This is a genomic window from Limnoglobus sp., assembly GCF_059499385.1.
In genome coordinates this window covers 6,735-97,889 of record NZ_JCABYM010000039.1, presented here as the reverse complement: position 1 = coordinate 97,889, position 91,155 = coordinate 6,735, and the positions used below count along the sequence as shown (strand labels likewise).

The 91,155-nt window shown below is 68.2% G+C and carries 69 protein-coding genes and 1 tRNA gene; 25 read left to right on the top strand and 45 right to left on the bottom strand.

Annotation, left to right across the window (positions count from 1 at the left end):
* Nucleotides 1-109: 109 nt before the first annotated feature.
* Nucleotides 110-1,390, bottom strand: coding sequence for a DUF1501 domain-containing protein (locus tag AC5JJ2_RS06675; RefSeq protein WP_495857191.1), 1,281 nt, complete (start codon nt 1,388-1,390; stop codon nt 110-112).
* Nucleotides 1,391-1,569: 179 nt separating this feature from the next.
* Between AC5JJ2_RS06675 and AC5JJ2_RS06670 the strand changes: the two genes are divergently transcribed.
* From AC5JJ2_RS06670 to AC5JJ2_RS06660, 3 genes are read left to right on the top strand one after another with little or no spacing between them, the layout of a single operon-like run.
* Nucleotides 1,570-4,800: an efflux RND transporter permease subunit gene (locus tag AC5JJ2_RS06670; protein WP_495857190.1), complete on the top strand. Its 3,231-nt coding sequence runs from the start codon at nt 1,570-1,572 to the stop codon at nt 4,798-4,800.
* Nucleotides 4,801-4,820: 20 nt separating this feature from the next.
* Nucleotides 4,821-6,404 carry an efflux RND transporter periplasmic adaptor subunit gene (locus AC5JJ2_RS06665; RefSeq protein WP_495857189.1) on the top strand — a complete coding sequence of 528 codons (1,584 nt, stop codon included), beginning with the start codon at nt 4,821-4,823 and terminating at the stop codon, nt 6,402-6,404.
* 32 nt (nt 6,405-6,436) lie between these two features.
* Nucleotides 6,437-7,969: a TolC family protein gene (locus tag AC5JJ2_RS06660; RefSeq protein WP_495857188.1), complete on the top strand. Its 1,533-nt coding sequence runs from the start codon at nt 6,437-6,439 to the stop codon at nt 7,967-7,969.
* On the opposite strand, the gene AC5JJ2_RS06655 is transcribed toward AC5JJ2_RS06660, so the two are convergent.
* The 4 genes from AC5JJ2_RS06655 to AC5JJ2_RS06640 form a co-directional block, all read right to left on the bottom strand.
* Nucleotides 7,966-9,336 (bottom strand): OprO/OprP family phosphate-selective porin, encoded by a 1,371-nt coding sequence (locus AC5JJ2_RS06655; RefSeq protein WP_495857187.1) that lies wholly within the window; start codon nt 9,334-9,336, stop codon nt 7,966-7,968. The genes AC5JJ2_RS06660 and AC5JJ2_RS06655 overlap by 4 nt on opposite strands.
* 89 nt (nt 9,337-9,425) lie before the next feature.
* Nucleotides 9,426-10,382, bottom strand: coding sequence for a response regulator (locus AC5JJ2_RS06650; RefSeq protein ID WP_495857186.1), 957 nt, complete (start codon nt 10,380-10,382; stop codon nt 9,426-9,428).
* A gap of 22 nt (nt 10,383-10,404) precedes the next feature.
* Nucleotides 10,405-13,848, bottom strand: a complete 3,444-nt coding sequence (locus AC5JJ2_RS06645) for a PAS domain S-box protein (RefSeq protein ID WP_495857185.1) — start codon at nt 13,846-13,848, stop codon at nt 10,405-10,407.
* Nucleotides 13,845-14,456, bottom strand: a complete 612-nt coding sequence (locus AC5JJ2_RS06640) for a thioredoxin domain-containing protein (RefSeq protein ID WP_495857184.1) — start codon at nt 14,454-14,456, stop codon at nt 13,845-13,847. The genes AC5JJ2_RS06645 and AC5JJ2_RS06640 overlap by 4 nt, the downstream gene beginning before the upstream one ends.
* 202 nt (nt 14,457-14,658) lie before the next feature.
* Between AC5JJ2_RS06640 and AC5JJ2_RS06635 the strand changes: the two genes are divergently transcribed.
* Nucleotides 14,659-17,115, top strand: coding sequence for a DUF1553 domain-containing protein (locus AC5JJ2_RS06635; RefSeq protein ID WP_495857183.1), 2,457 nt, complete (start codon nt 14,659-14,661; stop codon nt 17,113-17,115).
* Nucleotides 17,116-17,247: 132 nt separating this feature from the next.
* Nucleotides 17,248-18,648 (top strand): DUF1501 domain-containing protein, encoded by a 1,401-nt coding sequence (locus AC5JJ2_RS06630; RefSeq protein WP_495857182.1) that lies wholly within the window; start codon nt 17,248-17,250, stop codon nt 18,646-18,648.
* 124 nt (nt 18,649-18,772) lie between these two features.
* Here the strand turns inward: AC5JJ2_RS06630 and AC5JJ2_RS06625 are convergent, their stop codons facing one another.
* Complete coding sequence (locus tag AC5JJ2_RS06625) at nt 18,773-19,105, bottom strand: hypothetical protein (RefSeq protein ID WP_495857181.1); 333 nt, start codon at nt 19,103-19,105, stop codon at nt 18,773-18,775.
* A gap of 65 nt (nt 19,106-19,170) precedes the next feature.
* Nucleotides 19,171-19,626, bottom strand: coding sequence for a HEAT repeat domain-containing protein (locus AC5JJ2_RS06620; RefSeq protein WP_495857180.1), 456 nt, complete (start codon nt 19,624-19,626; stop codon nt 19,171-19,173).
* A gap of 103 nt (nt 19,627-19,729) precedes the next feature.
* Between AC5JJ2_RS06620 and AC5JJ2_RS06615 the strand changes: the two genes are divergently transcribed.
* Nucleotides 19,730-20,797, top strand: a complete 1,068-nt coding sequence (locus AC5JJ2_RS06615; RefSeq protein WP_495857179.1) for a DUF1559 family PulG-like putative transporter — start codon at nt 19,730-19,732, stop codon at nt 20,795-20,797.
* A 36-nt stretch (nt 20,798-20,833) separates the two neighbouring features.
* Here AC5JJ2_RS06615 and AC5JJ2_RS06610 read toward each other — a convergent pair whose 3' ends face one another.
* Entirely contained in the window at nt 20,834-20,962 is a 129-nt protein-coding gene (locus tag AC5JJ2_RS06610) for a hypothetical protein (protein WP_495857178.1), read from the bottom strand.
* A 51-nt stretch (nt 20,963-21,013) separates the two neighbouring features.
* Nucleotides 21,014-22,030, bottom strand: a complete 1,017-nt coding sequence (locus tag AC5JJ2_RS06605) for a basic secretory protein-like protein (RefSeq protein ID WP_495857177.1) — start codon at nt 22,028-22,030, stop codon at nt 21,014-21,016.
* A gap of 155 nt (nt 22,031-22,185) precedes the next feature.
* Here AC5JJ2_RS06605 and efp point away from each other — a divergent pair, with 155 nt between their 5' ends.
* Nucleotides 22,186-22,755, top strand: coding sequence for an elongation factor P (gene efp, locus AC5JJ2_RS06600; RefSeq protein WP_495857176.1), 570 nt, complete (start codon nt 22,186-22,188; stop codon nt 22,753-22,755).
* Nucleotides 22,756-23,068: 313 nt separating this feature from the next.
* Here the strand turns inward: efp and AC5JJ2_RS06595 are convergent, their stop codons facing one another.
* The 4 genes from AC5JJ2_RS06595 to ribF form a co-directional block, all read right to left on the bottom strand.
* On the bottom strand, nt 23,069-23,653 hold the full coding sequence (locus AC5JJ2_RS06595) for a septation protein SpoVG family protein (RefSeq protein ID WP_495857175.1): 585 nt from the start codon (nt 23,651-23,653) through the stop codon (nt 23,069-23,071).
* Between the two features lie 32 nt (nt 23,654-23,685).
* On the bottom strand, nt 23,686-24,606 hold the full coding sequence (ispE, locus tag AC5JJ2_RS06590) for a 4-(cytidine 5'-diphospho)-2-C-methyl-D-erythritol kinase (RefSeq protein ID WP_495857174.1): 921 nt from the start codon (nt 24,604-24,606) through the stop codon (nt 23,686-23,688).
* Between the two features lie 188 nt (nt 24,607-24,794).
* Nucleotides 24,795-25,796: an acyltransferase gene (locus AC5JJ2_RS06585; protein ID WP_495857173.1), complete on the bottom strand. Its 1,002-nt coding sequence runs from the start codon at nt 25,794-25,796 to the stop codon at nt 24,795-24,797.
* A gap of 2 nt (nt 25,797-25,798) precedes the next feature.
* On the bottom strand, nt 25,799-26,737 hold the full coding sequence (gene ribF, locus AC5JJ2_RS06580; protein WP_495857172.1) for a riboflavin biosynthesis protein RibF: 939 nt from the start codon (nt 26,735-26,737) through the stop codon (nt 25,799-25,801).
* A 134-nt stretch (nt 26,738-26,871) separates the two neighbouring features.
* Here ribF and AC5JJ2_RS06575 point away from each other — a divergent pair, with 134 nt between their 5' ends.
* The 5 genes from AC5JJ2_RS06575 (at nt 26,872) to AC5JJ2_RS06555 (ending at nt 31,852) form a co-directional block, all read left to right on the top strand.
* A complete protein-coding gene (locus tag AC5JJ2_RS06575) occupies nt 26,872-27,303 on the top strand; it encodes a DUF2784 domain-containing protein (protein ID WP_495857171.1) in 432 nt (143 codons plus the stop codon).
* Nucleotides 27,304-27,358: 55 nt separating this feature from the next.
* Nucleotides 27,359-29,563 carry a glycosyltransferase gene (locus AC5JJ2_RS06570; protein WP_495857170.1) on the top strand — a complete coding sequence of 735 codons (2,205 nt, stop codon included), beginning with the start codon at nt 27,359-27,361 and terminating at the stop codon, nt 29,561-29,563.
* Nucleotides 29,560-30,642: a glycosyltransferase family 4 protein gene (locus AC5JJ2_RS06565; RefSeq protein WP_495857169.1), complete on the top strand. Its 1,083-nt coding sequence runs from the start codon at nt 29,560-29,562 to the stop codon at nt 30,640-30,642. The genes AC5JJ2_RS06570 and AC5JJ2_RS06565 overlap by 4 nt, the downstream gene beginning before the upstream one ends.
* Before the next feature lie 22 nt (nt 30,643-30,664).
* Nucleotides 30,665-31,426, top strand: coding sequence for an MBL fold metallo-hydrolase (locus AC5JJ2_RS06560; RefSeq protein WP_495857168.1), 762 nt, complete (start codon nt 30,665-30,667; stop codon nt 31,424-31,426).
* A 174-nt stretch (nt 31,427-31,600) separates the two neighbouring features.
* The gene (locus tag AC5JJ2_RS06555) at nt 31,601-31,852 is read left to right on the top strand and encodes a hypothetical protein (RefSeq protein WP_495857167.1); all 252 of its coding nucleotides are present in this window, start codon (nt 31,601-31,603) and stop codon (nt 31,850-31,852) included.
* Between the two features lie 98 nt (nt 31,853-31,950).
* Here the strand turns inward: AC5JJ2_RS06555 and AC5JJ2_RS06550 are convergent.
* Nucleotides 31,951-32,034 (bottom strand) — tRNA-Leu (locus AC5JJ2_RS06550).
* An 87-nt stretch (nt 32,035-32,121) separates the two neighbouring features.
* Between AC5JJ2_RS06550 and AC5JJ2_RS06545 the strand changes: the two genes are divergently transcribed.
* A complete protein-coding gene (locus AC5JJ2_RS06545; RefSeq protein ID WP_495857166.1) occupies nt 32,122-35,082 on the top strand; it encodes a PQQ-dependent sugar dehydrogenase in 2,961 nt (986 codons plus the stop codon).
* Between the two features lie 299 nt (nt 35,083-35,381).
* The gene (ettA, locus tag AC5JJ2_RS06540) at nt 35,382-37,046 is read left to right on the top strand and encodes an energy-dependent translational throttle protein EttA (RefSeq protein ID WP_495857165.1); all 1,665 of its coding nucleotides are present in this window, start codon (nt 35,382-35,384) and stop codon (nt 37,044-37,046) included.
* A 49-nt stretch (nt 37,047-37,095) separates the two neighbouring features.
* Here ettA and ndk read toward each other — a convergent pair whose 3' ends face one another.
* On the bottom strand, nt 37,096-37,545 hold the full coding sequence (ndk, locus tag AC5JJ2_RS06535; RefSeq protein WP_495857164.1) for a nucleoside-diphosphate kinase: 450 nt from the start codon (nt 37,543-37,545) through the stop codon (nt 37,096-37,098).
* Between the two features lie 119 nt (nt 37,546-37,664).
* Between ndk and AC5JJ2_RS06530 the strand changes: the two genes are divergently transcribed.
* Nucleotides 37,665-39,128, top strand: coding sequence for a hypothetical protein (locus tag AC5JJ2_RS06530; RefSeq protein WP_495857163.1), 1,464 nt, complete (start codon nt 37,665-37,667; stop codon nt 39,126-39,128).
* Between the two features lie 4 nt (nt 39,129-39,132).
* Here the strand turns inward: AC5JJ2_RS06530 and AC5JJ2_RS06525 are convergent, their stop codons facing one another.
* The 3 genes from AC5JJ2_RS06525 to purN all read right to left on the bottom strand — a co-directional run bounded on the left by AC5JJ2_RS06525 (nt 39,133) and on the right by purN (nt 41,742).
* On the bottom strand, nt 39,133-40,371 hold the full coding sequence (locus AC5JJ2_RS06525) for a polysaccharide pyruvyl transferase family protein (protein WP_495857162.1): 1,239 nt from the start codon (nt 40,369-40,371) through the stop codon (nt 39,133-39,135).
* A gap of 66 nt (nt 40,372-40,437) precedes the next feature.
* Nucleotides 40,438-41,127, bottom strand: a complete 690-nt coding sequence (locus AC5JJ2_RS06520) for a polysaccharide biosynthesis/export family protein (protein ID WP_495857161.1) — start codon at nt 41,125-41,127, stop codon at nt 40,438-40,440.
* A gap of 48 nt (nt 41,128-41,175) precedes the next feature.
* On the bottom strand, nt 41,176-41,742 hold the full coding sequence (gene purN, locus AC5JJ2_RS06515) for a phosphoribosylglycinamide formyltransferase (protein WP_495857160.1): 567 nt from the start codon (nt 41,740-41,742) through the stop codon (nt 41,176-41,178).
* A 133-nt stretch (nt 41,743-41,875) separates the two neighbouring features.
* Between purN and mnmA the strand changes: the two genes are divergently transcribed.
* A complete protein-coding gene (mnmA, locus tag AC5JJ2_RS06510; protein ID WP_495857159.1) occupies nt 41,876-42,982 on the top strand; it encodes a tRNA 2-thiouridine(34) synthase MnmA in 1,107 nt (368 codons plus the stop codon).
* A 158-nt stretch (nt 42,983-43,140) separates the two neighbouring features.
* Here the strand turns inward: mnmA and AC5JJ2_RS06505 are convergent, their stop codons facing one another.
* Both AC5JJ2_RS06505 and AC5JJ2_RS06500 read right to left on the bottom strand, forming a co-directional pair.
* Nucleotides 43,141-44,265: a 5-methylcytosine restriction system specificity protein McrC gene (locus AC5JJ2_RS06505; RefSeq protein ID WP_495857158.1), complete on the bottom strand. Its 1,125-nt coding sequence runs from the start codon at nt 44,263-44,265 to the stop codon at nt 43,141-43,143.
* On the bottom strand, nt 44,262-45,137 hold the full coding sequence (locus tag AC5JJ2_RS06500; RefSeq protein WP_495857157.1) for an AAA family ATPase: 876 nt from the start codon (nt 45,135-45,137) through the stop codon (nt 44,262-44,264). The genes AC5JJ2_RS06505 and AC5JJ2_RS06500 overlap by 4 nt, the downstream gene beginning before the upstream one ends.
* Nucleotides 45,138-45,422: 285 nt before the next feature.
* Here AC5JJ2_RS06500 and AC5JJ2_RS06495 point away from each other — a divergent pair, with 285 nt between their 5' ends.
* Entirely contained in the window at nt 45,423-45,641 is a 219-nt protein-coding gene (locus AC5JJ2_RS06495; RefSeq protein WP_495857156.1) for a hypothetical protein, read from the top strand.
* Here the strand turns inward: AC5JJ2_RS06495 and AC5JJ2_RS06490 are convergent.
* Together AC5JJ2_RS06490 and AC5JJ2_RS06485 are read right to left on the bottom strand one after the other, a co-directional pair.
* Nucleotides 45,638-47,053: a sigma-54-dependent transcriptional regulator gene (locus AC5JJ2_RS06490; RefSeq protein ID WP_495857155.1), complete on the bottom strand. Its 1,416-nt coding sequence runs from the start codon at nt 47,051-47,053 to the stop codon at nt 45,638-45,640. The two genes, AC5JJ2_RS06495 and AC5JJ2_RS06490, sit on opposite strands and share 4 nt — an antisense overlap.
* A gap of 6 nt (nt 47,054-47,059) precedes the next feature.
* Entirely contained in the window at nt 47,060-47,554 is a 495-nt protein-coding gene (locus AC5JJ2_RS06485; RefSeq protein WP_495857154.1) for a hypothetical protein, read from the bottom strand.
* 94 nt (nt 47,555-47,648) lie between these two features.
* Between AC5JJ2_RS06485 and AC5JJ2_RS06480 the strand changes: the two genes are divergently transcribed.
* Together AC5JJ2_RS06480 and AC5JJ2_RS06475 are read left to right on the top strand one after the other, a co-directional pair.
* Nucleotides 47,649-47,969 (top strand): DUF433 domain-containing protein, encoded by a 321-nt coding sequence (locus AC5JJ2_RS06480; RefSeq protein WP_495857153.1) that lies wholly within the window; start codon nt 47,649-47,651, stop codon nt 47,967-47,969.
* 67 nt (nt 47,970-48,036) lie between these two features.
* Nucleotides 48,037-48,354, top strand: coding sequence for a DUF5615 family PIN-like protein (locus AC5JJ2_RS06475; protein ID WP_495857152.1), 318 nt, complete (start codon nt 48,037-48,039; stop codon nt 48,352-48,354).
* 31 nt (nt 48,355-48,385) lie between these two features.
* Here the strand turns inward: AC5JJ2_RS06475 and AC5JJ2_RS06470 are convergent, their stop codons facing one another.
* Nucleotides 48,386-48,757, bottom strand: coding sequence for a hypothetical protein (locus AC5JJ2_RS06470; RefSeq protein WP_495857151.1), 372 nt, complete (start codon nt 48,755-48,757; stop codon nt 48,386-48,388).
* Nucleotides 48,758-48,847: 90 nt separating this feature from the next.
* Nucleotides 48,848-50,323, bottom strand: coding sequence for an FAD-binding oxidoreductase (locus AC5JJ2_RS06465; RefSeq protein ID WP_495857150.1), 1,476 nt, complete (start codon nt 50,321-50,323; stop codon nt 48,848-48,850).
* 484 nt (nt 50,324-50,807) lie between these two features.
* On the opposite strand from AC5JJ2_RS06465, the gene AC5JJ2_RS06460 reads away from it, so the two are divergent.
* On the top strand, nt 50,808-51,068 hold the full coding sequence (locus AC5JJ2_RS06460; protein ID WP_495857149.1) for a hypothetical protein: 261 nt from the start codon (nt 50,808-50,810) through the stop codon (nt 51,066-51,068).
* A 416-nt stretch (nt 51,069-51,484) separates the two neighbouring features.
* Here AC5JJ2_RS06460 and AC5JJ2_RS06455 read toward each other — a convergent pair whose 3' ends face one another.
* Both AC5JJ2_RS06455 and AC5JJ2_RS06450 read right to left on the bottom strand, forming a co-directional pair.
* Nucleotides 51,485-54,061, bottom strand: a complete 2,577-nt coding sequence (locus AC5JJ2_RS06455) for a M56 family metallopeptidase (protein ID WP_495857148.1) — start codon at nt 54,059-54,061, stop codon at nt 51,485-51,487.
* A 135-nt stretch (nt 54,062-54,196) separates the two neighbouring features.
* On the bottom strand, nt 54,197-54,568 hold the full coding sequence (locus tag AC5JJ2_RS06450) for a BlaI/MecI/CopY family transcriptional regulator (protein ID WP_495857147.1): 372 nt from the start codon (nt 54,566-54,568) through the stop codon (nt 54,197-54,199).
* Between the two features lie 284 nt (nt 54,569-54,852).
* Here AC5JJ2_RS06450 and AC5JJ2_RS06445 point away from each other — a divergent pair, with 284 nt between their 5' ends.
* The 3 genes from AC5JJ2_RS06445 (at nt 54,853) to AC5JJ2_RS06435 (ending at nt 60,230) form a co-directional block, all read left to right on the top strand.
* The gene (locus tag AC5JJ2_RS06445) at nt 54,853-55,221 is read left to right on the top strand and encodes a DUF3307 domain-containing protein (RefSeq protein ID WP_495857146.1); all 369 of its coding nucleotides are present in this window, start codon (nt 54,853-54,855) and stop codon (nt 55,219-55,221) included.
* Between the two features lie 116 nt (nt 55,222-55,337).
* Complete coding sequence (locus tag AC5JJ2_RS06440) at nt 55,338-56,804, top strand: WD40 domain-containing protein (protein WP_495857145.1); 1,467 nt, start codon at nt 55,338-55,340, stop codon at nt 56,802-56,804.
* Nucleotides 56,805-56,876: 72 nt separating this feature from the next.
* The gene (locus AC5JJ2_RS06435) at nt 56,877-60,230 is read left to right on the top strand and encodes a DUF1549 domain-containing protein (RefSeq protein ID WP_495857144.1); all 3,354 of its coding nucleotides are present in this window, start codon (nt 56,877-56,879) and stop codon (nt 60,228-60,230) included.
* A 226-nt stretch (nt 60,231-60,456) separates the two neighbouring features.
* Here the strand turns inward: AC5JJ2_RS06435 and AC5JJ2_RS06430 are convergent, their stop codons facing one another.
* From AC5JJ2_RS06430 to AC5JJ2_RS06415, 4 genes are all read right to left on the bottom strand, one after another.
* The gene (locus AC5JJ2_RS06430) at nt 60,457-61,911 is read right to left on the bottom strand and encodes a DUF1501 domain-containing protein (protein ID WP_495857143.1); all 1,455 of its coding nucleotides are present in this window, start codon (nt 61,909-61,911) and stop codon (nt 60,457-60,459) included.
* Nucleotides 61,912-62,008: 97 nt separating this feature from the next.
* Nucleotides 62,009-63,928, bottom strand: a complete 1,920-nt coding sequence (locus tag AC5JJ2_RS06425; protein WP_495857142.1) for an ABC-F family ATP-binding cassette domain-containing protein — start codon at nt 63,926-63,928, stop codon at nt 62,009-62,011.
* Nucleotides 63,929-64,481: 553 nt separating this feature from the next.
* Nucleotides 64,482-65,513, bottom strand: a complete 1,032-nt coding sequence (locus AC5JJ2_RS06420; RefSeq protein WP_495857141.1) for a DUF933 domain-containing protein — start codon at nt 65,511-65,513, stop codon at nt 64,482-64,484.
* 36 nt (nt 65,514-65,549) lie between these two features.
* Nucleotides 65,550-69,188 (bottom strand): DPP IV N-terminal domain-containing protein, encoded by a 3,639-nt coding sequence (locus AC5JJ2_RS06415; RefSeq protein WP_495857140.1) that lies wholly within the window; start codon nt 69,186-69,188, stop codon nt 65,550-65,552.
* A gap of 114 nt (nt 69,189-69,302) precedes the next feature.
* Between AC5JJ2_RS06415 and AC5JJ2_RS06410 the strand changes: the two genes are divergently transcribed.
* Complete coding sequence (locus AC5JJ2_RS06410) at nt 69,303-70,136, top strand: DUF3472 domain-containing protein (RefSeq protein ID WP_495857139.1); 834 nt, start codon at nt 69,303-69,305, stop codon at nt 70,134-70,136.
* 248 nt (nt 70,137-70,384) lie between these two features.
* Here the strand turns inward: AC5JJ2_RS06410 and AC5JJ2_RS06405 are convergent, their stop codons facing one another.
* The 14 genes from AC5JJ2_RS06405 to speA all read right to left on the bottom strand — a co-directional run bounded on the left by AC5JJ2_RS06405 (nt 70,385) and on the right by speA (nt 88,196).
* Nucleotides 70,385-74,560, bottom strand: a complete 4,176-nt coding sequence (locus AC5JJ2_RS06405; protein ID WP_495857138.1) for a beta strand repeat-containing protein — start codon at nt 74,558-74,560, stop codon at nt 70,385-70,387.
* A gap of 435 nt (nt 74,561-74,995) precedes the next feature.
* Complete coding sequence (locus tag AC5JJ2_RS06400) at nt 74,996-76,285, bottom strand: bifunctional folylpolyglutamate synthase/dihydrofolate synthase (RefSeq protein WP_495857137.1); 1,290 nt, start codon at nt 76,283-76,285, stop codon at nt 74,996-74,998.
* A 136-nt stretch (nt 76,286-76,421) separates the two neighbouring features.
* Nucleotides 76,422-77,711 (bottom strand): PQQ-binding-like beta-propeller repeat protein, encoded by a 1,290-nt coding sequence (locus tag AC5JJ2_RS06395; RefSeq protein WP_495857136.1) that lies wholly within the window; start codon nt 77,709-77,711, stop codon nt 76,422-76,424.
* Nucleotides 77,712-77,792: 81 nt separating this feature from the next.
* Nucleotides 77,793-78,104, bottom strand: a complete 312-nt coding sequence (locus AC5JJ2_RS06390) for a hypothetical protein (RefSeq protein ID WP_495857135.1) — start codon at nt 78,102-78,104, stop codon at nt 77,793-77,795.
* Between the two features lie 153 nt (nt 78,105-78,257).
* On the bottom strand, nt 78,258-79,769 hold the full coding sequence (locus tag AC5JJ2_RS06385; protein WP_495857134.1) for a hypothetical protein: 1,512 nt from the start codon (nt 79,767-79,769) through the stop codon (nt 78,258-78,260).
* Nucleotides 79,759-81,819, bottom strand: a complete 2,061-nt coding sequence (locus AC5JJ2_RS06380; protein ID WP_495857133.1) for a preprotein translocase subunit SecA — start codon at nt 81,817-81,819, stop codon at nt 79,759-79,761. Before AC5JJ2_RS06380 ends, AC5JJ2_RS06385 begins: the two co-directional genes overlap by 11 nt.
* Before the next feature lie 120 nt (nt 81,820-81,939).
* Complete coding sequence (locus tag AC5JJ2_RS06375; protein ID WP_495857132.1) at nt 81,940-82,383, bottom strand: hypothetical protein; 444 nt, start codon at nt 82,381-82,383, stop codon at nt 81,940-81,942.
* On the bottom strand, nt 82,380-82,664 hold the full coding sequence (locus tag AC5JJ2_RS06370; RefSeq protein ID WP_495857131.1) for a hypothetical protein: 285 nt from the start codon (nt 82,662-82,664) through the stop codon (nt 82,380-82,382). Before AC5JJ2_RS06370 ends, AC5JJ2_RS06375 begins: the two co-directional genes overlap by 4 nt.
* Nucleotides 82,665-82,702: 38 nt before the next feature.
* Complete coding sequence (locus tag AC5JJ2_RS06365) at nt 82,703-83,557, bottom strand: MBL fold metallo-hydrolase (RefSeq protein WP_495857130.1); 855 nt, start codon at nt 83,555-83,557, stop codon at nt 82,703-82,705.
* Between the two features lie 26 nt (nt 83,558-83,583).
* On the bottom strand, nt 83,584-83,895 hold the full coding sequence (locus AC5JJ2_RS06360) for a type II toxin-antitoxin system RelE/ParE family toxin (RefSeq protein WP_495857129.1): 312 nt from the start codon (nt 83,893-83,895) through the stop codon (nt 83,584-83,586).
* Nucleotides 83,892-84,182, bottom strand: coding sequence for a ribbon-helix-helix domain-containing protein (locus tag AC5JJ2_RS06355; RefSeq protein WP_495857128.1), 291 nt, complete (start codon nt 84,180-84,182; stop codon nt 83,892-83,894). Before AC5JJ2_RS06355 ends, AC5JJ2_RS06360 begins: the two co-directional genes overlap by 4 nt.
* Nucleotides 84,183-84,226: 44 nt before the next feature.
* On the bottom strand, nt 84,227-85,558 hold the full coding sequence (locus tag AC5JJ2_RS06350; protein WP_495857127.1) for a PQQ-binding-like beta-propeller repeat protein: 1,332 nt from the start codon (nt 85,556-85,558) through the stop codon (nt 84,227-84,229).
* 96 nt (nt 85,559-85,654) lie between these two features.
* Entirely contained in the window at nt 85,655-86,233 is a 579-nt protein-coding gene (locus tag AC5JJ2_RS06345) for a Uma2 family endonuclease (protein WP_495857126.1), read from the bottom strand.
* Nucleotides 86,234-86,249: 16 nt separating this feature from the next.
* A complete protein-coding gene (speA, locus tag AC5JJ2_RS06340) occupies nt 86,250-88,196 on the bottom strand; it encodes a biosynthetic arginine decarboxylase (RefSeq protein ID WP_495857125.1) in 1,947 nt (648 codons plus the stop codon).
* A gap of 133 nt (nt 88,197-88,329) precedes the next feature.
* On the opposite strand from speA, the gene AC5JJ2_RS06335 reads away from it, so the two are divergent.
* Nucleotides 88,330-88,953: a DUF5655 domain-containing protein gene (locus AC5JJ2_RS06335; RefSeq protein WP_495857124.1), complete on the top strand. Its 624-nt coding sequence runs from the start codon at nt 88,330-88,332 to the stop codon at nt 88,951-88,953.
* Between the two features lie 4 nt (nt 88,954-88,957).
* On the opposite strand, the gene glgB is transcribed toward AC5JJ2_RS06335, so the two are convergent.
* Nucleotides 88,958-90,883 carry a 1,4-alpha-glucan branching protein GlgB gene (gene glgB, locus AC5JJ2_RS06330; RefSeq protein WP_495857123.1) on the bottom strand — a complete coding sequence of 642 codons (1,926 nt, stop codon included), beginning with the start codon at nt 90,881-90,883 and terminating at the stop codon, nt 88,958-88,960.
* Nucleotides 90,884-91,155: the final 272 nt, after the last annotated feature.

Sequence of the window (91,155 nt, the reverse complement as noted above, 5' to 3'; positions counted from 1 at the left end):
GTCCTGTGCGTTGGTGTTTTGGTTTTGTAGGTTGGGCGGCGTCTCCGGGCCCCAGCGGCGGTACGACCGCAAGCGGGGTGGGCCGCAAAGCCTCGGCCCACCCTACATTCTAGACGAGTTCCTTCACCGGGTCGCGGTCGTCGAGGACGTAGACCGGCCGGCCGCTGCCGTTCGGGAAGGTTTGCGCCGGGTCGATGCCGATGGCCTGGTAGAGCGTCGCCATGAGCTGCGAGGCGGTGTACGCCCGGTCCTTCGGCCGCTCGCCCTTCGCCGTCGTCGCGCCGACCGCCTGGCCCATCTTCAGCCCGCCGCCGGCCACGAGCGCCGACATCGCCGGCGACCAGTGGTCGCGGCCGGCGTTACCGTTGATCTTCGGCGTCCGCCCGAACTCCCCCCACATGACGGTGACCACGTCGTCCTGCATCCCGCGGTCGTGCAGGTCCTGGATGAGGTTGGAAATCCCCTGGTCCACCTTCGGCAGTTGCCTCTTGAGCGCGGTGAAGTTCTGGCCGTGCGTGTCCCACCCGCCGACGGAAAGCGTGACGAACCCGACGCCGGCCTCGATCAGCCGCCGGGCCGTGAGGAACTGCTCGACCCCCTTGTACCGCTCGCGGGTCGCCTTGTCTTCTTTGTCGAGGTTGAGTGCGGTCCGCACCACGCCGCTCGCGACCATGTCCAGGGCGCGCTCGGTGTAGCCGTCGATCCCCTTCATCGCGCCGCTGGCGTCGATCTCCCGCCGCGTGTCGTCGAAGGAATCGAGAAGCCCCTTTCGGGAATCGAGCCGGTCGGCTGTGACGCCGTTGGCGAGTTTCAGGTTCGCGTTGCCCGGCCCGCTCGGGGTGAACGGCCGGTGCGCCACGCCGAGGAAGCCGGGTTCCGTGCCGCGGGACATGCCGCGGAGCGACACGAACGGGGGCACGGCCCCGCTCGCGTCGCCGCGGACCTTCGACACGACCGCCCCGAACGACGGGTGGCCGGCCGTCATGTTGACCCGCTCCGGGTAGCCGGTCATGACGAGGCTGTCGCTGTGCTCGTCCACGCTCGTCAGCGACCGGACGACGGCCAGCTTGTCCCACATCTTCGCCTGGAGCGGGAAGTGCTCGGAGATTTGCACGCCGGGCACGTTCGTCTGGATCGGGTTGAACTCGCCACGGACTTCCTTCGGCGCGTCCGGCTTCAGGTCGTACATGTCCAGGTGGCTCGGCCCGCCCGGCAGGTAGATGAAGATGGCCGACTTCATCGCCTTCGTGCGGCCGCTCTTGTTGGCGGCTTGCGACCGGTAGGCGTCGGCGAGCGTCAACCCGGCCCCGAACGCGCCGACCTTGAGGAACCCGCGGCGGGACACGCCGTCGCAGAACGGGCCGCTCCGGGAGCCGAGAATGTCGAGCATGGGAACACCGCGAGTTGAGTAGGTGGGAGGTCGATTCAGTTTGTTCTCATTTGTCCGGTCGGTCAAGCGCAAACGCGGTGAGCGGGGCGATCGCATGGGTCGCGGGTCTTTATCTCTTGGATCGTCGTCGCGGTACTGTTAGAAATGAGGGGTCGGTTCCCACCGCAGAAAGGCACGTCATGGGTCTGATCAAGTTGGCGCTCGGCAACGTGTACGGTGTCATCGTCTTCGCCCTGTTCATCGCCATCCTCGGCGGCGTCGCCCTGATCTCGATCCCGGTGGACATCCTCCCGCAGTTCAAGACGCCGGCCGTCCAGGTGCTGACGTACTTCAACGGGATGCCCGCCCGGTCGATCGAGCGGACGATCACCGACCGCGTCGAGCGGTGGGTCAACCAGGCCCCCGGCGTCGCCAACGTCGAGTCCCGGTCCGTCTCCGGCGTTAGCGTCGTCAAGCTCTACTTCCAGGACGACATCGACCCCAGTACCGCGCTGACGCAGACGAACTCGCTGACCGGCGCGGCCATGCCGTACCTGCCGACGAACACCCTCCCGCCGGTGTCCCTGCCGTTCGACCCGACCGGCACGATCCCGCTCGGCGTGCTCACCGTCAGCAACCCGAACATGGCCGAGCAACAGGTCAAGGACCTCGCGCGGGTCGAGGTGCGGAACCGGCTCGGCGGCGTCCGCGGGTGCGTCGCCCCGGTCGTCGTCGGCGGCAAGGACCGCCGCATCATGGTCTACCTCAACCACCAGAAGCTGGAGGCCCGCAACCTCTCGCCGGTGGACGTGGTGAAGGCGCTCGACCAGGGGAACCTGATGATCTCCCCCGGCACGGCGTACATCGGCGACAACCAGATCGCCCTCGACACGAACGCGATGGCCCGCACCGTGGACGACATCAACGAGCTGCCGCTCGTGTTCGAGCCGGACCGCCAGATTTTGCTCCGCGACGTGGCCGAGACGATCGACGACGCCGTCATCCAGAAGTCCCGCGTCCGGGTCAACGGCAAGCAACAGGTGTTCGTCCCGATCTACCGCCAACAGGGGGCGAGCAGCCTCGACGTGGCGGAAGGGGTGAAAAATTCGATCCCGGACATGGAGGTGGAGCTGCCGGAGGGGAGCAAGCTCGACTTCGTTATCGACCAGACGGACTACGTCCGGAAGGCCATCGACAGCCTCGTCCACGAGGGGATCATCGGCGCGATCCTGGTGTCGATCATGATCCTTGTTTTCCTCGGCGACTGGAAGATGACGGTCATCGCCACGCTCGCCCTGCCGCTGTCGATCCTCGGCGCGATCATCGGGCTGAAGGCGACCGGCAACACGATCAACGTGATGACGCTCGGCGGGCTGTTCCTGGCCATCGGGCCGCTCGTGGACAACGCCATCGTCGTGCTGGAGAACATCCACCGGCACATGGGCATGGGCAAGTCCGCGTTCCAGGCGTCGCTCGACGCCACGGCCGAACTCACGCTCCCGGTCGTCGTCGCCACGCTCGCGCTCATCATCGTCCTCTGCCCGGTCGCGCTGACGCCCGGCGTCGGCGGGTTCCTGTTCAAGCCGCTGACGCTGGCCGTCGGGTTCGCCATGATCTTCTCGTTCGCCCTGAGCTGGACGTTCGTGCCCGCCCTCTGCTCGAAGATGCTCCGCGGCCACGGGCAGCACGGCCACGGCCACGCCCACGAGCACCGCGTCGAGCACCACGTCCCGCCGCCCGCCCCCGGCTTCTTCGGCCGCGTCTACCGCCGGATCGACCGGTTCCTCACGGCCGTCACCAACGTCTACAAGGTTCTGCTGGTCTGGGCGCTCGGCCGCCGGTTCCTCGTGCTCGCGCTCATCGTCGGGCTGTTCGCGACCTCCATGTTCCTCATCAAGTTCATCGGCCAGGAGTTCTTCCCGGCCGTGGACGCCGGGCAGATCACGATCCAGGTCCGCGCCCCGTCGAACCTCCGGCTCGACGCGACGGAACGCCGCATCATCGACGTGGAGAAGGTCATCGCCGAGACGGTCCCGCCGCACGAGCTGCAGATGGTCGTGTCCGAGATCGGGCTGAACAACGACTGGTCGGCCGCGTACTCGCAGAACGCCGGGCAGCAGGACACGGTCATCCGGCTGCAACTGACGCCGGAGCGGTCGCTGTCCGCCCAGGAGTACGCGGTCGTGCTGCGGAAGGCGTTCGCCGACAAGCCGGAGTTCGCCGACCTGGAGTTCAGCTTCGATACCGGCGGGATGGTGTCCGCGGCGCTGAACTTCGGCGCGTCCTCGCCCATCGACATCCAGATCACCGGCGGCACGCCGGACCAGAAGTTCGACCTGGCCCGGCAGGTGAAAGCGGCGGTCAACGGCGTGCCCGGCGCGGCCGACGTGCGGGTGCTGCAGCGGAACGACGCCCCGTACCTCGTGTTGGAGGTGAACCGTCAGGAGGCCGCCGCCATCGGGCTGACGGCCCGCGACGTGGTCATGCAGGTCGTCACGGCCATGAACTCCAGCATCGCCCTGACCCGGAACTTCTGGATCGACCCGAAGAGCGGCAACCAGTACTTCATCGCCGTCCAGTATCCCGACGACCCGTCGTTCCGGCTGAGCGACCTGACGAACGTGTTCGCCACCGGCACGAACCAGAAGACGCCGGTGCGGCTCAGTTCCCTCGTCGTCGCCCGCGAATCGACGCAGGCCGTCGAGTTCAACCACGTCGGCCTGAAGCGGGTGGTGGACGTGCTGGTCAGCACCGAGAACCGGGACATCGGTAGCGTCGCCGCCGACATCGAGAAGCGGCTCAAGCCGATCGAAGTCCCGAAGGGGATGCGGATCGAGTTGAAGGGCGAGTACGCCCGGATGACGGAGTCGTTCAACAGCCTCGGCGTCGGCCTCGGGCTGGCGTCCGTGCTCGTCTACCTGCTCATGGTCCCGCTCATGCGGTCGTTCGTCATGCCGACGATCATCATGGCCGCCGTGCCGCTCGGCCTGATCGGCGTGCTGACCATGCTCTGGGCGACCGGGACCACGCTGAACGTGCAGTCCGAGATGGGCGTCATCTTCCTCGTCGGCATCATCGTCTCGCAGGGGGTGCTGCTGCTCGACTTCGCGAACCACCTCCGCAAACAGGGGAAGCCGGTTTACGAGGCCATCGTGGAGGCCGCCGTGACGCGGTTCCGGCCGATCCTGATGACGTTCCTGGCGACGTTCCTGGACCTGTTGCCGATGGCCCTCGGCCTCGGCCGCGGGAGCGAGGCGCTCACCCCGCTGGCCCGCGCCGTCGTCGGCGGGCTGCTCACCAGCACGCCGCTCACGCTGTTCATCGTCCCGATCCTGTTCACGCTGCTGATCCGCGACAGGCGGCACGGCCACGGGCCGCACCACGACCACCACCGCCCGCACCCCCACCACGACCACCCGAATTCTCATTGATTGAAAGCGAGGCCGACCCCATGTCCGAGTCCCCATCGTCCAGCGGCGTGGTCAAGCACCCGCACGGCGTCAGCGGCAAGGGGCGGCGGTGGCTGTCCGTCGGCCTGATGACCGCCCTCGCCCTCGGCGGCGGCGGCGTCGCCGCGGGCGTCCTGACCGGCGCGATCCCGAACCCGTTCGGCCAGGCCCCGAAGGCGTCGGCCGGGACGCCGGCGGCGGAAACCGTCCCGACCGTGAAGACGGTCCGGCCGAAGCGGGAGGCGTCCGTCGCGATGACCGTGGACCAGCTCGCCACCGTCGAGCCGTTCTACCGGGCCGACCTGCGGGCGCGGGCGTCCGGCATCGTCCGCCGCGTCTACCGCGAGATCGGCGACAAGGTGAAGAAGGGCGACCTGCTGCTCGAGATCGACGTGCCCGAAACGGAGCAGGACGTGGCGAGGGCCGAGGCGATGATCCTGCAACGGCAGCAGGAGCTAAAGGTGTCCGAGGCGAAGCTGAAGGACGCGAAGGCGGCGAAGGACGTGTCCGCGGCGACGATCAAGCAGCGGGAGGCGGACGTGGTCGGCGCGGTCGCGACCCGCGACCTGAAGAAGCGGAAGTTCGAGCGGTTCAAGGGGCTGGCCGACACCGGGTCCGTCGTGGGGAGCGTGGTCGAGGAGGAAGAACGGGACTACCTGGCAAGCGAGGCAACCGTCACGTCCACGAAGGCGAACGTCGAGCGGGCCCGTGCCGACTTTGCCGAGTCCGAGTCAAAGGTGGAGGCGGCCGCGGCCGATATTGACCTCAAGAAGGCGCAGATCGAGGTCGCGCGGAAGGACCTCGACCGCGCGAAGGCCGTGGCCGACTACGCGAAGGTCGTCGCCCCGTTCGACGGCGTGATCGTCCGCCGGACGGTAGACCCCGGCTCGTTCGTCCAGAACGCGACGACCGGCGCGAGCGACGCCCTGATCTCGCTGGCGAAGGTGGACGTGGTGACGGTCAGCGCGAAGTTCCCGGACTCCGTCGCCCCGTCGGTCGGGGTGAACACTCCCGCCGTCGTGCAGATCGACGACCTGCCGGGGGTGACGATCGCGGCGGCCGTCAGTCGGTACGCCCCGTCGGTACAGAACGCCGACCGGACGATGCGGGTCGAGGTGGACCTATTCAACGGCGACGAGGAGGACTACCAGCGGCTGGTGCAGACGATGGCCGGCCCGTGGCCGGAGCGGCCGTCGAAGGGGCCGAACGACGGCGTCCCGGTCCGGGCGTTCCCGCCGGACGCGCCGAAGTCTCGTCGCCTCATCCCCGGCATGACGGCCAGCATCAAGCTCACCGTCGGCGGGTTCGGCGAGTCGTTCGTCCTACCGAACACGGCCGTCTACTCCCGCAGTGGGACGAACTACGTCCTGTTCGTGGAGGGGGGGAAGACGAAGCAGGTTCCGGTCCGCGTTCAGTTGAGCGACGGCAAGACCGTCCGCGTGGCGGTCCTGACCAAGCGGCGGGACGCCGACGGAGCGAGCCGCGACGTGCTGGCCGAGCTGACGGGGAACGAGGAAGTCGTCGTCGCCCGGCAACTGGAAGTCGGCGACGCGGCCGCGGTGAAGACCGGCGAGACGAGTTGGTAGGACCGATTCCGCACGGGCAGGGAGGCCCTTGGATGACCACCTGGAAGAAGCGGCTCCTGTTCGTCGGTACGTCGTTGAGCGTCACCGCCGGGTGCGCCACCACCGACCCGGCCATCCCCATCGCCGGCCATCAGCCGGTACTGTCGTTCTCCAAGCCGGCCGCAAAGCCGCCCACACCGGCGGCCGGGAAGCCGGCCGCGGCCGAGATTCAACTCGCGTCCTCACAAGAATCGAAGCCCGCGGAAGCGAGCGGGGCCGTTCGGCCCGCCTACGGACAACTCGAAACGCTCCCCATCGACCTGCCCACCGTCCTCCGCCTCGTGGACGAGAAGAGTCCGGCCGTCGGCGTCGCCCAGGCCCGCGTCCGCGAGGCGCAGGCCCGGCTCGACCTGGCCGAGGTCCAGTGGCTGCCGCACCTGTCCGTCGGGGCGGCGTACACCCGGTTCGACGGCCAGACGCAGAACCAGCGGGGCGAAATCTTCAGCGTCTCGCGGGCGAACCTGTTCGCCGGCGGCGGCCCGGCCCTGGCGCTCGACTTCGCCGAGGCGATCTACCGCCCGCTCGTCGAGCGCCGCGCCACGGCGGCCGAGGCGTTCCGCGCCGAGGCCGTCGCCCAGAGCACGGAACTCGACGCCGCCGTCGCGTACCTCGACCTGGTTCAACTGCACGCGCAACTCGAAATTAACGCGGACACGCTGGCGAAGGCCGAGGCGATGCTGGCCGCGGCCGAGAACGCGCGGGCGGCGAAGCTCGACCGCAGCGCCGGCGACGTGCAGCGGGCACAGTCCGAAGTCCTCCTCCGCCGGACCGAGCGGATCGACCTCGAAGGCCGCGTCGGCGCCGCCAGCGCCCGGCTCGGCCGGCTACTGCTCCTCCAGCCGAACGTCCGGCTCGTCCCCGCCGACGCGGCCGTCGTCCCGGTCCCGCTCATCTCCCCGACGGCCACGCTCGACGAACTGGTCGCGACCGCGATCCAGCACCGGCCGGACCTGGCCGCGAACCGGGAGGCCATCGCCGCCGCGTGGCAGCGGGTCCGCCGGGCGGAGCGGGGGCCGCTGTTCCCGAAGCTGACGGTCGCGAACCAGACCGGCACGTTCGGCGGCGGGCTGAACGACGACCTCCAGCGGTTCGACGCCCGGAACGCGCTGAGCGTGCAACTGTTCTGGGAGGTGCGGAACCTCGGCCTCGGCAACCGGTTCGACGCCGACGAGCGGCGGGCCGTCCTCGACCAGGCGCAGTACCAGTTGCTCGACGTGCAGGCCCGCGCGTCCGCCGAGATTGTGGAGGCGGCGCAGCTGGCGGCCGCGAAGTACGAGTCGTTGGACCTGGCCGAACGAGCCGTGAAGGAGGCAACGGAGCTGTACCGGATCAACAAGGAGGGCACGATGAACGTCGTCGATGCCAAGAACCTGTTCGACGCGCTGCGGCCGTTGCAGGCGATCCAGGTCCTGAACCAGGCGCGGCTCAACTATCTCAACGCGGTCATCGACTTCAACAAGGCCCAAATCCGCCTGTTCACTGCGATGGGCAACCCGCCCAGGCTGGCCGCGAACGGCGGCGCTTAGAAGTTCCACGCCGTCCGGACGCCGAACCCGTGGAGCAGCCCGTCGCCGGGCGTGCCGGTCGATTCGCGGGACGTGAGGACGTAGTTCGCCTGCATCACCGCGTTCCCGGTCAGGAACCAGTTCACCCCGAACACGAACTCGTGCGTGACCCCGCCGACCACGCCCTTGTCGTTCAAGTCCAGGTAGCCGTACCGGGCGGCCAACTGCCACGCCCCGAACCCGCGGCGGTCGCCGGTCCACGACACCGGGTTGTTCGGGACCACCCGCGTGAACGCCATCCGCTCGTGGTCGTAGGCCCGGTGCTCGCCGGTCAGGAAGTAGTGAACCTCCACGTACCCGCCGTGGAAGAACGTCGTGCCGAACTGCTCGCGGTCGGCGTTCGCCGTGCGGCTCAGGAAGGACGTGTAGTACTCCGCCTGGAACGAGAGCGGGCCGAACACGCCGGCGAGTTCCGGCACGAGCCGCGACTCCCGGCCGCCGAACAGGAACCCGGTGTCCGCCAGCAGGTCCGCCAGCGCGCTCGGCGAGCTACGGAGGCCGAACCGGCTGCGGTACCGCTGCTGGCCCTCGTCCAGGTCGCGGTAGCTCCCGCCGATGCCGAGGTGCAGCAACCGCTCGCCGCCGTTCTCGTAGATCGGCAGCACGACCAGCCGGCCGGTCAGGTCGGCCTCGTTCCGCCCGACGTTGAACCCGAAGACGGACCGCGTGCTCTTGAACACGCCGACCGCCCAGTACCCGCGGTCGTCGGCCAGGAAGTTGTTGAACGCCATCGCCCCGAGCGTGAACCCGTTGTTGAAGCTTTCGACGAACGCGTCGAGCGCCGTGGAGCGTTCCAGGAAGTTCAAGAACTTGCTGCTGGTGATGTGCTCGAACGAGATCGGCGGCTTCATGTTCCCGACGCGGACGTTGCCGACGCCCGGCAGTTTCCGGAACGTCAGGTTCACCTCCGTCGGCACGGTCACGAGGCTGTCCCGTTGCGGGTCGGTCTGGGTGATGAACGCATTCGCGAAGTCGAACTCGGCCTTGTAGTCGATGGTCTTGACGAACGTGCCGTCGAACGCGAACCGCGCCCGGCGGATGCTCACGCCGTCGTCGAACTGCGACGGCCCGGTGATGTTCCGCCGTAGGTCCGCGGGGAGGGCCGTGAACACCGTGTCGAACTGGAACCGGCCGCCCGGCTGGAACGTGAACATGCCGTCTTCGGTGTAGAAGAGCGGCCCGTTCTTCCACTTCCCCTTCAGCGCCAGGGCGTCGTCCGGCTTCGGCGTCAGGACGACGACGGGCGGCGGTTCGGCCGGCGTCGCCTCCTGCGCCCACGACGGCGCGGCGAGAACGACGAACGCGAAGGCGAGCCACAGTCTACGCACGGTTCCCGTCCCCCCAACCCGATGCGGGCGAGGGGCATACCTGGGGGGCTGCGAAAAAACTAGTCAGGAATGCGCCGACACCGGGCGGGTTATGCGTCCCGCTTCTTGACGAGCGTGACGCGGTTGCCGGTCGCGTTGTACCGCACGTCGTCCATGAACGCCCGGATGAGCAGGATGCCGCGGCCGCTCGGCCGGTCGAAGAACTCCGGGTCGGTCGGGTCCGGCAGCTTCGAGATGTCGAATCCGTCCCCGTCGTCGGCGATCGCGAACGTCGCCCGGTCCGGCGTCAGCTTGGCCGTCACCCGGACGCGGCGGTCGCGGTACGGCGGTAGCGCCCGGCGGGCGGCCGCCTCGGCGTGGAAGGCGTGCTCGTTGACGGCCTTCAACTCGGAGCTGATGCCGAGGTTGCCGTGGTAGATCGCGTTCAGGAGGGCCTCCTCCAGCGCGATCCCGACCCGCGTGACGGCCGTGGCGTCGCAAATGCCCAGGGCCGTCACCTCCTGTTGCAGGACGGCGACCAGCGCGGACACGACCGACGGGTCGTTGTCGAGGACGTAGTGGCTCGTCCGGCGGCGGAGGGTCTTGAGCAACCGCGTCTGCCCGTCGTCCGTCTGCGAGGCGTTGAGCACCTGCTCGATGGCCGGCGCGAGGTCGGAGGCCATGACCCGCTTCGCCACGTAGCTGGCCGCCCCGGCCCGGAGGGCGGCGACGGCGATCTTCTCGCTCCCCTGGCCGGTCATCAGGATGACCGGCACGTGCGGGTACTGCTCGCGGACGTGCGTGACCAGCGACAGGCCGTCCATCCCCGGCATTTGCAGGTCGGTGACGACGGCGTTCGGCCGGTCCCGGCCGATCACGTCCAGCGCCTCCTGGCCGTTCGCGGCGTAGATGACCCGCCACTGCTTTCGCTTCTCGATCACCCGCCCGGCGACGCGGCGGTCCACCGGCGAGTCATCGACCACCAGGACGGTGGCCGGGGTGGTGTCGTGGGCCGTCCCGGACTCGTCGCGGGTCGTCGGCGTGAGGGTGGGCGCTGCCGTGGTCATGTCGGTCGGTTCTCGATTCGGATCAAGAGATAGCGGTCGGGGTCAGGGTCGCGAGGGCGGCGGACAGCCGGGACACTTCGAGCTCCAGGGCCGCGAACGCCGGCGGGGCGTCCGCGAGCGTGCCGGCCTCGCCGAGTTTTTCGAGTTGCATCGCCAGGGCGGCCACGCCGGTCCCGCCGACGTACCCGGCCGCCCCCTTCAGCCCGTGGGCCGACCGGCGGACGGCGACCGCGTCGCCGGCGGCGAGGGCCGCCCGGATTTCATCGAGCATGTTCGGCGAGTCGGTGCGGAAAATCTCGGCGACTTCGGCGAACAACTCCTCGTCCCCGCCGAGCCGGCCGAGCGCGGCCTGGCGGTCGAAGTCGGCGGCCGGGGCCGGCGGCAGCCCCACGGGGGCGGGCGTCTGGGCCAGCGACACGGCCCGCGCCGCGGACACGTCCGCCGCCCACGCCAGGACGCGGAGCAGCTCGCCCCGCTGCACCGGCTTCGAGACGTAGTCGTCCATCCCCGCGGCCAGGCACCGCTCGCGGTCCCCCTTCATGGCGTGCGCCGTCATGGCCACGATCGGCGTCCGGCGGCCGCTGGCCGCGTCCCGCTCCCGGATCATCCGCGTCGCCTCGAACCCGTCCACCTCCGGCATCTGCACGTCCATGAGGATCACGTCGAACGGCTCCCGGTCGAACGCGACGACCGCCTCGCCGCCGTGGTTGGCGATCGTGACCGTGTGGCCGAACTTCTTGAGCAACAGGTCGGCCACCCGCTGGTTGACGAGGTTGTCCTCGGCGAGCAGCACCTTCAGCGGCCGCGTCCCCGGCTTCGACGCCGGCTTCGGCGGCGGGGCCACGAGCCGGGCCTCGTCCGGCCGCCGGAGCGGGGCGGTGGACAGGATCGTGCGGAGGAGTTCGGACGACTTCACCGGCTTGACGAGGTACGCCGCGATGCCGCTGGCCCGGCTGCGGCCGGCGTCCCCGGCCCGGTCCGCGGACGTGAGCATTATGACGGCTGTGGCCGCGAAGTCCGGGTCGGCGGCGATCTGCTGGGCGACCGTGAACCCGTCCACGTCCGGCATCATCGCGTCGAGCAGGATCAGGGCGAACGGCCGGCCGGCGTCGTGGGCGCGGCGGAGTTCCGCCAGCCCGGCCACGCCGCCGTCCGCGCACGTCGGGCACGCCCCCCACAGCCGGACGGTGTCCGCCAGCACCCGCCGGTTGGTGGCGTTGTCGTCGATGATGAGCACGGCGGCCCCGGCCAGCGAGTCCGGCGGGCGGACGGCCGGCCGCTCGACCGACGTGCGGGCCTCTTCCAGGTCGATCTCGAACAGGAACGTGCTGCCCTGGCCGACCTCGCTCTCGACCCGAACCTGCCCGCCCATAAGGGCGATCAGCCGGGACGAGATCGTCAGCCCGAGGCCGGTCCCGCCGAACCGCCGGGTGGTCGAGCCGTCGGCCTGGGTGAACGGGTCGAAAATTTGTCCGAGCTTCTCGGCCGGGATGCCGATGCCGGTGTCCCGGACGGAGAACAGCAGCCGGTGCTTGTGCCCGCTCGTGCGGACGCGGTCGATGCGGACGATGACCTCGCCGGCGTCGGTGAACTTGATCGCGTTGCCGACGAGGTTGGTGAGCACCTGCCGCAACCGGCCGGAATCCCCCACGAGGCCGTCCGGCACGTCCGGGTGGATGTCGAACGCCAGCTCCAGCCCCTTCATGTGGGCGCGGTAGGCGAGCGTCTTGAGCGTGTCCCCGACGGCGTCCCGGAGGCCGAACGGCAGCGGGTCGAGGTCGAGCTTGCCGGCCTCGATCTTCGAGAAGTCGAGGATGTCGTTGATGATCGTTAGCAGGGCGTCCGCGGACGACTTGACGAGGCCGAGCGAGTCCCGCTGGCTGGCCGTCAGGTCCGTCTCGAGGACCAACTCGGTCATGCCGAGGATGCCGTTCATCGGCGTGCGAATCTCGTGGCTCATGTTCGCCAGGAACTCGCTCTTCGACCGGCTCGCGTCCTCCGCGGCCGCCTTCGCCACCCGGAGGGCGGCCTCCGCGTCCTTCCGGGCGGTGATGTCGTTGGCCACGAACACGAAGTGGATCAGGTGGCCGTTCGCGTCCCACACCGGCTGGCAGTCCACTTCCATCCAGTACGGCGTCCCGTCGGCCGTGAAGTTCTGCAACTCGTGGCAGACGGTCTCGCCGTCGCTCGTCGTCGCCTTCGTGAACCGGGTCGATTCCGTGTCCTCCTGCCACCCGTGCAGCACGTCGCACACCCGCCGGCCGATCACGTCCGCCGGCCGGTAGCCGGAGATGCGGGTGAACCCCTCGTTCACCCACTCGATGAGCTGCGTCGGGCCGGTGATGAACACGGCGTTCGTGGTCCGGCTGGCGACGAGCGCCAGCTTGCGGTTCTGCGCCTCACTCGCCCGGAGGGCGTCCTCGGCCGCCTTGCGGACGGTCACGTCCTGGACCTGCGACACGAAGTGTTGCGGCTCCCCGGTCGCGGTTCGGACGAGGGACACGCTCAAGTTCGCCCAGACGGTGTGCCCGTTCTTGTGCCGGTACCGCTTCTCCATCTGATAGGTCGGAATCTCACCGGCGAGCAACTGGTGGGCGAACACGAGGTCCTCGCCCAGGTCCTCCGGGTGCGTGATGTCCTGGAACCGGCCGCCGAGCAGCTCCGCCTCCGTGTACCCGATGATGTGGCAGAGCGGCTGGTTGACCCGCAGCCACCGGCCGTCCGGGGCGACGAGGGCCATGCCGACGGCCGCGTGGTCGAACGCGCCGCGGAACTGCTCCTGACTGGCGCGGAGTTCCTCCGTGCGCTCCAAGACGCGGCTCTCCAGCGAGAACCACGACATGGCGAGTTCCGCCTGCCGCCGGGCGGACACGGCCGCGTCCCGGTCCCACTGGACGCACGAGTAGATCAGGAACAGGTCGATGAACACGACCCACCCGGCGTGTTCCAGCCACCGCCAGTCGGCCCCGACGGCGGACCCGTACACCGACTCCGGCCAGAAGAAGCCCCGCAGGACGTGGTCCGCGGCCGTCACGGCGGTGGCCGTGAGGAGCACCCGCCAGTCCCGGTAGAACGCGAGGAACGCGAGGGAGCCGAAGACGTGGAAGTGCGTCTCCGTCCGCCCCCCGGTCAGGTGGATGAGCAGCCCGGCCAGGAACATCTGCCCGGCCGCGATGACGTGCCGTGTCCCCGCCCGGCCGGGGCGGAGCAGGGCGAGGCCGACCGGCAGGCTGACGATGGCGAACCCGAGCAGGATCGCCGCCCAGACGTGCGGGTGCGTCCCGCTGGCCGTCCCCGCCCACGCGAGCGGCGACACCCAAAGCGCGAGCAGGATGCACGCCGTCCACTCGAACAGCATCAGCCCGGCGAACAGCCGGTCGGTCCGCTGGTAGATGCGGCCCCGCGTCTCGGTCAGGAGTTCCTCGGTCCGGCGATCCACATCGAACATGGCGGTCGTGGCCTTCATTCCCGGTGACACCCCTCGCCGGCGGTCGGGCAACCGGTCGGCGTGAACAGCGGGCAGCCGAACACCGGCGTCTCCCGCGTCGGCGGTTCCTCCCCCTTCAGCACGGCGAGCACGGCCCGCCGGCCGGCGTTGTCCCCCGCCCGGCCGCGGGCCGTGGTGAGGCCGCCGGCGAACCGAACGGCCCCCCGCGGGTCGTACAGGACGGCGTGCCCCGAAGTCGTGCCGCCGGCCCGGCGCGCTTCCTCGCCGTCCGCGTCGGCCTCGACTTCGACCCCCGGCATCGCCGCCGCACGGTCCCACAGGGGGGAGCGCTCCCACCCCGCGCCCGCCCCCGGCGGGCGAACGAAGTGGACGATAACCCGGCACGTCGGCCCGGCGGCCTGAACCACTTCGGCCAGCTCGGCGAGCGTCGCCGTCGCACACGGGCAGCGGGGGTGGACGTACACCACGAGCGTCCACCGGGACGCGGCATTCGGCCGGTCCGGCGGGCGGGAAAATGCCTCCCCCGGCGTGGCGTCGTACCGCGCCCAAGCCGCGAACCCGGCCGAAACCGCGAGTAGCCAGCAACCGGCGAGTGCTTTAACGGCGTGTGAAGGAGGCGCGTTCATTCCGTCGGGCGGTCCGGTGGGCGGAAAACTTGTCCTCATCATCGAAGCAGGGTGGTAGTCTTTTGCCCGCGTCGGAACGAAGTAAACCGAAGAACTCGGCCGGCGGGTGGCGGCCGCGAATCCCTTCGTTTCTCCGGGGGAATGCCTTATCATGTCCTTTCCCGCCGGTCGCTTGTCGTCGGAATCGTTCGGAGTTGATCGCATGACCCCGCGACGTGTTCTCTCCGTCCTCGCCGCGCTCCTGGTCGCCACCGCCGCCCGCGGCGAAGCGCTGTCGTACAACCGCGACGTGCGGCCGATCCTGTCGGACAACTGCTTCGCCTGCCACGGGCCGGACAAGAACCAGCGGAAGGCCCGCCTCCGGCTCGACGAGCGGGACAGCGCCGTCGCCCGCAAGGCCGTCGTGCCGGGCAAGCCGGCCGAGAGCCTGCTTATCAAACGGGTCAATTCGGCTGATACCGAAGAAGTGATGCCGCCGCCGGACTCGCATAAGAAGCTGACGCCACCGCAGAAGGCCGTTCTCACGAAATGGATCGAGCAGGGGGCGAAGTACGAGCCGCACTGGGCCTTCATTCCGCTTGCGAAGGCAGAGATCGGAGGTCAGAAGTCAGAGGTCAGCCACAGAATTGATCAGCTCATCCACGAGCGTTTACGGAAAGAGAAGCTGACGCCGTCGCAGGAGGCGGACCGCGTCACGCTCATCCGTCGGCTGAGCTTCGACCTGACCGGGCTGCCGCCGGCGTGGGCCGACGTGCAGGCGTTCGTGAACGATCAGTCGCCGCAGGCATACGAGAAGCTCGTGGACAAGCTGCTCGCGTCGCCGCGGTACGGCGAGCGGATGGCCGTGTTCTGGCTCGACCAGGTCCGGTACGCGGACACCATCGGCTACCACAGCGACAACCCGATGCCTGTGTGGCCGTACCGCGACTACGTCATCAAGGCGTTCAACTCCAACATGCCGTTCGACCGGTTCACCACGGAGCAACTCGCCGGCGACCTGCTGCCGAACCCGACGACCGAGCAGAAGATCGCGAGCGGCTACAACCGGCTGCTGCAGACGACGGAGGAGGGCGGGTCGCAGGCGAAGGAGTACGAGGCGAAGTACGCCGCCGACCGGGTGCGGAACGTCGGCAGCGTGTGGCTGGGCGTCACCCTCGGCTGCTGCCAGTGCCACGACCACAAGTACGACCCGTTCTCGGCGAAGGACTTCTACGGCATGGCGGCGTTCTTCGCGGACGTGCAGGAGGCGGCCGTCGGCGGCCGTGGCCCCGGCACCCGTGTCGGCACCCCGGAACAGGACGCGGAGCTTCAAAAGAAGGACGCCGCCGTCGCCGAGGCGAAGAAGAGGCTGAAGGCCGAGGAGGAGAAACTCCTCACGAACCAGGCCGAGTGGGAGAAGGCGGTCAAGGACGTGCCGGCGAACATCCGTGCGATCCTGAAGGCCGAGAAGCGGACGCCGAAGCAGGCGAAGGACCTGACCGCGTACTACCTCGCGAACGTCCCTGAGACGAAGCCGCTGCGGGAGGCAGCAGCGAGACTCGAGGCCGAGCGGAACGCCTACGCCGCGACCGTGCCGCACTGCCTCGTCACGACGGCCGGCCCGCCGCGGACCACCCGCGTGCTGCCACGCGGCAACTGGCTGGACGAGACCGGCGAGGTCGTGCCGCCGGCCACGCCGAAGGTGCTGATCTCGGCCACCCTCTCGGCCCCGCGCGGCACGCGGCTCGATCTGGCGAAGTGGCTGCTCGCCCGCGAGAACCCGCTGACGGCCCGCGTGTTCGTCAACCGCGTCTGGAAGTTGTTTTTCGGCGCGGGCCTCGCCCGCACGCTCGAAGACGTGGGGATGCAGGGCGAAGCCCCGAGCCACCCGGAACTGCTCGACCGCCTCGCGGCCGGGTTCATCGACGGCGGCTGGGACGTGAAGAAACTCGTCAAGCAGATCGTAATGTCGAAGACGTACCGGCAGTCGTCGAAGCCGCGGCCGGAATTCAAGGAAGTCGATCTCGCGAACCGGCTGCTCGCGCGGCAGAATCGGTTCCGGCTCGATGCCGAGTTCGTGCGTGACAACGCGCTGTCAGTCGGCGGGTTGCTCGCGGACAAGCTCGGCGGGCCGAGCGTGAAGCCGTACCAGCCGGCCGGGTACTGGGCAGCGCTCAACTTCCCGCCCCGCGAGTGGCAAAACGACAAGGGGGAGGGGCTGTACCGCCGCGGGCTGTACACGCACTGGCAGCGGAGCTTCTTACACCCGAGCCTGCTCGCTTTTGATGCCCCGTCCCGCGAGGAGTGCGCGATCGAGCGGCCCCGGTCGAACCTGCCGCAGCAGGCGCTGGTGCTACTCAACGACCCGACCTACGTGGAGGCCGCCCGCGCCCTCGGCGAGCGGGCCGTCCGCGACGGCGGCAAGACGCCGGCCGACCGCGTGACGTGGCTCTATCAGCAATCCCTCTCGCGGTCCCCGACGACCGACGAGGCGAAGGTGCTGGCCGACTATTTCGCGAAGCAGCTGGCAGCGTACACCGCAAACGAGGCGGACGCGAAGAAGCTCCTGTCCGTCGGCGACCGGCCGCTGCCGAAGGACGTGGCCGTCCCCGAACTGGCAGCGTGGTCCGCGACCGCCCGCGTGGTACTCAACCTCCACGAATTCATCACCCGGAATTAAGAACGGCCCGCAGATGACGCGGACTTCGACGCAGATAAAGAGGATGAAAACTAAAAAATCGATTTCGTCTTATCCGGTTTTCATCTGCGCCGAAGTCCCCGTCATCTGCGGGCCATGTTTGAGGACTTACCCATGAGCCTCCTTCAACGTCGCGTCTTCCTCGGCCAGACGACCCGCGGCCTCGGCACGATCGCGCTGGCGTCGCTGTTGAACCCGAAGCTCGGCGCGGCTGAGACGCCGAAGGGGGCGATTCAGCTGCATCACGCGGCGAGGATCAAGCGGGTCATCTGGCTGTGCATGGCCGGCGGGCCGTCGCACCTGGAGACGTTCGACCACAAGCCGAAGCTCGCCGCGATGGACGGCAAGCCGATGCCGGAGTCGATCACGAAGGGCCAGCCGATCGCGCAGCTCCAGGGACAGCAGCTCAAGTGCCTCGCCCCGCAGTACAAGTTCAAGAAGTTCGGGAAGTCGGGGCAGGAGATGTGCGAACTGTTCCCGCACCTCGGCGAGGTCGCGGACGACATCTGCATCGTGCGGAGCCTGCACACGGAGGCGATCAACCACGACCCGGCGCACACGTTCATCAACACCGGCACGACGATCTCCGGCCGGCCGAGCATGGGGTCGTGGGTGACCTACGGCCTCGGCTCCGAGGCGGCCGCCCTGCCGGGGTTCGTCGTCCTCACGTCCCAGGGCCGCGGCGGGCAGAACCAGCCGATCTCGTCCCGCCAGTGGCACTCCGGGTTTCTCCCTAGCCAGTTCCAGGGTGTGCATCTGCGGGGCAAGGGCGACCCGGTGCTGTACCTGTCCAGCCCGCCCGGCGTCGGTCGCGACCAGCAGCGGGACGCCGTCAGCACGATTCAGAAGCTCAATCAGCTTCATAACGGCGTCGTCGATGATCCGGAAGTCGCGACGCGGATCAAGCAGTACGAGATGGCGTTCCAGATGCAGGCGAGCGTGCCCGGCCTGATGGACCTGGCGAAGGAGGACAAGAAGACGCTCGACCTGTACGGCACGCCGGGGGCGGACGGGACGTTCGCCGCGAACTGCCTGCTCGCCCGCCGGCTGGCCGAGCGGGGCGTGCGGTTCATCCAGCTCTACCACCGCGACTGGGACCACCACGGCGGCATCAAGAACGACATCAAGCTGAAGATCGAAGAAGTGGACCGCCCGCTGATGGCCCTGATCCGCGACCTGAAGCGGACCGGGCTGTTCGACAGCACGCTGGTCGTGTGGGGCGGGGAGTTCGGGCGGACGCCGATGTCGCAGGGCGGCAGCGGGCGGGACCACCACATGAAAGGGTTCAGCATGTGGCTGGCCGGCGGCGGCATCAAGGGCGGGGTGACGCACGGGGCGACCGACGAGTTCGGGTACAACGCGGTCGAGAACGTGGTGAGCGTTCACGACCTGCACGCGACGATGCTGCACCTGCTGGGGATCAACCACGAGCGGTTCAGTGTGAAGTTCCAGGGCCTCGACGCGAAGCTCAGCGGCGTGGAGCCGTGCCGGGTGGTGAAGGAAATCCTGGCCTGAAAGTGGATTCAACCCTGGGACCGTGGGCGGCGCTATTTTTGTTCGATCAGGTCGAAGTCACATGACGAGAAACGTGAGCGGCCGACGGGTTTTCCGCCGGCCGCTTCGATTTCGTTAGGGCGCGTCACCCCGTGGCGAGGTTGTTGCCCGGCTCCGTGCGATCGGACCCGGCCACCTTTACGATCTTGTTGTAGATGCCCAACAGCAGGAACGTCGGTGCCCACTGGCCGACGAACAGCGCCCCGTGCCGGTTACCGGTCGCCATGAGCGTCAGGGACGCGGCGATCGAGGCCCCGGCCGCCCACAGGAACGTGTCGGACGGCAGTTGGGCGGTGTATTCTTCGATCCCGCGGGCGACGGGGCCTTCGCGGTGCCGCATCGCCTCGGATTGCCCGCCGGCGCTCGCGCCGCCTTTGTTCGCGGCCGCCGGGCCGCGTTGCTTGGTCGCCGTGTCCATGGTGAAGCTCCTGGAAGGAAAACGGTCGGCAGTCGGGTTGCAGGTTCGGTGCCGGTCCCGTCCGCTCACCCGCCGATCTTCTGTCGGGATTCCTTCGCCGCAGCCCGAACCGTCGCGTGCCCGTCCGCGTCCAGCTTCTTCAGCCCCGGCACCGCCGCCTTCGCGTCCGGGCCGATCCCGCCCAGCGCGAGCGCCGCCTGCCGGCGGACGGTCCACTCCGCATCCTTGAGCGCCTCGATCAGCGGCGGGATCGCGGCCTTCGCCCCCGGCCCGACCGCGCCCAACGCCAGCGCCGCGTTCTGCCGCACCAACGGGTTGGCATGTTTCAGCAGCGGCACGAGGTCCGGCACGGCCTCGCCCGCGGCCGGGCCGTGCAGGCTCAGCCCGAGCGCCCCGCGGGCCTGCACCTCCGGGTCGGCGTCCGCCAACATCGCCCGACACTCGGCGACGCCCTTGCCGGCGTCCCGGAGCGGCACGTTCCGCGGGTCGGTCCGGCCGCACCCCGTCAGAAAAACCGCCACCCCGACCAGAAACCCCGCGCCCGGCCGCCAACCCCGAGGCCGGTTCGCCGTTCGGAGTTTCGTGCTACAATCGGGTCGCCCGAACGCCTCTCGAGGGGACGCCATGTCGCGGTCGCGGGCCGGGTTCACGCTCATCGAGCTGCTGGTCGTCATCGCCGTCATCGCCATCCTCATCGGGTTGCTCCTCCCCGCGGTCCAGAAGGTCCGCGACGCCGCCGCGCGGACGCAGTGCGTCAACAACCTGAAGCAGATCGTCCTCGCGTCACACGGCTACCACGACGCTGAGGGGCGGCTCCCCGGCGGGGTCGTCATCATCGGGCAGGTGGGGTTGCTGGACGACGGGTACGCCACCGGGTTCACGTACCTGCTGCCGTACTTGGAGCAGGCGAACCTCAAGAACCTCTACGACATCAACCGGCCGTGGCACGACACGGCGAACTATACGCCGGTCGGCACGCCGGTGAAGGTGTACTTCTGCCCGGCCAACCGGACGGACGGCGGGCTGGACCTGCGGCCGATCGCGGCCCAGTGGGGCTTCCCGCTCCCGCCGTTCGCGGCCGGGATCGACTACGCCTTCTGCAAGGGGGCGAACGCCGGGCTGTGGCCGGAGCCGGGGCGGGTCCCGGCGGCCGTCCGCGGGCCGTTCGGCATCGCCCTGTGGGACAACGGCCGGGTCACGACCGGGACCGTCCGGCTGACCGACATCACCGACGGCACGTCGAACACGTTCGCGCTCGGCGAGGCGGCCGGCGGGTCCATGAAGTATCCGATCCGCGACCTCAACAACCCGTCCGCCACGGCGACCGACCCGTTCACCGGCCAGCCGGCGTTGATGGAACAATCGTGGGGCGCGACCGGGTTCGCCGACCGCTCCCACCCGTGGTACGCCGGGGTGCTGGCCGTGACCGCGCAGTACGGGCTGCCGCCGGCCGTCAACGACGAGCCGCTGAACCGCTCGCCGGGCACGCCGACAATCTTCGGGCAGGACGGCTCCGGGGCGAACGCCTCCGGGCGGGATTTCGTCAGTGGGTTCCGCAGCGTCCACACCGGCGGGGCGACCTTCGCCCTGTGCGACGGGTCGGTCCGGTTCGTGCGGCAGGCCATCGAGCCGGCGACGTACCGCGCGCTCTCGACGATGACCGGCGGCGAGGTAATTCCGGGCGAGTGGTGAGCGAATCACCGGGCCACCCGCGGCGGCCCATTGCTTTCACCCCAGCTGGCCGTGCATCCGGTACGCGAGCAGTTCGGGCACGTCGTCCGGCGGCAAGAGCGCGGCGCGGGCCGCCCCGAACCACTCGACCGCCTTGTCCGGGTCGAACCGGGAGGTCAGCAACACGCGGGACGGCCATCCGTCACCGGCCGGTGAAGGGCAGGGGGACTTCCCCGCCTACTTCACGAGCGACCGCCGCCATTCCTGGTTCAACTCCTCGACCGACTTGCCGGCAATCTCCTTCCAAACCTCCGGGTCGTACTTCCCCTCCCGCAAAAGTGCGTTCAGCTTCGTCACCGCCTTCCGGTCGTACTTCTCCGATACGAACGCCAGGAACGCGGCCGTGGTGCGGTAACTCGCGTCGTACCGCGCCCGCTCCGGCGACAGGCGGCCGGCCTTGCCCGGCTCGTACTTCCAGAACCGCACGTAGTCCGCGATCCCCTCGACGAGCCACCCCGGCAGCCCGCGCTTCCGGTAGTTCTGGACGCAGTGCGCCGTCTCGTGGACCATCGCCCCGACGTCGTTCGGCCGATCTTTGAAGTACTTCACGGAGCCACGGATGCGGTTCCCGGCCGCTTCCGCGACGCCGTTGAAGTCGGCCTTGAACGCCATGCGGATGAGCGTCGGCGGGCGGTAGCCGTCGCTGGCGAGTTCGTCGCAGATCATCGGGTACTGCCGCTCGCACACGCGGACCACCTTCTCCGCCCACGGCCGCATCTCCGGGGCGTCGGCCACGTCCAGCACGAACTCGACCGGGTGGCGGAACGCCGCGACCGCGGGGACCGACTCGACCTTGATTTCGCGCACGACGAGCGCCGCCTCCTGGTCCTCGGTCACGCGGACGCGGACGGCCTTCGCCGCCTTGCCGCCGGCCATTTTCGCCGCGCCGTTCGCGAACGTCGCGGCCGCCTCGAACGTCTTTCCGTCGGCGGAAACTTCCAGCACGCCGGCCGCCAGCGCGTCCTCGCCCGTCGCGTTGCCGGTCGCGACGGCGAAGGCTTTCAGCAGCACGGGCCGGTCGAACGCGAGGGTGAAGGTGTCGTCCTTCTTCGCGGCGGCGGCGGACGCGAAGTGCGTGGCCGGATCGCCGTCGAACGCGAACTGGCGAATCTGTTGCCCGTTCGTCGGCACGCTCGCCTCGACCGTCGGCACGACGGGGGACCATAACACGACTAGCGGCAGGAGTGCGACCATCGGGAACCTCGACGGGTGGTGCGAGCGGTTCGGCTGTTGTACCGATTCGACCGGACACGGCCCCGCACGGTGTCCGCCCCTTCGTCGGATTGATAAACTAATGGGTCTGGGACTATCGTGTGGTTCGGGCCGTCCGCCCGGCAGGAGGATTTGACGTGGCGTCCACGAAGATGATCGACATTCGGCGCGGCATGGTGCTGAACATGAACAACCAACTCTGGTACTGCCTCGACCGCGACCTCAACACGCCGGGGAACTGGCGGGCCATCCTGTACCTCAAGCTCAAGAACCTGAAGACCGGGTCGATCACCGACGAACGGGTCCACCCGGACGACAAGGTCGAGGTCGTGTACCTGGAGACGAAGGACTACACGTACTCGTACAAGGACGGCGAGGACTACGTGTTCATGGACGCCGAGACGTTCGAGCAGGTCACGCTCAACGGCCAGATGGTCGGGGACAAGATTCTGTACCTGCGGGAGAACGACACCGTTCAGATCACGTCCTACGACGGCAAGCCGCTCGACGTGGCGTTGCCACAGACGGTGACGCTGAAGGTCGTCGAGACGGAGCCGGGCATCAAGGGGGCGACGGCCGCCGCCCAGTACAAGTCGGCGAAGCTGGAGACGGGCCTGACGGTGCAAGTGCCGTCGTTCATCACCGAGGGGGAGCTGATCACGGTCCAGACCGAGGACGGGAAGTACCTCGGCCGGTCGAAGGCGTAGTCGGGGCCGCGGCCACGTCGTTCGTCACACGGCCTCGATCACCGTCCGCCCGCGGCCGGTTTTCGGCCTGAAAGGCCACAACATGTCAGCCCAGGGCAACGCCCTGGGTACACTGCCACCCGATGAACCAAGCCCTGAAAGGGCGACACACGAACCTGTGTCGCCCTTTCAGGGCTTGGTTCATTTCGGACGCCAGCCCAGGGCGTTGCCCTGGGCTGACATGTTCCGCCCCTTCGGGGCAAAGACTAGCGGCCTACTTGTCGCTCGCCGACGACCACCGACCGCACTCGCGGCTCGGCGGTATCAAACGTTCTCACACGATCCCGACGCCGAACTCGTCCGCCTTCACTTTCGCCTCGGTCGGCAAGGCCCCGTTGAGGTGCGCCCCCCGCGCCGCGGCCGGGTGCGGCGGGTGGGCCTTGTACCCGGCCGGCGGGCCTTGCTTCACCGCGTCGCCGTAGCTCATCGGCACGTCGTCCAGGTCGTAGTCGTGGTCGTCGTAGCTGCACACGTAGCCGGGCTGCTTCGACCGCTCGCGTTCCTCCGAGTACGCCTTCGCGATGGCCCCCTGGATTTGCTCGCGGGCGTGGCTGTGGATCGGGTGGGCGATGTCCGCGTGCAGCTTCGCCCGGCCTTCCGCCTCCCGCATCGCGCGGGTCTCGTCCAGGCGGCGGCCGCAGTTGTTGCAGAACCGCGCCCGCAGGTGGTTCTTGCAACTACAGGTGTGGCACCGGTCCGTGAGCTTGCGGCTCGGCATGGCGACGAACAGCCCGCGGCTGCCGTCGATGATCTTCAGGTCGCGGATGACGAACGCGTGGTCGAACGTGACCGAGCAGAAGGCGAGCAGCCGCTCGTGGTTTTCCTCACACAGCTTGATGCGGACTTCCGTGATTTGCACCGGGGACTCCTTGTTGCAAGCGAGGGTGTTCCTTACGAGGTGACGGTGGGCCGGGTTCGGCTCACGAAAACCTGAGGGGGAAACGGGTCGGACGAACGAGTCTGCCGGACCGCGGCGGCGATCCGGTCCGCCTCCGAGGCGTCGGGGCACAGGGCGAACAGCGCCGACCCGCTGCCGGACAGTTGGCAGCCGGGTGGCCCGAGGGCGGCGAGGTCGCGGTACAGCGACTCGACCGCCGGTGCGACGGCGAAGGCCGGTGCCTGCAAGCGGTTGAACAGGGCACGGCCGAGGGCGTTGACATCCCCGGCCCGCAGGGCGCGGCGGGCCGGCGTCCCATCAACCGGGTGCGGCGGAACCGCGACCCGGCCGTAAACCTCCTTCGTGGACAGCCCGACGTGGGGCTTAACGATTACCACGTCGAACCGTTTGTCGGTCGCCTCCAGGTCCACCACCTCGCCGCGGCCGGTACACCACGCCGGGGATTCGACCAGGAAGAACGCCACGTCCGACCCGACCTCGGCGGCCACGGCCGCGAGGTCCGCGGGCGGCAGGCCGAGTGTCCACAGCTCGTTCAGGGCCAACAGCGTCGTCGCCGCGTCACTGCTGCCGCCGCCGAGGCCCGCCTCGTGCGGCACGCGCTTCACCAAATTAATAGTCGCCCCGAGCCGGCAACCCGTTTTTTTCCGCAGCGCCTCGGCCGCCTTCAGCACGAGGTTCCGACCGTCCGTCGGGATGCCGGGGGCGGCGCAAGTCAGCGTCAGGCCGCCGGCCGTGCGGGTGAACGCCAGTTCGTCCGCCAGCTCGACGGGGACCATCAGCGACTCGATTGCGTGGAACCCGTCGGGCCGCTTCGCCACCACCTCCAGTGTCAGGTTCAGCTTCGCCGGGGCGAGCCGCACCAAATGCGGGCCGGCCCCGGCGGGGTCCGGTCGGTCGTCGGTACGAGTCTGCATGTGGGTAGAGGAACCGAGCCGCGACGCCCTTCCGTGGGTTGTGGACGAAGGTGAGCGATTAGTCCGGCTTCATTACTTTCAAGTAACGTTCCGAACATTTTCGCGAAGATTACCCACGAACGAGGTCCGGGTCAAGTGGGAAGGTTGCGAAAAGTGATCGAATCGTAAAGATTCTGCGAGCGGCCGGTTCAGGGGAGAAGCTTCCGGCCGAGGGGCAGTCGCCGCAAAGCGAACACGAGCAAGGCCGTGAGCGCGAAACTGCCCGCGACCAGGGCGAGTTGCCCGCCGAGGTCGCGGATTGGCCGGAAGGCAACGATGAGTTGCTGAACGTCCACATGGAGGAGGTAAATGCCGAAGGTCAGCGTTCCGATTTTGGGCAGCGGTGTTCCCGCCCCGAGGTTCGGCCGCGCGAGGGCGAGTTTGCCGACGCCGAGGCCGACGAGCGCGGTCCCGGCGAAGTAGTTCAGCCGCGGGTCGAGCGGCGAGACGCCGTAAGTTCTTTCCAGAATCATCATCTCGCCGAAGTGCAGGACCGCGCCCGCGGCGATGAGGAGCAGAGCGGACCAAACCTTCGGCGGTGGTCGGTCGGCGGCGCGGTAGCCGAGGTAGACGAACAGCGTCCCGAAGAACGGCCCGTTCCGCGCGACCGGGCCGAGGTCGAACCCGCTGAGCGGGGCGTAGGTTCCGCCGGCGAGACCGATCGAATAGAGAGTGACGGCGACGCCGAGGCCGATGACGGTCGGCCAGCGGGCCATGACGCCGACGAGCAGCTGCGCCGTCGCCAGCGCGGGCAGGAACCAGAGTTGGATGCGGACGCCGTGCAGGAAGCGGTCGAGCGTGGGCTTCGTCGAGACGGGCGGCGGGCTGCCGCCGAGCGACGTGATGACCCAGCGTTCCACCGGCTCGACGGCGAACAGGATGACGGACCAGACGAGGAACAGCACGACGACGCGACGAAAGCTGGCCGCGGCCCGGTCGAGCGGCGGCCGGTCCGCGCGGCCGCGGGCCAGCAGGTAGCCGGAGGCGAAGAAGAAGAACGGCACGGCGAACCGGGCCGCGTGTTCGAGGAAGACGCCGACGGTTCGCTCCCAGCCGTCGAGGTCGTTGGCGAGGAACAACCGAGCGTGCAGGTTGAGGACCGCGACGATGGCGACAGCCCGGAGCGTGTCGAGGGACGGGATTCGCGACATCCTCACCCCCCGGACGGCCCCAACCGCTCGCGGACGGCGGCCACGTCGCGGTGGAGTTGCTCGACTAGCGCCCCGACATTCGGGAACGGGACCGTGTCCCGCAGGCGGGCCGCGAACTCCACGGCCATCGGCTCGCCGTACACGTCGCCGGCGAAGTCGAGCAGGTGAACCTCGACCTTCCGCGCGTCGTCGCCGAACGTCGGGTTCGGGCCGACGTTCGCGGCCGCCGGGTGCGTCCGGCCGCCGACCGTCGCCCGCACCGCGTACACGCCGACGGCCGGGAGGAGCGTTTCGACGCCGCCGAGGTTCGCCGTCGGGAAGCCGATGGTGCGGCCGCGCTTCGCCCCGGTCACGACTTCGCCGCGAATCAGGTACGGCCGGCCGAGCAGCTTCTCGGCCGTCGCCACGTCGCCGGCGTTCACGGCCGCCCGCACGCGGCTGCTCGATACGATCTCGCTGTCGATCAGGAACGGTTGAACCTCTTCAAACACCAACCCGGCGGCCGCGCACATCGCCCGCAGGGTCGCCGTGTTCCCGCCACGGCCGCGGCCGAAGTGGAAGTTGTACCCCTCGACGACCGCCTTCGCACCGAGTTGCCGGACGAGCACGTCCTCGAAAAACGCTTCCGCGCTCAGTGCCAACAAGCTCGCGTCCGTCTTCAGGAAGACGACGTGATCGGCCCCCGCGTCCAACAGTGCCGCGGTGCGGTCGGCGAGCGTCGAGAGCGGCAGCTTCCACGCGGCCGGGTTCAACAGCGCGACCGGCGGCGGGTCGAACGTCACGGCGACGGTCGGCCCATTCACACGGTCCGCCAGCCGCTTCGCCGTGGCGACGAGCAGGGCATGGCCGCGATGGACGCCGTCGAAGTTGCCGACGGTCGCGCACCCGCCGGTCAACTCCGGCGGCGGGTGGTCGGCCCATCCGAGGTGAATCACTGCCATCGGGGTTATCTTGCGAGTCGGCCCGCCGGCGGCGAGTGGTTTCGACCGCCGGGAATAAATCCGCCGCGCCGCGCGTCGTTACTGATAGACCGGCCACGCGGCCGCGTTCCCAACAACTACAACCGAGGTTCGTCATGTACGGCATCCTGGCCGACGGGATGGTGGCCGCGCACGTCGCCTACGTCGCGTTCGTCGTCCTGGGGCAACTCGCGATCATCGTCGGCGCGGGCCTGAAGTGGGAATGGGTCCGCAACCCGTGGTTCCGCGGCCCGCACCTGCTCGCCATCGCGATCGTCGTCCTCGAAGAGTTCATGGGCTGGCGCTGCCCGCTGACGACGTGGGAGGAACAACTGCGATTGCTCGCGGGCCAATCCATCGGGGGCGGCACGTTCATGGGCCGGTTGCTGCACGACCTGCTGTTCATCGACGACGTGTGGCCGGAGAAGGCGATCCAGGTGCTGCACGTCAGCTTCGGCGTGCTGGTGGCCCAGTCGCTCATCATGTGCCCGCCGCGGTTCCGCAAGGCTGATCGCTCGCCGCAGACGCCCGACGGCTCTTCCTCTTGACACGAAATGACGAACTATCGGACCATCACGCGGATTCCCGGCAAGGAGCACCGTCGTGCTGGTCCGTTCCGCCGTCGCCGCGTTCGACCTCGTTCCCGGCCCCGGTCTGTCGCCGGGGATGTCGCCGCACGAGTGGCATGCTTCGGAACATCTCGTCGAGTTTGAAGCGGAAGTGGACCTGTCGCCCGGTTGGTATCGGCTGCGGCTCGCGGTGTCGAACGCCGGCCGGCACGCGGTGCGGAAGCGGGCGGAGCTGTTCGCCGACGGCGAGCGGGTCGAAGCGTTCGAGTGGAACCGCAACCTGCGGGAAGACCTGCTCGTCCGGCTGCCGCACGAGACGAGACGACTCCGACTCACGTTCCGACACGTCGAAGGCACATTCACGCTGGATCGCTTCGAGCTGAATCGCACGTCGAAGGCCCGGACGGTGGCGCGGGCGGTGCGGCTGAAGTTGAAGCTGCTGCAATCCTACAACTGCTTCTGGCCGGTCGTGTCCCGCGGCGGGAAGCTGCTCCGCCAGGGCCGGTTCACGGAGTTCGGCCGCAAGCTGCTCCGCGGCATCCCGGACAGCCGGACGATGCGGATCGAGGTGAAGCGGGCGGCGGAAGTCTCCGCGATGTGGTGGCGGCGGCGGGCGCTGTCGGCCGACGAGGTCGCGAAGCTGAAACGCGAAGCGGACGCGATGGCGCACCCGTCGCCGATCGCGGTGCTGATCCCGGCCGACGCGACGCGGGCCGACCACGCCCGGCAGGCCGTTCTCAGCGTCCTGCGGCAGGTCTACCCGCACTGGGAACTCGTCGTCGCGTGGCCGACCGGCGATGTTTCGCCGACGTTGGTGTCGGTCGCGAAGTGGGATTCCCGCGTGCGGATCGTGGGCGGGGACACCGGGCTGTCGGACGCTGTGGCGAAGGCGCTGAACTCGCTCGAATCGGACCGCGTGATCGTGCTGCCGCCGGACTGGGAGTTGAGTGAGCATGCGTTGCTCCGCTTCGCCCAGGCGACCGCCGACGCGGTGACGTGCCCGGTTCCGGGGGCGGCCAACGCCGCCGTGCTGCCGCGCGACGTGCTCGTGAAACATCTCGCCTCGCTCGACGCGACTACGACCGTCGGCGTCACGCGGTGGGCCGCCGCGCTCGTCCCGGACGGCCTGCCGACGCTCCCCGATCCGCTCGTCTTCCCGCTCGACAGCGGCCAGGCCACGCCTCTGACAAAGCGGTCCGCGACGCCAACCCACTCGCTGGTCCTCGCCGCCGACGTGCGGGGCCTCAGCGGGTGGGACCACGTCGCGTTCGCGATACTGAAGGGCCTGGGGTCCGCCGGCGCGCGGCTTTACCAACACCAGGCGGCCCAGGTGTACGCCGACCTGCTGCCGCCGGACCTGCGGCCGACGAAGGGGCAACGCACGACCGAGCCGCAGTTGGCGATCGCGCCGCCGTTCCTGCTGAAACGATTCAATATCGACGAGCGGTCCGCCGCGTACACGATGTGGGAGGCCGACCGCATCGACCCGGCGCACGCCGCGGTGTTGAATCGGGCGCGGGTCGTGATCGTGCCGAGCGAGTGGGGCGCGGAATGCTTCCGCACCAGCGGCGTGACCGCACCGATCGAGGTCGTGCCGCTAGGGTACGATCCGCTGGTGTTCCACCCGTCACACGCCGAAAACCCGACCTGTACCTTCGGCACGGCCGGGGCGCTCAGCGCCGGCGGCCTTCGCAAGAACGTCCGCCGCGTCGTCGAGTTGTTCCGCGCCGCGTTCCCGACGGAACCCGATGTCCGGCTGCGGGTGAAGATCACGCCGAACTGCCCACCGTTCGAGATCGACGCCGACCCGCGGATCGAAGTCGTCCGCGCCGCCCTGCCCTACCCCGACCTCGCGCGGTGGAACCGGTCGCTGACCGCCTACGTGAACGCCTCGTTCGCCGAGGGGTTCGGGTTCCACCTGCTCGAAGCGATGGCCTGCGGCGTGCCGCTCGTCTCCGCGCACTACAGCGGCCTGACGCAGTTCTTCGACGAGTCCGTCGGCTACGTCGTGCCGCACAAGCTGATCGACGCGAACAACGACATCTACCACGGCCGCTGGGCCGACCCGGACGACGGCGCGATGATCGCGCAGATGCGCCGCATCCACCGCGACCGGGCGGAGGCCGCGCGCCTCGGCGAAGCCGCCGCGGCGCGGGCACGGTGCTTCACCTGGCGCGACACCGGTCGGAAGCTGCTCGACGTGTTGACGAAGTACGACCTCCTGGAACCGGCCCGATGACCGTCGCGATTCTCACCCCGGTCCTGAACGACGGCGACGCCGTCGGGAACGACATCCTCGGCATGGCCGCCGCCCTCCGCGCCGCCGGGCAGAACGTGGCGTTCTTCGCCGAGAAGGCCCGCGTGAACGAGGACGTGTTGCCGCTGGATGAACTGGACGCATTCCTTTCTGACGACCGGAACACCGCGATCTACCATCATTCGATCCAGTGCGACGCGGCCGTGCGACTCGTCGAGAAGTACCGCGACCGCGCGGCCGTAAAGTTCCACAACGTCACGCCCGCTCGGTTCTTCGCGGCCGTGAACCCGGACGCGGTCCGTGGCTCCGAGGTCGGCCGACATCAGACTGTGCGGCTCGCGAAGGCCGGCGTGCCGTTCTGGGTCGATTCGGACTTTAACGGCCGCGACTTGCAGCAGGACGTGCCGACGCTCCGATACGAGGAGTTGCCGCCGTTCCACCAAGCCGAGAAGCTGGCCGACCTGTCGCCGGACGCGGACCAACTCGCCGGCCTCGACGACTGGGCGACGACGCTGCTCTGCGTCGGCCGCGTGGCCCCGAACAAGAACCTCGAACTCGCCGTCAAGACGCTGGCCGACGTGCGGCAACGCGACCCGGCGGCGCGGCTGATCGTCGCCGGCGAGCACGTCTTCCCGACGTACTCGAACCGCGTGCTGGATCGCGCGAAGGAACTCGGCGTCGAGGACGGGTTGATCGTCACCGGCCGCGTGACGGCGGCGCAGTTGAAGGCGCTCTACCTCTCCGCCGACGTGCTCCTCGTCACGAGCGACCACGAAGGCTTCTGCGTGCCGCTGGTCGAAGCGATGTTGCTCGGCGTGCCCGTGGTCGCCGTGCCGCGGACGGCCGTGCCGGACACCGGCGGCGACGCCGCCCGGTACGCGGACGACGCCCCGTCGCTGGCGCGGGCGGCGACGGAAATGATCGGCGAGGGTCGCGTTCGAGAGCGTCACCTTCTCGCCGGCCGCCGCCGGTATCGCGAGCGGTTCTCGACCGCCGCGATTGCCGCGCGGTTCCTCGATCTGTTCAGCGCGAATCTGTGTCCGGCGGCGTGCGTATCATGAGGAATCCTTCCGAGGGTTCCGCATGACGAAGGTTCACCACATCAACGGCGGCACGCTGCACGCGCCGCCGAACCCGAAGGCCGCGTGCCACTGCCTCCTGCTCGAGGACGCGGCCGGCCTCGCGCTCGTGGACGCCGGCATCGGCCTGCTCGACGTGCGCGACCCGGTCGGCCGCATCGGGCAAGAGATTATCGACATCGGCGGTTTCCAGTTCGACGAGCGCGAGACGGTCGTGCGGCAGATCGAGAAGCTGGGTTTCTCGGCCGACGACGTGAAGCACGTCCTGCTCACGCACGCCGACCCGGACCACGCCGGTGGCCTCGCCGACTTCCCGCACGCGGCGGTTCACGTCGCCAGGGAGGAACTCGCGGCCGTGAACGACGGGCACTTCCGTTACCGTCCGCCGCAGTTCGCGCACGGGCCGCGGTGGGTTCCGCACGCGGCAACCACCCGCGACTGGTTCGGCCTCGAAGTGCGGCCCGTGCCGCTCGGGTTCGCGTCCGAGGTGCTACTCGTGCCGCTGTTCGGCCACACCCGCGGGCACTGCGGCGTCGCGATTCAACAACAAGGGGACCGCTGGATACTGCACGTCGGCGATGCCTATTACTTGCGCGTCGAACTGGAGACGGACGAGCACCCGGTGTCCGCGCTCGCCGCGGCGCGGGCCGAGGACGACGTGCACCGGCGGGCGAATTTAGACCGGTTGCGCGGCCTGTCGCTGGACCACGGTTTTCAGGTCACGATGTTCGGATACCACGACTTCGGGGAGTTTCCGACCGGGTGAAATCATACCTCGCCCAAATTTTCCATTTTTCGCAACATTCAGACTCGCATCCCATCGTGGGGTCGGGTACGCTCTTTTTTAGTGGACCGCGTGGCTCAGGCCCGTGGCTTGCACTACCCTCTCCCATCCCCACGTTTCGCCCTTCGCCCTGTATTCCTTACCGGGAGTCGAACCATGATGACAGCCCGCGAAATGGCCAACCGGGTCCGCGAGTGCCGCCAGTCGGCGTGGGACGGGACGGATTCGACCGCCATGCTGACCCGCGACCGGCTGGACGCCGACGACCTGCGGACCGTCCGCCGGGTGGTGGCGGAAGCTGGGTACGAGGGGGAAGAGGTCGAGCCGAAGGTCCGCCGCGTGTCGTCGCTGGTGCTCGGCCAGGTCGCGGCACTTTCGGACAACATGCCCGCGGACGGGGCGGATTGAAAAGAAACACTGGACCGGCAGTTTCTACACGTCTTCGGGGGAAAATCTACCAACGCAAACGGGCGGGCCGTTGGAACGGCCCGCCCGTTTTTCGTTTATGCGGAAGAGAGGACTTGAACCTCCACTCCCTTGCGGGAACCAGAACCTGAATCTGGCGCGTCTGCCAGTTCCGCCACTTCCGCTCGCGTTGCATCGCAACTCGTGAACTCTGATAATAGGATGCCAAGCACACTCGTCAAGGGTGCTTCTCCTCCGGTCAGGTTCCCCGCATGCGACTCCCCATTCTACCCGTCGTCGGCCTCGTCATCGTCGGCGTCGCGGTCCTCGTCGGCGGCGACGCGGCCCCGGCCCGCAAGCCGTGGACCACGTCCCGCGTCGTCGGCAGCCCGGAGCCGCCGCCCGCGTTCAAAGCCGCCGTCGCGTTCCCGAAGCTGAAGTTCAACCACCCCGTCCTGATGGCGCGGATGCCCGGCAGCAACCGGCTGTTCGTCGCGGAGCAGCACGGCAAGGTCTTCTCGTTCGAGAACAAGCCGGACGCGGCGGCGGAGCTGTGCCACGACTTCGCGAAGCACCCGAAGCTCTCGCTCACGAAGGACGCCAAGCGGTTCGACGCCGTGTACGGCCTCGCGTTCGACCCGAAGTTCCAGGCGAACCGGTTCTGCTACGTCTGCTACACGGTGGCGGCTGACAAGCCGAACCTGGACGACGGCAGCCGCGTCTCGCGGTTCAAAATGAAGGACACCACGCCGCCGACGCTGGATGTCGCGAGCGAGGAAGTCGTCATCACGTTCCCGCAGGGCGGGCACAACGGCGGCGACCTGCACTTCGGATCGGAGGGCTACCTCTACATCACCACCGGCGACGCGACCGACCCGAACCCGCCGGACGGCAAGTTCAAGACCGGGCAGGACTGCTCGGACCTGCTCGCGTCCGTCCTGCGGATCGACGTCCACAACAAGGACGCCGGGCGGAACTACGCGATCCCGAAGGACAACCCGTTCGTCGGGCTGACGCACAACGGCAAGCCGGTGCGGGGGGAAGTCTGGGCCTACGGCTTTCGCAACCCGTGGCGGATGAGCTTCGACCGCACGACCGGCGACCTGTGGCTCGGCGACGTGGGGTGGGAGTCGTGGGAGATGGTCCACAAGATCGAGAAGGGCGGCAACTACGGCTGGAGCGTCATGGAGGCCGGGCAGGCCGTGAACACGACGCTGAAGCTCGGCCCGACGCCGATCCGCCCGCCGGCGATCGAGCTGTCGCACAGCATCGCCGCGAGCGTCACCGGCGGGTACGTCTACCGCGGCAAGAAGTTCCCGGAACTGGTCGGCAAGTACGTCTTCGGCGACTGGATGACCCGCCGCATCTGGGCGGCGACGTTCAACGAGACCGAGCTGAAGACGATGGAAGAAATCACCGCGCCGGCGGTGCGGATCATCGCGTTCGGCGAGGACCACGACGGCGAGCAGTACCTGCTCGACTACGACGCCGGGACGGTCCACACGTTCGCCCGCAACGACGCCGCGGCCCTCGACCCGGCGAAGTTCCCCCGCACGCTCTCGGCGACCGGCCTCTTCAAGGACGCGCAGGCGCACGCCCCGGCCGACGGCGTGTATTCCTTCGACATCAACGCGAAGCAGTGGCAGGACTACGCGACTTCCGAGTACCTCGTCGCGCTGCCGGGCACGTCGGCGGCGACCGATTACGCGAACAAGAAGCACCTCGCCAACGACGTGACGTGGAACCCGATCCACGTCCATCTGCCGAAGGACGGCGTTCTGGTGAAGACGATCTCGCTCGAAATGGAGCGCGGCAACCCGGCATCGCGGCGGCGAATCGAGACGCAGCTGCTGCACTTCGACGGCGACGCGATCCAGGGTTACACCTACGCCTGGCGGGACGACCAGACGGACGCCGATCTCGTCCCCGCCGACGGCGGCGAGAAGCAACTCGCGGTGAAGGACGAGCGGTTCGGCGGCGTCCGGCCGCAGACGTGGACGTTCGCCAGCCGGGTGCAGTGCGGCCAGTGCCACAACGCCTGGGCCGGGTACACACTCGCGTTCAACCGCGAACAACTCAACCGCGAGAAGGACGGCAAGAACCAACTCACGCGGCTCGGCGAACTCGGCCTGCTGAACCGCGTCGACGACAAGGAACGGCCGCTCAAGCCGTTCACGGCCGACGAGCTGAAGAAGGTGCGGAAGTACCCCGACCCCACTGACACTTCGTTGTCAGTGGCCGACCGAGCGCGGTCGTACCTGAACGCGAACTGCGGGCACTGCCACCGGTTCGGCGGCGGCGGGTCGGTCGAGTTCCACGTTAACCTCGACGCGGACGTGAAGGACAAGCACCTCTGGGACGCGAAGCCGACCCGCGGCGACTTCGGCATCCCGGACGCCCGCATCCTCGCCCCCGGCGACCCGGAGCGGAGCGTCTTGTACTACCGGATGGCGAAGTTCGGCAGCGGCCGGATGCCGCACCTCGGCAGCGAGTTCCCGGACGAGGACGGTCTGCGGCTCGTCCGCGACTGGATCGCGTCGCTGAAGCCGGGCGCGGCCGAGCCGGCGGACGTGACGGCGGTGGAGAAAGGCAAGCTGGCGGAGCAACTGACCCGCTGCGGGACGGCGATGCGGCTGGCCCGGTCCGTCGGCCGAGGGGCGTTGCCGCCGGACGCGCTGAAGGCGCTCCGCGAGGAGGTGGCGAAGCCGTCGTGCGCGACCGTCTCCCGCGACCTGCTCGCCGGGTACTTCCCGGACCCGTCGAAGGTCCGCACCCTGGGCAACGCCCCGCGGCCGCGGGCGATCCTGGGTTTGACCGGCGACGCGGAGAGCGGCAAGAAGCTGTTCTTCGCGGAGCGGTCGCGGTGCGCGACGTGCCACAAGGTCGACGGCCAGGGCCAGGAGGTCGGCCCCGATCTGTCGCAGATCGCGAAGACCCGCACGCGGGAGCAGTTGCTCGAAAGCCTCCTCGACCCGTCGCGGCGGATCGAGCCGCAGTACCAGTCGTACCTGCTGCGGACGCACTCCGGGCAGGCGCTGACCGGCCTCGTGGTGAAGCGGGACGCTCAGGGGGTGGTGCTGAAGGACGCGCAGAACAAGGTGGCGACGGTGGCGGCCGACGACGTGGAATCGCTGGACGCATCGCGGACGTCGATCATGCCGGAGGGCCTGTTGCGGGACTTCACACCGCAGGAGGCGGCGGACTTGTTGGCTTATCTCGCGGCGCGGAAGTGAGGGGCACGTTTGACATATAGCGGTGGGCTTGCCCACCGTGCGGATTCGAGTCTTCGAGAACCCGCACCACCTGCCTCCCGCGGGCACGCTCCTCACTCTACAACCACGTCCCCGCGGGCGTGCCGGCCTTCCTCCCGCGGGAACGTTCCTCCGACCGCGTGTAGTTCCCCGCGGGAGGCAGCGTGGTGCGGCCGTCGAAGACTCCGGCCGCACGGTGGGCAAGCCCACCGCTATATGACCGAACCCGTCCGCTGCTGCCGTATATCATTCCCGTATTCCCGAACACGGAGCGGCAGGACATGGGCGAGCGGTACATCTTCACCATCGACAAGCTGACCAAGCACTACGGCAAGCGCGAAGTCCTCAAAGACATCCAACTCGCCTTCTACCCCGGCGCGAAGATCGGCGTCATCGGCTCCAACGGGTCCGGCAAGTCCACCCTGCTCCGCATCATGGCCCTCGAAGACAAGGACTTCATGGGCGAGGCCCGGCCGGAGAACGGGCTGACCATCGGGTACGTCCCGCAAGAGCCGATGCTCACGCCGGGGAAGACGGTGCTGGAGAACGTCGAGGAGGCCGTCAGCCCGATCCGCGACCTGATCAAGCAGTACGAGGCCGTGGCCGAGAAGTTCGCCGACCCGGACGCCGACTTCGAGAAGCTGTCGAACCAGATGGAGCGGTTGCAATCGCAGATCGACACGGCCGACGCGCACAACATCGACCGCAAGGTCGAGATGGCCATGGCCGCGATGCAGCTGCCGCCGCCGGACGCGGGCGTCGAGCACCTGTCCGGCGGCGAGCGGCGGCGGGTGTTCCTCTGCAAAATGCTCCTCCAGAACTTCGACCTGCTGCTGCTCGACGAGCCGACGAACCACCTGGACGCCGAGAGCGTCGAGTGGCTGGAGCACTTCCTGAAGGACTACACCGGGGCCGTCGTGGCGATCACGCACGACCGGTACTTCCTGGACAACGTCGCGCAGTACATCCTCGAACTCGACCGCGGCCGGGGCTACCCGTTCGTCGGCAACTACACGGCCTGGATGGAGAAGAAGAAGCGGCGGCTGGAACTGGAAGAGAAGTCGGTGACGGCCCGGCAGAAGCAGCTCGAGCGCGAACTCGAGTGGGCGCGGATGGCCCCGCGGGCGCGGATGGGCAAGAACAAGGCCCGCCTCGCGGCCATCGACCGGCTGCAAGCGCAGGAAGTCGAGGACCGGGAGGAAGACCTGGTGATTCAAATCCCGCCCGGCCCGCCGCTCGGCGACCTGGTCGTGCGGGCCGAGGGGGTGAAGAAGTCGTTCGGCGACAAGCTGTTGTTCGACGACCTGACGTTCAACCTGCCGAAGGGCGGGATCGTCGGCATCATCGGGCCGAACGGTGCCGGGAAGACGACGTTGTTCAAGATGATCGTCGGCCAGGAGACGCCGGACGGCGGGAAGCTGACCGTCGGCCCGACGGTGAAACCGGCGCACGTCGATCAGAACCGGGACGCGCTGAACCCGACGGCCACGATCTTCGAGGAGATCACCGGCGGCACGGACTACATCATGCTCGGCAAGCAGCGGGTGGCGAGCCGCGGGTACTGCGCCCGGTTCAACTTCACCGGGCCGGACCAGCAGAAGATCGTCGGCAACTGCTCCGGCGGGGAGCGGAACCGCATCCACCTGGCGAAGCTGCTCCGCAGCGGCGGCAACCTGCTGCTGCTCGACGAGCCGACGAACGACCTGGACGTGGACACGCTGCGTGCGCTGGAGGAGTCGCTGTTGAACTTCGGCGGCTGCGCGGTGGTCATCAGCCACGACCGGTGGTTCCTGGACCGCGTGGCGACGCACATCCTGGCCTTCGAGGGCGACAGCAAGGTCGTCTGGTGCGAGGGGAACTTCCAGGTGTACGAGGAACAGCGGCACGCGCGATTGGGCGCGGAGGCGGACGTGCCGAAGCGGATGAAGTATCGGAAGTTGCAGTAGAGGTGAGGCGCTGCCCACGGACGTTCGTCCGTGGGCTTTCAGCCCAAGATTAGCCGACCCACTTCCCGTCCACGATGTCGAACTTCACCAGTTCCACGGGCGTGAACCAGAGGCCGACTTCCAGCGCCGCGTTTTCGGGGCTATCGCTGCCGTGGACGAGGTTGTTCTGCACGCTCAGCGCGTAGTCGCCGCGGATCGTGCCGGGCGGGGCCTTTGCGCCGTCCGTCATGCCCATCAGGCTCCGGCCGACCGCGACCGCCTCCCGGCCCTCCCAGACCATCGCCACCGTCGGGCCGCTCGTCAGGAACGTCAGCAGCGACTCGTAGAACGGCTTGCCCTTGTGGACGGCGTAGTGCTTCTCGGCTAGTTCCCGCGGGGCCTGGATCAGCTTCAGCCCCGCCAGCCGGAGGCCCTTCCGCTCGAACCGGGAGAGCAATTCGCCGACGAGTCGCCGCTGCACGGCGTCCGGCTTCAACAGGATGAGGGTTTGCTGCGACATGGCGGAGCCTCGGGGTGGGTCGATGGGAGTATCGTGCGACCCGGCCGGCAGTTCGGCTACCCAACGGGGCGTCGGAAATGCTAGTTTCTCGCGGAATACCCGTGCCTCAAAGTGGACCCATGACTCCGCGATTCCCGTACTGGATCGTCCTCGGCGCGCTCGTGCTGGCGGCCGGGTACGTGCCGACGCTGACGACGCCGTTCGACTTCATCGACGACGGCAACCTCGTCTACCCCGCCCCGCCGGGGACGACGCCCGCTGGGCACGTCGCGCTGTGGTGGCAGAAGGTGTACGCGAACTACGACCACCTCGGCCCGTTCCGCCCGGTGCTCTGGGCGCACTGGGAGCTGTTCGCGAACGCCACCGGCGGCGACCCGCTCGCGTGGCGGGCGGTCCGGTTCGCGTGGTGCGGCCTCGCGGCCGGGATGCTGCTCTGGCTGTTCCGCGAGCTGAAAGTGCATCCGGTGGCGGCCTTACTGACCGGCGCGGCGGCGATGTGGAACCCGTACCGGAACGAAATCTGGACGAGCCTGACGCTGGCGGAAGGCGTGGCGATGCCCTACGCCCTGCTCGCGCTGGTGGCCGCGCGGAAGGCGGCACTCGCGCGGCGGCCGTGGGTTTGGGACGTGGTCTCCGTCCTCTGCGTGGTCGCGGCGCTCGGGTGCAAGAACACCTACGTCGCGCTAATCCCCGCGCAGGTGGCGCTACGAATGTTCCCAGAAGGGCTATCATGGCGCGACGGCTGTCGAGCCCACGGCCGACGGGCGCTGTTGCTCGCGCTGACGCTCGTTCTGCCGGTGGCGCACTTCGTCTACTTCAAGCTGCACTGGCATCCGGGGCAGTACGAGACGCATGGCCCGTCGGTCGCGCAGCTCGGCCGCATTCTGAACAGCTTGAAGGGCGCGATCGGGCTGGACTTCCTGGGCGTGGGGCTGGCCCTCGTACTCGCCGTGGTGTGGAAGAGGGCGGAAAGCCCAGGCACGGCCGTGCCTGGGCTTTCCGCCCTTCTGCTCCTCCTCGCCGGGGTCGTCGTTTACCTGCCGATGGACATGATCTCCGGTCGGTACACAATGCCCGCCGTGTGGGGCCTCGACATCCTCATCGCGCTCTTGCTCACGCGGTTCATCGCGACCCCCATCGGCCGGTGGAAGAAGCTCGCGTGGGTCGGCGTTTGGGTCGGCGTGCTGCTCGTCGCCGTCGCGAACACGGTCCGGCAGGAGAAGTTCGCCGCCCGCGCCCGGATGCTCTGGGACGTGGTAGCGTACCTTGAGCAACACGCCCCGCCGGACGCCGCCGTCGCATGGGTGGCCGGCGACACCGCCGCGGGGGAGTTGAACGCGGAGGAAGGCATCCATGTCCGCTGGCACCTGCTCAACCGCGGCCGGCCGGACATTCAGATCGGCTTGCTGGACAAGGACGGGAAGCGAATCGAGCGCGTCGAGCTGCCGCCGCTGACGGCCGAGCCGACGTTCCGCATCTGGGGCACGCCGAGCGGCGCGGCCGGGTGGGTCGAGGACCAGACGTTCCGCGAGCCGTACCAGATCGGCCGGAAGTTCTTCGAGAGCCGCGTCGGGCGAAAGTAACCCGTCACGGAATCGCCGCGATCATCGCGGCCATCTTCTCGCGGGCGACCGACCTCGCCTTTTCCGCCGTCGCCCGCGCCGCCGGTAAGTCCTTGCCGACCATTACCAGTCGCTCGGCGACCTGCTGACCGGTGGTGTCGTCGATCTCGAAAATCCACCGGTTCAGTCCCACGTCCCGCCACATCTGGCCCTTCCGCGTGTCGGTCGGCTGGCGGAGCAGGATTGCCGGGGTGCCGTTTGCAACAGCGATGATCGGCGAGTGCATTTCGAAGCTGGCGACGGCCGCCGCCTTCGCGTACACGCTCGCGGCCTCGGCCGTCAGCCAGTACCGGTCGAGGACGGCGACGTGCGGCTTCACGTCGGCCGGCAGCGGGTCGAACAAGAACGGCCGCAGGCGGACGACCGCGTAGGTCATCTCCGGCACGAGGAACACCTTCCGCTTCGTCTCGCGGACCCACGCGACGATGCCGTCCCGCAGCTTCGCGTGATCCCGTTCGGCGAACGCCTCGTTGACCGCGCTCCGTTCCGGGTTCGGCTTCGTCCGCTCCGGGTGAATTTCCCAGTACGGCGTCCACCGCAGCCGCGGCACGGCGCACAGGAACTGGCCGGGTTCCAGGCCGTGCTGCTTGAGCAACTTGTCGGCCGCGGCGTCGTCCCGGAGGTCGAGGGCGAACGTCGCGTCCGGGCCGAAGCCCATCGTCGGGCCGGTGATGCCGGACTTCTTGAGCGCGGCGAGCGAGTCGGTGTCGCGGGTGAACACGAACTTCGCGGCCGAAAGCAACTCGCGGTGCGTCTTGATCTCGGCGTCGGTGAGCGTGACGCCGCCGAACCCGAACGGCTTGCCGGCCTTGTGCGCGAGCGCCGCCTCCTTCACGCCGACCAGGCCGGGGCCGGACCCGTGCAGGAAGAAGTCGCACGCCGCCAGCGCCGCCTCCTGGTCCGGCTTAGCCTTCGCGATCCGCAGCTTCGGGAACCGGGCCGTGAGCAGTTTCTCCACCGCGGCATCGAGGTTGTTCGGCCAGAGGGTGACTTCGTCGTTCGGCCGGTGCTTCTCCAACAGCGCCAGCATCCCCGGCGTGTGGGCGATGTCGCCGATGTTGACCGTTTGCCATGAGGAGCGCAGGAGAACCTTCCGCGGCTTTTTCTCGTCGGCCGTTGCCCGCACACCGAGGAGGCCGGTCGCGAGTGCGGAAGCGAGGAGTTGCCGCCGGTTGACGACCGGTTCGCGTGGGGTTTCAAACATCGGGGCCTACCGGTGGAAGGGGGTGCGGTGCGACGTGATTGTCGGAGATCGGGACGGGCTGTCAAGTCACTCCCACGTCGGCAGCAGCCCGACCAGTTGCCGATACGCCGGCCGCGCCCAACCCGGCAGCAACCGGGCGAAACTCGCGCGGCGGGTTTCGCCGACGTAAACGTGGTCGGATGACTCGATCACCACGTTCGTCGTCGGGTCGCCGTCGAGCAGCACGGCCTCGACATCGACGTGGAAAATCTTCGGCGGCGCGTCGGCCGCGACGTTCGGCCGGACGACGTACACGTCGTTCAGCTTCGCCTCCCGCGGGTGGATCGCACCGGCCGTTTGCAGGAAGTCGAGCACCGGCGTCGGCCCGGTGTACGTCACCGCCCGAATCCGCTTGTTGTCCGGCCCGGTGACGAACACCCGCCCGGACCGCGGCACGGCGACCATGACCAGCACGCCGTTCGCCGAGTGGCCGACCGCCTCCGCGACGGCCGCCCGCGCCTCCGTCGTCGTGAGGCCCTGCACGGGGACCGTGCCCGCGTCGCCGAGCGGCACGCACCCATCGACATCGACGGCCGCGACGCAGTCCCACTCCGGCCGGTCGGCGAACGTCACCTCCAGCACGTCCGGGCAGCCGATGCGGTACGCGGCCAGGTCCGGCGGCGCGGGGGCCGGCAGCGGCGGCGTCTGCCGCACGGCCTTCAGGTCCGCGCAGCCGACGCCCGCGAGCAGAACGAGGAACGGGACGCAACGGGTCACATCGGAGGTATCGGCCGGCGGCGCGGGAAACTTTAGCGGACGTGCGGATTATTTCGATGCGGCAAGCTGGCGGATGGCCGCCGGGTACGCCTCGCACTCGGCCGCGAACACGCGCTTCGCCAGCCCCTCGGGCGTGTCGCCCGGCAGCACCGGGACTTCTCGTTGGAGCACGATCGGCCCCGTGTCGTAAGTGTCGTCCGCGAAGTGGACGGTGCAGCCGGTGACCGCCGCCCCGGCGGCGAGGACCGCCTCGTGGACGCGGCGGCCGTACATCCCCTTGCCGCCGAACGCCGGCAAGAGCGAAGGGTGGATGTTGATGACCATGCGATGGAAGTCCGGCGGGATCCGCAGCAGGTGCAGCCACCCGCCGAGGCAGACGAGGTCCGGGGCGAACGGCCGCACGGCGGCGAACACGCGGGCCGAGAACGTCTCCCGCGGCTTCGGCTCCACGACCGCCACCGGCACGCCGGCGGCCTTCGCCCGCTCGACGCCGAGCACGTCGCCGCGGCTGGCGACGACGCCGACGACCTCGGCGGCCAGCCGGCCGTCGCCGGTCCGGTCGAGCAGATTTTGGAGCGTGGTCCCGGACCCGCTAATGAGTACGACCAATCGCACGGTAAGGTTCCGAGAGGGGGCGCGGCTCGCATCGAACAGGATACGAACTCGGCTCATCGGAGGTGCGACCGAACCCGTCGCGGCGGTCGGCCCCTCACTTCTACAATGTGGGTACACACGATCGGGGGCATTCATGGCGGCGCGGGTGGTGTTGGCGATGAGCGGCGGGGTGGACAGTTCCGCGTCGGCGGTCCTGCTCAAGCGGCAGGGGTACGACGTGATCGGCTTGTTCATGCGGACCGGCACGCACACGGAGGAGCCGGACCACCGCCGGGACAACAAGAAGGGCTGCTGCTCGGCCATCGACGCCGGGGACGCCCGCCGCGTCGCCGACCGGCTGGACATCCCGTTCTACGCCCTGGACTTTGAACATGAATTCAACCAGATCATCGACTACTTCGCGGACGAGTACCTGAAGGGGCGGACGCCGAACCCGTGCGTCGTGTGCAACAACTGGCTGAAGTTCGGCCAGCTCTGGCAGTTCGGCAAGCAGCTCGGCGCGGACTTCATCGCCACCGGACACTACGCGCAGGTGCTGACGGGCGCGGACGGCCGCAACGAGCTGCACAAGGGCGTCGATCCGGACAAGGACCAGAGCTACGTCCTGCACGGCATCAAGCGGGAGGTGCTGGACCACCTCATCTTCCCGGTCGGCGGGTACTTGAAGCCGCAGATTCGGGAGATAGCGGCGGAAGCCGGGTTACAGGGCGTGGCGGCGAAGCCGGACAGCGTGGAGATTTGCTTCGTGCCGAGCGGCAACCACGTCGATGTCGTGCGGAAGCGGCGGCCGGCGGCACAGACGGCCGGCGTGATCGTGGAGTCGAACGGGAACGTGTTAGGCGAGCACGACGGCATCGACCGGTTCACCGTCGGCCAGCGGAAGGGCCTGGGCGTCGGCGGCGGCGGGAAGAAGCGGTTCGTGCTGGAGATCGTGCCGGACACGAACACCGTCGTCGTCGGGGAGGAGTCGGAGTTGTTGGCGGACGGGTTGGCGGCGTCGCGGATCAACTGGTTGATCGACCCGCCGGCGGAGCCGCTAGCGGTGACGGCGAAGATTCGCTACCGGCATCCGGGCTGTGCGGCGACCGTCGTGGCGACGGCGGACGGCGGGGCGGACGTTCGCTTCGCGGACCCGCAGGCGGCGGTGACGCCGGGCCAGGCGGTGACGTTCTTCGACGGGAGCCGGGTGCTGGGTGGCGGGTGGATTGAGGCGGCCCTTCGTGACGGCTCGGTCATATAGCGGTGGGCTTGCCCACCGTGCGGTTTCGAGTCTTCGAGAAACCGCGTGGGCGTCCCTCAAACGGGGGCGTTGCTCCCGCCGCAGTTAGCTTCCCGCGGGGGTGAGGGCGTCCCTCCTACGTGGGCGTCCCTCCCATTGCAGTGAGGTTCGCGCGGGGATTATCGGCGTTCCTTCCACGGGGAACTACCAGCGATGACAGAAATGTCCCCGTGGGAGGCTCCGCGGTGCGGGTCTCGCAAAGCCTCGCCCCGCACGGTGGGCAAGCCCACCGCTATATGAAGCATCCGCTCGTGAATCGCCTCCCACGGCTGGTTCAAGTCCACCGTCGCGACGCGGACCGGGAACCCGTGCAGCACGTACCGCAAATCCAACTCGCGACCGACCGTCGGGTACAGCAACATCCCTTCGACCGTCTGTCCCGGCACGGGTCGCTGATTTTTCAGGTACGCGAACAGTTGGTAGAGATTCGCCGCGTGAACGCTCTCCGCGTCGAACCGCGAACTTAGCGTGGCGCGGTAGAACTTCGCGTCGATCACCAGCTTCCGCGTCGGCGACGCCAGCGACACGTCCGTCCGCAGCTCCGGCAGCAGCGCCACGTCGTCCGCCGACCCTTCGACCTCCCGCCACGCGAACCGCTCGCCGGTCACGCGGGGGAAGATCGTCTGCTCGCGGCGGTAGAAGTTGCGGACGAACCGCTCGAACACGTTCGCCATCTGCCGGTCGTCCAAGGTGAAGTCCGCGAACGCCACCGCACCCGGCCGCGGGTCCGGCAGTCGGTTCTCGAACAGCAGTCGGCAGACGTGCAGGAGGACGCCGTAGTGCTCCGTATTTCGGCCCAGCCGCACGGCCGCGAACGCACCCGGCGAGAGTTCCACGTCCGGCACGTCGGCGAACCGGCCGGCCAGCGCGTGACAGCGGGCCGCGCGGTCGCGGTTCACGTCCGTACACTTCACCAAGCTACGGAGCGTCGCCTTCAGAACGCGGTTCGGCGGCGTGTCGTGCGTCGGGTCGTCGGCCCGACAGACGGCCACGCCGGGCCGGTTCCGCCGTAGCGTGGCCGTCACGTCGAGCCTTCCGCGCGGCCGCGACGTTTCTTCCTCGACCGTCGTGTACCCGCGGTCCAGGCCGCGCTTCAACAATCGTTCGGTCCCGTGGGCCAGCACCGCCGCGAAGAAGTCCGGCTGCCGCTTGAAGGGAATCGCCGTCGCGCGGACCGCGCCCCGGCCGGCCGGCACGTCCCAGGCGTAAGAGAGCAGGTAGTACAGGTTCGCGACCGGGATCATGACAAGAGCTTCTCGACCTCCGCGTCGGCCCGGTCCGGGTCGTCGAACCAATACTCGCGGAGCAGCGGCGCGACCTCCGTTTCGATGACGGCCCGATACCAGCCCTCGTCCGGCGTCTCGCCCGGCCGCGGGCAGAAGAAGCTATGCCCGACCTCGAAGCCGGGGCCGAGCGCCGTCCGCTCGTTGCGGATCGCCCCGTTCAGCCGGGTCATCTTCGCGATAATTCGGTCGATCAGTTCCGGCCCCGCGCCCCGGCAGGCCAGCAACGCCGGAAACCCCGGCGCGTCGAACGCCGGCCGCAGGTCGAGGAACGCGAACCGCCGCCGCAGGGCGTAATCGACCAGCGCCAGCGACCGGTCGGCCGTGTTCATCAACCCCAACACGAACAGGTTGTCCGGCACGAAAAACGTATCGGTCAGGCTCCGGGCGTAGGTCAACGGGATCGCGAACCGCGGCCCGCGGCGGTCGGCTTCCAGCAGCGAGAAGAGTTCGCCGAACACCTTGCTCAGGTTCGCCCGGTTGATCTCGTCGATGACGAACAGGTACGGCCGGTCCGGGTCGTCGGCGGCCCGGCGGGCGAACGTCAGGAACGGGCCGTCGCGGATCCGAAATCCGCCCCCGTCGTCCGGCCGTAGACCCTGGACGAAGTCCTCGTAGGCGTAGGCCGGGTGGAACTGCACCCACGCCGCGCGGCCGGCGTCGCCGCCGACGAGGTGGCTCACGACCTTCCCGGCGACGAACGACTTCCCGACGCCGGGCGGCCCCTGCAGGATCAAATTCTTCTTGCGGGCGAGGGTGCGGAGGACGTGGTCCCACCGGTCCGGGGCCAGGAAGCTGTCGTCGGCCGGCGGCGGGGACGAGTTGTCGCTCATCGGGCCAATTCTATTCCGCGCGTTCGCCCGGCCGTGAGTTTTCCGGTTGTAGGAAATGTGCGAATTCTTCACCGAGTTTTCGGGGAAAAGAGTTGCGGATTGCCGACCGCCCTTTTAGGATCACATAGGTTTCACCGACGAGAGCTAACCGGTTCGCATCGCCCGATGGTCAGCGGAAGGAATCGCCGCCTGTCCAACCATCTATTTTTTTGGTGACGGTAGCTCTAGCAACACTCGCGTCGCATTCACCAAACTCTGAGGTCGATCTCGGGAAGGAGTGCCCCGATGACCACGCTCGACACGCTTGAGCCGTCGCCCGCGCAGTTGGCCCTGGCCAACAGCTGCCAGCCGCAAATCCGGCGGCTGCAAGTCACCGAAACCGAAGACCACGTCCTCATCTCCGGGCGGGTCAAGAGCTACTACCTCAAGTCGCTCGCGCTCGAGACCGTGAAGACGGCCGCCTGCCCCCGGCCGATGGTGTTCAACGTCGAAGTCGAAGACTAATCCCCCAGCTCGTCCCCGTCCGCGTCGGGGGCGAGGCCGTACTTGCGAATCAGCTTCCGCACCGTCGCGCGGGCCAGGCCCAGCCACCGGCCCGCCGCGAGCCGGTTGCCGTCCAGTTGCCTGAGTACCTCGCCGACGAGGGCCGGCTCGACCTCGTCCAACAACCCTTGATACAACTCCGCCGGCTCGTTCCCGCCGGCGGCGGTGACCCGCTCGGCCACCCACGCCCGGATGAGCCGGGCCAACTGTTCGCGGACCGACTGCGGGCCGACGTGCGCCGTCGCGCCCGGCAGGTGGTCCGGCCGGATCGGCCCGCCGCGGCCCTCGATGGCCGCGTGTTCGACCGCGTTCCGCAGCTCCCGCACGTTCCCCGGCCAGACCCGCTTCTTCAAAGCGTCGAGCGCGTCGGCCGTCAGCGCCGAAGTCGGGGCGAACCGCTGGAGGAACGCCTCGGCCAGGACGGGGATGTCGTCCGCCCGGTCCCGCAGCGCGGGGACGTGGATCGGGTAAACGTTCAGTCGGAAGAACAGGTCGTGGCGGAACCGGCCGTCGCCGACGGCCGCGGACAGATCGACGTGCGTGGCGGAGACGACCCGCACGTCCACCGGCTGCGCCGCCGCCCCGCCGACCGGCAGCACCTCCTGCCGCTCCAGCACCCGCAGCAACTTCGCCTGGACCGGCAGCGGGATGTCCGCGATCTCGTCCAGGAACACGGTCCCGCCGTTCGCGAGTGAGATCAGCCCGTCGCGGTTGCGGTCGGCCCCGGTGAACGACCCGCGGACGTGGCCGAACAGTTCGCTCTCCACGAGGTTCGGGTTCAGCGCCGCGACGTGGACCGGCAGGAAGGGCCGGTCCCGCCGCGGGCTGTTCGCGTGGATGGCCCGCGCGACGAGTTCCTTCCCGGTCCCGCTCTCGCCGGTGACGAGGACGCACGCCTCCGTCGGGGCGACGAGCGCGATCCGCTTGAAGACGGACTGAATCGCGGGCGTGCGGCCGAGGATTTCGTCCGTCGCGGGCGCGGGGGCCGGCCGGGACCCGTTGGCGGTGGCGGCGGTGGCGGCGGCCCGCGCGGCGGCGTCGAGGGCTTGGTGCAGGTCGAACGGCTTCGCGAGGTAGTCGAACGCCCCGCCGGCGACGGCCTTCACGGCCGTGGCGAGGTTGCCGTGCGCGGTCATGACGATCACGGCCGCGGTCGGCGCGGCGGCCCGCAGTTTCTCGAGCGCCGTCAGCCCGTCCATGCCGGGCAGCCGCACGTCCAGGAAGATCACGCCCGGCTTCTGAACGGCGGCCTTCTTCAGCCCGTCCTCGGCCGTGGCCGCGACCGCGACCGGGTGGCCGGCCTTCTCGAACGCCCGCCGCAGCCCCCAGGCGATGGCCTCTTCGTCGTCGATGATGAGTACGGGGTGTGGCATGGGTGTTTAGTAGTCGTCGTCCCGCCGCCGTCGCCGCGGGCGGTCGTCGTAATCGTCGTCGTAATCGTCCTCGTCCCGGCGGCGACGCCGGGGGCGGTCGTCGTAGTCGTCGTCATCTTCCTCGTCGTCGTAATACTCATCCCGCCGGCGGCGATGCCGCCACCGGCGTTCCTCCTCGGACGGCCCGGCGAGGGCCAGCCCGATGCCGACGACCAGGAGCGTACCGCCGACGGCCAGCCCGATCTCGACGGCCTGAACCGTTGGGGCGATCTTCTCCATGAGCTGCTGCGGGTTGCCGTTCGGGTTCTTGAACCCTTCCATGAAGCCGACGACGAACCCGAACGCGAACGCCAGCGGCATCGGCAGCATGGCGAGGATGCCGAGCAGCCGCCCGGCCAGCCCCTCGACGACCCGGCTCGGGGCGAACGTCATCTTGCCCAGCGCGAGCGAGACCAGCCCGAAGATGAACAGGCCGATTTCGAGGCCGACGACGAGGATCATTGGCACTCCGCGACGAAGGGGCAACGGAGAAATCGACTACCTTCGCCGACCCGAGGAATGATAAACTATGAAGAGATTCGAGGGCTAATCGAAAATGAACCTCCCCGACTTCCTCCACCGTGACGCCCACGGCGAGTTAACGATTCGCGGCACGCGGGTCGGGCTGCATCATTTCCTGTTCGACTACAACCAGGGCGAGTCGGCGGAATCCCTCGCGGTTCAATTCCCCCACGTTTCCCTCGCGACCGTACACAAGACGATCGCGTTCTACCTCGAGAACAGAAGCGAACTCGACGACTATCTGAACCGGTACGCGGCCGACATGGCCGAGCAACGCGCAACCGGGGCGACGGTCAACCTGCGCGCGCTCCGCGAACGGCTAATTCCGCAAGGGGCGAGTGTTACTTCCGACTGACCCGTGGGCGGTAACCGATGCTCACGTTCCTCTTCGACGAGAATAGCCGCAGAAGGTTCTCGACGCGGTGCGACGGCACAACCTGCTCGGTTCGCCCTACCCCCTCGACGTGGTGGCCGGCGGTGAACCCTCGGCCCCACGGTATGGGACGCTGGATGCCGACATCTTGAAGTGGGTCGAGGCGGAGGGACGGATACTCGTCACGCGGGACATCCGCACCATGCCGACTCCCCTGGCCGACCACATCGCGGGCGGCGGGGCTGTACCGGGCATTCTCGAAGTGCGGCCGGGGACGAGCATCCCGGACATTCTCGACGCCCTTCAGTTGGTCGCCCACGCGGGCAAGGCCGAGGACTTGGCGGATCAAATCTCCTTCATCCCTTGACCGCCTCACACCGCCGCGCGGACTTCAGGGATCAAGGTCGCGTCATTTCGAGTACCGGAACCCAATCGAACGGCCGCGTCCGGCTGTCCGCCACGACCGCCTCAAGCTCTTCAAGTGCGGTTGGCGAGGGGTTGTGACCCAACGCTTTCCAAACCGCGAACGCGGCTGCGGCCGCGAGGGACGACGGGTTTGAGTCGGTCGTCATTCCGACAATCCGCGTCACATGCACGCAGGCGCTTTGCTTGGCGGCGACAGACAAGGCGAATTCGATCCCCGCCCTCGCGCCCGCTTTCCAATCGTCGTAGCCGACGGCCGGCACTTCCTCCAAATGGCCTTGTGCGATCCAACCCGACCCGGTGCATTGAAAGTGAACACTCCGATCCGGCGAGTCGAGGTCTACCACAACGGCGACTCGTCCGCCGAGAGGCACGCCGTTCTTGACCCGAAGGTAAACCCCCTCTGCCGTAGCCATCAACATGCCCCCGTGCCCACTTCACACCGCCGCCCTTCGCCCCGGTTTCGTCACCGCGATGGCTACCGGCTCGGCGCAGCCGCCGGCGGTCGGCAGCATCTTGTGCGGGCTGCACCGGTTCAGCGGGTTGAACGCCGTCCGCAGCCGCACCATGAACTTCAAGTCGTCCGCCGAGAACAACAGCGGCATGAAGTCCAGCTTCTCGACGCCGATGCCGTGCTCGCCGGTCACGCTGCCGCCGAGGTTGATGCACTCGGTCAGGATGTCCGTGCTCGCGGCCAGCACCGCCTGCACCTGCTTGGGGTCCCGCTCGTCGAACATCAGGATCGGGTGAATGTTCCCGTCCCCGGCGTGGAACACGTTGCAGATCGCGAGGCCGTACTTGTCGGCCGTGGCCGCGATGAACTTCATGATCTGCGGCAGCTTCGTCCGCGGGACGACGCCGTCCTGCGTGCAGTAGCTCGGGTAGCCGAGCCGCCCGATCGTGCCGAACGCCTGCTTGCGCGCCTTCCACAGCGCCAGCCGCTCCGCCTCCGTGTTCGCCTTCCGCACCTCGCGGGCCTTGTTCGCCAGCGCGATCCGCTCGATCCGGTCCGCCTCGTCCTGCAACCCCGCCTCCAGCCCGTCCACCTCCATGATGAGCACCGCCCCGGCGTCGAGCGGGAACCCGAACTTGAACGCCGCCTCGACGGCCTTCAGAATCGTCCGGTCGAGCAATTCCAGCGCGGCCGGGACGATGCCGCTGCCGATGATGTCGCTAATGGCGTTCGTCGCGTCGTCGATCGTCTCGAAGACGCCGAGGAGCGTGCGGTAGCCCTCCGGGTTGCGGGTGATGCGGACCCACACCTTCGACACGACGCCGAACGTCCCCTCGCTGCCGACGATCGTTCCCACGAGATCGTAGCCGGGCGAGTCCTCCGTCGGCCCGCCGACGGTGACGACCTTGCCGTCCGGCAGCACGAGTTCGACGCCGAGGATGTGGTTGACGGTGACGCCGTACTTGAGCGTGTGCGGCCCGCCGCTGTTCGTGGCGACGTTCCCGCCGATGGTACACGCCCCCTGGCTGGACGGGTCCGGGGCGTAGTGGTAGCCGTGCGGCTTGAGCGTGTTCGTGAGCCAGATGTTGACGACGCCCGGGTCCACGACGGCGTACCGGTCGCGCACGTTGACCTCGTGGATGGTCTTCATACGGGCGAGCGCGATCATGACGCCGCCGCCGACGGGGACGCACCCGCCGGCGAGGCTCGTCCCGGCCCCGCGGGCGACGAACGGCACGTCCAGCTCGTTGCACGCCTTGACGATGTCAACGATGTGCTTGGTCGTCATCGGGAAGACGACGACGTCGGGCTTCGTCTTGGCGATGGTGAACCCGTCGCACTCGTAGGTGGCGAGGTCGGCGGTGGCGGTGAGGACGTTCTCGCGGCCGACGATCTGCGTCATGCGGCCGACGAGCGCGGCGGTGTCGCGGTCCGCCGGGGCGGGGAGGGTGATGTTCATGGCGTCCATTCTAGTGGAGCGCCCGTTTCGTCGCGACACAGAGCCGGGCGCGGTACGATGGCGGCACGGGAGGGCGGAAGCGATGACGGAAGCGGAGTGGTTGGCGGCAACCGGGCCAAGCCAAATGCTGAATTGTCTTGAGGAACCCACCAGCGAACGCAAACTTCGCTTATTTGGTGTGGCGTGTTGTCGCCAGAACGATGACCTACTCCAAGACCCACGCTTGAAGAGGGCTGTTGAGATTGGCGAGAAGTACGCGGATGGCGAGGTCAACGAGCGGGATCGTAGCGCCGCAGAGGCAGCGGCGGTCGAAATCGAAGAAGAAGATTGCTACCACGAGTTTTCACATTACCTTTCATGCCCGGCTGAGGTAGTCGCCAAACAGTACACGACCTACTCCGCACACTCGGCCACAACATTAGCCGGTTGGATCATGATCGATGGGGAACCAACTCTGCTCGACACTTCTTGCGATGAATTGGCGGTGGAGCAAGCCGAGTTTTTACGTTGCATCTTCGGCAACCCGTTCTGCTCGGTCACGTTCGACCCGGCGTGGCGCACGTCCACGGCCGTCGGCATCGCGGACGCGATCTACGCCGACCGGGCGTTCGACCGGCTGCCGATCCTGGCGGACGCGCTGCAGGACGCCGGGTGCGAGGACGCCGCGATCCTCGACCACTGCCGCGGGCCGGGGCCGCACGTCCGCGGGTGCTGGGTCGTCGATCTCGTACTGGGGAAGGAGTAGCGTCGTTGGCGAGCCGTACCCCGTAAGGGGTCGGGTATGCGTCCCTCACCCGACCCCTCTATTTACTTCCCCCCGCAGCCGAGTTACTCTCGTCCTACATTCTGCTCGGGAAACACATCCGTTGGATCGCATGTCAAGAAGTGTGGACTCTGCGCGAACACGTGGCCATCGACTGACGTGTTTCTCCACGGCGGTGACGGCCACTTCTAGGAACGCACCCCTCAAACCCGCGGCCACTTTGCCCCGGTGCCGCACGACATCGGACTCCTTCTCGCGCTCACCCGTGTACCGCTCACCGCCCATGTCCCCGTCGCGCGGCCAGCCGTCCTGACCCTGTTCGGCATGAAAGCGGGGCAGGGGGGCGGGGCGGGTCTTGCTCAGACCCGGCCCGCCCCGCGTCCCGCGCGAGCCGGGGGCTACTTCCCGACGCCCTTGAGCAGCTCCTCGACCTTCTCGCGGTACTCGGCCGGGACGCTCTTCACGCCCTTGCCGTCGAAGAACTTCTTCTTGTCCTTCTCGATCTCGATCTCCACCGAGCCGGTGTCGCCGACCGTCCCCTTCAGCTCGAACTTCAGCCCGTCCTCCTCGGCTCGAATCTCGAACTTGTCGTCCTCGACCTTGATCGACTTCGACGCCGCCTTGCCCTTGTCCTTCTTCGTTTCCGTCTTCACGGCTGGCAGCGCGATGCCCTTCACCGTCTCCTTCTTGCCCTTGCGGACGATCACCACGTCGAACGTCTCGTCGCCCTTCATCCCGGCGATGACCGTCGGCAGGCCCTCGGCCGTCACGGCCTTGCCCTTCACCTCCAGCAGCACGTCGTTGGCCTTCAGCCCGGCCTTCGCGGCCGGCGACCCGTCACTGACGCTCAGCAGGATCGCCCCCTGGCCCTTCGGCAGGTCGAGCTGCTCGACGAGGATCGCCGGGACGGCCTCGATGGTCACGCCGAACCGCCCGCCCTGGGCCGGCTTCGCCGTGTAGACCTTCCCGTGCAGGTCGTGCAACTCCTTCATTTCAAACCCCTTCAACGGCAGCGCCTGCATCGGCTGGAACTGCTGCCACTGGAACTGGCCGCCCTGAAGGCCGGACAGTTGCTTCATCAGCTTGTCCATGTTCGCCTTGTACGCCGCCATCGCTTCCTTCACCGCCTCGGCCGCCTTCGGGTCGTCCTTCAGGCCGGACAGTTGCTTCTCGTATGCCTTCATCATCTCGGCCATGTTCGCCTTCACCTGGTCGAGGGCCGTGGTGTTCGGCATCGTCCACTTCCGCAGGGCGTCGGCCCGCGCGACCTCGGCGTGCTTCGCGGCGTCGCCGGCCTTCCCCGCCTTGTCCTTCGCCTCGGCCAGCTTCTTGCGGTACTCGGCGGCGCTCTTCTCCAGCGCGGCCTTCGCCTCCGGTTGGTCCTTCACGTCCTCGGCGGCCTTCGTCAGCTTTTCGAGGGCCTTCTGAAGGTGCTGCGTCTCCTCGTCCAGCGCGAGCCGCATCTTCACCACCGCCTCGGGCGGGACCGGCGGGAGCGGCACGGCCGGCGGCATGACCTTCGCGATGCCGGGGATGCCGTGCGCGACGGTCGCCGCCTTCAGTTTGGCGACCAATTCCTTCACCGCCTTCACGTCGCCCTTTTTGGCCGCCTCCTCGATCGCCTTCTCGATCTCGGCCGTCGCCTTGTCGTTGCCGACGACGACGAGTTCGATCCGATGCTCGACGGCGTCCGCCTTCTTGTCGCCGTCCTTCTTGGCCTTCTCCTTCAGCTTCTCGCCGTCGGCGAGGCGTACCTCGACCCGCCCCTCGACGGGCTTCTTGTCCACCTTTTTCGGCTCGTCGGCGGTCAGGCGGATGCCGGACAGCACGACCGTCGCGGACACGGCACTACCGATGGCCAGGGCCGACCACGCGCGGCCCCAACGGGATTTGCTCTCAGACTTCGGTTGCAGCAACATCGTCACCCTCCGGTAAAGGTCGGATTGCCCGGCCCGCACGCCGGCGAGGCTCGGGACGGCTCGGACGCTCCGCGGCACACCCGGCCGCGAAGAAAGCTCGACTAAGAAGGCCGCGTAGTCCGCCTCCTGCGCCCCCGCGGCCGCGGCGTCCGCGAGGTACTCTTGCGCGAGGCTCAACTCCCGCCGCACGGCCCAGAACCACGGCAGCGCGAAGTAGACGGCCCGCGCCAGCCCGACCCACACGCCGGTCCGCGGGTCGCCGCGGCGGAGGTGGTCGAGTTCGTGGGCCAGCACCCACCGCAGTTGGTCCAGCGTCGCGGTGCGGGCCAACGCCCGCGGCAGCAGGATCGTGGGCGTGAAAACGCCGAAGCACACGGGCGTCGCCAGCCGGTCGGACACAAGGACGCACGGCGGCCGCATGTCCGTCGCCAGTTCCGCCACGATCTGTTGCACGTCCTCGGCGGCGGGGACGGCCGACCGCCGCAGCCGGGCGAGGCCGACGTACCCGACGAGTTGGCGGAGCAGCACGAACCCGACGCACAGCCAGTACGGGATCAGGATGACCGGCGCGACCTCGGCGACCATGTCCCGCGGCGGGACGGGGGCGGCGGCGACCTCACCGGTCATCGGCACGGCCGAGATCGTCAGTGCGTGCGGGTCCGGTTCCGGAAGCGGGGCGGGGGCCGCCGCGGCGACGGCCGGTTCCTCGACTTCGACGTTCACGTCGAAATCGACCGGAACCCAAACAAGTTCCTCCGCGACCGGCGGCTCCTCGACGCGGGCCACTTCCACCGGGACCACGTCCGCGCAGTCGCCGCACGGGTGTTCGGGCTGTCCCTCGGCGGTCCAGCCGGGGACGGGGACGAGTAGCCACGCCGGGAGGACGGCCAGGACGCAGGCGAGCATCGCCGCCCGGACCGACCAGCCGATGACGCGGTGGCGGCGGGCCGGGTCCTGCACCCGCCGCACGGCCAGCCACGCGAGCAGGAGCGTCACGCCGCCCGCCACCAGCGAGCGGAGGGTCCAGATCGTCGCCGCGTGCCAGAACTCGGACATCCGCGTTCTCCGAATATGGGGGTGGGAATCCGTTCGCTGCGGTCTTGTAGGGCGGGTCAAGGCTTTGCGACGACCCGCCGGGGGTGGCCGGGACCGACGGGGGGTCAAGGCTTTGCGCCGACCCGCCGCCACGACTCATCGCTTGCGGGCGTCGTTGATGAGCTTCCGCATCTGCTCCAGTTCTTCGGGCGAGATCCGCTCGGCTTTCAACAGGCTCAGCACCAGCTGCGACGCCGCGCCGTCGAACACACGGTCCAGGTAGCGGGCGGCCGACTCCTCCCGGCTGAACACCGGGGCGTACACGAACGTCCGCCCCTCCGTAGTGTGGGTGACAAGGCCCTTCGTCTCCATCAGCCGGATGAGCGTCTGCACCGTGTTGACGTGGTGCTGCTTGTCGTCGGACGTTTTCAGGAGCCGGTGGACCTCGCTGACGCTCTTCGGGCCGTACTCCCAGAGCACTTTGAGGATTTCCAGCTCGCGGGCCGTCGGGGTGGGTAGGTCGTCCACGGGTTTCCTCGCCGAGGAACTAATAACTAAAACTTTAGGTGATAATACCGGCGGGGCGGGTGGGAAGTCAAGGCCGTGTGAAAAAACATTCTTCGGTCCGAGGGCCGGGGCGGGTTCGTTCCCGGCGTGCGGGGCGTACCGCCGGGCGGGGCCGTTTTGTCCGCGGGAATGGCGTTTTCCGTTCGCCAACCCGCGGATTTTTAGCTACAAGAAAGCCAGTTGACCGCGGTTCGCCCATCGTTCGACCGTTGTACCGTGAACCCGGTTCCTCCGCGGGCCTGCTCGTGCTGTTCTTCCTGCTCTTCTTCCTGGTCGCCGGTCACGCCCTGATGGACTTCGCGCTGCAAGGGGACGTGATCGCGTCGTGCAAGTGCCGGAAGTCCACGAACCCGATCCAGAAGGAAGTCCCCTGGTACTACTGGCTGACCGCCCACGCCCTGCTCCACGGGGCGACGGTCGGCGTCGTGATCCACATGGCCGGCGGGTTTACCGTGGTCACGGTCGCGTTCTACGCCGCGCTGGAAACCGTCGTGCATTGGCTGATCGACCTGCTGAAGTGCGAGGGCGTGACGACGATCCACGCGGACCAGGCGTTCCACATCGTCTGCAAGATGGCCTGGGCGCTGATGCTCGTCAACGGGGTGACGTTCTGACGACGACGGCGGACGGTTTATAAAATCCGTTTGAACTCCCGGCCCCCTTCCTGCTAAACTACCATCCTCACCGAATCCGCGCCGGCCCGGCGGCGCGTCCCGCGTTCGAGGTCGTGATGCCCTCCCTCCGCTTCTCGTGGGCGGCGGTCCTCTGTGCCGCCTGGCTCACCCCCGCCCTCGCCCAGCCGAAGGCCGACGACGGCCCCGTCAGCTACTTCAAGGACGTGCGGCCGATCTTCCAACAGAATTGCCAGGGCTGCCACCAGCCGGCGAAGGCCCAGGGCGGGTACATCATGACCGAGTTCGCCGACCTGCTGAAGGGCGGCGAGACCGGCAAGCCCTCCGTCGTCCCCGGCAAGCCGGAGAAGAGCTACCTGCTCGACGAGATTCGGGTGAAGGACGAGAAGCACGAGATGCCGAAGAACCGCGACGCGCTGACGGCGAAGCAGTTCGCGCTCGTCGAACGCTGGATCAAGGAAGGCGCGAAGGACGACACGCCGGCCAGCGCGAAGGAGAAGGTCGCGGTGGACGAGGACCACCCGCACCAGTACCTGTCGCCGCCGGTCGTCACGTCCGTGGCGTTCTCGCCGGACGGCAAGCTGCTCGCCGTCACCGGCTACCACGAGGTCGTCCTCCACGCCGCCGACGGCTCGAAGATCGAGGCCCGGCTCATCGGCCTGTCGGAACAAGTGCGGTCCGTGGCGTTCTCGCCGGACGGCAAGTGGCTGGCCGTCGCGGGCGGGTCGCCGGGGCGGTTCGGCGAGGTGCAAATCTGGAACGTCGAGAAGCGACGGCTGAAGGTGTCCGCCCCGGTCACGTTCGACACCGTCTCCGGCGTGAGCTGGTCGCCGGACGGCAAGCTCGTGGCCGTCGGCTGCACGGACAACACCGTCCGGGCGCTCGACGCGGACACCGGCAAGCAGGCCCTCCAGATGGGCACCCACTCGGACTGGGTGCTGTCCACCGCGTTCAGCCAGGACGGGTTGCACCTCGTCTCCGGCGGCCGGGACATGACGGTGAAGCTGACCGACGTGCCGACGCAGCGGTTCATCGACAACGTGACGAGCATCACCCCCGGCGCGCTCAAGGGCGGCGTCATGACGATCGACCGCCGGCCGATGAAGGAGAAGAAGATGCAGAAGGTGCCGAACGACACGCCGGGGGCGAAGCCGAACGTGTACGACGAGCTGCTGGCGGCCGGGTCGGACGGGACGCCGCGGCTGTACAAGATGCACCGCGAGGTGAAGCGGGAGATCGGCGACGACTCGAACAAGGTGAAGCAGTTCGACGCGATGCCGGGCCGGGTGTCGTGCGCGAAGTTCAACCCGGACGGCGACAAGTTCGCGGCCGTCAGCAGCCTCGACGGCAAGGGCGAGGTCCGCGTCTACGAAATCGAGAAGGGAACCAAGGTCGCGTTCGAGAAGACCACCGGGGCCGTGTACGCGGTGGCGTGGCGGCCGGACGGGAAGGCGGTCGCGTCGGCCGGGTTCGACGGCAAGGTGTGGCTGCACGACCCGGCCACCGGCAAGCTGCTCAAGGAGTTCGTCGGCGTCCCGCTCACCGACAAGAAGGCGGCGAAGTAGTGAAGTGACCCGAAAGCCCCGGCACGGCCGTGCCGGGGCACTTCCTCCCACCATACACTCCCACCGATACCCATGCGACACCTTCTCTCACTCTCGCTCCTGGCCCTCGCCCCGGTCGCGTTCGCCGCGGACGCGGAGCAGCTCCCGCCCGGAACGAAGGTCGCCTCGCTCGCGGTCCAGCCCGCGAAGATCGACCTGGCCTCGCTCTACGCCTACGGCCAGCTCCTCGTCACCGCGAAGCTCGACACCGGCGACACGGTGGACGTGACGCGGCTGGCGAAGGTCGAGCCGCCGAAGGGCGTGACCGTCTCCGCGACCGGCCTCGTCCGCCCCGCGGCCGACGGCACGGGTGACATCGCGGTGTCACTCGGCGGGCTAACCGCGAAGGTTCCCGTGACGGTCACCGGCCAGAAGGCGGCGAAGGCGGTCAGCTTCGTCACCGACGTGCAGCCGGTGTTGTCGAAGCTCGGGTGCAACCAGGGGACGTGCCACGGGTCGGCCCAGGGTAAGAACGGGTTCAAGCTCTCGCTGCGGGGCTACGACCCGCTGTTCGACCACCGGTCGCTGACCGACGACCTCGAAGGCCGCCGGTTCAACCGGGCCGCGCCGGACAAGTCGCTCATGCTGCTGAAGCCGGCCGGGGCCGTGCCGCACGCCGGCGGTGTGGTGTGGCAGCCGGGCGACACGAACTACGAACTCGTCAAGCAGTGGATCGCCGACGGCGTCGCGCTCGATTTGAACGCGCCGCGGGTCACCGGCATCGAGGTTTTCCCGAAGAACCCGACGATCCAGCAGATCGGCGGCAAGCAGCAATTCGCCGTCGTCGCGACCTACGCCGACGGCCGCAAGCGGGACGTGTCCGCCGAGAGCTTCATCGAGAGCAGCAACACGGAAGTCGCGACCGTGGACAAGGCCGGGTTGTTGACCAGCATCCGCCGCGGCGAGGCGACGATGCTCGTCCGGTACGAGGGGGCCTACGCCGCGTCCACCGTCGTCGTCATGGGCGACCGGTCCGAGTACGCCTGGAAGCAGCAGCCGGTGCAGAACTTCATCGACGAACTGGTGGACGCGAAGCTGAAGAAGGTGAAGATCCAGGCGAGCGACCTGTGCAACGACGCCGAGTTCGTCCGCCGCGTCACGATCGACCTCACCGGCCTGCCGCCGTCGGCCGACGACGTGCGGAAGTTCCTCGCGGACCCGAAGCCGAGCCGGGCGAAGCGGGACGAGCTGATCGACACGCTCGTCGGCGGCGACGCCTACGTCGAGCACTGGACGAACAAGTGGGCGGACCTCATGCAGGTGAACCGCAAGTTCCTCGGCGACCAGGGGGCTGTCGCCCTCCGCAAGTGGCTGCACGACGAGGTCGCGAAGAACACGCCCTACGACCAGTTCGCGTACAGCGTGCTGACGGCCAGCGGGTCGAACATCGCGAACCCGCCGGCGGCGTACTACAAGGTCCTCCGCGAGCCGGACGCTGCGATGGAGAACACGACGCAACTGTTCCTGGCCATCCGGTTCAACTGCAACAAGTGCCACGACCACCCGTTCGAGAAGTGGACGCAAGATCAGTATTACGAGCTGGCCGCGTACTTCGCGCAGGTGACCCGCAAGGAGGACCCGAAGTACAAGGGCCAGCGGATCGGCGGCACGGCCGTCGAGGGGGCGAAGCCGCTGGCGGAAATGATCGAGGACGCGAAGGGCGGCGAGATGAAGCACGAGCGGACCGGCCAGGTCGCGCCGCCGAAGTTCCCGTACCAGGTTTCGACGCAGATCGCGGCCGACGCGACGCGGCGGGTGCAGATCGCCAAGTGGATCACGGCCCCGCAGAACCCGTACTTCGCGAAGTCGTTCGTGAACCGGATGTGGAGCTACCTGCTCGGCGTCGGCGTCATCGAGCCGGTGGACGACATCCGGGCCGGCAACCCGCCGACGAACCCGGAACTGCTCGACAAGCTGACGGAAGAATTCATCCAGTCGAAGTTCAACGTGCAGGCGCTGGTGAAGACGATTTGCAAGAGCCGCACGTACCAACTTTCCATCGCGACGAACAAGTGGAACAAGGACGACGAGCAGAACTTCTCGCACGCCCTCGCCCGGCGGCTGCCGGCCGAGGTGCTGTACGACGCGATCTACAAGACGACCGGCAGCGTAACGCGGCTGCCCGGCCTGCCGGCCGGGGCGCGGGCGGCGCAGTTGCTCGACAGCAACGTCGAGCTGCCGGGCGGGTTCCTCGAACTGCTCGGCAAGCCGGTCCGCGAGAGCGCCTGCGAGTGCGAGCGATCCAACGGCCTCATGCTCGGGCCGATCCTCGCGTTCGTGTCCGGCCCGGTCGTCGGCGACGCCGTGCAGGACGGCGGCAACCACATCGCGAAGTTCACGTTGAAGGAGAAGGACGACGCGAAGGTCGTGGAGGAAGTCTACCTGTCCGTCCTGAACCGGCTGCCGACGAAGGCGGAGGTCGAGAACGGCGTGACGGCGATGCGAAGCGCCGGCCCGGACCACGCGGCGCTGGTGGCGGAACACAAGGACCGCGTGACGCGGTTCGAGGCGTACAAGAAGACGCTCGACGACAAGCAGGCGGCGTGGGAGAAGGGCCTCTTGGAGCAGAAGCCGACGGCGTGGACGACGCTGACGCCGACGAAGGCGGTGTCGAAGGCCGGGCCGACGCCGGCGGCCGCGAAGGGCGGCTCCAAGATGGAGATTCAGAAGGACGGCTCGGTCCTCGTGACGGGGCCGATCGAGGCGGTGGACACGTACACCGTCACGGCCGACCTGAAGGAGAAGGGGGCGTTCACCGCGATGCGGCTGGAGGTCCTCACCGACGCGGCGCTGCCGAACAAGAAGGGGCCGGGCCGGGCCGAGAACGGGAACTTCGTGCTGAACGAGCTCCGGGCGAACCAGCGGGCGAAAACGGACGAGGAGGAGGCGAAGGCGAAGCCGGTGAAGCTGGTCAGCCCGCAGGCGACGTTCCAGCAGGACGGCTACCCTGTCGCGAACGCGGTGGACAACAACCCGGCCACCGGGTGGGCCATTTCGCCGCAGCTCGGCATCGACCACGCGGCGCTGTTCAAGTTCCAGGCCCCGGTGAACGCCGAGAAGGGCGTGACGCTGACGGTCGTGTTCGACCAGCGGTTCGGCAGCGGCCACACGATCGGCAAGTTCCGCCTGTCGGTGACGACGGACAAGAACCCGAAGCTGCAGTCCCCGGTGTCGCCGGAACTGGCGAAGCTGCTCGACACGGACGTGGCGAAGCGGACGGACAAGGAGACGGCCGACCTGCGGGGCCGCTACCTGGCCCAGGACCGCGAGTACCAGAAGCTGGCCGCGGACGCGGCGAAGGTCCCGCCGACGGACGCCCGCGTGCTGGGGGCGCAGGACCTAACGTGGGCGCTGCTCAACAGCCCGGCGTTCTTGTTCAACCGGTAGGAGTTTCGTCATATAGCGGTGGGCTTGCCCACCGTGCGGGCCGAGTCTTCGAGGCCCGCACGCGCTGCCTCCCGCAAGGAACTGTCTGCAAGGGGAGAAACGCTCCCGCGGGAGGAACGCCTTCACGCCCGCGGGAAGCTGGTTGCGGTGGGAAGAACGTCGCCGTGGGAGGGACGCCCCCGCGGGTCTCGCAAAGCCTCGCCCCGCACGGTGGGCAAGCCCACCGCTATATGACGATGTCCCCGATCACGTGCCCGTGAACGTCGGTCAGCCGCCGTTCGATGCCGTTGTGGTAGAAGCTCAGCCGCGTGTGGTCCAAGCCGAGCAGGTGCAGCACCGTCGCGTGTAAGTCATAAATCGTCGCCACCTTGTCCACGGCCTGGTGGCCGAACTCGTCCGTCGCCCCGTAGCTGAACGCCTTCTTCACCCCGGCCCCGGCCAGCCACACCGTGAACCCCTTCGGGTTGTGGTCCCGGCCGCTCGCCCCTTTCTGGAACGTCGGCATCCGGCCGAACTCCGTCACCCACACGACCAGCGTGTCCTTCAGCAGCCCCGTCCGCTTCAGGTCCGTCAAGAGCGCCGCGCACGGCCGGTCGAAGATCGGGGCGTGAACGTCGTACTGCTTCTTCAGCATCCGGTGGCCGTCCCAGTTGCCGACGCCCTCGCCCATCGCGTAGGAGCCGTTGAACAGTTGCACGAACCGCACGCCCTTCTCCAACAGCCGCCGGGCGAGCAGGCAGTTGCGGGCGAACCCGGCCTTCGTCGGGTCCGTATCCGCCGTGCCGTACTCCGCGTGGACGGCCTTCGGTTCCCTGGACAGGTCGGCCGCCTCGCTCGCGCGGATCTGCATCTTGGCCGCGAGTTCGTAGCTGGCGATGCGGGCGGCCAGTTCCGTGTCGCCGGGCCGCGCCTTCAGGTGTTCCTCGTTGAGCAGCTTCAGGAAGTCCCGCGTCGCGGCGTCCTCCGTCGCGGTCACGCCCTTCGGCCGGTTCAAGTTGGGGATCGGCTTGTCGGCCGTGAACGGCGTCCCCTGGAACACGGCCGGCAGGAACGCGCTGCCCCAGTTGTTCGGCCCGACCTGCGGCACGCCGCGGGGGTCGGGAATCGCGACGAACGCCGGCAGGTCGCGGCACTCGCTGCCGAGGGCGTAGCTGACCCACGCGCCGGCGCTCGGGAACCCGTCGAGCGTGAACCCGGTGCTCATCTGGTTCTCGGCCGGGCCGTGCGTGTTGCTCTTCGCCGTCATCGAGTGGACGAAGCACAACTCGTCCGCGAGTTCCGCCAGGTGCGGGAAAAGGTCGGAGACCATCTTCCCCGATTGGCCGCGGGGCTTGAACGCCCACAGCGGCTTGACGAGGTTGCCGTTCTCGCCCTGGAACGTGACGAGCTTCTCGCCGCCGGGCAGCGGCCGGCCGTCGCGCTTCGTCAGTTCCGGCTTGTGGTCGAAGCTGTCGAGGTGGCTGACCGCGCCGGAGCAGAAGATCGTTAGAACGCGCCGCGCCTTCGGCTCGAAGTGCGGCTTCCGCGGCGCGAGCGGGGCGTCGGGTTTAATGTCGGGTCGGATCGGCTTCGCGTCGTCGGCGAGGAGGTTCTGTTCCGCGAGCATCGCCGCGAGCGCGACGCCGCCCGCGGAAGCGAGGAAGTGCCGGCGGTCGAGGAGCGGGTGGAGGAAGGCGGGCATGGCGGGTCCGTTCGTCGCCGGGCTGCCCGGATTATCCCGTCGGGAAGACTGGATGTCCAGTACGATTGCCTCTCGTCCATCCTCCTTCTGTGCAAGATCAGCCGTTTAGTTCCACCGCCTCTTCCCAGTGCTCGTACAGCGTCGGCAGCTTCGCCTTCACCGCCTCCAGCGCGTCGAGCGCTTCCTGGAACCGCGGGGCGTCGCGGTAGATGTCCGCGTCCTGCAGCTTCGCCTCCAGCTCCGTCACCTGGGCCTCCGCGGCCGCGATGTCCGCCTCCACGTCGGCCGCCTTGCGGTACGGGAACTTCCGCTTCCGCTTCGCCTTCTCCGGCCGCGCCGTCGTGCCGTTCTCGCTCGCCTTCGGCTCGCTCCGCTTCGGCTTCGCCGACTCCTTCGCCGCTTGTTCGCGGTTGGCACGGAGGAGTTCGTAGGTGTCGTAGTTGCCGAAGACGATCTCCGGGCGGCCGAGGTCGCTGTCGAAGACGATCAGCAGGTCCGCCACCCGGTTCAGGAAATACCGGTCGTGGCTGACGCAGATCAGCGTCCCGTCGAACGCCTTCACCGCCTCCTCCAGCGCGTCGCACGCCCAGATGTCCAGGTGGTTCGTCGGCTCGTCCAGGATCAGGACGTTCGCCCCCTCGACCGTCAGCCGGGCGAGCGCCGCCCGGCTCCGCTCGCCTCCGGACAGCGACTTCACCGGCTGCTCCACGATCTCGCCGTGAAGCCCGAAACTGCCGAGCAGGTCCCGCATCTTCTGCTCGGTCTGCGTCGCGTCGTCCTCCGGCCAGACGGCCCGCAACAGCGACTTCTCGTCGTCCAGCATTTTTAGATGTTGATCGAGGTAGCCGAGGTAAACGAGGTGGCCGCGCTGGACCTTGCCCGAGGTCGGCGGCTCGTCGCCGAGGAGGATGCGGAGGAGCGTCGTCTTGCCGCACCCGTTCGGGCCGAGGATGCCGACCCGCTTGCCGCGGAGGATGTCGAAGCTCAGGTTCTCGAACAGCAGCTTGTCGCCGAACCGCTTCGTCAGGTCCTCGACGTGGAACACGATGTCGCCGGACCGCACGGCGTCGCCGAGGTGGATGTTCGGGCCGCTCACCTTCGTCGGCTTCGACACGCGGTCGATCTTGTCGAGCGTCTTCATCCGGCTCTGGGCCTGCTTCGCGAGCTGGCCGTAGTGGGCGCGGCGGATGTACTCCTCCTGCTTTTCGATGAACTCCCGCTGGGCCTCATACTCCTTCAGTTGCCGCTCGTGCTTCTCGTCCCGCAGGCGGACGTACTGCGTGTAGTTGCCGGGGAAGACGCTGACCTGCCGGGCGTGCAGCTCGAACGTCTTCGTCGTCACCTTGTCCAGGAAGTACCGGTCGTGGCTGACGACGATCATGCCCTGCGGCTGCCGGACGAGGTAGTCTTCCAGCCAGCGGGTGGTCTTGATGTCCAGGTGGTTGCTCGGCTCGTCGAGGAGCATCACGTCGGGGGCGGCGAGCAGGATTTTCGCGAGGAGCAGTCGCCGCTGCTGGCCGCCGCTGAACGTGTTCGCGTCGCGGTGCCAGTCGGCGGCGGGAAACCCGAGGCCGGTGAGGACTTCCTCCACGCGGTTGTCGAGGTGGAACCCGTCCTGCGACTGCAGTTGCTCGTGCAGCCGGTCGTACCGGGCGGAGAGTTGCTTGCGTTCCTGGTCCGTCGTCGCGGCGGCGAGCTGCTCGGCGACGCGGATGAACTCGTCCTGGGCGGCGAGGAGTTCGTCGAACGCGGACTTCGCCTCCTGGAAGACGGTGCGGCCGGCCGGGAACTCGGCGACCTGCCGGAGGACGCCGAGCCGCGCCCCGGCGTGCAGTTGCACCTTGCCGGCGTCGAGCAGGTCGGGATCGACGACCGCCTTCAACAGCGTGGTCTTGCCCGCGCCGTTCGGGCCGACGAACCCGACGCGGTCGCCGGCGAACAGCTCGAACGAGACGCCCTCGAACAGCGGCGTGGCGTCGTACCCGCGGGCGAGGTCGGTGGCGGAGAGCAGCAGCATGGTGGCTACCAAAATAACACAACCCGGCGTCGGCCGGGCTGAATCGCGAGCGTTACCGCTTGCCCTTCTTGGTACTGCGGAGCTTGTGCTTGCGGGCACGGACCCGCTTCTTGTTCGCGTTGCGGACCGACTTCGGCTTGTGCTGAATGCCCATCGTGGCTCCAGGTGTTCCGGGGAAAAATACCAGACAGCTAATGTATGAACTCGCCCGCCGGTTATGTAGGTCGGGTCGAGGCTTTGCGAGGCCCGACACCGGACGGCCGGAGGATCAAAGACCGACACCGGATGTCGATCCCTTCTTCACCCCGAAGGGGTGGGACATGTCAGCCCAGGGCAACGCCCTGGGTAGACCGCCGCCCGGATGCAACAAGCCCTGAAAGGGCGGAAGAGTGTTCCGCCCTTTCAGGGCTTTCACCCGCGGCTGTCCTACCCAGGGCGTTGCCCTGGGCTGACATGTCCCAGGCTTTCAGCCTGAAAACCACAATCATGAACCGATTCCCGAAGATGGTTCCGGCCACAGGTCGGGCCTCGTCGCAAAGCCCTTCGACCCGCCCTACAAAATCTCGATCACGTCGCCGTCCTGGACGACGTACTGCTTGCCCTCCAGCCGCTCCTGGCCGCGGGCTTTCGCCTCCTTCTCGGAGTAGCCGCACGCGGCGTACTGGTCGTAGCTCACCACCCGCGCCCGCACGAACCGGGCGGCGAGGTCGTTGTGGATGCACGCGGCCGCGGCCACCGCGTCCCCGCCCGTGTCCATCGCCCACGACCGGCACTCGTCGTGCCCGGCCGTGAAGAACACGATCCGGCCCATCGCGTAGAAGACGCTACGGATCGTCGCCTCGCGGAACGACTGCGTGAACCCGAGGTCCGCCATGAACAGCTCGCGGTCCTCCGGCGACAGCGCGGCGAGTTCCATCTCCAGCTTTACCGGGGCCTGGCACGCGGTCGGCGCGAGCGCGAGCAGGTCCGCGGGCAGCGGGTCGTTGAACCCGGAATCGCCGCGGTTGACGAGGACCGTCTCCGGCTTGAGCGTCAGCAGTTGGAAGCTCTTGAGGAACTTGTCTTCCTCCTCGGTGACGTTCAGTTCCTTCGCCAGCTTGCCGGCCTCCAGCCCGGCGATGATCCGCTTGAGCGTCGCCAGCTCGAGTTCGTCCTGCTCCCGCTCCTTCGCGGGCTTCGCCTTCTTCATCTGCGCCTCGACCTTCGGCACGCGGTTCGACACGACTTCGAGGTCGGCGAACAGCAGGTCCTCGCGGAACTTCTTGAGCGTGTCGGCGAGCGGCGTGCCACCGAACCCGTCGAGGACGACGACCATGCCGTTCGCCTCGCGGAGGATGGCGAGCCGCCGCGGGTTGTCCTTGCGGTCGTCGGCCATCAGGCCGGGCGTGTCGAGGACTTCCATCTTCGCGAACGTCAGCTTCTTCGGCTTGAAGTGGTCGGAAATCTTGCGGAGGCGGTCGTCCGGCACGTCGCACGTGCCGACTTGGCCTTGCTGAATCTTGCCGGGGTCAGGCGTGGCCCCGGTGAGCCACTGGAAGGCCGTGCTCTTGCCCGCGCCCGTGTACCCGACGAGGCCGACTTTCATGATGATTGCTCCGTTCGTTTCCGTCAGTTTATCCGGTCACTTCCCCAGCATCGTCCGGCGGATGAAGTCGATCTGCAGCGCCTGGTAGTGCTCGCCGCGGATGCCGTGGCGGGACGGCGGGTAGATCATCAGCTCGAACGGCTTGTTCGCCTTCTGCAGCGCGTCGATGAACTGCATCGAGTTCTGGACGTGGACGTTGTCGTCCATCAGCCCGTGGATGAGCAACAACTTGCCGTGCAGGTTCGCGGCCGCCTTCACGACACTCGTCTTGTCGTACCCGTCCTTGTTCTCCGCCGGCAGGCCCATGTACCGCTCGGTGTAGATCGTGTCGTACAGCCGCCAGTCGGTCGGCGGCGCGCCGGCGATGCCGGCGGCGAACTTCTTCGAGTGCGTCAGCGCGTAGGCCGTGATGAACCCGCCGTAGCTGTGCCCGCTGATCCCGACGCGGGACCCGTCGGCCCACGGCTTCTGGGCGATCCAATCGACGGCCTCCTCCAGGTCCTTCAGCTCCGGCACGCCCATCTGCTTGTAACACGCCCACGCGCTGACGGCCCCCTTGCCGCTCGCGGACCGCGGGTCCACCCGGAACGAGACGACGCCCATGTGCGCCAGCACCTGCTCGAACGAACGCCAGCTCCACCCCTCGCGGACGGTCGGCGCGTGCGGCCCGGCGTAGGTCGATATCCACACCGGGTACTTCTTGGCCGGGTCGAAGTCCGGCGGGTACGTGATCGCGGCTTCCAGCAGGAAGCCGTCCTTCATCGGCACTTGCAGCCGTTCGTACTTGCCGAACTTGTACTCGTCGCGGGCGTAGGCCGGGTTGTTGTCGAGGACTCGCACCGCGGCGTCGCCGCCGAGTTCGCGGAGCCACATCCGGCCCGGCGTGGAGTTGTCGCTGAACCGGTCGGTGAACAGCTTCCCCTTCGGCGCGAGGTTGATCGTGTGCGACCCGTCGCCCGCCGACAGCCGGGTGACGCCGCTCCCGTCGAGTTTCGCGGAGTAGAAGTTCGACCCGTTGTGCCCGTCCTTCGTCGCGGTGAAGAACACCTCCGACTCGTCGGCCCGCAGCACGTCCTTCACTTCCCACTCGCCGGTCGTGACGGCGCGGAGCAGCTTCCCGGCCGCGTCGTAGTGGTACAGGTGCTTCCACCCGGTCCGCTCGCTCGAGAACAGGAACGACCCATCGGCCAGGAACTTCGGCTCGCCGGGGTCGTCGATCCATGCCTTCGTCTGGTCGCGGAACAGTTTCGTCGGCTTCGCGTTCGGCGACTCCCAGACGACGAAGTCGAGCCACGTCTGCCGGCGGTTCGTCACGTAAGCGAACGGCCGCTTGCCGTCCGGCAGCCAGCCGACGCGGGCGAACAGGGTGTCCTCCGGCTTGTAGTCGCCGAGGTCGAGGAACGTCGGCTTCGCGTCCGCGAGCGACACGACGCCGAGCTTCACCAACGGGTTCGGATCGCCGGGCTTCGGGTACGCGTACACCTCGGCACGGCCGGCGGCCGGGAACGGGTCGGCGAGCGTGAACTTCTTCACCGGCGTGTCGTCGAACCGCAGGAACACGATCGCCGTGCCGTCGGCGTTCCACCAGTACGCCCGGCCGTTGCGGTTGAAGATTTCCTCCTCGTAGACCCAGTCGGCCCGGCCGTTCAAAATCTCCGCGCCGGTGTCGGCCGTCAGCGCCGTCTCCTTCCGCGTGGCCAGTTCGACGGCGAAGAGGTTCCCCTTCCGCGTGAAGGCGACGTGCGTGCCGCTCGGCGAGAACGTGACGAACTCCTTCTTGCCGCCGCGGGTCGTGAGCTGCACGGCGGGCGTGCCGTCGAAGTACGCGAACCCGATCTCGTCCTTCGGCAGGTCCACGAGCGTGCCGGTGCGGGCCGGGTTCGTGCGGTACTCGCCGTCGCGGGTGATGCCGCCGCGGGCGCGGCGGGGCAGGGCGGACAGCCCTTCGAGCGACTTCGCGAGCTTGTCCGGGTCCACGAACAACTCGCTCCGGCCGGTGCGGGCGGCGACCTTGTAGAGCTTGCCGCCCTTCGTTTGCAGGTAGTGCTCGCCGTCCGGCAGCCACGTCACCGGGCCTTGCTCGCCGACCGCGAACGCCCGGTTCGACGTGAGGAACTCGAGCGTGAACGGCTGGTCCTTCTTGCGGTTCTCCGGCAGCGGGCGGGGCGAGCCGGTAGCGACGCCGCCGAGCTTGCCGACGCGGGCCACCGGGAACTCCTTGTCCTTCGCGAGGCCGGCGTCGAAGGCGTTCCACGTCGTCAGCCCGTCCTCGGCCTGCGGTTCGAGCAGGTACGCGGCGAGGCGGCCCAGGGGTTGCGCCGTGCGAACCAGGAACGTCCCGGCCGGGACGCGGCGGGCCAGCTTCTCCTTCGCGACTTCGAGCCTCACGGGCCTGTGCTTCTGGTACGCCGTCTCGCCGCGGGTCAGTTCCGTGACGCGGTATGTTTCCAGGTCGAGTTCGAGGTCCTCGCGCAGTTCGTCCACCGTGACGCCGTGCCGCCGAAGTGTGTCGGTCGCGTCGGCGAAGGCCGCGGGGATCAGGTACGCCTCCGGGACTTCCACCTCCAGCGTCGGCTCCATCCGCGTGATCTGCTGAAGGGAGAAGTCCTTCGGCTTCCCGTCCGCGTCAAACCCGAGGACGGTCGCGGGCTTCTCCTCCGCGACGGTCTTACTCCGCACGGCGATCCGCGGCGGCGTGCCGCCGTCCTTCGTGGCGGCCGCCAGTGCTTCCGGCTTCGCCGCGGCGCTCTGGAGGGCCGCCTTCACGAAGTGGTAGCTCGCCTTCACCCGGTCGGCGAACGTGGCGTAGGTGTACGACTCGGACAGGAGGGCCACGCGGTTCCGCAGGCCGACGTACTGCGTGCCGAACCGCGGCGACGCCGGGTAACTCGTCCACTGCGTCCGGTCGCGGTTGAAGTTGCCGTAGAAGAACGACTCGAACCCGGTCGCCGCCCTCAGCCGCGTCGTCACGTCCGGGAGCAGGTGGTCGGTCGCGTACCGCACGAGCCGTTGGTCGGCGGCCGGATAACGGACGCCGTCGTAGGTGAGCGTGTACCGGTGCTTGCTGCCGTTGGTCGTGTGGCAGTCGATGACGAGCTTCGGGTCCCACGCCGTCATTAACTTGACGAGGGCGCGGATTTCGGGGGATTCGAGTTTGACGAAGTCGCGGTTCAGGTCCAACCCGTCGGCGTTCTCCCGGACGCCGGCGAGCGCCGGGCCGTTCTGGCCGGGCCGGGTGTCGGGACCGAGCTTCTCGTTCCCGTCCGGGTTGACGTTCGGCACGACGAGGACGACGAACTTCTTCAGGAGTGCGTCGGTCGTCGTCGCCAGGTCGCGGGCCAGCGCGAGGACGGCTTCCTTGCCATCGACCTCCCCGGCGTGGATGTTCGCGTACACGAGGACGACGGTGCGGCCCGCCTTCTGCGCGCCGGCCGGCGTGACGATGCCGGAGTCGGACACGATCAGCAGCGGCAGCGGGCGGCCTTCCTTCGTCGTGCCGTAGGTCGAAACCTTCACGTTCGGCGACGCCTTCGCCAGCTGCTCGCCGAACGCGATCACGTCCGCGTGACGGGTCGTTTCCTTGTACCCGGTCTTCTCCGCGGTCGTTTGAATCGTCGGGGACTGGGCCGACAGGGGAGACGAGAGCAGCAGGACGGCGAACAGCGCACGGGGCATCGGGGGTCCTCGGAATGAACGCATTTCGGAGGAGAGAATACTGGCGTTGTACGATGCCCTGCCGACGGCGACGACTACAACGACGGTTTCCACACTCTCCCACCGGGTGAAAAAATGCGAACGACGATCGCGGTCGTTCTCGGACTCGTTCTCGCCACCGGGGCGGCCGCCGACGAGAAGTTGAAGGGCGTCGCGTGTCGGTCGGTCCACCTCGGGTACGACGCGCCCGAAGGGACGGCGTTCTACACCGAGATGACGGTCGAGAAGTCCGCGGACGGCACGTATTTCATGGCCGCCGGGTTCCGCCTCGGGTACTTCGGCATCCAGGAACTGGCGAACGGGAAGAAGGTCGTGATCTTCTCCGTCTGGGACCCGACCGCCGGCGACGACCCGAAGGCGGTCCCGGACGAGCAGAAGGTGAAAACGCTTCACAAAGATGACGGTGTCCGCGTCGGGCGGTTCGGCGGCGAGGGGACCGGCGGGCAGTCCTTCTTCGACTACGACTGGAAGGTCGGCGAAACGTACCGGTTCCTCGTGACGGCGAAGCCGGACGGCGCGGACCGCACCGCCTACGCCGGGCACTTCTACCTGCCCGAAAAGAAGGCGTGGAAGCACCTCGTCACGTTCTCGACGCCGTCGAAGAAGAGATTGCTGGAGGGGTACTACTCGTTCGTCGAGGACTTCCGGCGGAACAAGGTGTCAACGACGAAGGAGCGGCGGGCAGCGTTCGGCAACGGGTGGGTGAAGACGACGAAGGGCGAGTGGGTCGAGCTGACCAAGGCGCGGTTCACCGCGGACGCGAACCCGGCGACGAACATCGACGCGGGCGTGTCCGAGGGCCGGTTCTTCCTGACGACCGGCGGCGGCGTGACGAACGCGACGACGAAGCTGCGGGAGGCGGTGGAGCGGAAGGCGGGAAAGCAGCCGGCGGATTTGCCGGTCCCGTAGGGCGGGTCAAGGCTTTGCGCCGACCCGCCGCGCCCCCAGCCACCTCTTCGTTTCTCCCGTGTGGTCGCTACCCCCGGCGGGTCGGCGCAGAGCCTTGACCCGCCCTACAAACCCGCCGCGCCCCCAGCCACCTCTTCATTTCTCCCGTGTGGTTGCAGCCCCCGGCGGGTCGGCGCAGAGCCTTGACCCGCCCTACAAAAAAGCCCGCGGATCACTCCGCGGGCTTTTCGTTTTCATTCGCCCGACGCCTAGCCGACGAACACGCCGCCGGCGAAGCCGGGGAAGGCGTCGATGTTCAGCGTGGACACCGGCGTGCCGTCCGGGGCGATGTTCCCGCCCAGGTACGCCGTCGCCCGGTTGCCGGCGTTGTCGCCGGCCCCGACGACGATGTCGGCCTTGTTATCCCCGTCCAGGTTCTTCACCGCCACCCGGACGCCGCCGCGGGCGTTCGGGTCGCCGGCGAAGAAGTTCGCCCGCGTGATGTACGCATTCGTCAACAGCGACTTCCCGCTGTAGGCGAGAATCCGCGGGCCGCCGCCGGGGCCGCCGCCGCCGATCACGTCGGCGAACCCGTCCCCGTCGATGTCCCCGACCGCCACGAACGCCCCGTTCCGCAGCGTCTCCTCGAACAGGAAGAAGTCGGCGAAGATCTTCCGCGGGGACGCGCCGATCGACTTACCGTCGTACCCGGCAATCCGCGGGCCGCCGCGGAACCCGGCCGACGCCACGAGGTCGGACCGGCCGTCGCCGTTCACGTCCCCGATGGCCGCCCGCGCCCCGCCGCGGAAGTTCACGTCGTCGATCACGAAGAAGCTCGTGATCTGGTTGAAACCCTTGCCGTTGAGGACGATCGCCCGCGGGCCGCCGCCCTGGTCCGGGGTGATGACGAGGTCCGGCGTGCCGTCCCCGGACAGGTCGCCGGCCGCGACGTACACGCCGCCGGTGAACTGGCTCTCGAACGGCTGGGTGCGGAACAGTTCGTTGCCGGTCGCCCCGTCCAGCACGGCGACGCCGGTGACGCTGCCGGGGCCGGTCCCGATGACCACGTCGGTGACGCCGTCGCCGTTGAAGTCGCCGGTCGCCGTCCGGACGCCGCCGGGGGAGCCGGGGAACGCGGCCGTGATGAACCGCTCGGTCCCGTTCGCGTTGAAGAACCGCACGGCCTGCGGCCCGCCGGCCCCGGACCCGACGGCGAACTCCGGGGTGCCGACCAGCCGCTGCGGCGGCGGGGGCGGGGGCGGTTCCGGCGGGATGAACGACACGTTCACGTCGAACGTGTCCGTCGAGGACTTCCCGTCCGCGTCCGTGACCGTCAGGGTGACGGTCGTGATCCCGGCCACGCCGTTGGCGGCGGACACGTTCACCACCCGGCTCGTGCCGACGCCGGTGACGGACACGGCCGGCAGCAGGGCCGTGTTCGCCGCCGTCGCGGTGACGGTCAGCGCGTCGGCCGGCGTCTCGGCGTCCACCACGACGAACGGGTACGACCCGGACTGGCCGGCGATCAGGCTCTGGTTCACCACGTCCGTGACGACCGGGGCGTTGTTCACCGGGCCGCCCGGCGGCGGGGGCGGGGGCGGGCTGAGCGTCACGTCGAACTTGTCGGTCGCGGACGCCCCGGACGCGTCGGTCACGGTCAGCGTGATCGTCGCCGTCCCGGTCTGCCCGGCCGCCGTGACGACCGTGACCGTCCGGTTGACGCCGACCCCGTCCACGGTGACGGTCGGCGTGATGGCCGGGTTCGACGACGCGGCCGTCACGTTCAGGTTGGCGGCCGGCGTCTCGGCGTCGGCGACGCCGAACGCGAACGTCCCGCTTTGCCCGTTCTGGATCGTCTGGTTCAACACGTCCGTGATGATCGGGGCCTGGTTCGGCGGGGCGGGCGGGGGCGGGGGCGGGGGCGGGACGAAGATGTTCGCCAGGTCGAACGAGGCGAACGTCGAGCCGCCGGTGACGGTGGCGTCCACGAAGTACGCCCCGCCGGTCCCGTTGGCCGTCGGGCTGGCCTGGGCGAAGCCGCCGGCCGTCGTCAGCACGATGGTGGACGGCCCGGAGCCGGGGAACGTGGCCCCCGCGCCGGCCACCGGGCCGGCGAACCGGACGCTGACGCCCGGCAGCACCGGGTTGCCGAAGAAGTCGGTAACGAGCACCCGGAGCGGGCTGTTGAACGCCGTGTCCGTGAGGACCGACTGCCCGGCCCCGCTCACGACCGTCACCTTCGACGCCGCGGCCGGCACGTTCGTCAGCGTGAACGCGACCGTGCCGACGTTCGGCCCGATGGCGTTAACGGTGAACGTCCCGACGCTCGTGTTCGCCGTGACGGGGATCGACACGAACCCGCCGGCGTCCGTGTTCACGGTGGCCGTCGTCGCCCCGCCGGTGAACGTGATCGACGCCCCGGAGGTCGGCGCGGTGAACGTGACCGGCACGTTCGCGATCGGGAAGTTACCCGGATCGAGCACCTGGACCTTCAGGTTCTGCGTGTACGTCGCGGCGGCCGTCGTCGTCTGGTTGTTCCCGCTGACGATCTGCAGCGTGCCGGTCGGCGGGGCGGCGATGCCGAAGCTCGTGTTCCGCAGGTCGAACAGGGCCGGGGCGAACCCGGTGTCCGTGTTCGCGGTGACGACGTAGTCGCCGGCGACCGCGTTGGCCGACACGCTGGCGACGGCGAACCCGTTCGAGTCGGTGATGACGCCGGTGACCGGGCCGGACCCGAAGAAGATGGCCGACGCCGTCGGGTCGGGGACCTGCGGGGCCTCGAACCGGACGAGCTGCGACGCGAGCGGGACGCCGTTCGCGCTGGTGACGAGGACCTTGAGCGTGTTCGCGAACGGCTGGTTGGTGATCGTCGTCTGGTTGTCGCCGGAGACGATGCCGACGGACGTGCCGTTCTGCACCTCGAACGCCCCGATGTCGATCCGGCCGCCGACCCGGCGGGCGAACCCGCGGGCGTCGGTCAGGAACGCGCCGGTCGTGGTGGACCCGGCGTTGATCGCCCCGCTGCCGGCCTGCAACGCCCGCGTGAACACCGGGCCGCCGTTCGCCTGCGGCGCGCCGAGGGCCGGGCTGATCCGCTTGTCCGCCGCCGCCCCGCCGACCTGGTCCGTGCCGACGGTGTTGAACTTCGCGTTCCCCGAGTCGAGGGTGGCGATGAAGTTGAACCCCTGGGACGTGGACGCGGTGCTGGAGGTGACCAGGATGTCCGGCGTGCCGTTCGTGTTGTCCGGCGTGTTGTTCGCGACGATCGTGTGGGAGAGGTTCAGGACGCTGCCGGCCAGGACGCCGTGGCCGCCGCCGGTGCGGGTGGAGCTGTTGTTCGTGACCGTCGAGTGGCGGATCGTCACGTCCGTCCCGGACACGCCGCCGCCGCCGCTCGCCCCGGTGCTGTTGTTGTGGACCGTCGAGTTGAAGACCTCGACCCGCGCCCCCTGCACGCCGCCGCCGCCGCCGCTGGCGAACTGGCCCGCGTTCCCGGCGACGTAGCTCTCGTTGACGCGGATGTTCTGCAGCCCGGACGACACGCCCCCGGTCCCGCCCTGGGTGGCCGTGTTGTTCGTGATCGTGGTCCGGTTGAACACGGCCTCCGACCCGCTGAACGCCCCGGCGCTGCCGAGGCCCTTGCCGACGTTCCCGGTGAACGTGGCGTCGTTGAACTCGAACGCCCCGCTGAACGCGCCGACGCCGCCGGCCCCGCCGATCGACGTGTTACTCAAGAACCGCGTCTGGTTGAACTGGAAGAACCCGCCGAACTCGGCGAACAGCCCGCCGCCGTTGCCGGCGGCCGTGTTCCCGGAGAGGAGGACGTTGTTGAACGTCCCGCCGGTCGTCCCGGCCGTGCCGCTGAACGCGACCGCCCCGCCGTCGCCGGCCGCGTTGTTGCTGCTGAACGTCGAGTTGTTGACGGTCAGCCCGGCCCCGCCGGTGACCAGCACCGCCCCGCCGTCCGTCCCGGCCCCGGCCGACCCGCCGGTCAGCGTCAGGTCGTTGATCGTGAACTCGGTGTTGTTGACGGCCCCCGCGACGCGGAAGAACCGGAAGTCCTCGGAGCTGAACCGGCTGATCGTCGCGCCGTTCCCGTTGAGCGTGATGCCGTTCTTCCCGGTCCCGTCGGCCACGATGCTCGGGAAGGCGTTCTTCCCGTCGTTCGTGTCCAACGTTGTCGTCATCTTGTACGTCGCGTTGGGGAACAGGTTGATCGTGTCGGCCTCGCCGTTGGCCACGGCCGCGGTGAAGAACCCCAGGATTTCGTTGATCGCGTTCGTGTTGTTCTGGCCGAGCACGCCGGGATCGACCACGGCGTTGAACACGGCCGGGACGCTGCGGTCTTCCAGGGTTTCCAGGGAACGACGGAGGCCGAGGGGGGGCGTCGCGCGGGGTTGGGGGGTGCGGTCGCGGCGAGAGGAAGGGACTCGTCGTGCGGGCATAAGCCACCTCAAAGAGTTCCGCCGTGCGGGGGGCACACGGGAACAACGGTGTAGGTCCGGTTGTCTATCCAGCCACCAAGAACGTCGAGTCGCGGCCGGTTGCTCGGTGATTATTCCGGCGCGGCGGACGGTTGCAAGGCAACTTCGGCAAGCTAGCGAGAATATTCCCGGTTCCGCTGCCGGACACCAGGAACATTGCGTGGATAGCGCACACAAGACGAGTCTCGTCGCCCCACCGATTGACCGGAAAGCGAGAATTTTTGCATTCGGCAGGACAGGAATGGTCGGCACGACCGGACCAGGCCGTCACGCCCGACTTCCGAAGTCCGGCTTCGACTTCGGAAGTCGATCCCGCGCGGGGGCGTTCCTTCTCGTCCGGATGCCTTCTGGCCCTGTTCGACTTCCGAAGTCGAAGCCGGACTTCGGAGGTCGGGGTCATCCCCGCACGCGGTCCTGTAACTCCCCGGCGAGGAACACCGAACCGGTCACGCACACGAGGTCGTTCGGACCGGCCTCGGAGCGAGCCGCGTCCCACGCCAGGTGAGGCTCCGCGTGAACGGTCGCCGGCTTGCCGACGAGGGCCGCCAGCTTCTCCGGCGGTACGGACCGCGTGTTACTCGCGTACCGCGTCAGGTGGAAGTGGTCGAAGTAGTCCGCGAGCGTCGCCAGTATGTTCGCGTATTGCTTGTCCGACGAGACGGCGAACACGCACGCCTTCCGCCCGGCCGTCGGGAACGCCTCGCGGAGCGTGCGGACCAGGGCCACCGCGGACGGGACGTTGTGCGCGGAATCGAGAACCACCGCCGGCCGCTCGCGGACGACCTCGATCCGCGCCGGCCAGTCCACGGCCGCCAGCCCGCGACGGACGGCGGCCGTCGGTACGGTCAGCCCGGCGGACCGGAGCCGCGCCACGGTCGCGACGGCGACGGCGGCGTTCGCCGCCTGGTGCTCGCCGAGCAGCATCAACGGAACGTCGCGGAACTCCTCGCCGGCCACTCGCAGGTCGGCCGTCCGCGGCGGGCGGTAGCGGTAGTCGAATTCGCGGCCGAGTTCGTCGAGTGGGGCCGCCGTTTCCTCGGCGATGGTTCGGATGACCGCGGCCGGCCCCGGCTGGCGGACGCCGCTGACGACCGGCACGCCCCGCTTAATGATCCCTGCCTTCTGGAACGCAATCGCTTCGAGCGTGTCGCCGAGTTGCACCATGTGGTCGAACCCGACGGACGTGACGACGGACACGAGCGGCCGGCAGACGTTCGTGCTGTCGAACCGCCCGCCGAGGCCGACCTCGACGACGGCGACCTCCACCCGGCGGCGGACGAAGTGCAGGAACCCGAGGGCCGTGCCGATCTCGAAGAACGTCGGCGGGTGGTCGTGTTCCTCCAGGCCGCGGACGACCGGGGCCAACTCCGTGACGACGGCGGCGAGTTCGGCGTGCGCGATCGGCGCGCCGTTGACGCGGACCCGCTCCTCGACGTGGACGAGGTGCGGCGACGTGAACAGCCCGACGCGGTAGCCGGACGCATGAAGGATTGCCGCGAGCATGGCGGCGGTGGAGCCTTTGCCCTTCGTGCCGGTGACGTGGACGATCCGCAACCGGTCCTGCGGCCGGCCGAGGCGGTCGAGGAACGCCCGCATCCGCTCGAGCTTCAGGTCGGACGGCTGGGCGGCCTTGATTTCGTAGTTGATCCGCCCGTACCAGAAGGCGATGGCCTCGTCGTAGGTCATGCCGTTCAGGATAGGACCGGGCGACGGGGTGGGAATTGGCGAGCCGACTGGCGAGCCGAGCGGCGTAAGCCGCCGGGTGAGGGAGCGTTACCCGGCGGCTTACGCCGCTCGGCTCGCCGTCGCGTGCGAACTTCGCTCACTTCTTCCCGACGCAGTACAGGTGCGTCGGACTGCGGAGGAACAGCGCCCCGTCCACGACGGCCGGCGACGCCATGCACCGCAGGTCGTCGGCCTTGATCGGGAAGATCGGCGGGGCCGTGTGAGCCACCGGGCCGCCCACGTCCAGCGCGTTCGTCGCCACGGGGTTGTACGTCTTCGTGGCCTCCACAACGAACACCTTGCCGCCCTCCGAGAGCAGGTACAGCTTTCCTTCGACCAGAACCGGCGACGCGGAGAACTTCCCTTGCAGCCGCTCCTCCCAGTGCTTCTTGCCGGTCTTCGCGTCCAGGCAGAACAGGATGCCGGTGTCGTTCACCATGAACAGCAACTCGCCGACGACGATCGGCGACGGCCGGGTCGCCCCGACCTTGTCGAGCCGCCACGCGATGCCGTCCTTCGTCAGGTCACCGGTCCGCCCGGCCTTCACCGCGATCAGGCCGTTCTTGTGGCCGATGGTCAGGTAGATCAGCCCGTGGGCCATCACCGGCCGGCACGCCTCGTTCATCCCGTCGTGGACGACCCGCCAGACCTCGTCGCCGGTTTCCACGTCGTGCGCGATCGTCCCCATTGCGGCGGGGCAGACGACCTGCGGCTTGCCGTCGATCTCGAACACGGCGGGCGTCGCGTAAGCCTTCTTGAAGTCGCCGTTGTCCGGGTACGGCAGCTTCCGGTCCTTCCGCCAGACCGTTTCGCCCGTGGCCTTGTCCAGGCACGCGACGTACTGCTGGTCGAACCCGTCGAACAGGAGGAACAGCTTGTTCTTGTAGACGACCGGCGACGACGCCGGGCCGCGGAAGTGGTCGCACGGCAGGTCGGTCCGCTTCCAGACCGGCTGGCCGGTCTTCGTGTCCAGGCAGGCCGTGCCGTAGGAGCCGAAGTGGACGTACACCCGCCCCTCCTCGACGCACGGCGTCGGCGAGGCGTAGCTGTTGTACTGGGCCGTGTTCGCCGGCTTCGCCGCGTCGAACAGCGGGATGTCGTGGACGACCTTCCCGGTGTTCTTGTCGAGGCAGACGGCGAAGTATTTCGTGCCGTCGGCGCGGGCCGTGGTCAGCCACACCTGGTCGCCCCACACGACCGGCGACGACCAGCCCTTGTCGTGGATCGGCGTCTTCCAGCGGACGTTCTCGGTTTCGGTCCAGGTCGTGGGAATGTTCGTGGCGGTGGAGACGCCGTCGCCGGTCGGCCCACGGAAGGCCGGCCAGTTGTCGGCGGCCGCGGCGGGCAGGCCGCAGGCGAGCAGCAGGAGCGAAAGGGAAACACGCATGGGAGGACTCGGCGGGGAAGGTGGCGGGAGGCCGGCGAGGATTAGTCTAACGAGTCGCGCGGGCCGGGACAGGAGTTCGTGTCAGTCCTCATCCATCACGACAACGATCCCGATCCGGGTCGAATCGATTCCAAGAACGCACTGGTCGAACGTAGCCGAGGTGAGTGGGTTACCCGTCCTGGACCGCCCACCACTCGGCGAGGTTTCCCAGTCCGTAAAGTTGGTGAAGAACTTCACCCCATCGTCGTACAGCCTCGTGAACTGTTCAGCGAGTTCCTCTGCCCGGCGAGGCTCCATCACTTCAGCACCGTAGGCCAAGTCGATGCCCAAAATGTTCGCCAACCGCTTTCGGGCACGCGAGTGATCCAGTTCAATCCAGTCATCGCCGAGCATGTTAAGTCCGTGCCCTTCGACAAACCGATCCAGGTCTTCGATACCCCCATCGTTAACGATTCCGAAGTGAACTCGGACCTCACCAAATCGTCGTGCCCGACGGACGGCCCGATGAAATCGACTTTGTTGCGGAGTCATTTCGCACCCGATGGTTTACCGGGGTGATTCACCGAGTAGGCTTCGGGGTACGAACACGAGGCAATTTCCATCGCGGTGCAGCTGCGCCCACTCGGGATGGGCGAGCAACAGCCGGATGAGGCCGTCGTCCCCGTCAGGGCGAAGGAAGAACGCGCTCGGATCGTACTGCTTCAACAATTCGGCGAGCGGCACGTCGCCCCACGCGGCCGCGAAGTGGCGGTCCCACTCGGCCCGCGAGAGCAGGTAGTACCGGCCGTCGTGCGTCACCCGCCAGTCCGGGTGGCCGCCGTCGGCGACCACGCCGCCCCAGAAGAAGTTCGTGTAAATCGTGCCGCGCACGCGGGCGTCGCGGAGGGCGCGGACGCCGGCGAACGGGTAGTGGTCCGCGAACGGGGCCGGGTTCACCGCGAGCGGGACGCCGACGGCGAGCAGCACGGCCACCGCCGCGAGCGGCCACCGCCACCGGGAACGGGCCGTCGTGTCCGGTGTCCTCGGAATCAATTCCGCCCAGACCGGCATGACGGCGATTCCCCAGAACAGCATGAACCGGTGCGAGAGCAACATCGCGACGGTGAGGAGCGCGAACGCGGCGAGCGTCGCGGGCCGGACGTGCCGCCCGCGGACGGCGACCGCGATGAGCGTCAGCCCCAGCCCGAGCCAGGACGCCCAGCGGCCGTGGCTTAGCGGCTCCCAGGTGAGCGGCAGCCATTCCGAGACTTCGAGGTAGCGGGAGCGGTCGGCGTTCTCGGCGGCGATGCGGAAGATGTCGAACCCCGCCGGCGTCGCGACGGTCGAGGCGGTCGCCAGCACGAGCAACGCCACGAGCCGCCACGGGAATTCGGGTCGGTGTTTCCACCAATACCGAACCGATTCCGCGAAGAGTGCGGCCAGCACGACTCCCGCCCCGACCGCGACGGACGGGTGCAGGTTCTGCCACGCGACGAACAGCACCGCGCCCAGCACCGCCGTCGTCCGCACGCCGAGATTCGACCGCACCAGCACGAGCAGCAGGCCGAACGCGAGCGCGGCGAAGCTCTGCGGCCGCACGCTGGCCGACGGCACGGCCGCCAGCCACCCGACGTACAGCCCGACGGCGACCGGCCAAACGTTCCGCGCCCGCCGGGCCAGCGAAGCCGCCACGACCGCGAACCCGCCGAACCAGACGACCGCATCGACGAGCCACAGCAGCGTCCACCCGCCGAGCTGCCGCGCGGCCGCGTACACGACCTGCGCCAGCCACGCGACCACGGCCAACGGCTCCGCTTCCTTCCCCGCGAGGAACGGCTCGTACTTCGGTAGACCTGTCGCGAGCGTGATCTCGCCGAGCTTCAGTTGCCAGAAGATGTCCACGTCGTGGATCGTCCGGCCGAGTTGCACGAAGAGCATGACGCTCGCCGCGATCGCGAGCACCGGGACCGGGCCGGACCGCTCGCCGAGGGTCCAGACCCAGCCCGCGGCGCGGCGGGAAAACGAAACGACCCGGCCGAGGCCGGGTCGCGACGCCGAGGGCGGCGGGTCAATCGACATACGGGTCGGCCCCGAGGTCTTGCAGCATCTCCTGCCGGTTCTTGTCGTAGTTCATCAGGTCGAGCCGCTGCTTATAGTGTTTCTTCTCGATCCGCTTCTGGGCCTTGCGGAACAGCCGGCGGAACAACGCCCACGGCCGCGCCGCCCCGGACTTGCCGAGCTGCTCGAGGCCCTGCTGCTTCGCCTGCCCCAGCCCTTCGAGGACGTTGTCGTCCAGCGACACGAAGAATTGCGCTGTGCCGGGGTCGCCCTGCCGCCCGGCCCGGCCGGCGAGCTGGCGGTCGATCCGCTCCGCCTCGTGCCGCTCCGTGCCGATGACGTGCAGCCCGCCGTTCTCCGCCACGCCGGGGCCGAGCTTGATGTCCGTCCCCCGGCCGGCCATGTTCGTGGCGACCGTGACGCGGCCCAACTGCCCGGCCTGGCTGACGATCTGCGCCTCGTTCGCGTCCTGCCGGGCGTTGAGGACGAGGTGTTCCACGCCCGCGAGTTCGAGCAACTTCGACAGCCGCTCGGACTTGTCCACGGTCCGCGTCCCGATGAGGACGGGGCGGCCGCGCGCGACCATGTCCTTCACTTGCTTCACGACGCCGTCGAACTTCGCCCCCTCGTGCGGGTAGACGGCGTCCGGCTCCTGCGTTCGCTTCACCGGCCGGTTCGTCGGGATCTTCGTCACCCACCGGCGGTAGACGCGGCGCATCTCCTTGAAGTTCGGCATCAGCGTCCCGCTCATCCCGGCCAGCTTCTTGTACAGCCGGTAGAAGTTCTGGAACGTCACCTGGGCCGCGTGCTCGGACGGCATCGTCACCTGCACGGCCTCCTTCACCTCGACGGCCTGGTGCAGCCCGTCCCGCCAGTGGCGGTCCGGCATCGGCCGGCCCGTGCCTTCGTCGATGATGATGATCTTGCCTTCCTTCGAGATGATGTACTGGTGGTCCTTCGTGAACCGGTGGTACGCGTGCAGCGACTTCTCGACCTGCTCCAGCAGCTTGTCCATCGCCTGGGCGTGCTGACCGGTCGGCGGGTTCGAGTACCGGACGAGGTGGCGGCCGCTGTCGAGGATTTCGACCTTGTCCTTCTTCAGGTCGAGGCGAAAGTGCTCGTCCCGGTTCATCTGCTTCGCGACGGCGTCGGCCCACTTGAACATGACCTGCTCTTCCGGCGTCGCGTCGCGGGTCGGGTTCGCGATGATGAGCGGCGTCCGGGCCTCGTCCACGAAGATGCTGTCCGCCTCGTCCACGATGGCGTAGTACAGCGGCCGCTGGACGCGGGGGTCGGCCTTCATCTGCCCGCCGCTGGTCCACGGCTCCCAGAACGCGGACGCCGTCGCCTGGCCGCCGCGGAGCTTCAGCCGGTCGCGGAGGAAGTCGAACCCGAACTCGGCGGCCGTCCCGTAGGTCACGTCGCACTTGTACTGGGCGGACCGCTCCTGGTCCTCCATCTTTTGCTGGATGCACCCGACCGTCAGGCCGAGCATCCGGTAGACCGGCCCCATCTCCTCGGCGTCCCGCTTCGCCAGGTAGTCGTTGACGGTGGTAACGTGGACACCCTTGTTGACGAGCGCGTTCAGGTACGCCGGCGAGACGGCGCACAGCGTCTTCCCCTCCCCGGTGGCGAGTTCGACGAGGCCGCCGTAGTGCATGACGATGCCGGCCGCGAGCTGCACGTCGAAGAGCTGGTAGCCGAACAGCCGGCGGATGGCGATGGCGGCGAGGGCGAACGCCTCCGGGATGAGCTTGTCGATGCTCTCCCCGCCGCGGACGCGGCCGCGGAGGTTCAGGCTCTTCTTGCGAAGGTCGTCGTCGTTGAAGTTGAGGAACTGCTGCTCCCAGTGGCGGATCTTCGGGATGACCAGGGCGGCCTTCGCGAGCCGCCGCTTCCACGGCCGCGGGTCGAGGACGATGCGGAGGCGGTTGGTCGTCTCCGTGCCGAGGCGGCCGGGGACGTTGGCGATCGGCGGCCGCCGCGGCTCGTGCTTCTTCTCGCCGTCGGCCGGCGGCGCGGTCGCGGGGACGAGGTCGAGGACTTCTTCCGGGGCGTCCGTGGGGGTCATGTGCGGTGGCTCCTTCGCGATGCTCTTAACTTACCGACGGAACCAGGGCGGCGAAAGGCGAGTGCGAATTTGGCAAGCACGCGTTATGCATGGGAAGGTGTGCGGCGTGGGGGAGGTGGGTCAGTATTCAATCGTGAACGCCAGGTTCGGGCCGTCGATGATGACCTTGTACGGCAAGAGCACGCTGAGGCCGATCAGCACCTCCACCGGGTCCAGCGGCGTCACCAATTCCGTTACCTCGGTCTGGGGCGTGAGGATGAGAGATTGAGACAACCCGCCGAACGGGGGCAGGCCGAGGCTGACCTCATGAATGTTGACCGGTACCAATCCACTCGCGGTCTGCGTCGAGGTGGATCGAATCGGCGACGAACCCAACGCCGTGAGTAACCGCGAGGCGACGGCCGAGATGGTGGAACCGGTGTCCACGGACGCCCACGTTAAGATCGGTTTTGGGACCGGGACACCCGATGCCATGGCCGCCGAGATGGCCGCGGCCGAAGGCCCGACGAGGATCGGGATTTCCACCCCGGCGGCGGTGAAGTAGTGGGTGACGCGGCCGGTCATGCGGCGAGCCAGCTTAGGCGGACGGGCGTGTAGTACTCACGGATGTATTGAACGAGGATGGGCTTTCCGGCGTATCGTCGGGCCGCTTCAAAGAGCGCCTCTCCGGCCCTCTCCCACAATCCGACGATTTGGCCGTCCTGGATCACGACCGTCCAGCCGAGTTTCCCGTCCGCCACCCATTGGGGGACTTCCCGACGGTAGACCTCCCACTCGGCGAACAACGGGTCGTTCGGCTCGCGAGGTTGGAGTTGGGTATAGTGTTGGCAGTCGAGATTCCGCATGACATCGCCCTCCGCCCACGATCCTACACCCGACGCGGTCACAGCCACAACTTCAACTTCGCCTTCAGCGCGTCCGGCAGCTTCTTCTCGACCACCTTCACCACCTCCGTCGGGTGGTAGCGGGTGCTGAAGTGGCCGGCCACGATCAGCTCGTTCTTGAACCGGTCGGCCCGCTCGATGAAGTCGTCCAGGTGCATGTGCCCGTACTTGTGAATCTTGTCCCGCCGGTGCGCGGCGCGGATGAAGCTCAGCTCCGTGATCAGAATCTTCGCCTCGTAGGCGGCCGGGCACGAGTCCAACCCCGCCGGGCTGGTGTCGCCGGTGAACGCGACGAGCGGCAGCCGCACCTCGCGCGTCACCGGCGTGCCGGCCTGCCGGAGGTCGCGAATCTTGTCGCCGGGAAGGCCGAGGTACTCGTCCTTGAGCTTCTGCCGCCGGTCCCACACGACGAACCCGCGGGACGGGATCGTGTGCGTCGTCGCGAACACGGTGACGACGAGCTCCCGCGACAGGTCGATCTCGTCGCCGGGGTCCACGCCCTCGATCTGCGCGAGCTGCCGGCCGCGGTCGAGCCGCTGGAACACGAGCATGAGCCGCTTCACGTCCTCGACGGCCTCCGTCGGGACGAAGATCGTCGGCGGGTCCATCTTCATCATCCGCCGGCGGGCGACGTACACCGGCAGGGCGGCGATGTGGTCCAGGTGGGCGTGCGACACGAACCAGTTCGGCGTGCCCATGAAGTCCCACGGCTGCGCCCCGAGGTCGAACCCGACCTTGAGTTCCGGGACGCGCCAGTAGCTCTGCACGGCGGCCCGCGACCACCCCTCGACGGTGAGGCCGGCGTGCGTGTGACTGAGGTACGGGGCGTTATCGACGGGTCGGTCCGTGCTCATGGGGGATACTGTATGCGGCAGTCGCGTCACGACCCGAAGACGGCATCCCGGTCCCGCGAGGCGTGTAGGACACGGACGACCGTGATGCCGTCCGGGTTCGGCTGAAAGAAGACGAGGTAGTTTGGCGACTGTCGGACGGTCATCACCCGGAGGCCGGGCAGGTTAAAGTAGCCGGGTTCGATCAACTCGCCCGTTGCGGGGAAACGTTCCAAAAATGCGAGCGTCTTCGTGAGCCGGTCGGCGAACCGGTCGGCCGACAAAACGCCCGCCTTGGTCCGAATCACGTCGGCGATTTCTTCGATGTCCCACTGGGCACGTTGAAGGATTTCAACGCTCACGACGGGCGCTCCGCGCGACGGAGAGTTCCGGTGCGAATCTTCTCGCGGAGGGCGTTCCAATAATTCTCATCCGCCTTCACCGGGTTACCACTGTTGATGCCTTCCATCAACAACTTTTCCAACTCCTCCCGCGGGTAGCCGGCGACGAGAGAACCGGGCGGCACTACCACGGTGTCGTCCTCACCTTCAAGGAAATCCATCACGTACTCTTCCACCGAGGCGAAGCCGTACCGCTTCGCCCGCTCTTCGGCCTTCGCCCGCAGCTCGTCGGGGATCGTGATCGTCATCGCGGCCTCCGGTTCGGGTTCGCCTCGGTGGAAGTATACCGCGCTCACGACTTCGCGAGCGACACGCAGACGATCTCCTTCTCGTTGCGGACGATCATCCGCTTCTCGGCGAACGCCGGGTGCGACCAGATCACCTTCCGCCCGCGGTCCGCGCCGATCGGGTCGAGGACGTGAGCGCGGCCGAGTTCCTCGTACTTCGTCGGGGTCAGCTTCAGGATGACCAGGTCGCCGGCGTCGGTGAAGCAGAACACCCGGTCGCCGTTCTCGACCCAGAACGCGCTACCGAAGAGCGCGTCCTTGCCGAAGAGTTGGTTGCTCGCCCACACTTCCTTGCCGGTCGCTGCCTCGGCGCAGACGACCGCCCCGGTGTTCGCCGCGAGGCCGTACAGGTGGTCGCCCTTCGCGATCAGGCTCGTCATCAGCACCGGCAGCTTCTCCGGCGTCTTCGGGAACGTGTCCGCCGCCCGCCAGAAGACTTCTGCCGTCGGTTTGTCGGTCGCCAGCTTCACCGCCAGCGCCCCGTCGTAGGCGCTCGTCACGACGACCATGTCGCCGACGACCTTCGGGGTGACGATGCTCACGGCCGGCGTCATCTGCTTCTTCCCCTTCTCGGGGTGCGGGTGCTTCCAGTAGACCTCGCCGGTCTTCGGGTTCAGCCCGGCGAGTTGGTCGGACAGCCAGACGATCAACTGCTTCGTCCCGCCGGCCTCCGCGATCACCGGCGCGGAGTACCCCACGTCGCTCGTGGTCAGGGCCGTCCACTTCTCCTGCCCGGTCGCCTTGTCGAACGCGACGACGGCCTTCCCCTCGCCGCCGACGAGCGCGATCACGAGGCCGTCGTGGACGAGCACGTGCGCCGAGTAACCCCAGACCGGCGGCTTCGTCTTGTAGTCGTCCGGCAGGTACTTCTGCCACACCGGCTTGCCGGTCTTCGCGTCCAGGCAGTAGAGGTCGCCCATCGCGCCGAGGGTGTAGACGCGGTCGCCGTCCACCGTCGGCGTCGTCCGCGGACCCATCGGGCGGTCTACCTTCTGGTAGACCCGCTCGTACTCGTGCGTCCAGACCGGCTCGCCGGTCTTCAGGTCGAGGCACACGACGCGCTCCGTGCCCGGCGTCGTGCCCCGCGGGGCGTCGGCGGCCGGCTCTTTGCGGATGCGGTCCATGACGAACACCTTCCCGCCGCTCACCGACGGCCCGGTGTAGCCGGGGTTGATCGGCTTCCGCCAGAGCACCTTCGGCCCGCCGTCGGGGAACTTGTCGAGGATGCCGTCTTCCTTCCAGACGCCGTCGCGGTTCGGCCCGAGCCACTGCGGCCAGTCGGCGGCGGACGCAGGGACGGCGAGGACGAGGGTGACGATGAGTGCGCGGGAAAGCATGAAGAACTCCGGCGGGAAATGAAAGGACGGCCGAGCGGGGAGGCGCTCAGGATAACATGCGGAATTTGTACGAGCGGGACGCCACGGGTCGGGGAATTATCCGGCCGTCGTCGCGATGACCGGTAGGACCGCGGACAGTGGCAGGTTGAAACCGGGAAGCACGACCTCTCCGGACAATTCGCCCGGTTCGCGAACCTTTGTAACGCTACCGTCGGCGCGATGCACGAAGGCGATTCGGAGCTGAGGTTCTACGACCCAGGCGAGAGAGGTGCCGGCCGACAAAAAGTCCTCCACCTTCACCGTTAACTCGTTCATCGTTTCGTGCGGCGATACCACTTCCACTACGAGGGCCGGCACGATACGGAAGTCCCCCGAAGGGACGATAAACGTCCGGGGGTCGCACAGGATCACGGACACGTCCGGCTTCCGCACCTGTCGGGGCTTTCGCGGGAAGCACCTATAACCGGCTTCCGCCGTCACCGAGAGGCCGCAAAAATGCTGCTCGCACCATTCGTCCAAGCGACGAAAGATGCGGCCGACGGTAACGCTCGATTCCGCACCCATGGCCGGCTTCTCCACGAGTTCGCCGTCGATCAGTTCGTACCCCTTCGGCACGGGGTCGATATCCGCGATATCTTCGACCTCGTAGATTTCCAGAGCTTCGGCGACCGTCATCGTCGTCCCTCCCGGCTCACGGCTCTTCCAGGTAAGTATACCCGTCCAGCCCGCTCTCGTAGAACTTCAGGAACTGCTTGCTCTCGGTCACGGAGATGTGCCCGGCCCGGACGGCCCGCTCCACGTCCTTCCGCACGCGGTCGGTCAGCTTCTCGGCGCTGTACTGCACGTAGTTCAACACCTCCGTCACCGTGTCCCCCTTGATGACCGTGTCCACGTTCGGCGTGCCGTCTTCTTCGAGCCGCACGTGGACGGCGTTCGTGTCGCCGAACAGGTTGTGCAGGTCGCCGAGGATTTCCTGGTACGCCCCGAGCAAGAACGTGCCGAGGTAGTACGGCTCCCCCTCCGTGACCGGGTGCAGTTCCAGCGTGCTGCGCACGTCGCGGAGGTCGATGAACTGGTCGATCTTCCCGTCCGAGTCGCAGGTGATGTCGCCGAGGATCGCCTTGCGGGTCGGGACCTCGTTCAGCCGGTGGATCGGCATGACCGGGAAGAGTTGCTTGATCGCCCAACTGTCCGGCATCGACTGGAACACGGAGAAGTTGCAGAAGTACGTGTCCGACAGCATGTTCTCCAGCCCGTTCAGCTCCTCCGGCACGTAGTCCATCTCCTTGACCATCCGCTGGAGCTTCCGGGCGAACGCCCAGTACAGCCGCTCCGCGAGGGCACGCAACTCCACGTTCAGGTAGCCGAGGTTGAAGAGGTTGAGCGTCTCCTCCATGCTCTGCACGGCGTCGTGGTAGCTCTCGAGGTAGTTCTTCTTCGTCAGCTCGCGGTAGTTGCTGAACAGGTCCTGGATCGGCTGCGGGGCGTCCGCGGGCATCTCCTCGGGGGCGGTACACTTGTCGAAGTCGGACGTGCCGAGCACGTCGAACACGAGGACGGAACTGTACGCCACGAGCGCCCGGCCGCTCTCCGAGATGATGTTCGGGTGCGGCACGCCGGCGTCGTCGCACACGCTCTTGATGCGGAACACCACGTCGTTCGCGTACTCCTGGAGCGTGTAGTTCATGCTCGACTCGAAGTCGGTCTGCGACCCGTCGTAGTCGATCCCCAACCCGCCGCCCACGTCGATGAACTTCAGCCCCGCGCCGAGCCGGTACAGCTCGACGTACACGCGGGCCGCCTCGGTCAGCGCGTCCTTCACCTTGCGGATGTTCGATACCTGGCTGCCCATGTGGAAGTGCGTCATCTGCAGGCAGTCGTCGAACCCGCGGGCCTTCAGGTACTCGTAGGCTTCCAGTACTTCGGTCAGCGTCAACCCGAACTTCGACCGGTAGCCGGCGGAGCCGCGCCACCGCCCGGCCCCGCGGCTGGCGAGCTTCACCCGCACGCCGAGCGGCTGCCGAACGCCGAGTTCCTCCATGTATTTCACGATCAGTTCGAGTTCCGTGAACTTCTCGACCACCGGCATGATGTTCTTGCCGATCTTCCGGGCGAGGACGACCATCTTGATGAACTCGTCGTCCTTGAACCCGTTGCAGATGATCGGCGTTTCGGCGTTGCCGTTCGTCATCGCCAACACCGCGAGTAATTCCGGCTTGCTGCCGGCCTCCAGCCCGAACCCGTGTTCCTTGCCGAACGTGAGGACTTCCTCGACGACGTGACGTTGCTGGTTCACCTTGATCGGGTAGACGCAGGAATACTTCCCCTGGAACCCGTACTCGTCGATCGCCTTGTTGAACGCCCCGCCGATCTCGCCGATGCGGTGGCGGAGGATGTCCGAGAACCGCAGCAGGATCGGGAGCTGGATGCCACGGTGGTTGAGTTGATCGATGAGTTCCTTCAGGTCCACGGACCGGTCGGCGTCCTTGTCCGGGTGGACGGTCAGGTGGCCGTGCTTGTTGATGCCGAAGTACCCCTTGCCCCAGTTCTTGACGCCGTAGGTTTCGAGGGCGTCCGCGTGACGCCAGGGATGTGAGGATTCCGAGTCGGAAGCTTTGCGGTCCGCGGGTTTGGCCATCAGAGGGAGCCTCGGGGGGCGGTCGTCGCCTTGCGGGGAACGGGGTTACCTGTCTAATGTTACGCCGACGGGTTTCGCGTGCAACGCCAAGTCGGGAATGTGAAGAATTGCCCCCTATTCGGAGGTCCCTGTAATGACGAAAACCGCCCCGCTCGCGTTCGACGTTCACCCCGGCGTCGCGATGGTCCGCAAGTGGGCGGACGAGCTGCCGGCCAAGACCGGCCGCACGCTCGACGAGTGGGGCCGGCTCGTCGAGCGGCAGAAGTTCGCGTCGAAGGCCGTCGCGACCGACTGGCTGAAGGCCGAGTACGGCCTCGGCACGATGACGGCCGGGCAGGTCGTCGAGTTCGCGATGGGCCAACAGACGTGGGACGGCACGCCGGAGATTTACCTCCGCAACGCGGCCGTGTACGTCCAGGAGATGTTCGCGAAGGGCAAGGAGTGGCAGCGGCCGATCTTCGACGAGGTCGTGGCGTTCGTCCGCACGCTCGGCCCGGACGTGAAGGTCTGCCCGTGCAAGACGATCGTGCCGTTCTACCGCACCCGCGTGTTCGGCGAACTGAAGCCGGCGACGAAGACGCGGCTGGAGCTGTCGTTCGCGCTCGGCGAAGTGGCGGACGTTGGCCGACTGGTGCGGAACCCGCGGGCGAAGGGCAACGACCGGCTGCGGCACATGGTCGCGCTCACGCCGGACGCCGGGTTCGACGCCGCGTGCAAGAAGTGGCTGAAGGCCGCGTACAAGGCCGACGCGGCGTAATCCGTCACGCCGTCCCGTGCAGGTACACGACGGCCATCGGCGGAATCTTCAGGTTCACCGAGTACGGCTGGCCGTGCATCGGCACGAACTCGGCGTGGACGCCGCCGTCGTTGCCGACGTTCGACCCGCCGTACACCGCCGCGTCCGTGTTCAGAAGCTCGTGCCAGTAGCCGGGGCACGGCACGCCGACCCGGTAGCCCTCCCGCGGCACCGGCGTGAGGTTGCACACCACGACCACCCGGTCGTTCCCCTTCCCCTTCCGGTAGAAGCTCAGGATGCTCGCCCCGGCGTCCGACGCGTCGATCCACTCGTACCCGCCCGGCTGGTTGTCCAACTCGTGCAGCGCCGGCTGCGTCCGGTACAAGTGGTTCAAGTCGTGGATCAACTGCATGACGCCCTGGTGCGTCCAGTGTTCCAGTAAGTGCCAATCGACGCTCGAATCGTGCCGCCACTCCTGCCGCTGGGCGATCTCGCCGCCCATGAACAGGAGCTTCTTGCCGGTCATCCCCCACTGGTAAGCGTAGAGCGCCCGCAGCCCGGCGAACTTCTGCCACTCGTCGCCGGCCATCTTGTCCCACAGCGGCCCCTTGCCGTGGACGACCTCGTCGTGGGACAGCGGCAGCACGAAGTTCTCGTGGTACGCGTATAGCATCCGGAACGTCAGGTCGTTCTGGTGGTACTTCCGGTGGATCGGGTCCTTCGCAAAATACTTCAAGGTGTCGTGCATCCACCCCATGTCCCACTTGTACCCGAACCCCAACCCGCCGGCGTAGGTCGGGCGGGAGACCATGCCCCAACTCGTGGACTCCTCCGCGTAGGTCTGCACGTCCGGGTACTTCTCGTAGACCGTCTGGTTGAACCGCCGGAGGAAGTCGATCGCCTCGATGTTCTCCTTGCCGCCGTACTGGTTGGGAATCCACTCGCCCTCCTTCCGCGAGTAGTCGAGGTACAACATGCTCGCGACCGCATCCACCCGCAGGCCGTCGATGTGGTACTTGTCCAGCCAGAACATGGCGGACGACAACAGGAAGCTGCGGACCTCGTGCCGGCCGTAGTTGAAGATGTAGCTGCCCCAGTCCGGGTGGTAGCCCTGCTTCGCCTCCTCGTGCTCGTACAGGTGCGTGCCGTCGAAGTAGCACAGCCCGTGGCCGTCGGTCGCGAAGTGGGACGGGACCCAGTCGAGGATGACGCCGATGTCGTTCTGGTGCAGGTGGTCGATGAGGAACATCAGGTCCTGCGGCGTGCCGAACCGGCTGCACGCGGCGAAGTACCCGGTCGTCTGGTAGCCCCACGACCCGAAGAACGGGTGCTCGGTGACCGGCATCAGCTCGACGTGGGTGAACCCGCACTTCTTGACGTGCTCGGCCAACTTCGGGGCCATCTCCCGGTAGCTGAGCGAGTGGTACGGCGGCGTGTCCGACCGCATCCACGACCCGACGTGGACCTCGTAGATGCTCACCGGCGCGTCCTGCGTCTGCTTCTTCTTGCGGGTCTTCAGGTACTCCGCGTCGTTCCACTCGTACTTCAAGTCCCAGATGACGGACGCGGACTTCGGCGCGATCTCGCTGCTGAACCCGTAGGGGTCGGCCTTGTCCACGCTGAACCCGTCGTGCGGGGTGGCGATGTGGTACTTGTAGCACTGCCCCTGGTGCGCCCCGGCGACGAACCCGGCCCAGATGCCGGACGACCCTTGCGGCTGGAGCGGGTGACGGCCCTGGTCCCACCCGTTGAAGTCGCCGACGACCGACACGTACCGGGCGGCCGGGGCCCACACGGCGAAGTGCGTCCCCGTCACGCCGCCGATCGTCGTCGGGTGTGCCCCGAACTTCTCGTACCCGTTGAGGTAGTTCCCCTCGTTGAACAGGAAGAGGTCTTGCGCCCCGAACCACTGGGTCGGGGCGGGCGACGGGGCGGTTTGCTTCTTGGACATGGTTCGCCGGGGGCGGAGCGGGAGGAGGTCGGGCTAAGGGAAAACCTACCGGCCCGGCGGCGTGCGGGCCAGGGACGTTCGACCGAACGACGGGGGAAGGTGCGAAAAAGGAACGGGTGACGAAGGGTGGTCCGGTCGTGCCGGGAGAAGCGGTTGTCGGGGCGGGCCGGGTTGCGCGGGGCGCGGTTTAACCCCCCCCCCCCAACCCCGCCGGGGGTAAAAACACGGTAGCACCCCCCACCCCCCCGGTTTAACGAACCACCATAACCACC

Coding starts and splice junctions, on each gene's coding strand:
- AC5JJ2_RS06565 (WP_495857169.1), top strand. CDS start 29,560: ATGACCGTCGCGATTCTCACCCCGGTCCTGAACGACGGCGACGCCGTC.
- AC5JJ2_RS06635 (WP_495857183.1), top strand. CDS start 14,659: ATGACCCCGCGACGTGTTCTCTCCGTCCTCGCCGCGCTCCTGGTCGCC.
- AC5JJ2_RS06385 (WP_495857134.1), bottom strand. CDS start 79,769: ATGTCGATTGACCCGCCGCCCTCGGCGTCGCGACCCGGCCTCGGCCGG.
- AC5JJ2_RS06425 (WP_495857142.1), bottom strand. CDS start 63,928: ATGCTGCTGCTCTCCGCCACCGACCTCGCCCGCGGGTACGACGCCACG.
- AC5JJ2_RS06555 (WP_495857167.1), top strand. CDS start 31,601: ATGATGACAGCCCGCGAAATGGCCAACCGGGTCCGCGAGTGCCGCCAG.
- AC5JJ2_RS06605 (WP_495857177.1), bottom strand. CDS start 22,030: ATGGTCGCACTCCTGCCGCTAGTCGTGTTATGGTCCCCCGTCGTGCCG.
- AC5JJ2_RS06415 (WP_495857140.1), bottom strand. CDS start 69,188: ATGCCCCGTGCGCTGTTCGCCGTCCTGCTGCTCTCGTCTCCCCTGTCG.
- AC5JJ2_RS06645 (WP_495857185.1), bottom strand. CDS start 13,848: ATGAAGGCCACGACCGCCATGTTCGATGTGGATCGCCGGACCGAGGAA.
- AC5JJ2_RS06465 (WP_495857150.1), bottom strand. CDS start 50,323: ATGAACATCACCCTCCCCGCCCCGGCGGACCGCGACACCGCCGCGCTC.
- AC5JJ2_RS06525 (WP_495857162.1), bottom strand. CDS start 40,371: ATGTTTGAAACCCCACGCGAACCGGTCGTCAACCGGCGGCAACTCCTC.
- AC5JJ2_RS06365 (WP_495857130.1), bottom strand. CDS start 83,557: ATGAGCACGGACCGACCCGTCGATAACGCCCCGTACCTCAGTCACACG.
- AC5JJ2_RS06660 (WP_495857188.1), top strand. CDS start 6,437: ATGACCACCTGGAAGAAGCGGCTCCTGTTCGTCGGTACGTCGTTGAGC.
- AC5JJ2_RS06390 (WP_495857135.1), bottom strand. CDS start 78,104: ATGCTCGGCGATGACTGGATTGAACTGGATCACTCGCGTGCCCGAAAG.
- ndk (WP_495857164.1), bottom strand. CDS start 37,545: ATGTCGCAGCAAACCCTCATCCTGTTGAAGCCGGACGCCGTGCAGCGG.
- AC5JJ2_RS06420 (WP_495857141.1), bottom strand. CDS start 65,513: ATGAAAGTCGGCCTCGTCGGGTACACGGGCGCGGGCAAGAGCACGGCC.
- AC5JJ2_RS06500 (WP_495857157.1), bottom strand. CDS start 45,137: ATGAGCGACAACTCGTCCCCGCCGCCGGCCGACGACAGCTTCCTGGCC.
- ribF (WP_495857172.1), bottom strand. CDS start 26,737: ATGGCAGTGATTCACCTCGGATGGGCCGACCACCCGCCGCCGGAGTTG.
- AC5JJ2_RS06530 (WP_495857163.1), top strand. CDS start 37,665: ATGACTCCGCGATTCCCGTACTGGATCGTCCTCGGCGCGCTCGTGCTG.
- AC5JJ2_RS06395 (WP_495857136.1), bottom strand. CDS start 77,711: ATGCGTGTTTCCCTTTCGCTCCTGCTGCTCGCCTGCGGCCTGCCCGCC.
- AC5JJ2_RS06665 (WP_495857189.1), top strand. CDS start 4,821: ATGTCCGAGTCCCCATCGTCCAGCGGCGTGGTCAAGCACCCGCACGGC.
- AC5JJ2_RS06430 (WP_495857143.1), bottom strand. CDS start 61,911: ATGCCCGCCTTCCTCCACCCGCTCCTCGACCGCCGGCACTTCCTCGCT.
- speA (WP_495857125.1), bottom strand. CDS start 88,196: ATGGCCAAACCCGCGGACCGCAAAGCTTCCGACTCGGAATCCTCACAT.
- AC5JJ2_RS06410 (WP_495857139.1), top strand. CDS start 69,303: ATGCGAACGACGATCGCGGTCGTTCTCGGACTCGTTCTCGCCACCGGG.
- AC5JJ2_RS06490 (WP_495857155.1), bottom strand. CDS start 47,053: ATGCCACACCCCGTACTCATCATCGACGACGAAGAGGCCATCGCCTGG.
- glgB (WP_495857123.1), bottom strand. CDS start 90,883: ATGTCCAAGAAGCAAACCGCCCCGTCGCCCGCCCCGACCCAGTGGTTC.
- AC5JJ2_RS06650 (WP_495857186.1), bottom strand. CDS start 10,382: ATGACCACGGCAGCGCCCACCCTCACGCCGACGACCCGCGACGAGTCC.
- AC5JJ2_RS06615 (WP_495857179.1), top strand. CDS start 19,730: ATGTCGCGGTCGCGGGCCGGGTTCACGCTCATCGAGCTGCTGGTCGTC.
- AC5JJ2_RS06585 (WP_495857173.1), bottom strand. CDS start 25,796: ATGTCGCGAATCCCGTCCCTCGACACGCTCCGGGCTGTCGCCATCGTC.
- AC5JJ2_RS06400 (WP_495857137.1), bottom strand. CDS start 76,285: ATGACCTACGACGAGGCCATCGCCTTCTGGTACGGGCGGATCAACTAC.
- AC5JJ2_RS06485 (WP_495857154.1), bottom strand. CDS start 47,554: ATGATCCTCGTCGTCGGCCTCGAAATCGGCCTGTTCATCTTCGGGCTG.
- mnmA (WP_495857159.1), top strand. CDS start 41,876: ATGGCGGCGCGGGTGGTGTTGGCGATGAGCGGCGGGGTGGACAGTTCC.
- AC5JJ2_RS06455 (WP_495857148.1), bottom strand. CDS start 54,061: ATGTCCGAGTTCTGGCACGCGGCGACGATCTGGACCCTCCGCTCGCTG.
- ispE (WP_495857174.1), bottom strand. CDS start 24,606: ATGCAGACTCGTACCGACGACCGACCGGACCCCGCCGGGGCCGGCCCG.
- AC5JJ2_RS06375 (WP_495857132.1), bottom strand. CDS start 82,383: ATGACCGGCCGCGTCACCCACTACTTCACCGCCGCCGGGGTGGAAATC.
- AC5JJ2_RS06495 (WP_495857156.1), top strand. CDS start 45,423: ATGACCACGCTCGACACGCTTGAGCCGTCGCCCGCGCAGTTGGCCCTG.
- AC5JJ2_RS06640 (WP_495857184.1), bottom strand. CDS start 14,456: ATGAACGCGCCTCCTTCACACGCCGTTAAAGCACTCGCCGGTTGCTGG.
- AC5JJ2_RS06575 (WP_495857171.1), top strand. CDS start 26,872: ATGTACGGCATCCTGGCCGACGGGATGGTGGCCGCGCACGTCGCCTAC.
- AC5JJ2_RS06355 (WP_495857128.1), bottom strand. CDS start 84,182: ATGACGATCACGATCCCCGACGAGCTGCGGGCGAAGGCCGAAGAGCGG.
- AC5JJ2_RS06670 (WP_495857190.1), top strand. CDS start 1,570: ATGGGTCTGATCAAGTTGGCGCTCGGCAACGTGTACGGTGTCATCGTC.
- AC5JJ2_RS06480 (WP_495857153.1), top strand. CDS start 47,649: ATGAACCTCCCCGACTTCCTCCACCGTGACGCCCACGGCGAGTTAACG.
- AC5JJ2_RS06380 (WP_495857133.1), bottom strand. CDS start 81,819: ATGACCCCCACGGACGCCCCGGAAGAAGTCCTCGACCTCGTCCCCGCG.
- AC5JJ2_RS06335 (WP_495857124.1), top strand. CDS start 88,330: ATGACGAAAACCGCCCCGCTCGCGTTCGACGTTCACCCCGGCGTCGCG.
- AC5JJ2_RS06545 (WP_495857166.1), top strand. CDS start 32,122: ATGCGACTCCCCATTCTACCCGTCGTCGGCCTCGTCATCGTCGGCGTC.
- AC5JJ2_RS06370 (WP_495857131.1), bottom strand. CDS start 82,664: ATGCGGAATCTCGACTGCCAACACTATACCCAACTCCAACCTCGCGAG.
- ettA (WP_495857165.1), top strand. CDS start 35,382: ATGGGCGAGCGGTACATCTTCACCATCGACAAGCTGACCAAGCACTAC.
- AC5JJ2_RS06675 (WP_495857191.1), bottom strand. CDS start 1,390: ATGCTCGACATTCTCGGCTCCCGGAGCGGCCCGTTCTGCGACGGCGTG.
- AC5JJ2_RS06505 (WP_495857158.1), bottom strand. CDS start 44,265: ATGATCCCGGTCGCGAACCTGTACTACCTGCTCTCTTACGCCTGGGAC.
- AC5JJ2_RS06625 (WP_495857181.1), bottom strand. CDS start 19,105: ATGGACACGGCGACCAAGCAACGCGGCCCGGCGGCCGCGAACAAAGGC.
- AC5JJ2_RS06560 (WP_495857168.1), top strand. CDS start 30,665: ATGACGAAGGTTCACCACATCAACGGCGGCACGCTGCACGCGCCGCCG.
- AC5JJ2_RS06345 (WP_495857126.1), bottom strand. CDS start 86,233: ATGACGGTCGCCGAAGCTCTGGAAATCTACGAGGTCGAAGATATCGCG.
- AC5JJ2_RS06350 (WP_495857127.1), bottom strand. CDS start 85,558: ATGCTTTCCCGCGCACTCATCGTCACCCTCGTCCTCGCCGTCCCTGCG.
- AC5JJ2_RS06435 (WP_495857144.1), top strand. CDS start 56,877: ATGCGACACCTTCTCTCACTCTCGCTCCTGGCCCTCGCCCCGGTCGCG.
- AC5JJ2_RS06440 (WP_495857145.1), top strand. CDS start 55,338: ATGCCCTCCCTCCGCTTCTCGTGGGCGGCGGTCCTCTGTGCCGCCTGG.
- AC5JJ2_RS06405 (WP_495857138.1), bottom strand. CDS start 74,560: ATGCCCGCACGACGAGTCCCTTCCTCTCGCCGCGACCGCACCCCCCAA.
- AC5JJ2_RS06630 (WP_495857182.1), top strand. CDS start 17,248: ATGAGCCTCCTTCAACGTCGCGTCTTCCTCGGCCAGACGACCCGCGGC.